Consider the following 114,179-nt stretch of genomic DNA (forward strand, 5'->3'; position numbering starts at 1 on the left):
CCCCGCCCCGCGGCGCCGCCCCCCCCGACGTGACCACGGGGGCGGGGCCCGGCCGCATTTCCGCCCCCCTCGCCGGGAGGCAAAAGGCAGGAGCCCTGCCGCTCTGCTCGCGCAGAGGTGACAGGGCTCCTTGGGTACTGCTTATCCAACCGCGATTCTGGTTGGCCCAGGCGACTAGGCCGGGGTGACGTTCTCCGCCTGCGGGCCCTTCGGACCCTGCGTGACGTCGAAGTTCACCGCCTGGTTCTCCTCAAGGGAGCGGAAGCCAGAGGCGTTGATCGCGGAGTAGTGGACGAAGACATCCGGGCCGCCGCCGTCCTGGGCGATGAAGCCGAAGCCCTTTTCAGCGTTGAACCACTTCACGGTTCCGGTAGCCATGAGCCCTCCTATGGGCCAAAGGGTTGCCCTGCTCCAGAACCTGCTAAGAAGTCTGAAAACTACAAAAGCCTGCGGGTTACATGCTCCGCAGGCCTCGTACTGCAAGGGAAACCAAACTGCAACTTGCGGACGAGCCTAGCATGCACCCTCGGGGCGAGACCAGAGGGAAAGATCACGTCACTCAGACGTTTGAGACCCGCCCGAAGGCTGACGACGATCCGGGGGCTAGTCTCGCGATGTGGACGTCAATCGCAGCCGGCCCCGCGTCGGCCACATCCAGTTCCTGAACTGCCTGCCCCTCTACTGGGGACTGGCCAGAACCGGCACGCTGCTGGACCTGGAGTTGACCAAGGACACCCCCGAGAAGCTCAGCGAACGCCTCGTCGCCGGGGAGCTGGACATCGCCCCGATCACCCTCGTCGAGTTCCTCCGCAACGCCGACCAGCTCGTCGCCTTCCCCGACCTCGCGGTCGGCTGCGACGGCCCCGTGATGTCCTGCGTGATCGTCTCGCAGGTGCCCCTGGACCGGCTCGACGGCGCCCGCGTCGCCCTCGGCTCGACGTCCCGTACGTCCGTACGCCTCGCCCAGCTCCTGCTTTCCGAGCAGTACGGCGTCCAGCCGGACTACTACACCTGCCCCCCTGACCTGGGGGTGATGATGCAGGAGGCCGACGCGGCCGTACTGATCGGCGACGCCGCGCTGCGCGCCTCCCTCCACGACGCCCCCCGCCTCGGCCTGACCGTGCACGACCTCGGGCTGATGTGGAAAGAATGGACCGGACTGCCGTTCGTCTTCGCCGTCTGGGCCGCCCGCAAGGACTACCTCGCCCGCGAGCCCGTCGTCGTACAGAAGGTCCACGAGGCCTTCCTCGCCTCCCGGGACGTGTCCCTGGACGAGGTCGCCAAGGTCGCCGAGCAGGCGGCCCGCTGGGAGGCCTTCGACGCGGAGCTGCTGGAGCGGTACTTCACGACGCTCGATTTCCGCTTCGGGCCCGATCAGTTGGCGGGCGTACGGGAATTCGCGCGCCGCACAGGACCGACGACGGGATACCCCGCCGACGTCTCCGTGGAGCTCCTGGGCGCGACCGTCCCGGAGCACTGACGGCATTCCCCGGCGGCGGGCCGCGAGCGGCACCGGAAGGTCCGGGAATGACGGATATGCCGATTCCGGGAAATCCCGCCCTTCCGCACGGCGATGACCCGCGCCCGGAATGCGGGTGAATAGCGCCGACGGAACTCAGGGGCGACTGTTCCCGCCTCCCGGCCCAGCCACTAGCCTCGGTTGATCAGCGAACTCCCAGGGTGGGCGGCGCGCTACGCGCTGACGGTAAGGGGACGGGTCATGCGGGTCCTGGTGACGGTCGTGCAAGAGGGGACGCCTCCGCAGGACGTCGTGGTCAACGCGGACGAGTCGGCAACGGCTCGCGATGTGGCGCAGACGGTGACGTCGGCCCACGAGGCCGTCGTACGGCTTTTCCGGGCCGCCCACGGCGTTGCCGATCACGGTCACGATCCCGACCCGCACCCGGACGTGCCGCCCTTCCTCGTCGACATCAACGAGCGTGACCGGCCGGCGGCGGGCTGACGCATGGATGTCACGGCGGCCTTGGTGGTGGCCGGCGCCGTCGTGTGGGGCGTCGTCTCCGGCCTGCTCGTGCCCCGCGCCCTGTACCGGCTCGCCGTCGACCCGGACGACCCGTGGCGTACGCGGTGCCCGTCCGGTCATCCGCTGACGGGACCGGCCGGCGGATGGCTGGGGCGTACGGGCTGCTCGCCCTGCGGCGAGAAGACCGGCGCGTACGGACCGGCCCGGACCCCGGTGGTCCTCACCGCGTCGACGTGCGCGGTCCTCGCCGCGGCCGTGGGGCCGCGGCCCGAACTGCTCGTGTGGGTGGCCCTCGCGCCGTTCGGCGTTCTGCTCGCCCTCGTCGACCTGGCGGTGTTCCGGCTGCCCGACGTGCTGACACTGCCCCTCGCGGCCGTAACGGCGGCGGGCCTCGGCCTCGTCTCGGTGTTCCCGGGAACCGGCTCGTGGCCGACGGCTCTCCTGGGAGGCCTCGCTCTCGGCGGCAGCTACTTCCTCCTCCTCCTGATCAACCCCCGCGGCATGGGTTGGGGAGACGTCAAGCTCGCCCTCACGCTGGGCCAGGTCCTCGGCTGGTACGGGTGGCCCGTCCTGTTCGCGGGGACCTTCGTGGCGTTCCTCGCGGGCGCGGTCCACGGCCTGCGCTTGATGCTGCTGCGCCGCGCCGACCGCAAGACCGCGATGTCCTTCGGCCCGTTCATGCTCGCCGGGGCGCTCGCCGGCGTCGTGTACGGCGCGCTGGGCGGTCCCCGCTGAAGCGGCGACCGGCAGGGGGTGTGCGGGGTACCGGATCACCCCCTGGCGTAGGCTGGATCGGTCCGGACCTCTTGACACACCGCCGAAAGGTGACGCACCGGTGACCGACCAGGCCGTTCTCCAGTCTGTCCTCGACCGCGCCGCCGCAGGGGGCCGGATCACCAAGGAAGAGGCGCTCGACCTCTACCGACACGCGCCGCTCCACGCGCTCGGCCAGGCCGCCGACGCGGTCCGCCGCCGCCGGTACGCCGGCAGCGAGCACATCGCGACGTACATCATCGAGCGGAACATCAACTACACCAACGTGTGCGTCACGGCGTGCAAGTTCTGTGCCTTCTACGCGGCCCCCAAGGACACGAAGAAGGGCTGGTCCCGCGACCTCGACGACATCCTGCGCCGCTGCGCGGAGACCGTGGAGCTCGGCGGGACGCAGATCATGTTCCAGGGCGGGCACCACCCGGACTACGGCGTCGAGTACTACGAGCACCACTTCGCCGCCATCAAGAAGGCCTTCCCGCAGCTGGTCATCCACTCCCTCGGCGCGTCCGAGGTCGAGCACATGGCCAAGATCTCGGGCGTCTCGGCCGAGGAGGCCATCCGCCGCATCCACGCGGCCGGTCTCGACTCCTTCGCGGGCGCCGGCGCCGAACTGCTGCCGGAGCGGCCGCGCAAGGCGATCGCCCCGCTCAAGGAGTCCGGCGAGCGCTGGCTGGAGATCATGGAGATCGCCCACGAGCTGGGCGTGGAGTCCACCTCCACCATGCTGATGGGTACCGGCGAGACCAACGCCGAGCGCATCGAGCACATCGCGATGATCCGGGACACCCAGGACCGTACGGGCGGCTTCCGCGCCTTCATCCCGTACACCTACCAGCCCGAGAACAACCACCTCAAGGGCCGCACCCAGGCGACGGTCTTCGAGTACCTGCGGATGATCGCCATCGCCCGCCTCTTCCTCGACAACATCGCCCACATCCAGGGCTCGTGGCTCACCGTCGGCAAGGAAGCGGGCCAGCTCTCGCTGCACTACGGCGCGGACGACCTCGGCTCGATCATGCTGGAGGAGAACGTCGTCTCCTCGGCCGGTGCCAAGCACCGCTCCAACCGCCAGGAGATCATCGACCTGATCCGCAAGGCGGGCCGCACCCCCGCGCAGCGCGCGACGACGTACGAGCACCTCCTCGTGCACGACGACCCGGCGAACGACCCGGTCGACGACCGGGTGGTGTCGCACATCTCCTCCACCGCCATCGAGGGCGGCACGGCGCACCCCGAGCTGAAGCTCATCTCCACGACCTGACACCGCGTACCCGACTGCCCGAACCGAACCGAACTGACGCCGCTGTGCTGACGCTTCACACCGCTGAACTCCTCGTCCCCGGCCCGCAGACCCCACCGCTGCCCGGCGGCGCGGTGCTCGTCGAGGGCGACCGGATCGCCCGCGTGGGGCCGTACGAGGACCTCGCCGCGGCCTATCCGCACGCCCGGGCCCGCCGCTGGCCCGGGGTGCTGACCCCGGGACTGCTGGTGCGCGGGGCGGACGCGCTGCTGGAGCGCACGTACTACCCGGACGACCCGTACGAGATCACCGAGCTCGGCGCCGACCCGATCAGCGGACAAGCCGCCCTGGACGGCCTCAAGATGACCGAGGCCCGCTGGGGCAACAGCGCCCGGCGCGGCACGCAGAAGCTGCTCGCCCGCGGGGTGGTGGCGGTCACCGGCCGCTTCACGATCCCGGCGGTCCGCACGGCGGTCACCCGCTCGGGGCTCACGATCCTGCCGCCGGCGCCCTGCGAGGGCCCGCCGTCCCTGGACCCTCCCCCGGACTTCGTCCCGGGGGACCCCCTTGCCGGGCGGGACACGGCCGGGCAGGCCTTCTACGGGACCCTGGAGCCGGGTGCCCCGGCCCGCTTCGCCGCCTTCGCGGTCGCGGACCTCCAGGCGCTGCTGGAGCGGGGCGCGACCACCTGCGTGGCCACGGTCATCGGGGGCCGGCTGCTGCACCGCCGCCGCTGAGCCGCGGGACGTCCGCCGAGGACTCCCGGGCGAGGGCGGCCAGCAGGCAGGCCTGGAGGCGGCTGATGCCGCCCAGCTTCGCCCGTATGTTGACCACGTGGAACTTGACCGTGCTGACGGACAGTTGCAGCTCGACGGCGAGTTCCGCGTTGGAGGCGCCGGTGGCCAGGCACAGGAACACGGCCGACTCCTGCTCGGTGAGCTGGGCTCCGGGCGGCGCCTGCGGCCCCGACGGCCCCGGGGGCTCCTCGTAGGAGGGGAACCACGCGGGGACGGTGAAGCTGACGACGCGCACGGTTTCCACTCCTCGCCCCCGGCCGGTCACATGTGATGACCGGCTCACCCTCCCTAAGGGACGCGTGGGCCGGACAGATAGGTTCCGTTCCGGTCGAACGGCCAGGCATTCGACTCGCAGCCGAGCAGGCCCTTGATCTGCTGCATCATCGCAGGCGCGGGCTTCCCCGGGCCCGGGCAGGTCTCGTGCTCGCGGCCGAGTTCGTGCCCCACCTCGTGGTTGACGATCAGCGCCCGGTACTCCTCCACCGTGCCGTTGAACTGCGGCGACCCCTCCTGCCAGCGCTTGAGGTTCACCACGACCGTGTGGCCGGCCCGGCAGTTGGTCTCGCCGACGAGCTCGGGCGTGACCACGTCGCACAGCCGGTCGGTGGTGGTGGGCGTCGCGATCTTCACCGTGAAGTCCACCGGCATGCCCGCTCCGGCCAGCTGGAATCCGTACGCCGGGTCCGTGGTCCAGCCGCGGGGATCCCCGAGGATCGCCTCCACGGCACGGGCGGCCGTGTCCGGGTCGACCCCGCTGCCCTCCTCGACCTCCAGTCGCCAGCGGAGCGCGGGCCCCTTGCCCTGCGGCGGCCCGGAGACGGCGGAGGGCTTGAAGACACCCGTCCCTGAAGCCGGTACCGCGGCGGGAGACGACGAGCCGCCGCCGGCCGGGGCGGGCGGGGCGGGGGCGGGCTGCGGCGGCGAAGGCGCGGCGGAGGAGCGCCCCGGGGCCGGGGACCGCTTGCCGCCCTGCGGGGCGGCGTCCGCGCCGGCGCCCGAGGGGTCCTGTCCGTCCTGCGGGTCCGGCCGGGCCGCCGTCCGGCCGTCCGCGACCGTCGCGGCGTCGTCCTGCGGCACCAGCGCGTACGCGGCCGCGGCCGCCGAGACGGCGACCAGCGCCGCCGAGCCGAGGAGTGTCCGCCGCAGCCGCCTGCGCCGCTCCGCCCGGCGCTGGGCGCGCGGACCGAGGCGGGAGCGACCGGTGGAATGGCCTGCCGGCATCGTGAAAGCCCTCTGTTCCGTGGCGGCCGCTGCCGGACCGGGCCGTTGCTCGGCCCCAAGATCCGGCGGGTGACCCTCACCGGGCCGCGCACCCGCCAGTCAACGCGCCCGCACGCCGCCCGCGTAACTGGCCTTCGGGCCAGTTGTGCGCCCCCGCGCGTGGAGCCCCCGCCGCCGGGGGCCGGGCGGCCTGAGAGGATGGTGCGGTACCCGCCGATCCGCATCGCACACCGAGGGGCGAACGCCAGTGACAAGGGCTTCCCTGGACAAGCAGCCGCACGAAGTCGCCTCCATGTTCGACGGGGTGGCGGCCAACTACGACCTCACCAACGACGTCCTCTCCCTCGGCCAGGCCCGGCTGTGGCGCAAGGAGGTCGCCAAGGCGGTCGGCGCGCGCCCCGGGCAGAAGGTCCTCGACCTGGCCGCGGGGACCGCGACCTCCTCGCTGCCCTTCGCCGCGACCGGTGCGTACGTCGTCCCCTGCGACTTCTCCCTCGGCATGCTCCGCGAGGGCAAGAAGCGCAACCCGTGGCTGCCGCTGACCGCCGGCGACGCGACGAAGCTGCCGTTCAAGGACGACGTCTTCGACACCGTGACGATCTCCTTCGGCCTGCGCAACGTCCAGGACACCGACGCCGCCCTGCGCGAGCTGTACCGGGTGACCAAGCCCGGCGGCCAGGTCGTCATCTGCGAGTTCTCGCAGCCCACCTGGGCCCCCTTCCGCACCGTCTACACCGAGTACCTGATGCGCGCGCTGCCGCCCGTGGCCCGCGCGGTGTCGTCCAACCCGGACGCGTACGTGTACCTCGCCGAGTCCATCCGCGAGTGGCCGGACCAGCCCGCGCTCGCCGCGCTGCTGCGGAAGGCCGGCTGGGCCAAGGTCGCCTGGCGCAACCTGAGCGGCGGCATCGTCGCGCTGCACCGGGGCACCAAGGTGTGACGAACGTGCCCGAGAACGTGCCGCCGGACGCCTTGCCACCGGGCGCCTTGCCATGGGACGACGTGGCGCCGGACGCCTTGCCACTGGACGACGTGGAGCCGGACTCCGGGGCGCTGGACACCGTCCCCCTGAACTACCCGGCGCTGCTGGAGCGGATCGCGTCCGACATCGCCCCGATGGTCGGCAGCGGCACGCCCGCCGAGTACATCCCGGCGCTCGCCTCCGTGGACCCGGGTCAGTTCGGGATGGCGATCGCCGACCTCGACGGCAACGTCTTCGGGGTGGGGGACTGGCAGGTGCCCTTCTCAGCCCAGTCCATCACCAAGGTCTTCGCGCTGGCCCTGGCGCTGGCCGAGGGCGGCGACAGCCTGTGGGACCGGGTCGGCCGGGAGCCCTCCGGCAACCCCTTCAACTCGCTCGTGCAGCTGGAGTACGAGAACGGCATTCCGCGCAATCCGTTCATCAACGCGGGCGCCCTCGTGGTCACCGACCGGCTCCAGACCCTGACCGGCGACGCGAGCAGCGAACTGCTGGAGTTCCTGCGGGAGGAGAGCGGCAATCCGGACATCGGCTTCGACGCCGAGGTCGCGGCCTCCGAGCAGGAGAACGGTGACCGCAACGCCGCCCTCGCCCACTTCATGGCCTCGTACGGGAACATCGACAACCCGGTGCCGGCCCTGCTGGACCACTACTTCTGGCAGTGCTCCATCGAGATGAGCTGCGCCGACCTGGCCCGCGCCGGCCGCTTCCTGGCCCGGCACGGACTGCGTGCGGACGGCTCGCGGCTGCTGACCCGCAGCGAGGCCAAGCAGATCAACGCGGTGATGCTGACCTGCGGGACCTACGACGCGGCAGGCGAGTTCGCCTACCGCGTCGGGCTGCCCGGCAAGAGCGGGGTGGGCGGTGGGATCGTCGCCGTCGTCCCGGGCGCGTGCACCCTGGCGGTGTGGAGCCCAGGCCTGGACACCCAGGGCAACTCCGTCGCGGGCGTGGCGGCCCTGGACCGGTTCACGACCCTGACGGGCCTGTCGGTCTTCTGACCAGAGCCGCTCACCCGGGGCGACGGACTCGGCCCCGTCAGGGAGCACCTCCGAGGGCGTCGCCCGGACGGCGTCCGGGGGAGGTGGCCGGGGGAGAGTTCGGGGCCGGAGCGCGGGGCCGGGGCGGAGCCCCAGCAGGCCGGGCGGAACGCGGCGCCCGGACGGTCACCCCCTACTCGCCCCGCAGGGAGAGGGCGTACCGGCGGCCGTGGCGGCGGCCGCCCGGGAGCGGGAACCGCTCGGCCAGGTCCATGCCGAGCCGCTCCGCGACCGCGATCGAGCGGCTGTTCTCGTCGTTGATCATCGCGACGACGTGCGGGACGCCCGCCTCCCGTACGCGTTCGAGGGTGGCCAGCGCGGCGGCGTACGCGTACCCCTTGCCCCAGTGCTCGCGCCCCAGCCGCCAGCCGATCTCGATCTCCCCGACCGGCCCCCACTCCTTCTCCCGCGGCCACGGCTGGGCACCGGTGAACCCGATCACCGCGCCCTCCTCGTCCAGCAGCGTCCACAGGCAGTGGCCGAGCTGTGCGTCGTGCATCCGCTGGCGCGCCGTGAGCTCCACGTACGAGGACAGCTCGGCGGGACCGCCGAGGAACTCCATCACGTCGGGATCGTCGAAGACGCTGTGCCAGGCGTGCGCGTCCTCGTGGGTCGGCACGCGGAGCTGTACGGCGGGGAGCGGCCGGGCCGGCGACGCCGGCGACGTCGACGAGGTGGGTGACGCGGGTGACGCGGGCGACGTGGGCGAGCTGGTCAACGGGATGGCCCTTCTGATCGCGATCTCTCTCGCTGCATAGACTGCACATGTCCGGTGCCGTTGGGCACCCTTTATCGAGCCTTCGGGAGACCCCGCAGTGACCGAGCCCCTCTCCGAACACTCCGCGGATGTGATCGTCGTCGGGGCCGGCCCCGCCGGCGCGACCACCGCCTACTACCTCGCCAAGGCCGGATTGGACGTCCTGCTGCTGGAGAAGACGGCGTTCCCCCGCGAGAAGGTCTGCGGCGACGGACTGACACCGCGCGCCACCAAGCAGCTGGTGGCGATGGGCATCGACATCTCGGAAGAGGCGGGCTGGCTCCGCAACAAGGGCCTGCGGATCATCGGCGGCGGGCACCGGCTCCAGCTCGACTGGCCGGAACTCGCCTCCTACCCGGACTACGGACTCGTCCGCAAGCGCGACGACTTCGACGAGACCCTGGCCCGGCAGGCGCAGAAGGCGGGCGCGCGGCTGTACGAGCGCTGCAACGTCGGCGAGCCCGTCCGCGACCCGCGCACCGGCCACATCACCGGCGTGCAGGCCAAGCTCGGCGAGGAGAAGACCCCGGTCACCTTCAGCGCCCCGCTGGTCGTCGCGGCCGACGGCAACTCCTCCCGGCTGTCCCTGGCGATGGGCCTGCACCGGCGCGAGGACCGCCCGATGGGCGTCGCGGTGCGTACGTACTTCACCTCGCCCCGGCACGACGACGACTACCTGGAGTCCTGGCTGGAGCTGTGGGACCGGCGCGGCGCGCAGGACCGGCTGCTGCCCGGCTACGGCTGGATCTTCGGCATGGGCGACGGCACGTCCAACGTCGGCCTCGGCATCCTCAACTCCTCCTCCGCCTTCAAGGAGCTGGACTGGCGCGAGGTCCTCAAGGCCTGGTGCGCGTCCATGCCCGCGGACTGGGGCTACACCCCCGAGAACATGACGCAGCCGATCCGCGGCGCGGCCCTGCCGATGGCCTTCAACCGGCAGCCGCACTACACCAAGGGCCTGCTGCTGGTCGGTGACGCGGGCGGGCTCGTCAACCCGTTCAACGGCGAGGGCATCGCGTACGCCATGGAATCGGGCCAGATCGCGGCCGACGTCATCGTGCAGGCGCACGCCCGGTCCACCCCGGCCCAGCGCGAGCTGGCCCTGCACAGCTACCCGAAGGTGCTCAAGGAGACCTACGGCGGCTACTACACGATGGGCCGCGCCTTCGTGAAGCTGATCGGCAACCCGAAGGTCATGAAGGTCGCCACGCAGCGCGGCCTGAGCCACCCGGTGCTGATGAGGTTCACGCTGAAGATGCTGGCCAACCTGACCGACCCGACGGGTGGCGACGCGATGGACCGCATCATCAACGGGCTCGCGAAGGTGGCCCCCAAGGCCTGAGACGGCTTCAGCGGTCTAGGCGGGCCGGACCGGATCGTTCTCCGCGTCCCGGCCCGCTTCCGCCCGTCCCGGGCCGTACGGGGCCCCTTCGGCCCGGTGGCCGGATCGCACGCAGCGGGCCAGCAGCACCAGCCCGCACAGCAGCAGCGCCCCCGAGGCGGCCCAGCCGAGGCCGAGCGTCAGCGGGTGCCCCGGCTTCTGCCAGGGGCGGGCGGTGGTCAACAGCCATCCTCCGGCGGCGAGGAGACCGAGCCCGAGCGCGGCCGGGAGAGCGGATGGATCGCCGCTGCCGTGGTCGTCCGTACCGCGGGGAGCCGGTTGCGTGCTCACGGGACCACCACCTCCAGGGATCGAATACGGCCACGGCGAGCCTCGGCCATCTTCGCAGGAAAGCGGAAAAGCCGGAGGGCCGGTACTCCACCCCCGAGCGGGGGAGTACCGGCCCTCAGACGTCTGACGTCTCAGACGACAGCCATCTCAAAACGGTTCAGAGGACGCGGACGGCGCCCGTCGGCTTGTCGTAGCTCATGGAGCGCTCGACGATGCCCGTGCTGGGGTTCTGCGCGCCGACGAACTTGCCGCCGCCGACGTAGACGGCGACGTGGTAGGCGTTGCCCTTGGCCCCCCAGTACAGGATGTCGCCCGGCTGCAGGGCGCTCAGCGAGACCGAGGTGCCCGCTGAGGACTGCGCCTGGGACATGCGCGGCAGGGAGATGCCGGCCTGGCGGTAGGCGGCCTGGACGAGGCCGGAGCAGTCGAAGGAGGACGGGCCGGTGCCGCCCATGACGTACGCCTTGCCGACCTGCGCGCGGGCGAAGTTCACGATGGCCGCGGCGGAGCCGGTGGCCGGGGCGCTGACACCGGTGGTCGCGCCGGCGGCGGCGGTGCTCTTGGAGGTGGAGGCGCCACCGGAGGCGGAGGCGGTGGCCAGCGAGGTGCGGGCGGCGGTGCGGCTGGCGCGCTCGGCCTCGGCCTTGCGGTCCGCTTCCTCCTTCGCCTTCTTCTCGGCGTCGGCCTTCTGCTGGGCGTCTTCCTTGGCCTTCTTCGCCTCGGCGGCGGCGCCGGTACGGGCGCTCTCCTCCAGGGCGTTCAGTTCGCCCTCGACGGCGGCCGAGCGGGTGTTCTCGGCGGCGGCGGTGACGGCGGAGGCGACCTCGGCGCTCAGGTCCAGGTTGAGGACCGGCATCTCGAGCGTCGTCTCGGCCACGGGTTCGGCGGAGGGGGACGCGCTCGCCGTTCCGGCCATGGCCAGGGTGCTGAGTACGCCACCGGCAACTCCGGCGCGGACCGCGAGCTTCGAGGCGCTGCGGCGGGGCTTCCGGTGGCTGGGTATGTGAGCGGTGTGGGACATGAGTACAACCGCTATCAGGGGGTAGAGGGTCCCTTCAAGAAACGTGGGGTGCGCCACAGTTGTGCGCGAAAGGGTCGAACCGGGCGCGCCGCGCCTGACTTTGACGCCGTAACGGGCCAAACGGACACGCCCTCACAAGCCTGTGATCATGGGGTTTCTGCAATAAGTCCGGATTGATCCACGGCCTACCATCCCGCCGCACAGATGGCCAAGCCCTGTTTCGGTAGCAGGCATTCCGTGTGGCGCAGGTCACAGCGGCGTCGCGCTGTGTGGACGCTGCGGGGTGGCTGTGTCCGCCCTGCGACCCGGCTGTCGCCCGACCGTGAACCGGCCGTGCGTCGACCGCCGGATCCGGGCCCGCCTCGCCGCCCGCCGTGCCACCGGATCCGAGCCCGCTGTGCCGCCGGATCCGAGCCCGCTGTGCCACCCCGGCCGCCGCCGTGGCGCGACCGGATCTCCGGCCGGACCCGTGACGGGGTGGGGAGTGGATTAGTGAACGGATGCACGTGTGCGCCGGACCCGTGGCCACCCGCTTGCCTCGTGTCCACCTCCGTACGCACGGGCTCCCTCGACCGGGCGACCCGGATCCCTTTACCACCAGCCCAGTCGTGGTGCGAATTTGCGTGCATTAAGCATGTTTGATAGTGGCGACAAGCCTTCTACCTGCGGTAACGAGCTTGGATGTCACGGTTGGTGATCATGTGGATGCTTCGCGTATGAAGATCACCACTCATCGGGCTTCATGATCGTTCGCCTGGTGGTGGAGATCACAAACTCCTTGTTGCCACCCGTGTCGCAGATCACAGACGGACGGGCATAAGATGCGCAGCAGTCCGGCTTGTGAACTGCCTCACATGCGATCACCTCGATCCGGTCGATCTTCGCGAGGCGGGGCATGCGGTGCCGGTGCAGCGGTCCAACGGTCAAGGACGACTGGAAGGAGCGAGGAGCGTGAATGCGTACGCGCCCATCCTCGTGCTCGGCGCCCTCGGCGCAGGGTTTGCGATCTTCTCCGTGGTCATGGCCACGCTGATCGGTCCAAAACGGTACAACCGGGCAAAGCTCGAAGCGTACGAGTGCGGCATCGAGCCCACTCCGATGCCGGCCGGTGGCGGCCGCTTCCCGATCAAGTACTACCTGACGGCGATGCTCTTCATCATCTTCGATATCGAGGTCGTCTTCCTCTACCCCTGGGCCGTCACCTTCGACTCCCTGGGGATCTTCGGGCTCGTCGAGATGTTGCTCTTCGTGCTCACCGTCTTCGTCGCCTACGCCTACGTCTGGCGCCGCGGCGGCCTGGAATGGGACTGAGGGGCTGAATTTCCATGGGACTGGAAGAGAAGCTGCCGAGCGGCTTTCTGCTGACCACCGTCGAACAGGCCGCGGGCTGGGTGCGCAAGTCATCCGTCTTCCCCGCGACTTTCGGCCTCGCCTGCTGCGCCATCGAGATGATGACCACCGGCGCGGGCCGCTACGACTTGGCCCGCTTCGGCATGGAGGTCTTCCGCGGCTCCCCGCGCCAGGCCGATCTGATGATCGTGGCAGGCCGGGTCAGCCAGAAGATGGCGCCGGTACTGCGGCAGGTGTACGACCAGATGCCCGCTCCCAAGTGGGTCATCTCCATGGGGGTTTGTGCATCTTCAGGCGGAATGTTCAATAACTACGCGATTGTCCAAGGCGTCGATCACATCGTCCCCGTGGACATCTACCTGCCCGGCTGCCCGCCGCGCCCCGAGATGCTGATGGACGCGATTCTCAAGCTCCACCAGAAGATCCAGGGATCGAAGCTCGGCGTGAACCGGGAAGAGGCGGCCCGTGAGGCGGAGGAGGCGGCCCTCAAGGCCCTCCCCACCATCGAGATGAAGGGGCTGCTCCGGTGAGTGAGACCCGCGAACCCAACCCCGACAGGGAACTCAGCCAGCAGAACCTGCCCGGTCAGCGCGGCGACCAGGGCGAGGAGATCCGCCTCCAGCGCGGCATGTTCGGCGCGCAGAGCGGCGGCGACACCTCCGGCTACGGCGGCCTCGTACGCTCCGTACGCCTGCCCGGTGCCACGAGCCGCCCGTACGGCTCGTACTTCGACGAGGTGGCCGACGAGCTCGAAGGTGCCCTGGAGGAACAGGACCTGGTACCCGGCAACGCCATCGAGAAGACGGTGGTCGACCGGGGCGAGCTGACCTTCCACATCGCCCGCGAGCACCTCGTCCGCGTGGCCTCCACCCTGCGCGACGATCCGGCCCTGCGCTTCGAGCTGTGCACCGGCGTCTCCGGCGTGCACTACCCGGAGGACAAGGGCCGCGAGCTGCACGCCGTCTACCACCTGCGCTCGCTCACCCACGGCCGGATCCTGCGGCTGGAGGTCTCCGTCGCGGACAGCGACCGGCACATCCCGTCGCTCGTCGCCGTCTACCCGACCAACGACTGGCACGAGCGCGAGACGTACGACTTCTTCGGACTGATCTTCGACGGGCACCCGGCCCTCACCCGGATCATGATGCCGGACGACTGGCAGGGCTTCCCGCAGCGCAAGGACTACCCGCTCGGCGGCATCCCCGTCGAGTACAAGGGCGCCCAGATCCCGGCTCCCGACCAGCGGAGGTCGTACAGCTGATGTCCACGTCACACCACGCCCCCGCCGATCAGGCCGCGGCACGCGAGACCACCGAAGGCACCGTCTACACCGTCACCGGCGGCGACTGGGACGAGATCGTCCAGTCCGCGGCCCGCGCCGACGACGAGCGGATCGTCGTCAACATGGGCCCCCAGCACCCGTCCACCCACGGAGTGCTCCGCCTGATCCTGGAGATCGACGGCGAGACGGTCACCGAGGCCCGCTGCGGCATCGGCTACCTGCACACCGGCATCGAGAAGAACCTCGAATACCGCAACTGGACGCAGGGCACCACCTTCGTCACGCGCATGGATTACCTGACGCCGTTCTTCAACGAGACGGCGTACTGCCTGGGCGTCGAGAGGCTGCTCGGCATCACCGACCAGATCCCGGACCGCGCCACCGTCATCCGCGTGCTGCTGATGGAACTCAACCGGCTCTCCTCCCACCTGGTGTGCATCGCCACCGGCGGGATGGAGCTGGGCGCGACGACGATCATGATCTACGGGTTCCGCGACCGCGAGCTGATCCTCGACATCTTCGAGCTGATCACCGGGCTGCGGATGAACCACGCGTTCGTCCGCCCCGGCGGCCTCGCCCAGGACCTCCCCCCGGGCGCCGTCGACCAACTGCGCGACTTGGTCAAGACCATGAAGAAGAACCTGCCGGAATACGACAAGCTCGCCACCGGCAACCCCATCTTCAAGGCCCGCATGCAGGACGTCGGCTTCCTCGACCTCACCGGCTGCATGGCGCTCGGCGCCACCGGCCCGATCCTGCGGTCCGCCGGCCTGCCGCACGACCTGCGCAAGTCGGACCCGTACTGCGGCTACGAGAACTACGAGTTCGACGTGCCGACCACCGACACCTGCGACTCCTACGGACGGTTCCTGATCCGCCTGGAGGAGATGCGCCAGTCGCTGCGGATCGTCGAACAGTGCCTGGAGCGGCTGGAGCCGGGCCCGGTCATGGTCGCCGACAAGAAGATCGCCTGGCCGGCGCAGCTCGCGATGGGCCCGGACGGGCTCGGCAACTCGCTCGACCACATCAGGAACATCATGGGCACCTCCATGGAGGCCCTCATCCACCACTTCAAGCTGGTGACCGAGGGCTTCCGGGTACCGCCCGGGCAGGCGTACGCGGCCGTCGAGTCGCCCAAGGGCGAGCTCGGCGTCCACGTCGTCTCCGACGGCGGCACCCGCCCCTTCCGGGTCCACTTCCGTGACCCGTCCTTCACCAACCTGCAGGCCATGGCAGCGATGTGCGAGGGCGGCCAGGTCGCCGACGTCATCGTCGCCGTCGCCTCCATCGACCCCGTGATGGGAGGCGTCGACCGATGACGACCGTGTCTTCCCGGGGGGAGACCCCCGGACCCCGTGTGGCCCTGGGCATGCCCCAGCTGCCCGCCCCGGACTTTCCGGCGGACGTCCGGGCGCGGCTGGAAGCCGACGCCGCGGAGGTCATCGCCCGCTACCCCGACAGCCGCAGCGCGCTGCTGCCGCTCCTGCACCTGTGCCAGTCGCAGGAGGGCTACGTCTCGCGCACCGGCATCCGCTTCTGCGCCGAGGTGCTGGGCCTGACCACCGCCGAGGTCACGGCCGTGTCGACCTTCTACACGATGTACCGGCGCAAGCCCTCCGGCGACTACCAGGTCGGCGTCTGTACGAACACCCTGTGCGCCGTGATGGGCGGCGACGCCATCTTCGAGGAGCTCAAGGAGCACCTCGGGGTCGCCAACAACGAGACCACCCCCGACGGCAAGGTCACGCTGGAGCACATCGAGTGCAACGCGGCCTGCGACTTCGCCCCCGTGGTGATGGTCAACTGGGAGTTCTTCGACAACCAGACCCCCGAGTCCGCCAAGGCCCTGGTGGACGACCTGCTGGCCGGCCGCCCGGTCGAGCCGACCCGGGGCGCGCCGCTGTGCACGTACAAGGAGACCGCCCGCATCCTGGCGGGCTTCCCGGACGAGCGCGAGGGCGCGGTCGAGGCCACCGGCGGCGCCGGCCCCGCCTCCCTGATCGGGCTGCGCATCACCCGCGGCGAATCCCCGCACACCAGCATCGTGCACCCGCGCGGCGAGGCCACCACCGAGGGAGGGGAGTGATGACCGTGTCCACTCCACAGGAACGTCACGGGGGCACCTCCCAGCCCGAGGCCGCAGGAGGGACGAGCCCGGAGAAGCTCCTCGCTCCCGTCCTCTCGGCGTTCTGGGACGAGCCCGAGTCGTGGACGCTGGAGACCTACCGGCGGCACGAGGGGTACGAGGGCCTGCGCAAGGCGCTCGCCATGACCCCCGACGACCTGATCGCCTACGTGAAGGACTCGGGTCTGCGCGGACGCGGCGGCGCGGGCTTCCCCACCGGAATGAAGTGGCAGTTCATCCCGCAGGGCGACGGGAAGCCGCACTACCTCGTCGTGAACGCGGACGAGTCGGAGCCCGGAACCTGCAAGGACATCCCCCTCCTCTTCGCCAATCCGCACTCCCTCATCGAGGGAATGATCATCGCCTGCTACGCGATCCGCTCGCAGCACGCCTTCATCTACCTGCGCGGCGAGGTCGTGCCGGTGCTGCGACGCCTGCACGAGGCGGTGCGCGAGGCGTACGAGGCCGGCTACCTCGGCCAAGACATCCTGGGCAGCGGGCTCGATCTCGACATCACGGTGCACGCGGGAGCGGGCGCGTACATCTGCGGCGAGGAGACGGCGCTGCTCGACTCCCTCGAAGGCCGGCGCGGTCAGCCCCGGCTGCGTCCCCCCTTCCCTGCCGTCGAGGGGCTCTACGCGTGCCCCACCGTCGTCAACAACGTGGAGTCCATCGCCTCGGTTCCCGCGATCCTGCACAGGGGCAAGGACTGGTTCAAGTCGATGGGGACCGAGAAGTCCCCCGGCTTCACGCTGTACTCGCTCTCCGGGCACGTCGCCGGCCCCGGCCAGTACGAGGCCCCGCTCGGCATCACCCTGCGCCAGCTGCTCGACATGAGCGGCGGCATGCGGCCCGGCCACCGGCTGAAGTTCTGGACCCCCGGCGGCTCCTCCACCCCCATGTTCACGGACGAGCACCTGGACGTCCCGCTCGACTACGAGGGCGTGGGCGCGGCCGGCTCGATGCTCGGCACGAAGGCACTGCAGTGCTTCGACGAGACGACCTGCGTGGTGCGGGCGGTCACCCGGTGGACCGAGTTCTACGCCCACGAGTCCTGCGGCAAGTGCACGCCCTGCCGCGAAGGAACGTACTGGCTCGTCCAGTTGCTCCGGGAGATCGAGGCGGGCAACGGCCTCATGTCCGACCTCGACAAGCTGAACGACATCGCCGACAACATCAACGGCAAGTCCTTCTGCGCGCTCGGCGACGGTGCGGCCAGCCCGATCTTCTCCTCGCTCAAGTACTTCCGCGAGGAGTACGAGCAGCACATCACGGGCAAGGGCTGCCCCTTCGACCCCAGGAAGTCGACCCTCTGGGCTGACACGGAGGTGAACGCATGACCGTCACCAGTAACGCCCCTGCGGGCGGCGGCGAGGCCGCGGGGTCGCGGCGGGACGCCGAGAACACAGTCACGCTGACGATCGACGGTGCCGAGCTCTCGGTGCCCAAGGGCACCCTCGTCATCCGGGCCGCCGAGCAGCTCGGCATCGAGATCCCCCGGTTCTGCGACCACCCCCTCCTCGACCCCGTCGGCGCCTGCCGCCAGTGCATCGTCGAGGTCGAGGGCCAGCGCAAGCCGATGGCCTCGTGCACCATCACCTGCACCGACGGCATGGTCGTCAAGACCCAGCTGACCTCCCAGGTCGCCGACAAGGCCCAGCGGGGTGTGATGGAGCTGCTGCTCATCAACCACCCGCTGGACTGCCCCGTCTGCGACAAGGGCGGCGAGTGCCCGCTGCAGAACCAGGCGATGTCGCACGGCAACGCCGAGTCCCGCTTCGAGGGACTCAAGCGGACGTACGAGAAGCCGGTGCCGATCTCCACGCAGGTGCTCCTGGACCGCGAACGGTGCGTGCTCTGCGCGCGCTGCACCCGCTTCTCCAACCAGGTGGCCGGCGACCCGATGATCGAGCTGCTGGAACGCGGCGCGCTCCAGCAGGTCGGCATCGGCCAGGGCGATCCCTTCGAGTCGTACTTCTCCGGCAACACCATCCAGATCTGCCCCGTCGGCGCCCTCACCTCGGCCGCCTACCGGTTCCGCTCCCGCCCGTTCGACCTCGTCTCCTCCCCGAGCGTGTGCGAGCACTGCGCGGGCGGCTGCGCGACCCGGACCGACCACCGCCGCGGCAAGGTGCTGCGCCGGCTGGCCGCGGATGACCCCGAGGTCAACGAGGAGTGGATCTGCGACAAGGGCCGCTTCGGATTCCGCTACGCGCAGCGCCCGGACCGGCTGACCACCCCGCTGGTGCGCAACGCGGCCGGGGTGCTGGAGCCCGCGAGCTGGCCCGAGGCCCTGGCGGCCGCGGCGGCCGGACTCGCCGCCGCGCGCGGCCGGGCCGGGGTGCTGACCGGGGGCCGGCTCACCGTCGAGGACGCCTACGCGTACGCCAAGTTCGCCCGGGTGGTGCTGGACACCAACGACATCGACTTCCGGGCCCGCGTGCACAGCGCGGAGGAGGCCGACTTCCTGGCCGCCTCCGTGGCCGGCACCGGCAAGGACCTCGACGGCGAGGGGGTCACGTACACCTCGCTGGAGGCGGCGCCCACCGTGCTGCTGGTCGGCATCGAGGCGGAGGAGGAGGCCCCCGGGGTCTTCCTGCGGCTGCGCAAGGCCCACCGCAAGCACAAGCAGCGGACCTTCGCCCTCGCCCCCTTCGCCACCCGCGGCCTGGATAAGGCGGGCGGCACCCTGCTGGCCGCCGCTCCCGGCACCGAGCCACAGTGGCTGGACGCCCTCGCCACCCGGACCGGGCTGGAGGAGGGCGGCCAGGCCGCCGCCGACGCGCTGCGCGCCACCGGCGCGGTCATCGTCGTCGGGGAGCGCCTCGCCGGGGTGCCCGGCGCGCTGACCGCGGCCGTACGGGCCGCCGCCGCGACCGGCGCGAAGCTGGTGTGGATCCCGCGCCGGGCCGGTGAGCGGGGAGCCGTCGAGGCGGGCGCCCTGCCGTCCCTGCTGCCCGGCGGCCGTCCCGCCACCGACCCGCGGGCCCGCGACGAGGTCGCCACCGCCTGGGGCCTGGACGAGCTGCCGCACCGCTACGGCCGCGACACCGGCCAGATCGTCGAGGCCGCCGCCGGGCGCGAGCTGTCGGCCCTGCTGGTCGCGGGCGTCGAGGTCGCCGACCTGCCGGATCCGGCCCGCGCGCGGATCGCCCTGGAGGAGGCCTTCGTGGTCTCCCTGGAACTGCGGCCCAGTGAGGTCACCGACCACGCGGACGTGGTCCTGCCGGTCGCCGCGGTGGCCGAGAAGCCGGGCGCGTTCATCAACTGGGAGGGCAGGGTCCGGCCGTTCGAGGCGGCGCTCAAGCCCGAGCAGATGACCCGCCGGCTCGCCCCCGCCGACGCCCGCGTGCTGCACATGCTGGCCGACGCGGCCGACCGGCCGATCGGCCTGCCCGACGTACACGCCGTACGCCGGGAATTCGACCGGCTCGGCCCGTGGGCCGGGGCGCGCACCTCCGAGCAGGCGGCGGACACCGCGCCGCTGCCCCGCCCCGGAGCGGGCGAGGCGGTCCTCGCGGGCCACCGGCTCCTGCTCGACCAGGGCCGCCTCCAGGACGGCGACGACGCCCTGGCCGGCACCCGGCACGAGGCGAGCGCCCGGCTGTCGGCCGCCACGGCCGCCGAGACGGGCGTCAAGAGCGGCGACGTCCTCGCGGTCACCGGACCGGCCGGCTCCGTCGAACTCCCGCTCCGGATCACCGAGATGCCCGACCGGGTGGTGTGGCTCCCGATGAACTCCACCGGCTCCGGCGTCCTCGCCGACACCGGCGCCCGCCCCGGCACCCTCGTCCGGATCGGCCCCTCCGCCCCGCGCGGGACCCAGAGCGACGCAGCGGAGGCCCAGTCGTGACCATCCGGACCCACGTCCTTCGGCCGGGCGCAGCCCCGGCCCCCGCACGGGAGGTGCGAGCGTGACCCACCTCGCCCAGTTCGCGGCGCAGCCGCACGTCCTCGCGGCCGAGGACCTCTCCCTCTTCGGCCGGGACGTCTGGTGGCTCGTGGTCATCAAGGCGGTGTTCTGCTTCGCCTTCCTGATGGTGACCGTGCTCTTCTCCATCGTGTGGGAGCGCAAGGTCGTCGCCTGGATGCAGCTGCGCATCGGCCCCAACCGGCACGGCCCCTGGGGCCTGCTCCAGTCGCTCGCCGACGGCGTCAAGCTGATGCTGAAGGAAGACGTCGTCGTCAAGCGGGCCGACAAGATCGTCTACGTCCTCGCCCCGATCATCGCGGCGATCCCCGCCTTCATGGCCATCGCGGTGATCCCCTTCGGCCCCGCCGGCAACGAGGTCTCCATCTTCGGCCAGCGCACCACGATGCAACTGACCGACCTGCCCATCGCGATGCTCTACATCCTCGCGGTGGCCTCGGTCGGCATCTACGGCATCGTCCTGGCGGGCTGGTCGTCCGGCTCGACGTACCCGCTCCTCGGCGGCCTGCGCTCCTGCGCGCAGATGATCTCGTACGAGATCGCGATGGGCGCCGCCTTCGCCTCGGTCTTCCTCTACTCCGGGTCGATGTCGACCTCGGCGATCGTCGAAGCGCAGGCGGACCGCTGGTACATCATCCTGCTGCCGGTCTCCTTCATCATCTACGTCATCACGATGGTCGGCGAGACGAACCGCGCCCCCTTCGACATGCCGGAGTCCGAGGGCGACCTGGTCGGCGGCTTCAACACCGAGTACTCCTCCATCAAGTTCGCGCTGTTCATGCTGGCCGAGTACGTCAACATGGTCACCGTCTCGGCCGTCTCGGTCACCCTCTTCCTGGGCGGCTGGCGGGCCCCGGCGCCGATCTCGACGTACTGGGAGGCGGCGAACCACGGCTGGTGGCCGATGCTCTGGTTCGTCCTCAAGGTGCAGCTGCTGCTGTTCTTCTTCATCTGGCTGCGCGGCACGCTGCCACGCGTGCGCTACGACCAGCTGATGAAGCTCGGCTGGAAGGTCCTGATCCCCGTCTCGGTGGTCTGGCTGATGCTGGTCGCCACCGTCCGGGCGCTGCGCAACGAGCAGTACGACTTCAGCGAGATCGTCCTCTACGTCGGCGGCGCGGTCATCGCGGTCCTGCTGCTCTCCCTGGTCGCGGACCTCATCCGGGACAAGCGGGAGAAGGCCGCCGCCGAGGAGGCCGGCCAGGCCGTGGCGGAGGAGCCCTTCGACCCGATGGCGGGCGGTTTCCCCGTACCGCCCAAGCCCGGCCAGCACCTGGCACCCGTACCGCGCCGACGTCCCCGCCAGGAGCGGGATCTCATTGTCAGTGGCGGGACGAATACTGAGAGTGACCGAGAGGAGGGTTGAGCGGTGTCTGACGAAAAATGGCAGAACCCCGTGGCCGGCTTCGGCGTGACCTTCAAGGCCATGTTCAAGAAGCGGCTCACCGAGCAGTACCCGGAGCAGCAGAAGACCACCGCTCCGCGCTTCCACGGACGGCACCAGCTCAACCGCCACCCGGACGGTCTGGAGAAGTGCATCGGGTGCGAACTGTGCGCCTGGGCCTGCCCCGCCGACGCCATCTACGTGGAGGGCGCGGACAACACCGACGAGGAGCGCTACTCCCCGGGTGAGCGGTACGGCGCGGTCTACCAGATCAACTACGCCCGCTGCATCCTGTGCGGGCTGTGCGTCGAGGCGTGCCCGACGCGGGCGCTGACCATGACGAACGAGTTCGAACTGGCCGACTCCAGCCGCGAGTCGCTCATCTACACCAAGGAGCAGCTGCTCGCCGGACTCACCGAGGGCATGGTCGAGGCACCGCACTCGATCTTCCCCGGCACGGACGAGCAGGACTACTACCGCGGACTGGTGACGGGGGCCGCCCCGGGCACGGTCCGGCAGGTGGCCGTCTCCAAGGGCGAAGTCGCCGAAGCCGCCGGAGCCGCCGAAGCCGCCGACGACTCACAGGAGGTGGGGGCATGAGCGTCATCGCCGCCACCCTGACCTCCACCGGTGAGGCCGTGCAGTTCTGGATCCTCGGCACGGTCGCCGTCGTCGGCGCGCTGGCCACGATCCTCATGAAGAAGGCCGTGCACAGCGCGCTGAGCCTGGCCGGGACGATGATCATCCTGGCAGTCTTCTACCTCGCCAACGGGGCCTACTTCCTGGGCGTCGTCCAGGTCATCGTCTACACCGGCGCGATCATGATGCTCTTCCTCTTCGTGGTCATGCTCGTCGGCGTCACCGCCGCCGACTCGCTGAAGGAGACCCTCAAGGGGCAGCGCTGGCTGGCCGCCCTGTGCGGGCTCGGCTTCGGCATCCTGCTGATCGCCGGCATCGGCCAGGCCGGACTCACCCACTTCAACGGGCTGGGCCGGATCAACTCCGCCGGGCACGTCGAGGGCCTGGCCCAGCTGATCTTCACCAAGTACGTCTTCGCCTTCGAGATGACGGGCGCCCTGCTGATCACCGCGGCCGTCGGCGCGATGGTGCTCACCCACCGCGAGCGCACCGAGCGGGCCGCCACCCAGCGGGAGATGGCCGAGCGGCGCGTCCGCGAGGGCGTGCAGCTCCCGCCGCTGCCCGCACCCGGCGTGTATGCCCGGCACAACGCCGTGGACATCCCCGGCCTGCTGCCGGACGGCAGCCCGTCCGAACTGACGGTCAACAAGACCCTGCGCGGCCGCGGCCAGATCCGGGACGTCTCCAGCCAGGCCCTGGAGGACCTGAAGGCGCTGGAGCAGAAGTCCTCGGAGCGCCTCGGCCGTGAGGAGGCCTCGAAGTGAATCCGGTCAACTACCTGTACCTGGCGGCCCTGCTGTTCACCATCGGCGCGGCCGGAGTGGTGATCCGGAAGAACGCGATCGTGCTGTTCATGTGCGTCGAGCTGATGCTCAACGCCTGCAACCTCGCCTTCGTCGCCTTCTCCCGGATGCACGGCAATCTCGACGGCCAGATCATCGCGTTCTTCACGATGGTCGTCGCCGCCGCGGAGGTCGTGGTCGGCCTGGCGATCATCGTGTCGCTGTTCCGTACCCGCCACTCGGCCTCGGTCGACGACGCCAGCCTGATGAAGCTGTAAGGGGTCGCTGTGGAGAACCTGATTGCGCTGCTGGTGGCAGCGCCCCTGCTCGGAGCGGCGGTGCTGCTGTGCGGCGGCCGACGCCTCGACAAGACCGGGCACTGGCTCGGCACCCTCTTCGCCGCCGCCTCCTTCGGCGTCGGCGTCGCCCTCTTCACCGACATGCTGGGACGCGGAGCCGACGACCGGGCCCTGCACCAGAGGCTGTTCAGCTGGATCCCCGTGGAGGGCTTCCAGGCGGACATCGCCTTCCAGCTGGACCAGCTGTCGATGACCTTCGTCCTGCTGATCACCGGCGTGGGCACGCTCATCCACGTGTACTCGATCGGGTACATGGAGCACGACGATCGACGCCGTCGCTTCTTCGGCTACCTGAACCTCTTCCTGGCCGCGATGCTGCTCCTCGTCGTCGCCGACAACTACCTGCTGCTGTACGTCGGGTGGGAAGGCGTCGGCCTGGCGTCGTATCTGCTCATCGGCTTCTGGCAGCACAAGCCCAGCGCGGCGACCGCCGCGAAGAAGGCCTTCCTGGTCAACCGGGTCGGCGACATGGGCCTGTCGATCGCCATCATGCTGATGTTCACCACCTTCGGGACCTTCGCCTTCGGGCCGGTCCTCGCGTCGGTGGGCGAGACCTCGGAAGGCACGCTCACCGCGATCGGGCTGATGCTGCTGCTGGCCGCCTGCGGCAAGTCGGCGCAGGTCCCGCTGCAGTCCTGGCTCGGCGACGCGATGGAGGGCCCGACCCCGGTCTCGGCCCTGATCCACGCGGCGACCATGGTGACCGCGGGCGTGTATCTGATCGTCCGCTCGGGCGCCGTCTTCAACGGGGCGCCGACCGCGCAGACCGCCGTCGTCGTGGTCGGAGCGGTCACGCTCCTCTTCGGTGCGATCGTCGGTTGCGCGAAGGACGACATCAAGAAAGCCCTGGCGGGCTCCACGATGTCGCAGATCGGCTACATGATCCTGGCCGCGGGCCTCGGCCCGATCGGCTACGTCTTCGCGATCATGCACCTGGTGACGCACGGCTTCTTCAAGGCCGGCCTCTTCCTCGGCGCGGGCTCCGTGATGCACGGGATGAACGACGAGGTCGACATGCGCAAGTACGGCGCCCTGCGCACCTACATGCCGGTCACTTTCGTGACCTTCGGCCTCGGCTACCTGGCCATCATCGGCTTCCCGGGCCTGTCGGGCTTCTTCTCCAAGGACCTGATCATCGAGGCCGCCTTCGCCAAGGGCGGCACCCAGGGCTGGATCCTCGGCGGAGTGGCCCTGCTGGGCGCCGGAATCACCGCCTTCTACATGACCCGCGTGATGATCCTGACCTTCTTCGGCGAGAAGCGCTGGCAGCCGGCCCCGGACCCGGACAAGACCCCCGGGATCGAGCCCGGCGTGGAGGCGCACCCCGGGGACCTGCCGCACCCGCACGAGTCGCCCAAGTCCATGACCATCCCGATGATCGTCCTCGCCTTCGGCTCCGTCTTCGCGGGCGGCTTCTTCGGCATCGGCGACCGGTTCCTGAACTGGCTGCAGCCCGTCACCGGGTACGAACACGGCCACCCGCCGGTCAGCGCCCTGACGGTGACGCTGGCGACGATGGTGGTCCTGGCCGTCGGCGTCGGCACCGCCTGGGCCATGTACGGGCGCAGGCCCGTCCCGGTGGTCGCGCCGCGCGGAAGCTGGGCCACCCGGGCCGCCCGGAGGGACCTGCTCCAGGACGACTTCAACCACGTCGTGCTGGTGCGCGGCGGGGAGCACCTGACCCGCTCGCTCGTGTACGTCGACCACAGCCTGGTGGACGGAGTGGTCAACGGGACGGCCGCCTCGGTCGGCGGGCTCTCGGGCCGGCTGCGCAAGCTGCAGAACGGCTACGCCCGCAGCTACGCGATCTCGATGTTCGGGGGCACGGCGATCCTCATCGCCGCGACCCTGCTGATGAGGGCGGTGTGAGATGAATTTCCCGCTTCTGACGGTGACGGCCGCGGTGCCCGCGGTCGGCGCCATCCTGACGGCGGCCGTCCCGGCCGCCCGCAGGACCGCGGCCAAGTGGCTCGCGCTGCTCTTCTCGCTGGCGACGCTGGCCCTGGCCGTGCTCGTCGCGGTCCGCTTCGAGCCCGGAGGCGACCGCTACCAGCTCACCGAATCCCACTCCTGGATCGCCGACTTCGGCGTCCGCTACGAGCTGGGCGTCGACGGCATCGGGGTGGCGCTGATCGCGCTCACCGCGCTGCTCATCCCGTTCGTGATCGCGGCCGGCTGGCACGACGCCGACCCCCTCGAGACGAAGTCGAGCCGTTGGCGGCCCACTCAGGGCTTCTTCGCCCTGATCCTGCTCGTCGAGGCGATGGTGATCATCTCCTTCGAGGCCACCGACGTCTTCCTCTTCTACATCTTCTTCGAAGCCATGCTCATCCCGATGTACTTCCTCATCGGCGGCTTCGGGGACCGGGCGCATGCCGGGTCCGAGGAGAACGCGGCCGCGCAGCGCTCGTACGCGGCGGTCAAGTTCCTCCTCTACAACCTGGCCGGCGGCCTGATCATGCTGGCCGCCGTCATCGGCCTGTACGTGGTCGCCGGGAACTTCTCCCTCCAGGAGATCGCCGCCGCGAGGGCCGCCGGCACGCTCGACATGGCGACCAACACCGAGCGGCTGCTGTTCCTCGGCTTCTTCTTCGCCTTCGCGGTGAAGGCCCCGCTGTGGCCGCTGCACACCTGGCTGCCGAACGCGATGGGCGAGTCCACCGCCCCGGTCGCCGTGCTGATCACCGCGGTCGTCGACAAGGTCGGCACCTTCGCGATGCTCCGCTTCTGCCTCGGGCTCTTCCCGGAGGCCAGCAAGTGGGCCACCCCGGTGATCATCGCCCTGGCCCTGGTCAGCATCGTCTACGGCGCGCTGCTCGCCGTAGGCCAGCGGGACATCAAGCGGCTGATCGCCTACGCCTCGATCTCGCACTTCGGCTTCATCATCCTGGGCATCTTCGCGATGACCTCCCAGGGCCAGTCCGGCGCCACCCTCTACATGGTCAACCACGGCCTGTCGACGGCGGCGCTCATGCTGGTGGCCGGCTTCCTGATCTCCCGGCGCGGCTCGCGGCTCATCGCCGATTACGGCGGCGTGCAGAAGGTGGCCCCGGTACTGGCGGGCACCTTCCTCATCGGCGGCCTCGCCACCCTCTCGCTGCCGGGCCTCGCGCCCTTCGTCAGCGAATTCCTGGTCCTGGTCGGCACCTTCGCCCGGTACCCGGTCGCCGGCATCATCGCCACCCTCGGCATCGTGCTGGCCGCGCTCTACACGCTGGTGCTCTACCAGCGCACCATGACCGGACCCGTGAAGGAGGAGGTCCGCGCGATGCCGGACCTGCGCCTGCGGGAGGTACTGGTCGTCGCCCCGCTGATCGCGCTGCTGATCGGACTGGGCGTGTACCCGAAGGTGCTCACCGACATCGTCAACCCGGCGGTGAAGCACACCATGTCGGACGTGAAGCAGACGGACCCCAAGCCAGAAGTGGCTGTTGAGGCCGTACCCGCGAAGAATGGGGAGGCGGCGAAGTGAGCGCATTGACTGCTGCCCAGAGCCTGCTGACACTGGCGGCCGAGGGACCGGTCGACCGGATCCCGGCCCCGCAGATCGAGTACGGGCAGCTCGCGCCCACGCTGATCGTGGTGGGCGCGGCGGTCCTCGGAGTCCTCGTCGAGGCCTTCGTACCGCGCAAGGCACGCTATTACGTCCAGGTGTTCCTCACCGTCGCCGCACTGGCCTCGGCCTTCGCGGCGGTCGTCGCCCTCGCGGCCGGCGGGTACGGGAGCACCAAGGCGCAGATCGCGGCCATGGGCGCCATCGCCGTGGACGGCCCGGCGCTCTTCCTGCAGGGCACCATCCTGCTGGCCTCGATCGTCGCGGTCTTCACCTTCGCCGAGCGGCGCCTCGACCCCGTCGCACACGGCAACCGGGTGGACTCCTTCGCCGCGCAGGCGGCGTCCGTACCGGGGAGCGACAGCGAGAAGGCCGCCGTCAAGGCGGGCTTCACCACCACCGAGGTCTTTCCGCTGGCGCTGTTCGCGATCGCCGGGATGCTGATCTTCCCGGCGGCCAACGACCTGCTGATGCTGTTCATCGCCCTTGAGGTGTTCTCCCTCCCGCTGTACCTCCTGTGCGCCGTCGCCCGCCGCCAGCGGTTGATGTCGCAGGAGGCCGCGGTCAAGTACTTCCTGCTGGGAGCCTTCTCCTCCGCCTTCCTCCTCTTCGGCATCGCGCTGCTCTACGGGTACGCGGGCTCGGTCTCGTACGCCGTGATCGCCGACGTGGCCGACGGTACCGTCGCGAGGATCGACCCGGCGCTGGCCGCCACCATGGGCAATGACGCGCTGCTGCTGATCGGCGGCGCGCTGATCCTCATGGGCCTGCTCTTCAAGGTCGGCGCGGTTCCCTTCCACATGTGGACCCCGGACGTCTACCAGGGCGCCCCGACACCGGTCACCGGCTTCATGGCGGCGGCGACGAAGGTCGCGGCCTTCGGCGCGCTGCTGCGGCTGCTGTATGTGGTCCTGCCCGGTCTGCGGTGGGACTGGCAGCCGGTGATGTGGGGCGTCGCGATCGTCACGATGCTGGCGGGCGCGGTGATCGCCGTGACCCAGACGGACGTCAAGCGACTGCTGGCCTACTCCTCGATCGCGCACGCCGGCTTCATCCTGGCCGGTGTGATCGCCACGTCGGCGGAGGGGGTCAAGTCCGTCCTCTTCTACCTCGGTGCCTACTCCTTCGTGACGATCGGCGCCTTCGCGGTGGTCACGCTGGTGCGGGACGCGGGCGGCGAGGCGACGCACCTCTCCAAGTGGGCGGGGCTGGGACGGCGTTCGCCGCTCACTGCCGCCGTCTTCGCGGTGTTCCTGCTGGCCTTCGCCGGCATCCCGCTGACCTCGGGCTTCGCCGGCAAGTTCGCCGTGTTCAAGGCGGCGGCGGAGAGCGGCGCGGGGGCGCTGGTCGTGGTCGGTGTCATCTCGTCCGCGATCGCCGCGTTCTTCTACATCCGGGTGATCGTCCTGATGTTCTTCAGCGAACCGAAGGCCGACGGCCCGACGGTTGCGGTCCCCTCGCCGCTGACGATGACGACCATCGCGGTGGGAGTCGCCGTCACCCTCGTCCTGGGCGTGGCCCCGCAGTACTTCCTGGACCTGGCGGGGCAGGCGAGCACGTTCGTCCGCTGACCTGGTCCGCCGCACGGCGCAGGGCCCGGCTCCCTTCGGGGGGCCGGGCCCTGCGCCGTGTCCCGGGGTTATTCGGCGCCGCGCCGCCTGGCCGTGATCTGGGTGAGGTCCAGGTCGATGGGGAAGGGGACGGAGACCTTGAGCCGGTCGTGGAAGATGCCGGTGCTGGTGTAGGCGCCGGTGGCCGGTTCCCGCTCGAAGACGTAGACGACCGCACGGCCGTCCTTGTTCTCGACGCGCCAGTAGTGCGGGATCCCGGCGCGGGCGTACTTCAGCGGCTTGGCCTCGCGATCGCGGTCGACGGACTCCGGGGACACGACTTCGATCGCGAGCAGGACGGACTCGGCGGGCAGACGGGTCTGGTTCGGATCCTCGTCGGGTTCGACGGGGACCACGATCACGTCCGGCTCCGGACGGTTACGGCGGTCGATGTCGATCGTGAACTCCCTGAGGACTTCCAGCCCTTCAGGGGCCCAAGCGCGCAGTTCCCAGGTGAAGAAGTCGACCGTCAGCGTGTGGAATCGGGTCTGCGGACTCACGAAAACGAGGCTCCCGTCGATCAGCTCCGTGTGCGGAGGCAGATTCGGAAGCGTGTCCAGGTCATCGGCAGTCCAGCCGCCCGCAGGCGGGACCGGCCAGCTGTGTTCCGGGTTCATCAGTGCTCCCATGAGCCGGAGTCTCGCGAGTCCCTCCAGCCTATCGGCGGGGTCGGCCGAAGACCGCGCTTACGGGTGATGGCGGTGGGCGGGTGTGGTGGTGGAGGGCTTCTTGGGGCAGGTCAGGGCCGTGTTCCAGTTGTGGAAGCGGCCGGCGGGGTTCTTCTTGTAGGCCCACATGTGCAGGTCGTAGTGTTTGGGCATGCCCGCCCAATGGCCCGGCATGGGCCCGTCGAAGGGCAGGCCGAACATCGTCGGCCGGTCGTCCGCGGTCTTCAGGTCCTGGTCGCGGTCGGAGACCATCCACTCCACCGCATGCAGCTGCCGACGGCCGTGCCGGTCCGTCTCGGCGCTGTAGACCAATGCTGTGGGCTTGCTCGGGTCCGTCGAGCCCCAGTAGGCCTCCTTGACGTAGTGGTAGCCCATGGCGCCCTTCCCGAAGGGGTTGTTCATGCACTCGCCGTGGCGGACGTACCCGTCCGCGATCGCCCGCCTCTCGTCCACGTACTTGGCCGTCACCGCGAGCGCCGTCGCCATGTCCCGCATGGCCTTTCTGTTGCGCACGTCAGGTGCCGGCCCCTCGACGGCCTGGGCCGGGGGCAGCACGGCAAGGGCAAGGGACGCGGCGGCGGCGCAGGTCAGGGCGGTCTTCAGGCAGCGTACGGGCATGGCGGCTCCTCGCGGTGGTGGTACGGCGTACGGGCCTCCCGGTCCCGTTGCCACCACCCTCCGGGCCCGCCCCGCCCGCCGCACGCCGGCTACGCCCGGGTGGCGTACGCACGCACCTCCACGTCACCCGGGCCCGACAAGATCCGAAAGAGACGACCTAGCGGGATCCCACGATGCGGCCGGTGACCTCGCCGAGGCCGACGCGGGTGTTCTCCGGGCCCGGGGCCCATGCGGTGAGGGTGACGGTGTCGCCGTCCTCCAGGAAGGTCCGCTTGCCGTCGGCGAGTTCGATGGCGTCGCGGCCGTTCCACGTCAGCTCCAGCAGCGAACCGCGCTGGTCGGCTTCCGGGCCGCTGACCGTGCCGGAGCCGTAGACGTCACCGGTGCGCAGCGAGGCGCCGTTGACGGTCATGTGCGCGAGCTGCTGAGCGGCGGTCCAGTACATCGAGGCGAACGGCGGCCGCGCCACCTCCTGCCCGTTGACCGCGACGGAGATGCGCAGGTCGAAGCCGCCCGGCCGGTCGCTGCCGGCGTCGTCGAGGTAGGGCAGGAGGGGGAAGTCCCGGGCGGGCGGGGCGATCCGGGCCGCGTCCAGAGCCTCCAGCGGGGTGACCCACGCGGAGACGGAGGTGGCGAAGGACTTGCCGAGGAAGGGGCCCAGGGGCACGTACTCCCAGGCCTGGATGTCCCGCGCCGACCAGTCGTTGAGCAGGAACAGACCGAAGACGTGGTCCTCGAAGTCGCCCAGCGCCACCGGGCGGCCCAGCTCGGAGGGGGTGCCGACGACGAAGCCGACCTCGGCCTCGATGTCGAGCTTGACGGACGGACCGAAGACGGGCGTCGGGTCGGTGGGGGCCTTGCGCTGCCCGGAGGGCCGTACGACATCCGTTCCGGAGACGACGATCGTGCCGGAGCGGCCGTGGTAACCGATCGGCAGGTGCTTCCAGTTGGGGGTCAGCGCGTCCCCGTCGGGGCGGAAGATCCGGCCCACGTTGGTGGCGTGGTGCTCGCTCGCGTAGAAGTCGACGTAGTCGGCGACCTCGTACGGGAGGTGCAGCGCGACCTCGTCCAGCGGCAGCACGTGCGGCTCCACCGCCGGGCGGTGGCCGGGGTCGGTGACCCAGGCGGTCAGCGCGCGCCGCACATCGCGCCAGGCGGTGCGCCCGGCGGCCAGCAGCGGGTTGAGGGAGGACTGCCCGAGCAGGCCCGCGTACGGGGAACCGAGAGCGGCCGCGGCCGCCCCCGCGTCGAGCACGTGCCCGCCGATCCGCACACCGATCCGGCGCCGCGTCGGGTCATGCGGGGTGGAGAAGACGCCGTACGGGAGGTTGTGCGGCCCGAACGGGTCGCCCTCGGGGACATCGAGGGGGCTCTGCTGGGGCATGGGGTACTGCCTCGCTTTCGACGCGGTCCGGGGGTGTCCCGGGGGCTGGTTGACACGTTACGTGGCGGGTGGTGCCTGCGGGAGGCCAGATTCGGGCGCTATTTGTAGGACTTGTCCAAAGGGGTCCGTATCCTTGGCGCCGTGACTTCCGCCCTCCCCCACGCCTTGATCGCCACTGACCTGGACGGGACTCTGCTGCGCGCCGGAGACACCGTCTCCGCCCGCTCGTACGAGGCACTCGCGAAGGCCCGCGCGGCCGGAGCCCAGCACATCATCGTCACCGGCCGCCCGGTCCCGCAGGTACGGCACGTCCTCGACGGCCTCGGCTACACGGGGCTCGCGGTGTGCGGGCAGGGCGCGCAGGTGTACGACGCGGCGCGCGGGCGCCTGCTGCACTCCGTGTCGATGGACCGGGGGCTGGCCGAGGTGGCCCTCGGCAAGATCGAGGCGGAGATCGGCGAGGTCTACGCCGCGGTCAACCAGGAGGGGGTGGACGCGGAGATGCTGATAGGGCCGGGCTACCGGATGTGGCACCCGCACCTGCCGACGGTACGGGTGCCGCGGCGCGGCGACCTGTGGTCCGCCCCCATCAACAAGGTGCTGCTCCAGCACCCCGAGCTGGACGACGACGAGCTGACACGAGTGGCACGGGCGGTGGTCGGCGACCTGGTGAACGTCACGATGGCGGGGGAGCACACGGTGGAGCTCCAGCCGCCGGGCATCGACAAGGCGAGCGGCCTGGCACGGGCGGCGGACGTCCTCGGCCTGCCGGCCGAGTCGACCATCGCCTTCGGCGACATGCCGAATGACATCCCGATGTTCGCGTGGGCGGGGTGGGGGGTGGCGATGGCCAACGCGCACCGCGAGCTGGTCGCGGTGGCGGACGAACTGACGCTGTCGAACGAGGCGGACGGCATCGCGGTGGTACTGGAACGGCTGTACGCCTGACCCCGGCCCACCGTCTGCGCGCCCGCGCAGCGAGCGGGCCCGTACGGGGTCAGCTCGCGGCACGCGGGAGACGGCGTTCCCACGTGCGGTGGAAGAGGATCTCGTCGCCCTCCCGGCAGATCACCTCGTTCGACGTCAGGAAGCCGCCCTCGTCGCACGAGATCTCCGACCGGGTTTCGATACGGGCGTCCCAGGCCGCCTCCGGCCGGTGCAGCCGGATCCGCCATTGCGAGCGGGTCCGGGCCGACAGCGGGTCCGCCTCTTGGATCTCGTAGACGTCCAGGGCGTCCTCGCTGTACTCCAGGCCGTCCGGGTACACCCGCGTGCCCCCGTACCGGGGGTCCACCTCCAGCCGCCACGTCCCGCGCGCGACATCCCGTACCACCAGCCGTTCCGGCCGCGGTTCGTCCAGCGTGGCGGGGCTGTATCCGAGATCGGCTACGCCGAGGGCGACACCCAGCGGCGGCGCCTGCTCCGGCGCCTCGAAGGTGACGCCCTCCCCGGCGGGGGACGCGGCACGCACCGGGAGGGTCAGCGCGCTGCCCGCGGGGTCCAGGGTCCAGCCCGCCTGCGAGCCGGCCCGGGGCCAGATCCACGGCCAGTAGGCGGAGGACACGGCCAGGCGGATGCGGTGGCCCGGCGCGAAGGCGTGGCCGATGCCGTTCAGCTCGAAGGTGACGTCCTCGTACGCGCCCACGGGCCAGGGGAGCGCCCGGTCCCGGCCCCGCCGGGCGGAGAGGTTCAGCGCGCCCCGCGTGATCAGCGTCGAGGCGCCGTCGGGGGCCACGTCGCACAGGCGGGCCACGACCTGCCCGTACGGCACGTCGAGGCGCAGCCGCAGGGTCACCGACGGCCGGCCGAGGATCTCCAGCGGCTCCTCGCGGCCGACGGGGAACTCGAAGCAGGCCGACTTCGCGTCCTCCTCCCGCTGGTCCGGCGGCAGGTCGGCGTCATTGCCCAAGGGGGAGAACCGGCCCGCGTCCATCCCGGTGTGCTGGGGGGAGGCGACGGCCACCGGCGGGCCCTGAAGGCCATACGGGACGGGGATGACGGAGGCCGACGGCCAGTTCTTCTCCCCGGCCCAGCGGCCCGGCAGTTCGTCGTACACGGTGGCGGGACGGTGCGACTCGCTGATCCAGGCGCGCAGCAGCGGCTCGCGCGTCACGCCGTTGTCCACGCCCTTGAGCCAGTGGTCCCACCAGCGCAGGGTCTCCTGGAGGAAGCCGATCGCCGGGCCCGGCGGAAGTCCGCGGTCCGGGTACTGGTGCGACCACGGGCCGATCAGGCCCCGTACCCGCGAGGACGGCAGGTGCTCGACCAGCCGCAGCACCGTGTCGCGGTACGGGTCGTGCCAGCCGCCCACGGCCAGCACGGCGGCGCCGATCGCCGCGTAGTCCTCGCAGACGCTGCCGTGGCGCCAGTAGTCGTCGCGCGTCTGGTGCGACAGCCAGGTGTGGATCAGGGGTTCGACCGACTCCAGCCGGTCCAGCCACTGCTCCCGCCAGCCGTCCCCGACGAAGCGCGGGTCCGGCGGGCGCGCGGTGAGGGCGAGCATGGCCGCCGCCCACGCGTGCATGTCGACGGCCAGCACCGAGCCGCCCATGTAGTGCACGTCGTTGCCGTACCGGTCGTCCGTGGAGCAGACCGTCACGACGGCCTTCAGCGCCCCGGGCGCCAGCGCCGCGATCTGCAGGCTGTTGGATCCGCCCCAGGAGATCCCGAACATGCCCACCGATCCCGTGCACCACGGCCGCGCGGCCAGCCACTCGACCACCGCCACCCCGTCGGCCAGCTCGCGGGCGTCGTACTCGTCGCCGGGACGGCCTCCGCTGCACCCGTGGCCGCGCACGTCCACCCGTACCGAGGCGTAGCCGTGCCCGGCGTACCAGGGGTGGCGCTGCCAGTCGCGCGGCGCGGTCCAGTCCGTCAGGCGGTACGGGAGGTACTCCAGCAGCGCCGGAACCGGCTCGTCCGTCACCGGGCGCCAGATCCGCGCGTACAGCTCCACGCCATCGGACAGCGGGATCCGGACATCCTCGCGGGTGGTCTCGTACGGGAAATCGGTACGGATGGTCATCAGGGTTCAGCCGCCAATCGCCTCGGTGGACGGGGTATCCGACTGTTTCGGCCTTTCAAGAACATACCGGTGTGTTTCGGGCAGTGCGCGGGTGGCGACCGGACGGGCGCTCTCGGTGATCGAAAAGGGACCCGATACGCTGGCTTGAGTGATGGCAGCGACACATCGACAATCCAGGTGATCGTCAGCGTGATCGTCAGCAGACAGGAGTACCCCTCGTGACCGTCGTCGGGCCGTTCGGACTGAGCGTGCGGGACCAGGCTCTTGAGACCGATGTCCAGGCCGGACTGGCCGCTGTCGAGGCGGGTCTGCTGGAAGCCACCAAGAGCGAAGTCCCCTTCATCACCGAGGCCGCGCAGCACCTGGTACGAGCCGGAGGCAAGCGGTTCCGGCCGCTGCTGGTGATGCTCGCGTCCCGTTTCGGCGATCCGTACGCGCCCGGAATCGTGCCGTCCGCCGTGGTGGTGGAACTGACCCACCTGGCGACGCTCTACCACGACGACGTCATGGACGAGGCGGACGTGCGCCGCGGCGTCGCCAGCGCCAACACCCGCTGGGGCAATTCCGTGGCCGTCCTGACGGGTGACTTCCTGTTCGCCCGTGCCTCGCACATCCTGGCCGACCTCGGGCCCGAGGCCGTACGCATCCAGGCCGAGGCCTTCGAGCGGCTGGTGACGGGCCAGATCCTGGAGACGGCCGGTCCGCGCGACGGACGGGACCCGGTCGCCCACTACCTCGACGTCATCGCCGGCAAGACCGGCTCGCTGATCGCCGTCTCCGGTCGCTTCGGCGCGCTGATGTCCGGCGCGGACGAGTCGGTCGTCGACATCCTGACCCAGTACGGCGAGCGGCTCGGCACCGCCTTCCAGCTCGCCGACGACGTCCTCGACATCGCCTCCGACGCGCACGAGTCCGGCAAGACCCCCGGCACCGACCTGCGCGAGGGCATCCCCACCCTGCCCGTGCTGCGGCTGCGCGAGATCGCGGCCCGCGACGGCCGGGAGGAGGACCTGGAGCTCGTACGCCTCCTGGACGGCGATCTGACGGACGACGCCCGGCACGCCGAGGTACTGGCCCGCCTGCGGGTGCACCCCGCCCTGGAGCAGGCCCGCCGCGACACCATCCGGTACGCGCAGGACGCGCGCGCCACACTGGCGCCGCTGCCGGAGTGCTTCGCGAAGTCGGCGCTGGAGGAGCTCTGCGACGCGGTGGTCCACCGCGCCGGCTGACGGCTCGACGGCTTCCGTACCGCAGCCGCGTCTGCGCCCCCAGACTGCGGAATGGGCCCTTCCGCCCTTCGACCCCTACGGGTCGGGGGAGAAGGGCCCTTGCCGTGTCATCCCACGGTCGTACGCGCGGTTGCTTCCGGGGGCTGACGCCTTCGGCCCTCCGATTTGGTCAGATGGAGTCATCAACCCCACCACATCGGGTGAGCGCGGCGACACGGCGGTCGCCGCCGTCGACACAGAGGGCAGGGCACTGACATGGCAGCGAAAACGAAGACTTCTCGCAAGGTCGCCCGGTACGCGGTACCGGTCGCGGTGGCGGGTGTGGCCGCGGCGACCGTCGCGATGGTCCCCGCCTTCGCCAACGCCGGCGGACCCGACCTGCCGAAGGTGACGGCGCAGCAGCTCATCGAGAAGATCGCGGCCTCGGAGGTGCAGGAGCTGTCCGGCACGGCCAGGCTCAGCACCGACCTGGGCCTGCCGTCCTTCGCGACCGGCCTGCTCGGCGGCGGCGGGGTCGCGGGCGGCTCCGCCAACCCGGAGGACAAGGTCGCCCAGCTCGCGAGCGGCACGCACACCTTCCGCGTCGCGGCCGACGGCCCGGACCGGCAGAAGCTCACCTTCCTGGACGGGAAGGACGAGTACAGCCTCATCCACAACGGCGACGACCTGTGGGGATACGACTCCAAGTCGAACGAGGTCTTCCACGAGAAGAACCCGGAGGCCGGCAAGGACGGGGCGAAGGGCGGGGCGCAGGACGGCGGCAAGGGCGCGGGCCGGGAGCACAAGACGGGCGACCGCCTCGACACCTCGCCGCAGCAGCTGGCCGAGGAGGTCCTGAAGGCGGCCGGCCCGACCACCGACGTCAGTGTCGGCGACACCGCTCAGGTGGCCGGGCGCGACGCCTACCAGCTGGTGCTCAAGCCCAAGCAGAGCGGCTCGACGGTCGGCTCGGTCCAGATCTCCGTGGACGCGAAGAACGGCGTGCCGCTGCGCGTGCAGCTGCTCTCCTCCCAGGGCGGCAAGCCGATCGTGGACGCCGGCTTCACCAAGGTGGACTTCTCCAAGCCGTCCGCCGACACCTTCGCCTTCACCCCGCCCAAGGGCGCCAAGGTGACCGAGGGCGCGGCCGAGGCCGCCCGCGGCGAGAAGGGCGAGGACGGCAAGGAGTTCAAGGCGCTGGAGTCCTTCCCGGGGCTGGGCGGCCTGTTCGACGGCGCGAACGGCACCGGTGACGGCAAGGGCGAGACGAAGGTGCTCGGCGAAGGCTGGGCGACCATCGCCCGGATCGACTCCGGAGCCGGCCAGGGTCTGAAGGACCTGGAGGGCGACAAGGACGCGCCGAAGGCGGCCCAGCAGTTCCTCGACTCCCTCGGGGACAAGGTGTCCGGCTCGTTCGGTGAGGGCCGGGTCCTCTCGACCCGCCTCGTCAACGCCCTGATCACGGACGACGGCAAGGTCTACGTCGGCGCGGTCACCAAGGACGCGCTGGTGAAGGCGGCCGACGCCAACAAGTAGTCACCCGCAGCAAGACTGTCCGAAGGGTGGGCCGGGACTGTGTCCCCGCCCACCCTTCCGGCATTCCCCTCCTGCGTACAGCACGGTCGCTGTACCGTGGAGGGCATGTCGAGACACGTCACCATCCGCCTGGACGAAGAGTTCCACGAACGCCTGAAGGCGCGCGCGGCGGCCCTGGGGACGACGGTCACCGCACTGATCACCGAAGTCACGGAACGCGAACTCGACGAGGACCGGAAGAACTTCCTTTCCGGCATAGAGGAGTTCGCGGACCACTGGAGCTACTTCCAGGAGCGGTTCGGCAATTGAAGATCACCATGGAGTGGGCCTGGACCGCTCTGGCCCACCATCTCCCGTCCGATCCCGCCGTGTGGGATCCCTCCGGGGTGGCCGCCGCCGTCGCCCGGCACCAGAACGACCTCGTCCTCGTGCCCGAACAGCCCGCCCCGGACACCGCGTGGCGGGCCGCCGCGTTTCTGCACACCCTCGCGGTGTGCCCGGCGCTGGAGTCCCCGATGAACGAGTTCTACGCGGCCGCCGCGACCCGCTCGTACCTGCGCGTGGCCGGGGCCGAACAGCTGCCCTCGCCGGAGGTGCTCGGCGATCTGGTCGAGGCGGCGAAGCTGGGCCGCGCGGACGTCGCGGCGGTGGCCGAGGAGCTCCGCGCCCGGATACGGGATCCGCTGCCGTCCTCCGTACGGGCCCGCACGGAGGACGCGTAGCCGCCGCCGCTTCCCCACCGGAGGGTGAGGGGTCTGCGGCGGCGGCCCGGACGATCGGGTCGGACGATCGGGTCGGTCGGTCGGTCTGCTCGGTCGGTCAGTCCGGTCGGTCAGTCCGGTCGGTCAGTCCGGCCGATCGGTCAGTCAGACCGGTCCGGTCAGAAGGTGATCTTCCAGCTGTTGATGTAGCCGACGTCCTGCGCGGCCACGTCCTTGACCTGGAGCTTCCAGACCCCGTTGGCCGCCTCGCTCGACGCGTTGACCGTGTACGAGGCGATGACGTTGTCCGCCGAGTCCGACCCGCTGGAGTTCTTCAGCAGGTAGGCGGTGCCGTCCGGGGCGATCAGGTGGACGACCAGGTCGCCGCGGTAGGTGTGGACGATGTTGACGTCCACCTTGGTGGTCGCGGGCGCGTTGCCCGAGACGCCGGAGACCGTGATCGGCGAAGTCACCGCGGCCGCGGGGGAGTCCGGCACGCTGACGTCAGCGGTGTTCTCGAAGGACGGGCCCGGCGGGACCGGCGTGGCCGCGCCGAGGTTCCAGACCGCGTAGGCGATGGCGTCGGCGTTGCGGTCCAGGGCGGTGTCGTTGATGTTCGCCGTGCCGTCACAGGAGGAGTGGTAGCAGCGGTCGAAGGCCTGACCGGCGGTGCCGCCCCACTTCTGCGCCTGCGCCGACGACTTCGTGTTGCTGGCGCCGGTGAACAGGCCGCCGACGGGTATGCCCACGTTCTTGAAGGAGGCGTGGTCGGAGCGTCCGTCGCCCTCGGTCTCGATCTCGGTCGGGACGCCGAGGCCCGCGTAGTAGTTCTTGAAGGTCTGCTCGATGGTCGGGTCGTCGTCATAGACGAAGTAGCCCGGGTTCGGCGAGCCGATCATGTCGAAGTTCAGGTACCCGGAGAACTTCGCGCGCTCGGTGCTCGGCAGGTTGTTGACGTAGTACTTCGAGCCGACCAGGCCCAGCTCCTCCGCCCCCCACCAGCCGAAACGCAGGTGCTTCGTGGGCTGGAGGCCGGCCCGCGAGACGGCGAGGGCGGTCTCCAGAACGGCCGCCGACCCGGAGCCGTTGTCGTTGATCCCGGCGCCCGAGGACACCGAGTCCAGGTGCGCGCCCGCCATCAGGACCGCGTTGGGGTCGCCGCCCGGCCAGTCGGCGATCAGGTTGTACCCGGTGGCGCCGCTGGTGGTGAAGGTCTGCAGGGTGGTGGTGAAGCCCGCCGCGTCGAGCTTGGCCTTCACGTAGTCGATCGACGCCTTGTAGCCGGCCCGCCCGTGGGCGCGGTTGCCGCCGTTGTTGGCGGCGATGGTCGAGAACTGCGACAGGTGGGCCTTGACGTTGGCCAGCGGAATGTCGGGCGGCGTCGGCGCCGCGGTGGCCGCCGTGGGGGCGGCGAGCGCCGCGGGGGCGGTGGAGGCGAACAGGCCCGCGACCGCGAATGCGGTCACGGCAGCGAGGCGCCGGGAGACGGACAGGCTCATGTGGGGGCTCCGGGATTCCGCGGGGATATGACGGAACGTGCGGGGTAGCGCAGGTGAGCGTTCGTGCGTCAGTGCGAGCCTGATGGTCAGTGAGATTATGACGTTCAGTCAAGACCACAATTCGGTCAGGTCAGTTCGGAAAACGGACGATCCCCGGTACGGGTGGTCCGTACCGGGGATCGTGAGAGGGCGGGGTGTGCTGTTACGCAGGCTCGCGTGCCGGCGCCACCACTGCGGCGGGGACCTCTTCGAGCAGCGCCCGGGGCCTGCGCGCCGTACGCAGCGCGTCCCAGGTCAGGACGGCGAGCGCGGCCCAGACCAGGGAGAAGCCGACCCAGCGCTCGGGCGGCATGGCCTCGTGGAAGTACAGGACGCCCAGCGCGAACTGGAACACCGGCGCCATGTACTGGAGCAGCCCGAGGGTGGAGAGCGGGACGCGGATCGCGGCCGCCCCGAAGCACACCAGCGGGACCGCGGTGACGAGTCCGGCCGAGGCGAGCAGGACGGCGTGCCCGAGGCCGTGCGAGGCGAAGGTGGACTGCCCTTGCGCGCCGAGCCACAGCAGGTAGCCGAGGGCGGGCAGGAACAGCAGTGCGGTCTCGGCGGTCAGCGACTCCAGCCCACCCATGTTGATCTTCTTCTTCAGCAGCCCGTACACCGCGAAAGAGAAGGCCAGGACCAGTGAGATCCACGGCGGCCGCCCGTAACCGACGGCGAGCACCAGCACGGCGACGAAGCTGACCCCGACTGCCGCCCACTGCGCGCGGCGCAGCCGTTCGCCGAGCAGGAGCACTCCGATCGCGATGCTGACCAGCGGATTGATGAAGTAGCCGAGGCTCGCCTCGACGACCTGGCCGTTGTTGACGGCCCAGATGTACAGGCCCCAGTTCACGGTGATCACCAAGGCGGCCAGAGTGGTCAGGACCAGCTTGCGGGGCTGCCGGAGCAGCTCTCGTATCCAGCCCCAGCGGCGCAGCGCGAGCAGCGCCAACCCGACCACGGCCAGCGACCACACCATGCGGTGGGCGAGGATCTCGATGGCGCCGGAGGGCTTGAGGAGCGGCCAGAAGAGGGGGACCAGACCCCACATGCCGTATGCGCCGAATCCGTAGAGCAAACCCGTGCGCTGCTCGTTCCCTGCCTTCACGGGGCCTCCTGTGCGACTTCCAGCCAACTTGAAGACCGTAGCGCCGTCCGGGACGGATGTCATGCCCGTTAGCGGGAGATGCTCATGACACCGTCGACACGGCGAAGCCCGGACCTCCGGCGAGATCCGGGCTTCGCGGGGGCACGGCAGGGGTCAGCCGATGACGGTCCAGGTGTCGTTGCCGCTCAGCAGGGCGCCGAGGTCGCCCTTGCCGTTCTGCTCGGTGGCCGTGTCGAGCTGCTCGGCCATGAGCGTGTCGTAAACGGGCCGGTCGACATTGCGGAAGACCCCGATGGGGGTGTGGTGAAGGGTGTCGGGGTCGGCGAGGCGGGAGAGGGCGAAAGCCGTGGTGGGGCTGGCCGCCCCGGCGTCGTGGACGAGGATCCGCGCCTCGTTCTCCGGGGTGACCGTCACGACCTCCAGGTCTCCGGTGGCCGGGTTGCGGACGACGCCCTTGGTCAGGTCCGCGCCGAAGCGGATCGGCTGCCCGTCCTCCAGGCGGATGACCGCGTCCTGCGCCCGGTCGTTGTCCTTCAGGGCATCGAAGGCGCCGTCGTTGAAGATGTTGCAGTTCTGGTAGATCTCCACCAGCGCCGTGCCCTGGTGGTCGGAGGCCCGGCGCAGGACCTCGGTGAGGTGCTTGCGGTCGGAGTCCACGGTGCGGGCCACGAAGGAGGCTTCGGCGCCGATGGCCAGGGACACCGGGTTGAAGGGTGCGTCGAGCGACCCCATGGGGGTCGACTTGGTGATCTTGCCGAGCTCGGAGGTGGGGGAGTACTGGCCCTTGGTCAGACCGTAGATCCGGTTGTTGAACAGCAGGATCTTGAGGTTGACGTTGCGGCGCAGGGCGTGGATGAGGTGGTTTCCGCCGATGGACAGCGCGTCACCGTCACCGGTGACCACCCACACGCTCAGGTCGCGGCGGGAGGTGGCCAGGCCCGTGGCGATGGCGGGGGCACGGCCGTGGATGGAGTGCATCCCGTAGGTGTTCATGTAGTACGGGAACCGGGAGGAGCAGCCGATCCCGGAGACGAAGACGATGTTCTCCTTCGCCAGGCCGAGCTCGGGCATGAAGCCCTGCACGGCGGCGAGGACGGCGTAGTCACCGCAGCCGGGGCACCAGCGGACCTCCTGGTCCGACTTGAAGTCCTTCATCGACTGCTTGGCCTGCGCCTTGGGCACGAGCGACAGCAGCGTGGACGCGGTATCGGCCACCGCGCCCTTACGGCCGGCCGCCGCCGTCCCGGTAGGCCCGATCGTGTCGGTCGCCTCGGTGGTTGCCTCAGTCATGGGTGGCCTCCTTGAGGACCGTGGCGAGCTGCTCGGCCTTGAAGGGCATTCCGTTCACCTGGTTGTAGGACTGGGCGTCGACCAGGTACTTCGCCCGGATCAGGGTGGCCAGCTGCCCGAGGTTCATCTCCGGCACTACTACTTTCTCGTAACGCTTGAGGACCTCACCCAGATTCCTCGGGAAGGGGTTCAGGTGGCGCAAGTGGGCCTGGGCGATGGGAACGGCGTCAAGGCGCAGGCGGCGGACGGCGGCGGTGATGGGGCCGTAGGTGGAGCCCCAGCCCAGGACGAGCGTGCGGGCCCCGTCCGGGTCGTCGACGTCGACGTCGGGGACTTCGATGCCGTCGACCTTGGCCTGACGGGTGCGGACCATGAGGTCGTGGTTGGCCGGGTCGTAGGAGATGTTGCCGCTGCCGTCCTGCTTCTCGATCCCGCCGATGCGGTGTTCGAGGCCGGGCGTGCCCGGGACGGCCCAGGGCCGGGCCAGCGTCCCGGGGTCCCGCTTGTACGGCCAGAAGACCTCGGTACCGTCCGCGAGCTCGTGGTTGGGCTCGGACGCGAATGGGGTCCGCAGGTCGGGCAGGTCGTCCACGTCGGGGATCTTCCAGGGCTCGGAACCGTTGGCGAGGTAGCCGTCGGAGAGCAGGAAGACCGGCGTCCGGTACGTCAGCGCGATCCGCGCCGCGTCCAGTGCCGCGTCGAAGCAGTCGGCGGGGGTCCTGGGCGCCACGATCGGGACCGGCGCCTCGCCGTTGCGCCCGTACATGGCCTGCAGGAGGTCCGCCTGCTCCGTCTTGGTGGGCAGACCGGTGGAGGGGCCACCGCGCTGGATGTCCACGATCAGCAGCGGCAGCTCCAGCGACACCGCCAGCCCGATCGTCTCCGACTTCAGCGCCACACCCGGCCCGGAGGTGGTCGTCACGCCGAGGGACCCGCCGAAGGCCGCGCCGAGGGCCGCGCCGATGCCTGCGATCTCGTCCTCGGCCTGGAAGGTCCGCACGCCGAAGTTCTTGTGCTTCGACAACTCGTGCAGGATGTCGGAGGCCGGGGTGATCGGGTACGAGCCCAGGTAGAGGGGCAGGTCGGCCTGCCGGCCCGCGGCGATCAGCCCGTAGGACAGGGCCAGGTTCCCGGAGATGTTGCGATAGGTGCCGGTCGGGAAGGCCTTGGTCGCCGGGGCGACCTCGTAGGAGACGGCGAAGTCCTCGGTCGTCTCGCCGAAGTTCCAGCCGGCCCGGAAGGCGGCGACGTTCGCCTCGGCGATGGCGGGCTTCTTCGCGAACTTCCGGCGCAGGAACTGTTCGGTGCCTTCGGTGGGCCGGTGGTACATCCAGCTCAGCAGGCCCAGCGCGAACATGTTCTTGCTGCGCTCGGCCTCCTTGCGGGAGAGCCCGAAGTCCTTCAGTGCCTCGACCGTCAGGGTCGTCAGGGGCACCGGGTGCAGGTGGTAGGCGTCGAGGGAGCCGTCTTCCAGCGGGGAGGTCTCGTAGCCGACCTTGGCCATCGGCCGCTTGGTGAACTCGTCCGTGTTGACGATGATCTCCGCGCCGCGGGGCACGTCCGCGATGTTGGCCTTGAGGGCGGCCGGGTTCATCGCGACCAGCACGTTCGGCGCGTCGCCGGGGGTGAGGATGTCGTGGTCGGCGAAGTGCAGCTGGAAGGAAGAAACGCCCGGCAGGGTCCCGGCGGGCGCGCGGATCTCGGCGGGGAAGTTCGGCAGGGTCGAGAGGTCGTTGCCGAACGTCGCCGTTTCCGAGGTGAACCGGTCACCGGTGAGCTGCATGCCGTCACCGGAGTCACCCGCGAATCGGATGATCACACGATCGAGGCGGCGGACTTCCTTGCCGCCCGGGCCGGCCGGGGCGCGCTGTCCACCGACAACCGCACCCCCGGCCCCGTCGGCCTGCTCGGCTGCGCTACTGACCTGGCTGGTCACTGAACTGGACCTCCTTCGAGGCGTGGGCGCCCCCAAGTTCAACCCTACGTCCGTAGGGATGAAGTCCCCGGGAACCACCACATTCTGGACCGTCGGCCCGCACGTCGAGACGACCCGACCGGTTATGCCATATCTGACTGAGTGTCGGTCGATCAGGACTTCAGGTAGGTGAGAACGGCCAGAACACGCCGGTGATCCCCGTCACTCGGCGACAGGCCCAGCTTCATGAAGATGTTGCTGACGTGCTTCTCCACCGCTCCGTCGCTGACCACCAGCTGCTTCGCCACGGCAGAATTCGTACGTCCCTCGGCCATCAGCCCGAGCACCTCGCGCTCGCGGGGAGTCAGGCCCGCCAGTACGTCCTGCTTCCGGCTGCGGCCGAGCAGCTGGGCGACGACCTCCGGGTCCAGGGCGGTACCGCCCCGGGCCACGCGCACGACCGCGTCCAGGAATTCCCGCACCTCGGCGACCCGGTCCTTGAGCAGGTACCCCACTCCGGTACTGGAGCCGGCCAGCAGCTCGGTGGCGTACTGCTCCTCCACGTACTGCGACAGGACCAGCACCCCGATCCCCGGGTACTCGCGGCGCAGGCGTACGGCCGCCCGTACGCCCTCGTCGGTGTGCGTCGGCGGCATCCGCACATCCGCCACCACCACATCCGGCAGCGCGTCCTCCGCCGCCAGCTCCGCCACGGTCTTGATCAGGGCTTCCGCGTCCCCGACGCCGGCGACGACGTCGTGCCCCCGGTCGGTCAGCAGCCGGGTCAGACCCTCACGCAGCAGCACCGAATCCTCGGCGATGACCACTCGCACCCTGTCGTCCACGACTCAGCAGCTCCCGCATCCACTCGTACCCGCACGTTCGGGCTCGGCCCCAGCATCCCAGCTCGGGGCCGGATGGATGCAGAGCCGGGGCAACCGGTGCGCGTACAGGCCGAGTTTTCGCCGCGAAGCCCGTCGGGGGCCCGCCACGGAGACGGGCTCGGCGGGGCTCGGTTCAGGGGCCGGGCCGGGGCTCGGTTCAGGGGCCGGGCCCGGGCCGGTTCAGGGGCCGGACCCGGGCCGCCGCGTCATCCGGGCCGCCCGCCTCAGGGCCGGGCGCGCCAGGGGAGCTCCGCCGTGACCGTCGTACCGCCCTCCGGCGGCGAGTCGACGACCAGCGCCCCGTCCACCGCGTCCACTCGCTCGGTCAGGCCCGCCAGCCCCGAACCGGGCCGGGGCCCCGCCCCGCCACGGCCGTCGTCGGCGACCTGGATCAGCAGCCGCTCCCCGGACTTCCACACGTCCACCGAGGCCGACCGCGCCCCGGAGTGCTTGCTGATGTTCTGCAGCAGCTCGGAGGCCGTGAAGTACGCGATCCCCTCGATCGCGGCCGCAGGCCGGTACGGGAGATCCACGGCCACCCGTACCGGAACCGCGCACCGCGCGGCCACCGACGACAGCGCCGCGTCCAGACCGCGGTCGGTCAGTACGGCCGGATGGATCCCGCGGGCCAGGTCGCGCAGCTCCTGGAGGGCGATCTTCACCTCCCCGTGGGCCTCGTCCACCATCCGCGCGGCGGCCTGCGGATCCTCGGTGAGCTTCTCCTTCGCCAGCCCCAGATCCATCGCGAGGGCCACGAGCCGGGCCTGTGCCCCGTCGTGCAGGTCGCGCTCGATGCGCCGCAGGTCGGCGGCGGCGGTGTCCACGACCACCCCCCGGTCGGACTCCAGCTCGCTGACGCGGGAGTCGAGGCGGGAGGCGCCGAGCAGCCCGCTGATCAGGACCCGGTCGACGGTGGTCAGGGCCCGGAGCACCCACGGCGTGGCGAGCGTGAAGGCCAGACCGACCAGGCTGGTGAGGGCGATCTCCGCGGGGGAGTCGAGGTGGAAGGCGTAGTCGCCGTTCTGGAAGAGCTGCAGGCCGGGCTGATCGGTGTAGGCGGGGAAGACCCAGAACCAGACGGGGTACAGCAGGAAGCCCCACCCGTACGCCCAGAACACCACCGCCAGGGTGAAACTGAACACCGCCCACGGGAAGTGGATCACGCAGTACAGCGCGTGCCGCCAGGCGCTCCCGCTCTTGAGCAGCGCCCCCATCGCGGCGAGGGCTCCGCGCTTCTCGGCCCGGATGGGGGAGGGATCGGGGATGTCGGTCCGGAGCAGGGCGCGTACCCGGGCCCGTTCCAGGTGCCCGAACCCGCGGCACATCGCGAGTACGCCGGCGAGTACCGGAATCCCGAGGAAGGTGACGAGCAGCCCGGCGCCGAGGCTCAGGCCGGCGATGGCGAGCGAGAAGTACAGCGTGCTGAGCGGCAGCCCGAGGAGCAGATACCCCAGTTCCCGCCAGGTCCGCCCCGCGAGGGGTGCGCGCAGCACGGCGCCGAAGCCGTCGCCGTCGTGTCGGTGGACGCCACCGCCGAAGCCGCTGCCGCCGTGTCCGCGGACGCTACCGCCGAACCCACCGCCGCCGTGACCGCCGAAGGCACCGCCGCCGCCCGTGCTGGTGCCGGCGCCACCGCCCCTGCGTTTGCCGTTGCCCTTGCCGTTGCCGTCGTCCATGGTCGCGCCCCGTCCTTCCGTCCGCCCGCTACGCCTCCACCCTGTCGCCCACCGCGCGGCCGAACCATGCGGCGAGTCGGCCTGTCCACCGGGGGGTTAACCCCACCCCGGGCGGATTCGGCGACGGACCCCGCCACCCGGTCGGGCCCCCACGCGGACGGGACCCCCGCCCCACCCCGGACGGGAGTCCCCCACCCCAGCGGCGTCAGCGGATCCGGCTCAGCGACCCGCACCCCCGTGGTCCCGCCACGGCAGCTCGGCCGTGACCACCGTGCCCGCCCCCTCGGGCGAGTCCAGCACCAGCACCCCGTCCACCGCGCCCAACCGCTCCGCGAGCCCGGCCAGCCCTGTACCGCCGGACATCCGCGCACCACCGCGCCCGTCGTCCGACACCCGGATGAGCAGCCGCGCACCCGCCCGCCACACCTCCACGCCCGCGACCCGCGCGCCCGCGTGCTTGCTCACGTTCTGCAGCAGCTCCGACACGACGAAGTACGCGATCCCCTCGATCGCCTCCGCCGGCCGCGCCGGCAGGTCCACCGCCACCTTCACCGGCACCACGCACCGCGAGGCCACCGACGACAGCGCCGCGTCCAGTCCCCGGTCCGTCAACACGGCGGGGTGGATTCCCCGAGCGAGGTCCCGCAGCTCCTGGAGGGCGATCTTCACCTCCCCGTGCGCCTCGTCGACCATCGCCGCCGCGCCCTGCGGGTCCTCCAGCAGCTTCTCCTTGGCCAGGCCCAGCCCCATCGCCAGGGCCACCAGCCGCGCCTGCGCGCCGTCGTGCAGATCGCGTTCGATGCGCCGCAGGTCGGCCGCCGCGGTGTCGACGACGACCCCGCGGTCGGATTCCAGCTCCGCGATGCGCCGCTCCAGCTCGTCCGAGGGGGACAGGAGCCCCCGTACCATCGCGCGGTCCGCGTTGGCCAGCCCGCGCACCACGTACGGCAGGACCGGCCACAGCACGAACAGTCCGGTCAGTACGACGGTGAAGGTCAGTACGCCCCACGGGAGCCGGATCAGCTCGTAGAGCACGGTCCGCCAGGCGACCGGGTCCTTGACGCTCGTCCACAGCCAGGGGAAGAAGCCCCCGGTCCGCCGGGGGCCCGGGATCGGGGTCGGCTCGTCCACCCGCACGCCCAGCAGCGCCCGCGCCCGTGCCCGTTCCAGCCGTCCCAACTGGCGGGACAGGTAGAGGCCGCAGGCGAGCAGCGGAATTCCGATGGCCGTCACGGACAGGCTGCCCGCGGTCGCGACCATGAAGACGGTGTAAACGAAACCGACGACCGCCACCGGCAGGTTGCCGAGCAGGTAGCCGATCTCCTTCCACGTCACGGCGCTGAAGACGGCGCGTACGGGGGGAGGCCGGTCGTCGCCGGTTTCCTCACGGGGCCGGTTCGGCCGGCCGGAGCCAGTGGCGCGGTCGGACCCGCTGGGCCGACTGGCGTGCTTGATCGCGGTCATGCCGCCCAGCCTGTCAAGTGCGACCCGCTGGTGCCATGGGGTGGCCGGGTGCTGTGAACGGGGGATAACCCCACCGTGTGTGAGGCAGGGCCTAGACTCGCGTACATACCAGATCGTCGACAGTGGCCGAGAAGCGAGGAACGGACGTGCCTGACCCAACGGTATCGACCGCAACCGTGCTCGCGGCAGACTACTTCCGGAGTTATTCGGTCGTCGGCCTGCTGGCCGTACTGGGTGTGCTCTTCGTGGCCGTGGCCTTCGGAGCCGGCCGCCTGCTGCGGCCGGTGGTCCCGAGCCCCGAGAAGCTGCTGACCTACGAATGCGGCGTGGACCCGGTGGGCGAGGGCTGGGCCCACACCCAGGTCCGCTACTACGTCTACGCCTTCCTCTACGTCATCTTCGCCGTCGACTCGATCTTCCTGTTCCCGTGGGCGACGGTGTTCGCCGCCGCCGGTTACGGCGCCACGACCCTGGTGGAGATGTTCATCTTCCTGGGCTTCCTGGCCGTCGGCCTGCTCTATGCGTACAAGAAGGGCGTCCTCGAATGGACGTGACACCCGCTGTGACACCCGCCGAGGGCGAGCTGCTCCCCGAGCCCAGGCGCCTCGGAGTGCTCTCCCGTCTGGCCCCGGAACCGATGAAGGTGGTCCTCAACTGGGGCCGCCGGTACAGCCTGTGGGTCTTCAACTTCGGCCTCGCCTGCTGTGCGATCGAGTTCATCGCCGCGTCCATGGCCCGGCACGACTTCATCCGGCTCGGGGTCATCCCCTTCGCGCCGGGCCCCCGCCAGGCCGACCTGATGATCGTCTCGGGCACGGTCACGGACAAGATGGCCCCGGCCGTGAAGCGGCTGTACGAGCAGATGCCGGAGCCGAAGTACGTCATCTCCTTCGGCGCCTGCTCCAACTGCGGCGGGCCGTACTGGGACTCGTACGCGGTGACGAAGGGCGTGGACCAGATCATCCCGGTCGACGTCTACGTCCCCGGCTGCCCGCCGCGCCCGGAGGCGCTGCTCCAGGGCATCCTCAAGCTCCAGGAGAAGATCGCCCGGGAATCGCTGGCCGACCGCTACGCGACGGGCCCGTCCGTCTCCCAGCTCACCAGCGGCCTCGTCACGGCCCCGGTCCCGGTCCCGGTCACGCCGCTGTCCGCACCCGCTCCGGGGGCCGGCGCGTGAACCTCTACGACTCCCTCCCCGACGCGGCGCCCACGGTCTTCGGCGCCGAGGCCGTCGCCGAGTCCTCGTACGGCGTCCTCACGGTGGACGTGCCCGTCGGCAGCTGGATCTCCTCGCTCGAAATCGCCCGGGACAAGCTGGGCTGCACGTACTTCGACTGGCTGAGCGCGGTCGACGAGCCGGGCACCGGCTTCCGGATCTGCGCGCACGTCGTCTCGCTGGAGAACCGCCGCGTACGCCGCCTGCTGCTCCGTACGACGGTCCCGCATTCCGCTCCCTCCCTGCCGTCGGCGGTCGCGGTCTACGCGGGGGCGGAATGGCATGAGCGAGAGACGTTCGAGATGTTCGGCGTGGTCTTCACGGACCACCCGCACCTCGTCCCGCTCCTCCTCCCGGAGAACTTCGAGGGGCACCCGCTGCGCAAGGACTTCGTCCTGGCCGCGCGCGTCGTCAAGGCGTGGCCGGGCGCGAAGGAGCCGGGCGAGGCCGCGGATCCCGACGCCCCGAAGCGCCGGCAGATGCTCCCGCCGGGCGTCCCGGACCCCAACGACTGGGGCCCGATGAAGGGCCAGCTCCCGCCGGCCCCCGCCCGCCCGGCACGCACCCCCCGCGCGGCGGGTGCCGCGGCGCGCGAGGGCGCCCCGGCCCGCCGCCCCCGCCCCACCACGGACACCCCGGCGACGGCGTCCGGCCCGGAGGCCGAGGCTCCGTCCCGTCCGCCGCGCCGTACCCGCTCGGTGGCGGACGGCTCCGCGAGCCAGGCCGCCCCGGCGACCCCGGACACCGCGACACCGGACACCGCCCGGCCCGAGGCCGACACCCCGGCGACGCCGGACGCTCCGGCAGCGCCCCCGGCGGCCACGGATGCCGGGGCCGAGGCTCCGCCCCGTCCGCCGCGCCGCACCCGCTCCGCGGGCGACGGCTCCGCGAGCCAGGCCCCCGTACCCGGGCCGGAGGCCACCCGGCGCGGCGCGGACGCGCCCTGGCACGACCCGAAGCCCGCCTTCGACGACCCGCAGGCCGCGCCTCCGGACGCCGAGGCCGAGCCGGACACCAAGCCCGCGGCCGATCCCCGGCCGCAGACCGATCCCACCCCCGACAACGGAGGCGACGCGTGAACGACGTCCTCGACGTCGCCCTGCGGCTGATCGTCGTCTTCGCCGTCTTCCTCGTGCTCCCGCTCGTCGTCGGGCAGACCGAGCACAAGGTGATGGCCCACATGCAGGGCCGCCTCGGCCCCATGTACGCCGGCGGCTTCCACGGCTGGGCCCAGCTCGTCGCCGACGGCGTGAAGTTCGCGCAGAAGGAAGACATCGTCCCGGCCAACGCCGACCGACGGATCTTCCAGCTCGCCCCCGCCGTCGCCCTGCTCCCGTACCTCCTCGTCCTCCTCGCGATCCCGATCGGACCGGGCGAGGGCGCGGTCGGCCAGGTCATCGACGCGGGAGTGTTCTTCGTACTCGCCGTCATGGGCGTCGGAGTCCTCGGCTCCCTGATGGCCGGCTGGGCCTCCGCCAACAAGTTCTCGATGCTCGGCGGCCTGCGTACCGCCGCCCAGCTGCTCGCGTACGAGCTGCCCATGCTGCTCGCCGCCGCCTCCGTCGCGATGGCCGCCGGGACGGTCTCCCTCCCCGGCATCGTCGCCGCCTTCGAGTGGTGGTGGCTGCCCTGGCAGATCGTCGGCGCGCTCGTCTTCTTCACCGCCGGCCTCGCCGAACTCCAGCGGCCACCCTTCGACATGCCCGTCGCCGACTCCGAGATCATCTTCGGCGCGTACACCGAATACACCGGCCTGCGCTTCGCGCTGTTCCTGCTCGCCGAGTACGCCGGCATCGTCGTCCTGTGCGGCCTCACCACGGTCCTCTTCCTCGGCGGCTGGCACGGACCGCTCGGCGCCGACGGCCTCGGCTGGGTGTGGACCCTGCTCAAGGCCGCGCTCCTCGCCTTCCTCGTGATCTGGCTCCGCGTGAGCTACCCGCGGCTGCGCGAGGACCAGCTCCAGAAGCTCGCCTGGACCGTACTCATCCCCCTCGCGCTCGCCCAGATCGCGCTCACCGGCATCGTGAAGGTGGCGATCAACTGATGCCCATCCCCGGATCCGGCCTCGCCAAGGGCTTGGCGGTCACGCTGCGCACGATGACGAAGCGCGCGCACACCGCCCAGTACCCCGAGGCCCAGCCCGAACTCCCGCCCCGCAGCCGTGGGGTCATCGGCCTGTTCGAGGAGAACTGCACGGTCTGCATGCTGTGCGCCCGTGAGTGCCCCGACTGGTGCATCTACATCGACTCCCACAAGGAGACGGTCCCGGCCGCCGCACCGGGTGGCCGCGAGCGCAGCCGTAACGTCCTGGACCGCTTCGCCATCGACTTCTCCCTCTGCATGTACTGCGGCATCTGCATCGAGGTGTGCCCCTTCGACGCCCTCTTCTGGTCGCCGGAGTTCGAGTACGCGGAGACCGACATCCACGAGCTGACCCACGAGCGCGACAAGCTCCGGGAGTGGATGTGGACCGTGCCGGCCCCGCCCGCGCTGGATCCGGCCGCCGAGGAGCCCAAGGAAGTCGCCGCCGCCCGCAAGGCGGTGGAGAAGGCCGAAGCCGCTGCCGCTGCGGCTGCCGCCGAGACGCAGCCGCCGACCACCACGACCCCGGAGGGAGACGCGTGACCGCCGCCGCCACCCTGGCCGCCGCCGCCACGAACGGGCCCGGCTTCCTCTCCCCGACCGGCGTCGAGATCGCTTTCGTCCTCGTCGGCCTCGCCACCCTCGGCGCTGCCCTCGTCACGGTCACCACCAGGCAGCTCGTGCACGCGGCCCTGTGGCTGGTCGTCGCGCTCGGCGGCATCGCCGTCGAGTACCTGCTGCTGACCGCCGAGTTCATCGCCTGGGTCCAGGTCCTGATCTACCTCGGTTCCGTGGTCGTCCTCCTCCTCTTCGGACTGATGCTGACCAAGGCCCCCATCGGCCGCTCCCCGGACGCCGATTCCGGTAACCGCTGGGTCGCCCTCGGCGTCGCCGTCACCGCCGCCGTCGCGCTCGTCTGGGTCGTCGTCGACGCCTTCCGCACCACCTGGATCGATCTCGACGGTCCCGTCCAGGGCTCCACGAAGGTCTCCGGCGAGATCCTCTTCCAGCACTGGGTGCTGCCCTTCGAGGCGCTCTCCGTCCTCCTCCTCGCTGCCCTGATCGGCGCCATCGTGCTGTCCCGCAGGAACGACGCGGCCGCCGCGGCCGCCCCGGCCTCCCCGACTGCTCCGGCCGACGCCCCTGCCGACGCCGACGCCGACGGCAAGAAGGGTCAGCGCTGATGCACCTCGCCTACCCCGCCGTGCTCGCGGCGCTCCTCTTCTGCACGGGCCTGTACGGAGTGCTCGCCCGCCGCAACGCCATCCTGGTCCTGATGTCCGTCGAGCTGATGCTCAACGCCGTCAACCTCAACCTGGTGGCCTTCGACGTCTGGCTGCGCGACATCCTGCACGCGGGCCAGGCCCTCACCCTCTTCACCATCGCCATCGCCGCCGCCGAGATCGGCATCGGCCTCGCGATCGTGCTGATGGTGTACCGCAACCGAGGCACATCGGACGTCGACAGGCTGCGGGACACCGCCGAGGGCCACGAGCCCGCGCCCAGCACGTCCAGCACGCCGCATACGCAGAGCGAGGTCGCCGCGTGACCACCCCGACCCTCGCCGTCCTCGTCCCCCTCCTCCCCTTCCTGGGAGCGGTGGCAGGACTGCTGACCGGCCGCACCGCCCCCGGCTTCGTCCGGCCGCTCGCCGTCCTGCCGACGCTGGCCGCCGCCGTACTGGCCGTGCTCGTCGCCTACCGCCACGGCGGTGGCAAGGCGATCGACACCGCGACCGAGCTGACCCCGACCGGCTCGGTGCCGATCGAGCTCTCGCTCCACCTGGACGGCTTCGCCGTGCTGGTCGCCGTCCTGGTCGGTGTCGTCGCCACCTGTGTACAGCTCTACTCGACGGCCTACCTCCGCGAGGACCCCCGCTACCCGTCGTACGCCGCGCTGATCTCGCTGTTCACCTCCGCCATGCTGCTCGTCGTCTACTCCGGCGACCTGATGGTGCTGCTGGTCGGCTGGGAGATCATGGGCATCTGCTCGTACTTCCTGGTCGGCCACTACTGGGAGACGGAGGCGGCCCGCTCCGCCTCCCTGAAGGCCTTCCTCGTCACCAAGCTCGGTGACGTCCCCTTCCTGATCGGCCTGTTCGCCCTCGCCGCCGACGCGGGATCCTTCCGGATCACGAAGATCCTGGGTACCGTCGCCGCCGGCGGGCTCGACCACCCGACGCTGATCGCGCTGCTCCTGCTGGCCGGCGTCGCGGGCAAGTCCGCGCAGTTCCCGCTGCACACCTGGCTCCCGGACGCCATGGCGGGCCCCACCCCGGTCTCCGCGCTGATCCACGCCGCGACGATGGTCGCCGCCGGCGTCTACTTCATCGCCCGCCTCCTCCCCGTCTTCGCGGCCTCCCGAGCCGCCCTGCTGGTCCTGGCCGTCATGGCCGCCGTCACGATGATCGGCTCCGCCCTCGCCGCCCTGGCCCAGGACGACATCAAGCGCGTGCTCGCCTACTCCACGGTCGGCCAGCTCGGCTACATGACCGGCGCCCTGGCCGTCGGCGATCGCGGCGCCGCCGTCTTCCACCTCCTGTCCCACGGCGCCTTCAAGGCGCTGCTGTTCCTCGGCGCGGGCGTGATCATCCACGCCGCCGGCACGAACTCCCTGGCCGCCATGTCCCGCATGGACGGCCTGTCCAAGCGCATCCCCGACGCCTTCTGGACGATGACCATCGCGCTGCTCGCGCTCGCCGCGATCCCGCCCTTCGCAGGCTTCTTCTCCAAGGAAGCCGTCCTCGTCGCCGCCGAGCACACCGCCACCGGTCACTCGGAGTTCGCGCCCACCGCCGCCGGCTGGGTGGTGCTGGTCGCCGGCGTGCTGACCGCCCTGCTCACCGCCGCCTACGCCACCCGGCTGTGGCTGATGGCCTTCCGGGGCCGGGGCGCCGCCGCCCCCGACCACGGCAAGGAGCCCGCCGCCATGACCGGCGTCCTGTGGCTGCTGGCGATCCCGTCGCTGGGCTTCGGCCTCGCGGCGGGCCCCCTCGCCGACTGGTTCGACGGCAGGGAACTCACTCCGTCCGTGACCACCTCGGTCCTCGGCACGGGCGCCGCGGTCATCGGCGCGATGCTCACCTACGCCCTGTGGCAGCGCCCGGCCGCCCAGGCCGCCACCGCCCCCGCCTCGGTCACCGCGTCCGCGGCCTCCGCCGCCGCGGTCGAGTCCGCCGCACAAGCCCCCGAGGTCGACGAGGTCGCCCCGCAGGGAGCGGCCGCCGCCGTCCCCGTGACCGGCTACACGGCCGCCACCGCCCCCGTCACCGACCCCGGCAGGGCCCTCCTCGGCCCGCTGCACCGCCACGCAGCCGACGGCTTCCACCTCGACGCCGTCTACGACCGGCTCTTCGTCCGCCCCGTCCGGGCGGCCGCGAGCCTCGTCCGCTTCCTCGACCGCGAGGTCGTGGACACGTACGTCCGCGGCGCGGGCACCGGCCCCCGGCTGCTCGGCAGCCTCGTACGCCGCGCCCAGACCGGCAACGTGCAGAGCTACCTGAGCGCCCTGCTCGCCGGCGCCGTGGTCCTGGCGATCGCCACCGCCGTCCTCGCCAACGTCAACGCCGGATCGTGAGCCGTGAGTCAGCCGTGATTGATATCAGCCCGTCCGTGATGCAGTTCCTTCTGGCGTTCATCGTGGCCGCACCGCTCCTCGGCGCCGTCGTGGCCCTGCTGCCGGCCCCGCCCGGCCTCAAGGGCCGCAGCCCCGAACAGGCCGTGCTGCGCCACGGCGTGACCGTCACGGGGGTGATCCTGGCTGCGGCGATCGCCCTCACCCTGGGCTTCGACCACGACGCCCCCGCCCGCTTCCAGGCGACGACGGACATCAGCTGGATCCAGGCGCTGAACGTCCGGATCCACCTCGGTGTCGACGGCATCTCGCTCCCCCTCCTCCTGATGACCGCGCTGCTGTTCTTCCTCTGCGCGCTCTACAGCTACTTCAAGCTGCCCGACGGCCCCTCCCCGAAGGCCTTCGTCGCGCTGCTGCTCGTCCTCGAGTCCGGCACCCTCGCGACCTTCGCCGTCCTCGACCTGCTGCTGTTCTTCCTCGCCTTCGAGATGGTCCTCATCCCGATGTACTTCCTCATCGCCCGCTGGGGCGGTGCTCAGCGGCAGGCCGCCGCCTGGAAGTTCATCCTCTTCACGCTCCTCGGCTCCGTCGTCATGCTGCTCGGTCTGCTGCTCATCGGACTGAACAGCGGCACCTTCGACATGGTGGCACTCGCCACTGACAACGGCCGCGAACTGACCCGTACCACCCAGCTCCTGGCCGTTCTGGCCATCGGTATCGGCCTCGCCGTGAAGACCCCGATGTGGCCGCTGCACAGCTGGCTGCCGGACGCCCACACCGCCGCCCCCACCGTCGGCTCCGTCCTGCTGGCCGGCGTCCTGCTCAAGATGGGCACGTACGGGTTCGTCCGCATTCTCATCCCCATCACCCCCGACGGCATGCACACCTTCGCCCCCTACCTGGGCGCCTTCGCCGCCGTCGGCATCGTCTACGGATCCCTCGCCTGCCTCGCGCTGGCCCGCAAGGGGAACAAGGGCGACCTCAAGCGCCTCATCGCGTACTCCTCCGTCGGCCACATGGGCTTCGTACTCCTCGGCATCGCGACCATGACCCCCACCGGCGTCAACGGCGCGCTCTTCGCCAACATCGCCCACGGCCTGATCACCGGCCTCCTCTTCTTCCTGGTCGGCGCCCTCAAGGACCGCTACGGCACCGCCGACCTCGACACCCTCGCCGGGGCCACCGGCGCCGCCCTCTACGGCCGCGCCCCCCGCCTCGGCGCGCTCCTCGCCTTCGCCGCCGTCGCCTCCCTCGGCCTGCCCGGACTGGCCGGCTTCTGGGGCGAGATGCTGGCCCTGTTCGGCGCCTTCGACCCGGCGGAGGGCCTGTCCCGCCCCGCCTTCCTCACGTACATGGCGGTCGGCGCGTTCGGCACCCTGCTCACCGCCGCCTACCTCCTGATCGTCGTCCGGCGCGTCTGCATGGGCGACCCGAAGGCCGAGAGCGCCGCCCCGGCCGCCCTCGCGGACATCCAGCGCCACGAGTTCGCGGCCTGGACCCCGCTCGCCGCCCTCACCGTTCTCGCCGGCCTGTGGCCCGCAGCCCTCCTCGGCCTCACCGATCCGGCCGTCCAGAAGCTCCTCGCAGGAGGCACCTCATGACGGTCCTGTCCGCCATCGGCACCGCCGTCGGCACGGTCATCGGCACTGGCAGCGGCACCGGCAGTGGGAGCAGCACTGCCGCCGCCGAACCGGCCGCCGCGAGCCTGGTCCAGTCCGTCGACTGGCTCGCCATCGCGCCCGTGGCCATCACCGCCGCCGTCGCCCTGGGCGTCCTGGTCGCCGACCTCTTCGTACCCGAGCGCCGCAAGCCGCTCCTCGGCTGGATCTCCGTCGCCGGCCTGGCCGTCGCGACGGCCACCCTGCTGCCACTGCGCGCCGGCGACCGCAGCACCTTCTGCCTCACCGGCGACGCGACCGCCTGCAGCTACACCGCCGACCACTTCACGCTCGTCGTCCAGTTCCTGGTGCTGGCCGGCGCGCTGGTCACCGCCCTGCTGTCGGTCACCGCCGTCCGCGAGACGCGCATGCCGGCCGGCGAGTACTGGTTCCTGCTGCTCTCCTCCGCCGCCGGCGCGGCCCTGCTGCCCGCCTCCCGCGACCTCGCCACCCTGATCGTCGCCCTCGAAGTCGCCTCGCTGCCCGCCTTCGCCCTCGTCGGCATGCGCCGCGGCGACCGGCTCTCCTCCGAGGCCGCCCTCAAGTTCTTCCTCTCCTCCGTCACCGCCACCGCCGTCTCCCTCCTCGGCGTCAGCTTCGTCTACGCCGCCACCGGCTCCCTGCACCTCACCCGGGTCGCCGAGCGTCTCGACGACGTCCCCGGGCAGCTCGACACCCTCGCCATGGCCGGCGTCGCCCTCACCCTCGTCGGCTTCGCCTTCAAGACCGCGGCCGTCCCCTTCCACTTCTGGGTCCCCGACACGTACGTCGGCGCGCCCCTGCCCATCGCCGGCTACCTCTCGGTGATCGGCAAGGCCGTCGGCTTCACGGGCCTGATCCTCGTCACCGTGATCGCCTTCCCCGCGTACTCCGCGGTCTGGGGCCCGGCCCTCGCCGTCCTCGCAGCGCTCACCATGACGCTGGGCAACGCGGCCGCCCTGCGCCAGTCCGCGGACCGCCCCAACAGCGCCGTTCGGCTGCTCGCCTGGTCCTCCGTCGGCCAGGCCGGCTACCTGCTGGTCCCGATCGCGGCGGCCGCGTACTCCGAGCGCGACCAGATCGGCTCCACCCTCGCCTACGCCCTCATGTACGCCGCCGTGAACCTGGGCGCCTTCGCCGTCGCCGCGCTGGTCGCCCGTACGAAGCCGCTCCACCGGATCAGCGACTACCGCGGCCTCTACGCCGAGCGCCCGCTCGCCGCGCTCTCGCTGGCCTTCTTCCTGCTCTGCCTGGCCGGCCTGCCGCCGGGCCTCATCGGGCTCTTCGCCAAGGTCATCGTCTTCCGGTCCGCGGTCGACGCGGGCCTGGGCTGGCTGGCCGTGATCATGGCGGTGAACGTCGTCGTCGCTCTCTACTACTACCTGCGATGGACGGCGCTGCTCTTCCGTACGCCGGAGGGCGCCGAGGGCGTGGTGGCCCGTACGAAGGTCCCGTGGCCGGTCACGGCCGCCATCGGGCTCACCGCAGTGGTCTCGCTGGTCCTCTCGGGCGCCCCGCAGCTGATCCTGCGCGTCGCGGCGGGCAGCCTCTTCCCGCAGTAAGCCGTAGGCGCTGTCCTGTACGCGCTGTCCTGTACGCGGCGACCTGTACGCGGCGACCTGTACGCGGCGACCCGTACGCGGCGACCCGTGCGCCGCAGGAGGGTCCGGACGGGCCGGCCCGCACGCCGTAACCCGTACGGCCCAACACCCGCCGCCGCCCCACCGCCCCGGACCCGGGGGCGGCGGCCCTGCCGGGCCCTGGGAACCCGACGCCCTCACCTCGCGTTGACCAGGAAGGAAGGGTCCACTGGACCGTAGACCCTCAGATCCCTCGACGGGGCTCCCCTGCCGCACCACTAGGAGGGCGTACCGTGCACCGCCGGCACAACGGGCTCAAGACCGCCGTACTCCTCGGCGGGCTGTCCGCACTGATCATCGTCATCGGAAGCCTCTTCGGGCGGGGCGGCCTGATCGTCGCCGTCGTCATCGCCCTCGGGACGAATGCGTACGCGTACTGGAACAGCGACAAGCTGGCTCTACGCGCGATGCGCGCCCGCCCCGTGAGTGAGTTCGAGGCCCCCGCCCTCTACCGAATGGTGCGCGAACTCTCCACGTCCGCACGCCAGCCCATGCCCCGGCTCTACATCTCGCCGACCGAGGCGCCCAACGCCTTCGCCACCGGCCGCAACCCGCGCAACGCGGCGGTCTGCTGCACCGAGGGCATCCTGCGCATCCTCAGCGAGCGCGAACTGCGCGGAGTCATCGGCCACGAGCTGAGCCACGTCTACAACCGCGACATCCTGATCTCGTCGGTCGCCGGCGCCCTCGCCTCGGTGATCATGTTCCTGGTGAACTTCGCCTGGCTGATACCGGTCGGCCGCTCGGACGACGACGAGGGACCGGGACTCTTCGGCATGCTGCTGATCATGATCCTGGGCCCGCTGGCCGCGTCCGTGATCCAGCTCGCCATCAGCCGCTCGCGCGAGTACGAGGCCGACGCGTCCGGGGCCCAGCTCACCGGGGACCCGCTCGCCCTGGCGAGTGCGCTGCGCAAGCTCGACGCGGGTACCAAGCAGCTCCCGCTGCCCGCGGAACCGCGACTGGAGACAGCGAGCCATATGATGATCGCCAACCCATTCCGACCGGGCGAAGGCCTTTCTAAAATGTTCTCGACTCACCCTCCGATGGCCGAGCGCATCGCCCGGCTCGAACAGATGGCAGGACGCCGACAGTGAAGACAATCCTGAATGTCATCTGGCTCATACTCAGCGGCATCTGGCTGTTCCTCGGCTACTGCCTCGCCGGTGTGCTCCTCTGCGTCACCATCATCGGCATCCCCTTCGGCATCGCCGCGTTCCGCATCGCGATCTACGCGCTCTGGCCCTTCGGCTACACCGCGGTCGAACGGCGCGACGCGGGCGCGGCATCCTGCATCGGCAACGTCCTGTGGCTGGTCCTGGCGGGCTGGTGGCTGGCCCTGAGCCACATCGTCACCGGCATCGCGCTCTGCGTCACGATCATCGGCATCCCCTTCGGCATCGCCAACTTCAAGATGGTCCCGCTCTCCCTGCTCCCGCTGGGCCGCGAAATCGTCCCGACGGACGCGCCGTTCGCCGCTCGGTGACGGCGCGCGTCCTGTGCGAGCGGAACGTCGACGTCGTCCTGGCTTGACCGATTCGCGCAGGTCAGGGCGATTGTCAGTGGGGTCCTCCACCATGAACACATGAACGAGACCGAGCAGTTGCTGGAGCAAGTCGCAGACCGCCTGCGCAACTCCGCCCAGGGGCACGGAAAGCCCCTGCCGGCGGCCCTGGGCACCGGGGATCTCATCCGCGCCGAGCACATACTCGGCTTCGCCCTGCCGCCACTGCTCGCCGGTCTCTACGCCCGCGTCGGAGACGGCGGCTTCGGGCCGGAGCACGGGTTGCTGTCGCTGGCTCAGGCCGTGCGGGACTACCAAGGGCAGCGGGAATCCGGGTGGCGCTGGCCCGAGGGCGTGCTGCCGATAGCCGACTTCGGATGCGCCGTGTACGCGTGCGTGGACTGCCGCTCCGAAACGGCGCGAGTCCTGCTGTTCGACCCGAATCCGGGGGAGCCCGACCTCGCCTGGTACGTCGACACCCCCAGCCTGGCCGACTGGCTGCGCGGCTGGCTCGACGGCACCGCCTGGTTCTGCGAGGAATCCGGTTCCGGAGAGGAGGAAGACCTGGAACTGGCCCCCTGGACCGAGTTCAGATCCCGGATCTGATCCGCCGCCGGACCCCGTACGACAGCGCGCCCAGCGCCAGGACCGCCGCCCCCGCGACCGCCGACGCGAAGGGCAGCGCGCAGACCAGCACCACACAGCCGGACAGCCCGACCGCTGCCACGGCCCGGCCCTTGACATGTGAATCGAGCGTCCACGCGGAAGCGTTCGCGATCGCGTAGTAGACGAGCACTCCGAAGGACGAGAAACCGATCGCCCCCCGCAGATCGGCGGTGGCCGCGAGCACCGCCACGACCGCACCCACTGCCAGCTCCGCATGGTGCGGCACCTGATGCCGGGGATGTACGGCGGCCAGCGCGCGGGGGAAGTGGCCGTCCCGGGCCATCGCCAGGGTGGTCCGCGAGACCCCGAGGACGAGGGCGAGCAGCGATCCCAGCGCGGCCAGCGCCGCGCCCACCCGGACGACCGGGGACAGTTCGGGCCGGCCGGCGGCCCGAACCGCGTCGGCCAGTGGGGCCGACGACTGCGCCAGCCCGTTGGCGCCGAGCACCGACAGCGCCGCCACCGCCACGGCGGCGTACACCAGAAGCGCGATCCCGAGCGCGAGCGGCACCGCCCGCGGGATCGTCCGTTCCGGGTCGCGCACCTCCTCGCCCAGGGTGGTGATCCGGGCATAGCCCGCGAAGGCGAAGAACAGCAGCCCGGCTCCCTGCAACAGCCCGAGGACGCCCCAGTCCGCGCCTCCCAGCCGCCCGGGTTCGGCCGCGCCGGAGGACAGGCAGACGACAACGACCCCGGCCAGCACCGCCAGTACCGCCGCCACGATCAGCCGGGCGAGCCGCGCGGACTTCTGCATGCCGCCGTAGCTCGCGGCGGTCAGCGCCACCACCGCCGCGACGGCCACGGCGTGCTGCTGCCCGGGCCAGACGTATGCGCCGACGGTGAGTGCCATCGCCGCACAGGAGGCCGTCTTGCCGATCACGAATCCCCAGCCGGCCAGGAACCCCCAGAAGGGCCCGAGCCGCTCGCGCCCGTAGACGTAGGTGCCGCCGGAGGCCGGGTACCGGGCGGCGAGCCGCGCCGAGGAGTGCGCATTGCAGTAGGCCACGAGGGCCGCCAGTGCGAGGGCCGCGAGGAGGGCGCCGCCCGCCGCGCGCGCGGCCGGGGCGAGAGCGGCGAAGATGCCGGCGCCGACCATCGCGCCGAGTCCGACGACGACCGCGTCGGAGACCCCCAGGGTGCGTTTCAGCTCGTGTTCCACGGGCGGAGGGTAGCCGAGCCGGATGAAGGCCTAGATGACCCCTTCCCGGCCGGGGAGCGGCGTCCGCTTCCGCTCCCAGCTTTCGAGAGCCGTCAGACAGGCGTGGTCGAGATGGCGCAGTCCGCCCAGATCGAGCCGTACCGGCTTCCCGTGGGGCAGCGCGTCCAGCGCGTCGAGCAGCTTGGGCAGCCGCAGGAAGCTGGCGTTCCCCACCACGCGGACACACAGTTCCTCGCCCTCCCACACCTCCTCGATGTGCACGTGGGAGGTTTCCCAGGCCGCCTTGGCGATGGCGAGGCCCAGTCCGATCAGCACGCCCTCGAAGAGGTTGGTGAGCACGATCGCGCAGGCCGTCGCCACCAGCACCACCGCCTCGCCCCGGTGCGTCCGCCACAGGGAGGCCACCGCCCGGGACGGAAGCAGCTTCCAGCCCGCGTGCAGCAGCACCCCGGCCAGCGCGGCGAGCGGCACGATCTCCAGCAGCCGGGGGAACGCCACGGCGAAGAGGAGCAGCCAGCCGCCGTGCAGCACCCGGGCCGCCCGGGTACGGGCCCCGGCCTCCACGTTGGCGGCGCTGCGCACGATCACGGCGGTCATCGGCAGCGCTCCGAGCAGCCCGCACACGGTGTTCCCGAAGCCCTGGGCCACGAGCTCCCGGTCGTAGTGGGTCCGGGCCCCGTCGTGCATGCGGTCCACGGCGGCGGCGCTGAACAGCGTCTCGGCGGAGGCGATCAGGGCGAGTGCGACGACCGTCCCGGCGGCCCCCAGGGAGGCCAGCACCCCGAAGTCGCCCCAGTCGGGTGGGGACACGGCCTCCAGTACCCCCGTCACCCGCACCTTCTGGACGGGGAGCCGCAGCAGGGCGGCCACGGCGGAGGCGGCCGCCACCGCGACCAGGGCCCCGGGCACGAGCCGCAGCCTCGCCGGTATGCGCCGCCAGGCCACCAGGAGCGCTACGGTCCCGGCCCCGAGCGCCACGGCGGCCCAGTCGGCCCGCGCCGCGAGCGCGGGTATCCCGCCCAGCTTCTCCAGGGTCGCGCCCGGAGTCTCCACGCCGCCGAGGGCGTACAGCTGCCCGGCGATCAGGACGAGGCCGATCCCGGCCAGCATCCCGAGCACGACGGCGACGGAGATCGCCCGGAACCACCGCCCGAGCCGGAGCACCCCCATGCCCAGCTGCATCACGCCGGCGGCCAGCACGAGCACGCCGAGCGCGGTCAGACCGTACGCGCGCACCGCCTCGTAGACGAGCACGGTGAGCCCCGCCGCGGGCCCGCTCACCTGGAGCGAACTCCCGCGGAACCACCCGGTGACCAGCCCGCCGACCACCCCGGTGACGATTCCCAGCTCGGCCGGCACCCCGGAGGCGACGGCCACCCCCACACAGAGGGGCAGCGCCACCAGCGCCACCACGACCGACGCCCCGAAGTCTGCGCGAAACGTGCCGGCCCCAGGCATCCGGGAATCCCCCTGTCACACGATGATGGATGCCCCCAGCGTGCTGGGCGCACCAACCCCGGCCAAGTGCCCACTGGAGCCCGCGAAGGCGCACGCGCCGCGCACGCCCCGCACACACCCCCGCGACCCCGGGAACCACCGCGGCCCGGCGGTCGGTGAAGACCGCCGGGCCGGCGTGGAGGCAGGTCGCGAGGACCTGGGTCAGCGAGGGCTCAGCGGTAGTTCACGAACTGGATCGCGAAGTCCAGGTCCTTGCCCTTGAGGAGCGTCTGCACGGTCTGCAGGTCGTCACGGCTCTTGGAGCTGACCCGCAGCTCCTCGCCCTGGACCTGCGCCTTGACGCCCTTGGGGCCCTCATCCCGGATGATCTTCGCGACCTTCTTGGCGTTCTCCTGGGAGATGCCTTCCTCGATCGTGGCGAAGATCTTGTACTCCTTGCCGGACAGCTGCGGCTCGCCGGCGTCCAGTGCCTTGAGCGAGATCCCGCGCTTGACCAGCTTGGTCTCGAAGACGTCCAGAACAGCCTTGACGCGCTCCTCGGAGTTCGCCTCCATCAGGATCTTCTCGCCGGACCAGGCGATCGTGGCGCCGGTGCCCTTGAAGTCGTAGCGCTGCGAGAGCTCCTTGGCGGCCTGGTTGAGGGCGTTGTCGACCTCCGGCCGCTCGACCTTCGAGACGATGTCGAAACTGGAGTCGGCCATGTGCTGTGGCTCCTTGAAGTCGGTTGCGATCACCCCGGAGGGCGCGGCCGGACATCCCCGGCCCGTTCGGCAAAGCCTAGCCACCGCACCCACCCGCGGCGCTGATCAATCCGGTGGTGAAGCACCCCCGGTCATCAGGTATCGTTTACGTCGTTGCCACGGAGCGCCGCCGCAAGGCGGAAAAACGGCAACGTCTCTTGGCGGTGTGCCCGAGTGGCCAAAGGGAGCAGACTGTAAATCTGCCGGCTCAGCCTACCCAGGTTCGAACCCTGGCGCCGCCACGCGATGTGAGACCCCCGTTCAACTGCGGAAGCGCAGTTGAACGGGGGTCTTCTCGCATGCGCCCGCGGGCGGCACCGGGCCGTAAGGAGAGCCTCCGGGGCACTCACCGATCCGTACGCGCCGCCGGGCGATCCGTGGTGGCGTCGGCGGCCGGAGACTCCGTGAGTGCCGCCCGCCAGGTCCACGAGGTGCGGCGGGGGCGGCCGGGGAGGGCGAGGCGGCCCGCAGACCAGAGCAGGGCCTCGCCGGGCGGGCCCGGCGGGGTGTCCGGGAAGAGACGGGCCAGCACGGCGGCCGAGAGCTCCTGCGGTGGTTCCCAGGACAGCGCGAGACCCTGGGCGATGTCGTACGTGTGGAGCAGGAGCTCCGCCACGCCCATCGCCGCGAAGCCCGCCGGATCGCAGGGTCCCCAGTGCCAGGCCCGGTCCCCGGGAGCGGCGGCCGAGACCGCCGCACTCAGCAGGCGGGCGCTCGCCGACACCACCGCCAGCACCTCGGCCGGGGGAGTGCCCGGGCGGACCCGCAGGTCCACCGGCAGGTAGCCCGCGGGCGCACGGGAGGCCACCTGCGCGGCGTACGCCGTGAGGTCGTGCGCGATGTGCGCCGCCGTCGTCCAGCAGGACCAGTCGAGTGAGCCCGCCGGGACCTGCCAGTCCCGGCCGGTGTGGGGGGCGAGGGCCGACAGCGTTCCGGCTGCCGCCCGTTCGACGTCCGAGCCGTTCATCGGCCGCATCGTCGCAGGCTCCTGTTCGTTCACCGGGGGTGAAATGGACATTTGACACGCGGGGGAAGGTCGGGGGCGGAGTACTGCTCGCCCTGCTCGGCGCGGGGATTCCGGCTCTGGTGGGGGCAGCGCTCCACACGGACGTGGGCGAGCCGTACCAGGAGACCCGGCTGTACTTCGGCACCGACCGCCCGGACGGCCGGGACCCGATCAGGGAACGGGAGTTCATGCGGTTCCTGGACCGGGAGATCACGCCCGCCTTCCCGGAGGGGCTGACCGTCCAGGACGGGTACGGCCAGTGGCGGGGGCAGAACGGCGCGATCGTCCGCGAGACCTCGTACGAGGTCGTGCTGCTGTACCCCGAGAAGGAGGCCGGCGAGCGCAGTTCGCGCATCGAGCGGATCCGGCAGGCCTACGAGGACCGGTACCAGCAGGACTCGGTCGGGCGGTCCGACGACAAGGTGACCGCCGAGTTCTGAGCGGGGACCCGGGCCGTCCCGGCTTCCGGCGCCTCGACGTCGATCTGACCGGGACATGGACATGGCGGTGTGTCAGTTGCCCGCCATGTCCTTGACGGCCACCGACACCGGGGTCGATCCGGAGACCACTTCCAGGGTCAGTCCCGCCGTCGCCGGGGTGTCGATCAGCTCGGCCAGGACCGCCGCCACGTCGTCGCGCGGGATCGCCCCGCCGCCCGCGTGCGCCTCCAGGTGGACCAGGCCCGTACCGGCGTCGTCGACCAGCGAGCCCGGCCGCAGGATCGTCCACTCCAGGCCCAGCCGGGTGCGGACGTGCTCGTCGGCCTCGCCCTTCGCCCGCAGGTAGGCGTCGAAGACCTCGTCGCCCTCGCGGCGCGCGTCCGCGCCCATCGAAGAGACCATCAGGAAGCGCCGTACACGGGCCCGTTCGGCCGCGTCGGCGAACAGCACCGCCGCGCCGCGGTCCACGGTGTCCTTCCGGTCGACGCCGCTGCCGGGGCCCGCGCCGGCCGCGAACACCGCCGCGTCCGCGCCCTGCAGGATCCCCGCCACGTGCTCCACCGAGGCCGACTCCAGATCGCACAGCACCGGTTCGGCGCCCGCCTCCCTGAGGTCGTCGCCCTGAGCCGGGTCGCGGATGATGCCCGCGACCTCGTACCCGCGTGCGGCGAGCAGTCGCTCCAGCCGCAGCGCGATCTGACCGTGTCCACCCGCGATGACGATGCGCATGACCCGACCGTACGTCGAGCCGGGCGCCCACGCCCGCGAACGCCCGGCGAACCTTCAGGGCCCGGGCTCCGTACGGCCCTGCCGGGGAAGGTCCAGGGCCACCGCGACGGCGGAGTCGCAGTACTCGCGGACGGCACTCGTACGGGCTACCACCCGCCCGCGGTGGATCACGATCCTGCTGTACGCGAGGGAGAGCACGCCCGCGATCCGGTCCCCGCGCACGGCGAGGAGCTCCGCCGGGAAACCGGCCTCCACCCGCACCTCCGGCAGGCCCATGGCCTCACGGGCGGCGGCGCTGACCGCCTCGTAGGCCTCCCCTGCCCGCAGCCCGCCCTGCGAGGCCAGCAGGTACGCGGCCTCCAGCGGGTCGCCGCGCCCGACCGGGTTCCCGGCGTCCCGCAGCGCCCCGCTCCCGGCCGCCACCCGCACCCCGGAGGCCCGCAGCAGCCGTACGGGCGCGGTGCGCAGGCCGCGCCGTTCCAGGGCCGCGCAGTCGCCTTGGGGCAGGCAGGTCACCCGTACGCCGGCGGCGGCCAGCTGGTCGGCGGCGCGGCTCGCCACGTCCAGCGGAAGCCGGGACAGGCCGCCGCAGGGGCCGATCGTCACCCCGGGGCGCAGCCCGCCGGCCATCGCCGCGAGCCGGGAGAGGCGGGCCGGGTCGTCACCGTCCGTGTGCAGATCCACGGGGCAGCCGTGCTCGCCGGCGAGTTCCAGGACGGCTTCGAGGAAGCCCGTCGGGTCGGGATCGAGGTCGGGGCAGCCACCGATCACGGAGGCGCCCATCTTGACCGCGTCCCGCAGCATCGCGAACCCGTCCGCCCCCGCCGCCCCGGTCAGCAGCCGGGGTACGGCCACGGCGGTGAGGTCGGTGAGCCCGCGCAGCGAGCGGCGGGCCTGGAGCACGGCCTCCAGGGGGCCGAGGCCGTGCACGTCGCCGATGCGGACATGTGAGCGTACGGCGGTGGCGCCGTGGCCGAGCTGGAGCAGGGCCGCCTCGGTGGCCCGGCGCTGGACCTCGTCGGGGGTGTACGAGACGGGGCCCTCGCCGTCCGCGGTCAGGGCGGTGTCGCCGTGGGCGTGGGGCTCCGCGGGGGCGGGGAGCAGCAGGTAGCCGCTGAGGTCGACCCGGGAGAGGGCGGGCGCGGGGAGGCTGCCCGCGGTGCCGACGGCCTGGATCCGGCCGCCGCTGAGGCGGACGTCGACGGTGCGGCCGTCGGTGAGGCGGGCCCCGGCGAGCAGCAGGGTGGTGGCTTCGGAAGCGGCCGCTTCGGCGGGGCCGCGAGGGTGGCCGTGGTGGCCGCCGTGGCCGTGGCCGTGGCCCTGGGACGGGCTGGGTCCGCGGCCCCCGGACGGGCCGTGGGACGGGCCGTGGGCGGGTCCGTGGCCGCCGCCCGCGCCGCGGCCGCTGCGCGGGGAGGGGGACGGCTGCTGCGGCTGGCTGTCGGACATCGCGCTCCTGCGGGGGCTCGGGCGGTTCCTGGGCCCCTGGCCGCGGCCCGCGGCCCAAGATCACGCAGCGTGCTCAGAGCCTAGGGCGCGGCGCACCCCGCTTCACGGAAGAGGGCAATAGTCGTACCGGTGTGGTGCAGTCGTACCGGCGGTGTGGTGCTCACGCGCGCGAACGCGCCCGAACGCGCCCGAGCGCTGCTGTGCGTGCCCCACGGGCGCCTCTGCCTCTGCCCCTTGCCCGGTCCTTGTCCCCGGTCCCCGATGCGCTGCGCGGGGTTCCGTCGAAGAAGCGGTGGCGCTGAAGGGGCGCGCTGCCGCCTCGCGGCGGATGGAGGAGGCCACTTGACCGGCCGTCCGGTGTGAGCCCGCACACAATCCGCCCGAGAACCTGGCCCGGAGCCGTCGGAGGGTGGATCAAGAATCGCTTCCGAACCCCCTCGGAGCCCGGTCCCCGCAAAGGATTTGGGCGATCGGCGGGCAACCGTGTAATGTCTTCATCGCTCGCCCCAATAGCTCAGTCGGTAGAGCGTCTCCATGGTAAGGAGAAGGTCTGCGGTTCGATTCCGCATTGGGGCTCTGGTGAGAGAGGTTCCCTACCCTCGGGTGGGGAGCGGATCACATCAAAGCGGCGTAGCTCAGTCGGTAGAGCAAGCGGCTCATAATCGCTGTGTCACCGGTTCAAGTCCGGTCGCCGCTACACACAGTAGCCGATTGCGGGGTCGGTCTCCCGGTCGGCTACTCTTGTATGCGTTCATCCGTCCCAATTTCCGTCAAGGAGCACTCACGTGGCTGCCACCGACGTCCGCCCGAAGATCACGCTGGCCTGCGTGGAGTGCAAGGAGCGGAACTACATCACCAAGAAGAACCGGCGTAACGACCCGGACCGTCTTGAGATGAAGAAGCACTGCCCGCGTTGCAACTCGCACACCGCGCACCGCGAGACCCGCTGACCCTAGCGAGTCCCGTTAACAGGCTCCGTCATATCGTCATGAGGTCGTCCCCTTCATTTGGGGGCGGCCTTGTGTCGTTTCCGTGACCGGGCCGGCTCGGCGCATGAAGGTCTTGCGCTCGTCACTGCCTCTGCCTTTGTATCTGCCTTTGTATCGCCGTTGTACCTGCGTTTGTGTGTTTCATGTCCCTTCAACAGGAGGTAGTGAGTCATGGCGCTTGACCAGTCCTTCGTGGGGCGGAGCTACCCGCCCACCGATCCGTACGAGGTCGGCCGGGAGAAGATCCGCGAATTCGCGGTTGCGGTGGGTGACGCCAATCCCGTCTACACCGACCCCGAAGCCGCCAAGGCCCTCGGTCACCTCGACGTGATCGCACCGCCGACTTTTGTGTTTGCCATCACTTTCGCGGCGGCGGGCCAGGTGGTGAACGACCCGCAGCTGGGCCTGGACTACAGCCGCGTGGTGCACGGCGACCAGAAGTTCGCGTACTCGCGCCCCGTGCGCGCCGGTGACCGGCTCTCCGTGACCTCCACCATCGAGGCCGTGAAGTCGATGGCGGGCAACGACATCATCGACATCCGCGGTGAGGTCCACGACGAGACCGGCGAGCACGTGGTGACGGCGTGGACGAAGCTCGTCTCCCGCGCCCCCGAGGAGGCCTGACATGGCAGCGCAGATCAAGTACGCGGACGTCGAGGTCGGCACCGAGCTGCCGGCCGGGTCTTTTCCCGTGACGCGCGCCACGCTCGTCCGCTACGCCGGCGCCTCGGGCGACTTCAATCCGATCCACTGGAACGAGAAGTTCGCCAAGGAAGTCGGACTGCCGGACGTGATCGCGCACGGCATGTTCACCATGGCCGAGGCGATCCGCGTGGTCACCGACTGGGTCGGTGACCCGGGTGCGGTGGTCGAGTACGGCGTGCGCTTCACGAAGCCCGTCGTGGTCCCGAACGACGACCGGGGCGGGCTGATCGAGGTCACGGCGAAGGTCGCCGCCAAGCTGGACGACAACCGCGTACGGGTCGACCTGACGGCCATGAGCGCGGGTCAGAAGGTCCTGGGCATGTCCCGCGCGGTGGTCGCGCTCTCCTGACCGTCGCCGGTGACCTGGGGGCGGCCTGCTCGGCCACGGGCGCGCGGGCGTGCCGGCCGCGACCAGAGGCCGTCCGGGCCCCGGTTGACGGGCGCCTGCTCTGGAAGCCTGCTCCTGGTGGGGTGGTACGGGGCTCCCCGCCGCCGGGGGAGGCCCCGGGCCCGCTTCTTTCCCCCCTGCCCTGCCCTGCCGCAGAGTGGGGGCGCGGGCAGATGCGTCTGCCCGCGTCCACGTGCGGGGTCCCGGTCCCGTCTGCGGCTCGCCTGGTGGGGCTGACCGCGCACCGCCGCCGTGAGGCCGTTCAGGGGCCAGACCGCTTGACCAGGTTAGTGATTGAGTACTAACTTACGCCCCATGGTGAGGATGAGCGCAGACGAACGGCGCGAGAGCGTCATTCGCGCGGCGATGCACGAGTTCGCCCGCGGCGGCTACTACGGGACCTCCACCGAGGTGATCGCCCAGCGGGTGGGTGTCTCGCAGCCGTACCTCTTCCGCCTCTTCCCCAACAAGCAGGCGATGTTCCTCGCCGCCGCAGCCCGCTGCATGGAGGACATCCGGCTCACCTTCGAGCGGGCCGTCGAGGGCCGGCAGCCCGATGAAGCGCTCCAGGCGATGGGGGACGCGTACATCCGGCTCATCACCGACCGGCCCGAACTGCTCCAGATGCAGCTGCAGGCGAATGTCGCCGTCGCCGCCGCCGAAGCCGCCGCTGAGCCGGAGTTCGGCGTGATGCTGCGGGCCGGCTGGATGGAACTCTGGGACACCGTTCACCTGGCGCTCGGTGCCGATGCCGGCGCGACCGCCGACTTCATGGCGCACGGGATGCTCATCAACACGCTGGCCGCCATCGGCTTCCCGCCCGGCCACCGGATCTGGGAGGGCTGCCTCCCATCGGCACCCCTCAAAGGTCCGGCGCAGGAGTAGGGCAAGGCGCGACATCACCGCGTCGTCCGTACCGCGTTTTCTCCGCGGTGACGTCCGCGGTGACGTCCGTCGTGATGTCCATGGCGACGTCCACGGCCACGTCCGCAGTCGCGCCCGCAGTGGCGCCTGTGGCGACGGTCGAGGCGGGCACCTATCAGCAGGAAAGTTAGTCATCAATAACTAACAGCACCAGGGGGGAATCGTGACCACGCACAACCCGGAAACCAAGCTCCGCGGGCCCGCCGTCTGGGCCCTCGTCCTCACCGGCGTCGCCAGCTTCATGGCAGCCCTCGACAACCTCGTCGTCACCACCGCCCTCCCCGCCATCCGCGACGACCTCGGCGGCAAGCTGGAGGACCTGGAGTGGACGGTGAACGCCTACACGCTCACCTTCGCCGTCCTCCTCATGTTCGGTGCCGCCCTCGGTGACCGTTTCGGCCGCCGCAAGCTGTTCGTCATCGGCCTCGCGATCTTCACCGCCGCCTCCGCCGCGGCCGCGCTCTCGCCCGGCATCGACGCCCTCATCGCCGCCCGCGCCGTCCAGGGCGTCGGCGCCGCGATCATGATGCCGCTCACCCTCACCCTGCTCACCGCCGCCGTCCCCGCAGCCCGGCGCGGCATGGCCCTCGGCATCTACGGCGCCGTCACCGGCCTCGCCGTCGCCAGCGGCCCCCTCATCGGCGGCAGCCTCACCGAGCACATCTCCTGGCAGTGGATCTTCTGGCTCAACGTCCCCATAGGCCTCGCACTCATCCCCCTCGCCCGCCTGCGTCTGGCCGAGTCCACCGCCCCCGCGTCCCGCCTCGACATCCCCGGCACCCTGCTCATCAGCGGCGGCCTCTTCGGGATCGTCTACGCCCTGGTGAACGCCAACGCCGAGGGCTGGACCAGCGCCCCCGTCCTCCTCGGCCTGACCGTCGGTACGGCGCTCGTCGGCGCTTTCATCCACCACGGCTTCCGCAGCGCGCACGCCATGCTCCCCATGCGGCTCTTCCGCGACCGCGGCTTCCTCGGCATCAACCTGGCCGGTCTGCTGATGTTCCTGGGCATGTTCGGCTCGATCTTCCTGCTCAGCCAGTTCCTCCAGGGCGTCGTCGGCTACTCGCCCACCGAGGCCGGTCTGCGCATGCTCCCGTGGACCGGGATGCCGATGATCGTCGCCCCGCTCGCCGGGATCCTCTCCGACCGGATCGGCGGCCGCCCGGTCGTCGCCACCGGGCTGGCGCTCCAGGCGCTCGGCCTCGGCTGGTTCGCCGTGATCCTCAGTCCGGACGTCTCGTACGCCGCCCAGCTGCCGCCGATGATCCTCGGCGGGATCGGGATGGCCCTCTACTTCGCCCCCGCCGCCAACGTCCTGATGTCCACCGTGGCCCCCGCCGACCAGGGCAAGGCCTCCGGCACCAACAACGCCCTGCGCGAGGTCGGCGGAGCCCTCGGTGTCGCGGTCCTGGCCTCGGTCTTCTCCGCCCGGGGCGGCTACGAGTCCCCGCAGGCCTTCACCGACGGCACCGTCCCGGCCCTGGGGATCGGCGCTGCCGCCGTCGCCCTGGCCGCCGGACTGGCCCTGCTGCTGCCCCGCAAGCGGAAGACCGCCCCGGTCGTCGCCGCTCAGGCCGCCGTGACCGAGGCGGCCGCCGAAGCCGCCGAACCCCCGGGCAAGGTCCCCGCGGCCGGCTGACCGCGCCGACCCGGCTCGCGCCCGGAGGCCCGCGCCGACCCGGCTCGCGCCCGGAGGCCCGTGCCGACCGCGCTCTCGCCCGGCTGACCGCGCCGACCCCGCTCGCGCCCGGAGGCGCATGCCGGCCCGCTCCCGCCCGGCTGACCACGCCGACCCCGCTCGCGCCCCGCGGCCCGCGCCCGGATCCGGGCGGGAGAACCGCAGCACCGCCCCCGCACGCAGCCTCGTACACCTCATCGCCAAGGAGGACCCGCCATGCCCGACATCCCCTGGTCCACTCCCACCGCGGCCGACCCCGACGCCGAGGTCTGCGTCATGGCCTCCCGCTTCGAGACGACCACCCTCGCCGGCGCCCTCACGTTCCTCCTCAAGGCCCCCGGCATCGTCCGCCAGATCCGCAAGGCCCCCGGCGCCCATGGCGTCGCCCTGCGCGCCCGCGTCCTCGGCCGCACCTTCCTGACCCTCTCCGCCTGGCAGGACCGGGACGCGCTCTACCGGTTCGCCCGCGGCGAGCCCCACCTCTCCCGCTCCCGCGCCGCCGCCGCCTCCATGAAGGAGTCCGCCTTCACCTTCTGGACGGTGAAGGCCTCGGAGCTGCCGATCACCTGGGCCGAGGCCGAGCGCCGCCTCGCCGAGCAGAAGTCGGAGTACTGACTCCACGCGTCCCGGTCCCCCGGTCCGTGGCCCCGCAGGGATGCGAGGGGGACGGACCGTACTCTTGTCCACGTGCTGGAACTCCACGACGCCCCCCTCGCCCCGCTGACCACCTTCCGCCTCGGTGGCCCCGCCACCCGCCTGATCACGGCGACCACCGACGCCGAGGTGGTCGCCGCCGTCCGCGCCGCGGACGAGAGCGGCACCCCGCTCCTGGTCATCGGCGGCGGCAGCAACCTGGTCATCGGCGACAAGGGCTTCGACGGCACCGCCCTGCGCATCGCGACCACTGGCTTCGATCTCGACGGCACCACCCTGGAGCTCGCCGCCGGCGAGAACTGGAGCGAGGCCGTCACCCGCACCGTGGAGGCGGGCCTCGCCGGTGTCGAATGCCTCGCCGGAATCCCCGGCTCCGCCGGTGCGACCCCGATCCAGAACGTCGGGGCGTACGGCCAGGAGGTCTGCGAGACCATCACCGAGGTCGTCGCCTACGACCGCACCCACCGCGAGACGGTCACGCTGACCGCCGCCGAGTGCGCGTTCTCGTACCGCGACAGCCTCTTCAAGCACCAGCCCGAGCGGTACGTCGTCCTGCGCGTGCGCTTCGCCCTGGAAGACGCCGGCGGCCTCTCCGCGCCGATCAAGTACCCCGAGACCGCCCGCGCCCTCGGCGTCGAGGCCGGCGACCGGGTCCCGGCCGCCACCGCCCGCGAGACCGTGCTGCGCCTGCGCGCCGGCAAGGGCATGGTCCTCGACCCCGCCGACCACGACACGTGGTCGGCCGGCTCCTTCTTCCACAACCCGATCCTCACCGACGAGGAGTACGCCGCCTTCCTCGCCCGCGTCCAGGACCGCCTCGGCCCCGACACCGCCCCGCCCGCCTACCCCGCCGGCGACGGCCGTACGAAGACCAGCGCGGCCTGGCTGATCGACAAGGCCGGCTTCACCAAGGGCTACGGCACCGGCCCCGCGCGCATCTCCACCAAGCACACCCTCGCCCTCACCAACCGCGGCGAGGCCACCACCGAGGACCTCCTCGCCCTGGCCCGCGAGGTCGTCGCGGGTGTCCGCGCGGCCTTCGGCGTCACCCTGGTCAACGAGCCGGTGACGGTCGGCGTCAGCATCTGAGGAGTCCCGGCCGCCCATGCTCTGTCCCCTGCACGGGGCCGGTACGGACCCCACCCGCCTCGTGGGTCGCACACTCAGCAGAGTCGTCGCGTCCTGGCACATCAGCGACGGCGAGCGCTCCGAGGCTCCCCTCGACGTCTGGCTGATCGACAGCGCCGGCGACTCCATCCGGATCACCACCGGGTCCGACCAGTGCCTCATCGTCGAGTCCGCGGCGCCGCACGAGCCGTACGACCTGGGCGAGTGGGGCCGCATCGAGGTCGGCGAGGACCTCGGCGACCACCCCTTCCTGCGCCACCTCGGCGAGACCGTCGTCTCGGTCGCCGAGTACGCGCTGCCCGAGCAGGGCCGCACCCACCTGGAGATCGGCTTCCCGAACGGGGGCCGGGTACGAGCCGACTGCTACGAGGGGGACCTCAGGCTCACGCGCTGACCCTCACCCGCTCGCACGCCGGCGCTCACACGCCGCCGCTCACCCGGTGAGCCAGTGGTCGATCCCGGCCAGCAGCTTGGCCTGTACGTCGTCGGGCGCGGCGGAACCGCGCACCGACTGGCGGGCCAGCTCGGCGAGCTCCGCGTCCGTGAAGGCGTGGTGGCGGCGGGCGATCTCGTACTGGGCGGCCAGCCGGGACCCGAACAGCAGCGGGTCGTCCGCACCCAGGGCCATCGGCACCCCCGCCTCGAAGAGGGTGCGCAGCGGGACGTCCTCGGGCCGCTCGTACACCCCGAGGGCGACATTGGAGGCCGGGCAGACCTCGCAGGTGACCTGCCGGTCGGCGAGCCGCTTGAGCAGCCGCGGGTCCTCGGCCGCCCGTACGCCGTGCCCGATGCGGACGGCGCTCAGATCGTCGAGGCAGTCGCGGACCGAGGACGGGCCCGTGAGCTCGCCGCCGTGCGGGGCCGCGAGCAGGCCGCCCTCGCGGGCGATGGCGAAGGCCCGGTCGAAATCACGGGCCATGCCGCGGCGCTCGTCGTTGGAGAGCCCGAAACCGACGACGCCGCGGTCGGCGTAGCGGACGGCGAGGCGGGCCAGGGTGCGGGCGTCGAGGGGGTGCTTCATGCGGTTGGCGGCGATGAGGACGCGCATGCCGAGCCCGGTCTCCCGGGAGGCGGCGTCCACGGCGTCGAGGATGATCTCGACCGCCGGGATCATCCCGCCGAGGAGGGGCGCGTAGGAGGTGGGATCCACCTGGATCTCCAGCCAGCCGCTGCCGTCCCGTACGTCCTCCTCCGCGGCCTCGCGGACCAGGCGCCGGATGTCGTCGGGCTCGCGCAGGCAGGAGCGGGCGGCGTCGTAGAGCCGCTGGAAGCGGAACCAGCCGCGCTCGTCGGTGGCCCGCAGCTTGGGGGGCTCTCCGGCGGTGAGTGCGTCGGGCAGGCGCACGCCGTACTTGTCGGCGAGCTCCAGCAGGGTCGACGGGCGCATCGACCCGGTGAAGTGCAGGTGGAGATGGGCCTTGGGCAGGAGCGTGAGGTCTCGTGCGTGCGGGGGGTTCGGGGGGTGTCCCCCTGAGAGGGGCAGCATTCAGTGATCCTGCCGTACGCACGCGCTGAGCGGGAGGGCGTTTTCCCGATCGGGGGCTTGCTCGAACGCGGAAGCGGCCGGGGCCGGCTGCGGGCCGACTGCCGGGGCCCGGCCCCGGACCCGTGCCTCCACGCCGACGGGGCCGGGTGGGTCCGCCGCGTGCGCTGACGGGGGCCGAGATGCGCCCGAGCGGCGTCTCCCACTCGGGGAGACGCCGCTCGGGACCGGCTGCCGGCCGCGTCAGGCCTTGGCTTCGGCCAGGAGCTTCTGGATGCGGGACACACCCTCGACCAGGTCCTCGTCGCCCAGGGCGTACGAGAGGCGCAGGTAGCCCGGGGTGCCGAAGGCCTCGCCCGGGACGACCGCGACCTCGACCTCGTCGAGGATCAGGGCGGCCAGCTCGACCGAGCTCTGCGGGCGCTTGCCGCGGATCTCCTTGCCGAGGAGCTCCTTGACGGAGGGGTACGCGTAGAACGCGCCCTCGGGGGTCGGGCAGAAGACGCCGTCGATCTCGTTCAGCATCTTGACCATGGTCTGGCGGCGGCGGTCGAAGGCCTTGCGCATCTCCGCGACCGCGTCCAGGTTGCCCGAGACGGCGGCCAGGGCGGCCACCTGGGCCACGTTGGAGACGTTCGACGTGGCGTGGGACTGCAGGTTCGTCGCGGCCTTCACGACGTCCTTCGGGCCGATGACCCACCCGACGCGCCAGCCGGTCATCGCGTACGTCTTGGCGACGCCGTTGACCACGATGCACTTGTCGGCCAGCGCGGGCACCAGCACCGGAAGCGAGGTGAACTTCGCGTCGCCGTAGACGAGGTGCTCGTAGATCTCGTCCGTCAGCACCCACAGGCCGTGCGAGGCGGCCCACTCGCCGATCGCGCGGGCGTCGTCCTCGCTGTAGACGGCCCCGGTCGGGTTGGACGGGGAGACGAAGAGGACGACCTTGGTGCGCTCGGTGCGCGCTGCCTCCAGCTGCTCGACGGAGACGCGGTAGCCGGTGGTCTCGTCGGCGACGACGTCGACCGGCACACCGCCGGCGAGACGGATGGACTCCGGGTAGGTGGTCCAGTACGGGGCCGGGACGATGACCTCGTCACCCGGGTCGAGGATGGAGGCGAAGGCCTCGTAGATCGCCTGCTTGCCGCCGTTGGTCACGAGGATCTGCGACGGGTCGACCTCGTAGCCGGAGTCGCGCAGCGTCTTCGCGGCGATCGCGGCCTTCAGCTCGGGCAGGCCGCCGGCCGGCGTGTAGCGGTGGTACTTGGGGTTGCGGCAGGCCTCGATCGCGGCCTCGACGATGTAGTCCGGGGTCGGGAAGTCGGGCTCGCCCGCGCCGAAGCCGATCACCGGGCGTCCGGCGGCCTTGAGGGCCTTGGCCTTGGCGTCGACGGCGAGGGTGGCGGACTCGGAAATGGCGCCGATACGGGCGGACACCCGGCGCTCGGAGGAAGGCGTTGCAGAGGTCATGCGGGCAATCGTCCCAGACGGCAAAGACGCGCGGCACACCGTTTCAGGTACCGGACCGGAGCACGTCAGCTCGGGTTCTGTTCGACGTCGGCGCCCGGACCACGTACACTCACCTGTCGTTGGACCTCGCCGACTGCCCCGGAGCGTGCGCACTCCGTGCACTCATCCGGATGCGGTAGGTTGGGGGACACAAAGGGTCGTAGCTCAATTGGTAGAGCACTGGTCTCCAAAACCAGCGGTTGGGGGTTCGAGTCCCTCCGGCCCTGCTCCACACTCCTTCTCGGATGTGTGTGCGCAGGTACGTACTTTGATGCAACGCCGTGCGGCGCAACCGGGCGCGGTACGGCCACGACCCGGATTCAGGTGAGAGACGTGACGGACGCCCTGGGCTCCATCGACATGCCTGACGCCGAGGACGAGACTCGCGAGAAGAAGGCCCGCAAGGGCGGCAAGCGCGGCAAGAAGGGCCCCCTGGGCCGGCTCGCGCTGTTCTACCGCCAGATCGTCGCGGAACTCCGCAAGGTTGTATGGCCCACTCGCAACCAGCTCACGACGTACACCACCGTGGTGATTGTCTTCGTCGTCATCATGATCGGTCTGGTGACCGTGATTGACTATGGGTTCCAGGAAGCCATCAAGTTCGTCTTCGGCTGATCCCCGCGGAGGGCGGCGCCTTGATGGGTGCCGCCCGTTTTCGCATGTTCCACCACCTTTTGTATCCAGGAAGAAGCAGCCACCGTGTCTGACCCGAACCTGAACGTGAGCCACGACTCCGTCGAGTCCGTCGAGGACGAGCTCGACATCGTCGAGGCGGCAGACGCTGTGGACCCCGACGAGGCCGAGCACGCCGACGCCAAGGCGGGTGTCGCAGCCGAGGAGGCCGCGCTGCACGTCGAGGGCGAGATCGACGCCCGGGTCGAGGACGACGCCGAGGTCGAAGAGGCTGACGACGACGCCGAGGCCGCGACCGGCGCGGACGCCGAGACCGAGACCGACGCGGCGGCCGAAGCCGAGACCGACGAGGCCGCCGAAGAGGCTGCCCCGGTCGAGCCCGCCGAGCCGGTCGACCCCGTCCAGGCCCTGCGCGAGGAGCTGCGTCTCCTGCCCGGCGAGTGGTACGTGATCCACACCTACGCCGGCTACGAGAAGCGCGTGAAGGCCAACCTGGAGCAGCGTGCCGTCTCGCTGAACGTCGAGGAGTTCATCTACCAGGCCGAGGTGCCCGAGGAAGAGATCGTCCAGATCAAGAACGGCGAGCGCAAGAACGTCCGGCAGAACAAGCTGCCCGGTTACGTTCTCGTCCGCATGGATCTGACGAACGAGTCCTGGGGCGTCGTCCGCAACACGCCTGGCGTCACCGGCTTCGTCGGCAACGCGTACGACCCGTACCCGCTGACCCTGGACGAGATCGTCAAGATGCTCGCCCCGGAGGCACAGGAGAAGGCCGCCAAGGCCGCGGCGGAAGAGGCCGGCCTGCCCGCGCCCTCCGTCAAGCGCGAGATCCAGGTGCTCGACTTCGAGGTCGGCGACTCGGTCACCGTCACCGACGGCCCGTTCGCGACGCTCCAGGCGACCATCAACGAGATCAACCCGGACTCGAAGAAGGTCAAGGGTCTCGTCGAGATCTTCGGCCGCGAGACCCCGGTCGAGCTCAGCTTCGACCAGATCCAGAAGAACTGATCCACTCCGTGTGATCCAGGGCTTCTGAGCCACAGCTTCCGGACAGGTCAGACCACCCCTCAAGGGCGGTCTGACCTGCTCGGTTTTTAGCCCCGCACCTATACCCGTTATCGTGGTGCGGTATGCCTCCATCCGGATGACCGGTTGGCGGCTGAAAACTCTCACTAGGACCCGGAGAGAGCAATGCCTCCCAAGAAGAAGAAGATCACGGGGCTTATCAAGCTCCAGATCAAGGCCGGTGCGGCCAACCCGGCTCCGCCGGTCGGCCCCGCGCTCGGTCAGCACGGCGTCAACATCATGGAGTTCTGCAAGGCCTACAACGCCGCGACCGAGTCGCAGCGCGGCATGGTCGTGCCGGTGGAGATCACGGTCTACGACGACCGCTCCTTCACCTTCATCACCAAGACTCCGCCCGCCGCGCGCCTCATCCTGAAGAGCGCGGGCATTGAGAAGGGCTCCGGCGAGCCGCACAAGACCAAGGTCGCGAAGCTGACGCGCGCCCAGGTCCGCGAGATCGCCGAGCTCAAGATGCCCGACCTGAACGCCAACGACATCGACGCCGCCGAGAAGATCATCTCCGGCACCGCGCGTTCGATGGGCATCACGGTCGAAGGCTGATCCAGCCACCCCAGCACCACAGTGGTAGGGCCAAGCGCTGGTCCGCACCACGACTCCACGCCTGAAGTCACAACACAGGAGCAGAAGTGAAGCGCAGCAAGACTCTCCGCGCTGCGGACGCCAAGATCGACCGGGAGAAGCAGTACGCCCCGCTCGAGGCCGTCCGTCTCGCCAAGGAGACCTCCACGACCAAGTTCGACAGCACCGTCGAGGTCGCCTTCCGCCTGGGTGTCGACCCGCGCAAGGCCGACCAGATGGTCCGTGGCACCGTGAACCTCCCGCACGGCACCGGCAAGACCGCCCGGGTCCTGGTCTTCGCGACCGGTGACCGTGCTGCGGCCGCGGTAGCCGCCGGCGCCGACATCGTCGGCGACGACGAGCTCATCGGCGAGATCGCCAAGGGCAACCGCCTCAACGAGTTCGACGCCGTTGTCGCCACCCCGGACCTCATGGGCAAGGTCGGCCGCCTCGGCCGCGTGCTCGGTCCCCGTGGCCTCATGCCGAACCCGAAGACCGGCACCGTCACGATGGACGTCGCCAAGGCTGTCACCGAGATCAAGGGTGGCAAGATCGAGTTCCGCGTCGACAAGCACTCGAACCTGCACTTCATCATCGGCAAGGTCTCCTTCTCCGATGAGCAGCTGGTCGAGAACTACGGCGCGGCCCTGGACGAGATCCTTCGTCTGAAGCCGTCCGCCGCGAAGGGCCGCTACATCAAGAAGGCCGCCCTGAGCACCACGATGGGTCCCGGCATCATGCTGGACTCCAACCGCACCCGGAACCTCCTCGTCGAGGAAGACCCGGCTGCTGTCTGAGCCTGACGGCTCACCGAGTGGCTGAAAGGACCCCTCGCCCGCCTTCACGGGCGGCGAGGGGTCCTTTCGCGTACGGGCCGCCGAAGGCCCCGGCAAGCGCCCGTGAGGCCTCGTCGAGGACTGCTCGCCGAGCGTCGGTCTCGGTGCCCGATGAGGCGATTTGCCTTGGCTCGAACCTTTCACGTACGCTTCACCAGAAGCCAAAGACCGCTGGTCGTTGCCGTGTCCGAAAGGGTGCGGCGGCCGAAGGATCCGCTGACTGCGGACGTCCTGCGCAGGTGTTCGTGGAGGAGTTCCCGGAGCAATCCGGTGGAGCTTAAGCCCCGTGCGCTTGCGCCGGGGCGTTTCGTTTTGTTCAGCCCCTTCTGAGCGGTCCTCATCACCCGGAAGGAGGCCGACGCTCTATGGCAAGGCCCGACAAGGCTGCCGCGGTAGCCGAGCTCACGGACGCGTTCCAGAGCTCGAACGCCGCCGTGCTGACCGAGTACCGGGGTCTCACCGTCGCGCAGCTCAAGACGCTGCGTCGTTCGCTCGGTGAGAACGCCCAGTACGCCGTGGTGAAGAACACGCTGACCAAGATTGCGGCCAACCAGGCCGGGATCACCGCGCTGGACGAGCACTTCGCTGGTCCGACCGCGGTCGCCTTCATCACCGGTGACCCGGTGGAGTCGGCGAAGAGCCTGCGTGACTTCGCCAAGGACAACCCGAATCTCATCATCAAGGCGGGTGTCCTTGATGGCAAGGCGCTCTCCGCCGATGAGATCAAGAAGCTTGCGGACCTCGAGTCCCGCGAGGTTCTGCTCAGCAAGCTGGCCGGCGCGTTCAAGGGCAAGCAGTCTCAGGCTGCCTCGCTCTTCCAGGCGCTGCCGTCGAAGTTCGTCCGCACCGCGGAAGCGCTTCGCGTCAAGCTCGCCGAGCAGGGCGGTGCCGAGTAATTCGGCTCGCGCACTGATCTACGCCGCCTAGTGCGTGGGTCGTAGCGGGCCGTTACGCCCGCCTCTCAATACATCCGGCACCTGCCGAATTAGTGGAAGGATCGCCCGTCATGGCGAAGCTCTCTCAGGACGACCTCCTCGCCCAGTTCGAGGAGATGACCCTCATCGAGCTCTCCGAGTTCGTGAAGGCCTTCGAGGAGAAGTTCGACGTCACCGCCGCCGCGGCCGTCGCCGTTGCCGCCCCGGGTGCCCCCGGCGCTCCGGCCGAGGCCGCCGAGGAGCAGGACGAGTTCGACGTCGTCCTCACCTCTGCCGGTGACAAGAAGATCCAGGTCATCAAGGTCGTGCGTGAGCTGACCTCCCTGGGCCTCAAGGAGGCCAAGGACCTCGTGGACGGCGCCCCGAAGCCCGTCCTCGAGAAGGTCGCCAAGGAGGCCGCTGACAAGGCCGCCGAGGCCCTCAAGGCTGCCGGCGCCGGCGTCGAGGTCAAGTAACACCTCCGGAGCCTCCTGCAAGGCTCCCGCGAAGGGCGATCACCCGTAAGGGTGGTCGCCCTTCGGCGTACCCGCAGTGCCTGATTTGCCCTGGTCTCGTTGGGGAGTAGGGTGATCATCGTTGCCCCGCGGCAGGGTCCGGAGATGATCCGCACGGAGCAGGGGGCCTTGACGAACGGGACGCGGCGCGCAATTCTCAGACCGGTCGCGGCTCGGACAGCTCGATCCGAGATCCGAGGCATGGATCGACTACGAAGAGGGCAGTACTGATACGCGCTCTGTGTATGAGTGCCGCAGCGTTGAAGCGATGTTGGACAAACGACATGGGGAAGGCCTGTTGCCGGTTTCCGGAAACCTGGTCTGGACATCAGTGAGCCGACTGGCTACACTGACCCTTTGCGCTGCCTGTTAGCTGCCCCCTGCCCGTCGCCAGGGGCATGCCCACGCTTGAGCACACTGATTGATCGCCCCGACCTGGACTTTTGACCAGATCGGAAGCGCTTGTCTTCTGTGTCGGCTGGGACCGGTACGCGCGTAGTGAGTCCGAGCCCTCGGAAGGACCCCCTCTTGGCCGCCTCGCGCAACGCCTCGACCAATACGAACAACGGTGCCAGCACCGCCCCGCTGCGCATCTCCTTTGCAAAGATCAAGGAGCCCCTCGAGGTTCCGAACCTCCTGGCGCTGCAGACCGAGAGCTTTGACTGGCTGCTCGGCAACGCGGCCTGGAAGGCTCGCGTCGAGTCGGCGCTTGAGAGTGGACAGGACGTCCCCACCAAGTCCGGTCTGGAAGAGATCTTCGAGGAGATCTCGCCGATCGAGGACTTCTCCGGGTCGATGTCGCTGACCTTCCGCGACCACCGTTTCGAGCCGGCGAAGAACTCTGTCGACGAGTGCAAGGACCGCGACTTCACGTACGCGGCGCCGCTGTTCGTCACAGCCGAGTTCACGAACAACGAGACCGGAGAGATCAAGTCTCAGACGGTCTTCATGGGCGATTTCCCGCTCATGACCAACAAGGGCACCTTCGTCATCAACGGCACCGAGCGTGTCGTCGTGTCGCAGCTTGTCCGTTCCCCCGGTGTCTACTTCGACTCCTCGATCGACAAGACGTCCGACAAGGACATCTTCTCCGCCAAGATCATCCCGTCCCGGGGTGCCTGGCTGGAGATGGAGATCGACAAGCGCGACATGGTCGGTGTCCGCATCGACCGCAAGCGCAAGCAGTCCGTCACCGTTCTCCTCAAGGCTCTCGGTTGGACCACCGAGCAGATCATGGAGGAGTTCGGCCAGTACGAGTCCATGCGCGCCACCCTGGAGAAGGACCACACCCAGGGTCAGGACGACGCGCTGCTCGACATCTACCGCAAGCTGCGCCCGGGCGAACCGCCGACCCGCGAGGCCGCTCAGACGCTGCTCGAGAACCTCTACTTCAACCCGAAGCGCTACGACCTCGCGAAGGTCGGCCGCTACAAGGTGAACAAGAAGCTCGGCGCCGATGAGCCGCTGGACGCCGGCGTGCTCACCACCGACGACGTCATCGCCACGATCAAGTACCTGGTCAAGCTGCACGCCGGCGAGACCGAGACGACCGGCGAGTCCGGCCGTTCGATCGTGGTCGAGACCGACGACATCGACCACTTCGGCAACCGTCGTCTGCGCAACGTCGGCGAGCTCATCCAGAACCAGGTCCGCACGGGTCTGGCTCGTATGGAGCGCGTCGTCCGCGAGCGCATGACGACTCAGGACGTCGAGGCCATCACGCCGCAGACCCTGATCAACATCCGGCCGGTCGTCGCCTCCATCAAGGAGTTCTTCGGCACCAGCCAGCTGTCGCAGTTCATGGACCAGAACAACCCGCTGTCGGGTCTGACCCACAAGCGCCGCCTGTCGGCGCTGGGCCCCGGTGGTCTGTCCCGTGAGCGGGCCGGCTTCGAGGTCCGTGACGTTCACCCGTCGCACTACGGCCGCATGTGCCCGATCGAGACCCCTGAAGGCCCGAACATCGGTCTGATCGGCTCGCTCGCGTCCTACGGCCGGGTCAACGCGTTCGGCTTCGTCGAGACCCCGTACCGCAAGGTCATCGACGGTGTCGTCACCGACGAGGTCGACTACCTGACCGCCGACGAGGAAGACCGCTTCGTCATCGCCCAGGCCAACGCCGGCCTGTCCGACGACATGCGCTTCACCGAGACCCGCGTGCTGGTGCGCCGTCGTGGCGGCGAGATCGACTACATCGCCGGCGACGACGTCGACTACATGGACGTCTCCCCGCGCCAGATGGTGTCCGTCGCTACCGCGATGATCCCCTTCCTGGAGCACGACGACGCCAACCGTGCCCTCATGGGCGCGAACATGATGCGCCAGGCCGTTCCGCTCATCAAGGCGGAGGCCCCGCTCGTCGGCACCGGCATGGAGTACCGCTGTGCGGTCGACGCCGGTGACTCGATCAAGGCGGAGAAGGACGGTGTCGTCCAGGAGGTCTCGGCCGACTACATCACCGTCGCCAACGACGACGGCACGTACACCACGTACCGCGTCGCCAAGTTCTCCCGCTCGAACCAGGGCACCTCGGTCAACCAGAAGGTCATCGTCAACGAGGGTGACCGGATCGTCGAGGACCAGGTCCTCGCCGACGGCCCGGCCACCGAAGAGGGCGAAATGGCCCTCGGCAAGAACCTGCTCGTCGCGTTCATGCCGTGGGAAGGTCACAACTACGAGGACGCGATCATCCTGTCGCAGCGCCTCGTGCAGGACGACGTCCTCTCCTCGATCCACATCGAGGAGCACGAGGTCGACGCCCGTGACACCAAGCTCGGCCCCGAGGAGATCACCCGGGACATCCCGAACGTCTCCGAGGAGGTCCTCGCGGACCTCGACGAGCGCGGCATCATCCGCATCGGTGCGGACGTCGTCGCCGGCGACATCCTGGTCGGCAAGGTCACGCCCAAGGGCGAGACCGAGCTGACCCCGGAGGAGCGCCTGCTCCGCGCGATCTTCGGTGAGAAGGCCCGCGAGGTGCGTGACACCTCGCTCAAGGTCCCTCACGGTGAGATCGGCAAGGTCATCGGTGTCCGCGTCTTCGACCGCGAGGAGGGCGACGAGCTTCCTCCGGGCGTGAACCAGCTGGTCCGCGTCTACGTCGCCCAGAAGCGCAAGATCACCGACGGTGACAAGCTCGCCGGCCGCCACGGCAACAAGGGTGTCATCTCCAAGATCCTTCCGATCGAGGACATGCCCTTCCTTGAGGACGGCACGCCGGTCGACATCATCCTGAACCCGCTGGGTGTCCCGTCCCGAATGAACCCGGGACAGGTCCTGGAGATCCACCTCGGCTGGCTCGCCAGCCGCGGCTGGGACGTCTCCGGCCTCGGCGAGGAGTGGGCCGAGCGTCTGAAGGTCATCGGTGCCGACAAGGTCGCGCCCGGTACCAACGTCGCCACCCCGGTGTTCGACGGTGCCCGTGAGGACGAGCTCGCCGGCCTCTTCGAGCACACCATCCCGAACCGCGACGGTGACCGTCTGGTCATGCCGTCCGGCAAGGCGCGTCTGTTCGACGGCCGCTCCGGTGAGCCGTTCCCGGACCCGATCTCCATCGGGTACATGTACATCCTCAAGCTCCACCACCTGGTCGACGACAAGCTCCACGCCCGGTCGACCGGTCCGTACTCGATGATCACGCAGCAGCCGCTGGGTGGTAAGGCACAGTTCGGTGGCCAGCGATTCGGTGAGATGGAGGTGTGGGCGCTCGAGGCTTACGGCGCCGCTTACGCCCTCCAGGAACTGCTGACCATCAAGTCCGACGACGTCACCGGCCGCGTGAAGGTCTACGAGGCCATCGTCAAGGGCGAGAACATTCCCGAGCCGGGCATTCCCGAGTCCTTCAAGGTGCTCATCAAGGAAATGCAGTCGCTCTGCCTCAACGTGGAGGTGCTGTCCTCGGACGGCATGTCCATCGAGATGCGCGACACCGACGAGGACGTCTTCCGCGCGGCGGAGGAGCTCGGTATCGACCTGTCCCGGCGTGAGCCGAGCAGCGTCGAAGAGGTCTGACGGGCCTGACGGGGGGCTCCGACAAGAGCCCCCCGTCATCCCCGGGACCGTTCAGACCATGATTGAGACTCGACCCCGAAAGAGGGATTGACGCACAGTGCTCGACGTCAACTTCTTCGACGAGCTGCGGATCGGCCTTGCCACCGCGGACGACATCCGAACCTGGTCCCACGGCGAGGTCAAGAAGCCGGAGACCATCAACTACCGCACCCTCAAGCCCGAGAAGGACGGACTCTTCTGCGAGAAGATCTTCGGTCCGACCCGGGACTGGGAGTGCTACTGCGGCAAGTACAAGCGTGTCCGCTTCAAGGGCATCATCTGTGAGCGTTGTGGCGTCGAAGTCACGCGCGCCAAGGTGCGCCGCGAGCGGATGGGCCACATCGAGCTTGCCGCTCCCGTCACCCACATCTGGTACTTCAAGGGCGTCCCGTCGCGCCTGGGCTACCTGCTGGACCTCGCGCCGAAGGACCTCGAAAAGGTCATCTACTTCGCCGCGTACATGATCACGTTCGTCGACGACGAGCGCCGCACCCGCGACCTCCCGTCGCTGGAGGCGCACGTCTCCGTCGAGCGCCAGCAGATCGAGAACCGCCGTGACGCGGACCTCGAAGGCCGTGCCAAGAAGCTCGAGACCGACCTGGCCGAGCTTGAGGCCGAGGGCGCGAAGGCCGACGTACGCCGCAAGGTGCGCGAAGGTGCCGAGCGTGAGATGAAGCAGCTCCGTGACCGCGCCCAGCGCGAGATCGACCGCCTCGACGAGGTGTGGGCCCGCTTCAAGAACCTCAAGGTCCAGGACCTCGAGGGCGACGAGCTGCTCTACCGCGAGCTGCGTGACCGCTTCGGCACGTACTTCGACGGTTGCATGGGCGCCGCGGCGCTGCAGAAGCGCCTGGAGTCCTTCGACCTCGAGGAGGAGGCCGAGCGCCTCCGCGAGATCATCCGTACCGGCAAGGGCCAGAAGAAGACCCGCGCGCTCAAGCGCCTCAAGGTCGTCTCCGCGTTCCTGCAGACCAGCAACAAGCCCAAGGGCATGGTTCTGGACTGCGTGCCGGTGATCCCGCCGGACCTGCGTCCGATGGTGCAGCTGGACGGTGGCCGCTTCGCGACCTCCGACCTGAACGACCTGTACCGCCGCGTGATCAACCGCAACAACCGTCTGAAGCGTCTGCTCGACCTCGGTGCCCCCGAGATCATCGTGAACAACGAGAAGCGGATGCTCCAGGAGGCGGTCGACGCCCTCTTCGACAACGGCCGTCGTGGTCGCCCGGTCACGGGCCCCGGCAACCGTCCGCTGAAGTCCCTCAGCGACATGCTGAAGGGCAAGCAGGGCCGATTCCGTCAGAACCTTCTCGGTAAGCGTGTGGACTACTCCGCGCGTTCCGTGATCGTCGTCGGTCCGCAGCTGAAGCTGCACCAGTGTGGTCTGCCCAAGGCCATGGCGCTGGAGCTCTTCAAGCCGTTTGTGATGAAGCGCCTGGTCGACCTGAACCACGCGCAGAACATCAAGTCGGCGAAGCGCATGGTCGAGCGCGGCCGTACGGTCGTCTACGACGTGCTCGAAGAGGTCATCGCCGAGCACCCGGTGCTGCTGAACCGTGCGCCCACGCTGCACCGCCTCGGCATCCAGGCCTTCGAGCCCCAGCTGGTCGAAGGCAAGGCCATCCAGATCCACCCGCTCGTCTGCACCGCGTTCAACGCGGACTTCGACGGTGACCAGATGGCCGTGCACCTGCCGCTCTCCGCGGAGGCGCAGGCCGAGGCCCGCATCCTGATGCTGTCCTCGAACAACATCCTCAAGCCGGCCGACGGCCGTCCGGTCACGATGCCGACCCAGGACATGGTCCTCGGTCTGTTCTTCCTGACCACCGACGGTGAACTCCGTGACACCAAGGGCGAGGGCCGCGCGTTCGGCTCGACGGCCGAGGCGACCATGGCGTTCGACAACGGCGAGCTCGCGCTCCAGTCGTCCGTCGACATCCGCTTCCCGGTGGGCACCATCCCGCCGCGTGGCTGGGTGCCGCCGGTCGCCGAGGAGGGTGAGCAGGAGTTCCAGCCGGGCGACAGCTTCCGTCTGCGTACCACCCTGGGCCGCGCGCTCTTCAACGAGCTGCTGCCCGAGGACTACCCGTTCGTCGACTACTCGGTGGGCAAGAAGCAGCTCTCCGAGATCGTCAACGACCTGGCGGAGCGCTACCCCAAGGTCATCGTGGCGGCGACGCTCGACAACCTGAAGGCGGCCGGCTTCCACTGGGCGACCCGTTCGGGCGTCACCGTGGCCATCTCCGACGTCGTCGTGCCCGAGGCCAAGAAGGCCATCGTCAAGGGCTACGAGGAGCTGGACGAGAAGGTCCAGAAGCAGTACGAGCGCGGTCTGATCACCAAGGACGAGCGCACGCAGGAGCTCATCGCGATCTGGACCAAGGCGACCAACGAGGTTGCCGAGGCGATGAACGCGAACTTCCCCAAGACGAACCCCATCTTCATGATGGTTGACTCGGGTGCCCGAGGAAACATGATGCAGATGCGACAGATCGCCGGTATGCGTGGTCTGGTGTCGAACGCGAAGAACGAGACCATCCCGCGTCCGATCAAGGCGTCCTTCCGTGAGGGCCTCACCGTTCTGGAGTACTTCATCTCCACGCACGGTGCCCGTAAGGGTCTCGCCGACACCGCCCTGCGTACCGCCGACTCGGGTTACCTGACCCGTCGTCTGGTGGACGTCTCGCAGGACGTGATCATCCGCGAGGAGGACTGCGGCACCGAGCGCGGTCTGAAGCTGAAGATCGCCGTTCGCGGCGAGGACGGCGCGCTGCGCAAGGCCGACGACGTCGAGACCTCGATCTACGCCCGCATGCTGGCCGAGGACGTCGTCATCGACGGCAAGGTCATCGCGCCGGCCAACGTCGACCTCGGTGACGTGCTCATCGACGCCCTGGTCGCCAACGGCGTCGAGGAGGTCAAGACCCGCTCGGTCCTGACCTGTGAGTCCGCGGTCGGCACCTGTGCCTTCTGCTACGGACGCTCGCTCGCCACCGGCAAGCTGGTCGACATCGGTGAGGCGGTCGGCATCATCGCCGCCCAGTCCATCGGTGAGCCCGGTACCCAGCTGACGATGCGTACCTTCCACACCGGTGGTGTGGCCGGTGACGACATCACGCAGGGTCTGCCGCGTGTCGTCGAGCTCTTCGAGGCCCGTACCCCGAAGGGTGTCGCCCCGATCTCCGAGGCCGCCGGCCGCGTGCGGATCGAGGAGACCGAGAAGACGAAGAAGATCGTCATCACGCCCGACGACGGCAGCGACGAGACGGCGTTCCCGATCTCGAAGCGCGCCAAGGTCATCGTGCACGAGGGCGACCACGTCGAGGTGGGCCAGAAGCTCACCATGGGTGCCACCAACCCGCACGACGTGCTGCGCATCCTCGGCCAGCGCGCCGTCCAGGTCCACCTGGTCGGCGAAGTCCAGAAGGTCTACAACTCGCAGGGCGTGTCGATCCACGACAAGCACATCGAGATCATCATCCGGCAGATGCTGCGCCGCGTGACGATCATCGAGTCCGGCGACGCGGAGCTCCTGCCGGGCGAGCTCGTCGAGCGGTCGAAGTTCGAGACCGAGAACCGTCGTGTGGTCACCGAGGGCGGTCACCCCGCCTCCGGCCGTCCGCAGCTGATGGGTATCACCAAGGCCTCGCTCGCCACCGAGTCGTGGCTGTCGGCGGCGTCCTTCCAGGAGACGACCAGGGTTCTGACGGACGCGGCGATCAACGCCAAGTCCGACTCCCTGATCGGCCTCAAGGAGAACGTCATCATCGGTAAGCTCATCCCGGCCGGTACGGGCCTCGCCCGCTACCGCAACATCCGGGTGGAGCCCACCGAGGAGGCCAAGGCCGCGATGTACTCGGCCGTCGGCTACGACGACATCGACTACTCGCCCTTCGGCACCGGCTCCGGCCAGGCTGTCCCGCTGGAGGACTACGACTACGGCCCGTACAACGGCTGAGTCGGACGAGAGCAGTAACCGCAGGGCGGTCACCCGGGAGGGTGGCCGCCCTGCGGCGTTGGTACGGGGTGACGCGGCGGGCCGATGGTGGGCGTCAGCGGTGTTTCACGGGGACGGGCCGCCGCGTTTCACCGGGACGGGCCGCCGCCCTGTCCGGTCCGGTGCGGGCCGGTCGCGTGCTGCTGTACGCCGGTCTGCCGGGCCGGGAGCCGGGGAGGCGCGGCGGGGTTCGCCGCGGGCCCCGCGGGAGCCCCGGCCGCCGGGCCGGCGGCGCCGCGGAGCCGGGCGGCCTGGGCCACCGTCGGCGCCGTCGCGGGCGCGGCCAGGGGAGTGCTCGGGGCGGTCCCGGCGCCGAGGGCGGCGGCCTCGAACCGGCCGCGGTCGAGGAACGGCCCCGGGGTCACCTTCCACGGGGTGACGTTCGGATCCACCTCCTGGCGGACCACGCGTTCCATCAGGGTGGCCATCTCCACCGGCCCGATGCCGCCGGGTACGGGGGTGATGTTCTGCGGGATCCCGGCCGCGTCGGGGCGTATGTCGCCCAGGACGCTGCCGTCGGCCTGCGGCACGAAGCCGGAGTCGATCACCACCCTGTGGTGGGGCTGGATGTGGTCGGGGCCCAGGATGCCCGGGTTCCCGGTGACGGAGATGACGATGTCGGCCTGCCGCACCCGGCGCAGGTCGTCGCCCTGGTCCAGGGTGATCGGGTCGTGCCCGTTCTCCCGGAGCAGGCCGACCACGCCCTGGCCGACGAAGCCCTTGCTGCCGACCACGGCGATGGTGGGACCGTCCTGCGCGAAGGGCTGCGCGACCCGGTAGATCCCCTCCGCGGTGGCGCAGGCCGCGTACGGCGAGCGGCCCTTGAGCAGGGCGTCGATGTCCTTCGAGGGATCCATCCGCTCCACCAGCGGGCGCAGGTGGGCCGGCGGCGGGAACTGCACGATGATCGCGCGGGTGGCAGCGTCCCGGCTGTACTGGTCCAGCACGGCGGCGAAGCCCGCACGGTCGACGCCGGGCGGCAGGACGACGTGGTCCGCCTGGAAGCCGAGGTGCTCGAAGGCCTTGACCTTCTGCTCCGCGGAGACCCGCGAGGCCTCCAGACGGATCTGCCAGTCGGGCGGGTCGGTCGCGGCCGGAGTGAACCGGATGATCGCGACCTTCTGTTCCCGGGGCTCGACGATCTGCCGGTAGTGCGCGTAGAGATCGCGGGCCTGGCGCAGGACGTCCCGGCCGGAGACAGGCTCGCTCACGTGCTGCGCCCCAGCGCCGCGAGTACCTCGGGCACCGGCGCCAGCGGCACCCCGCCGAGGAGCGAGGTCACCTGGTCGGCGGTGAGCGGCCGGTCGCCCTGGAGGTCGTCCTGGTATCCCTGCGCGGTCACGGAGAGTGCGAGCGCGGTGAACGTCTCGGGGCCGGAGGGGTCGTGGTAGGAGAAGTCACCGAAGTGCGCGATCCAGGTGACGGCGGCGATGTCCGCGGCCAGGCCCTCCCGGAGGAGGGGGAGCGCGGCGGCGGCCACGCCCGCGAAGTCGTCGGTGATGCCGCGGTCGTCCGGGTTGTCCGCGAGCTCGGAGACGACGGCCACGGCGTGCCGGGTGGCGGGGTCGTAGGCGGCCCGCAGGAGTGCGTGGGCGTGGCCGGCGCGGTGGTGGCGCCAGCGGACGATGGTCTGCAACTGGTGGGTCTCCATGGTCACTCCGTGGGTCAGCGGTGCTTGAGCACCGAGATGAGCAGTCCGCCTCCGGGACCGCGGGTCAGGAACACCCCGGTGTCGGCCAGGGCCCAGTGGGGGATGGTCGTGCCGGCGGGGAGGACCTTGGTGGTGCCGGTCGCGAGATCGACTTCGGCCGAGGGGTTGCCTTCCCCGCGGACCGTGCCGTACATCGTGCCCCGCTTGTCGACGGCTCGGACGAGGATCGGGTTGCGGTTCTCGTCGCCCGCGAAGCACTGCGCCTTGTTCTGCTGGAGGTCGTAGAGGACCGCGCCGTAGCCGAGGTAGCGGCCGTCGTGCGAGGCGGCGAGGCCGTAGTCGAAGACGGCCGGGTTGAAGGTGGGGATTCCGGTGTCCTCGCACAGGGTGTGCTGCAGGAGCTTGCCGGTGGTCGCGTCGTGGAGCGAGCGGACCAGCCGGCCGCCTTCGAGCGGTGACCAGTTGGCCAGAACCCGGTCGTTCCCCACGGCTTCGAGCCTTCCGTTGGCCGCCCACGACTTGTCGGGTGCGGTGTTCGCGGGGCGGTTCTCCTGGTTCTTCCACGGGCCGACCGGAGCGGTGCTCGCTTGGCCGGTCGTGGTGGTGGTCGTGGTGGTGATCCGGCCGGTGGGCAGGTCGACGGTCGCGACCATGGTGTCGCCGTAGTACTGCGAGGTCACCCGGACTCCGGTCCCGTCACCCGCGACGAGGGCCCCGCTGGGCGACTTGACCGGGACGCGCACGTCGTGCAGCGGCGCGACGTTGGCGCCTGACGCGTCGGCCGCGTAGACGGCGAGTCTGACGACCGCCTGGCCCTTGTTGACGGCGTCCTTGCCCTCGATTCCCTCCGCCCACGCGACGATGTAGTCGCGGCCGTCCTGCCGCACGGCCGTCACCGTGGGGATCTGCGGGGACGTGCGGGGGGTCTCGTGGTCGGCCAGGCTGCCCTCGTACGCCGTCATGGGCGGGTCCCACAGGGCGCTGCCCCACAGCACCTTGCCGGTCGCCGCCTCGCGCGCTTGCACCGCGAAGCCCTCTTCGCTGCCGACGAGGTAGGCCACCGTCCCCGTGGCGGGGACGACCGTGACGGCGGCGTCGGGGCTTGCGCCCGCGACCTTCTCGGGGACCCAGCCGAGCTCCTCCTGCCAGCCTGCTGCCGGCTCGTACGCGGAGGGGACGGTCAGGAGGACCTTCGGGGCCGCCGGGGTCTCGGGAGCCCCCGGGGAGGAGGGGGCAGAGCCGGCGGCCGAGGGCGGGCCGTCCTTCGGCGGGCCGCCCTTCCCGGGGCCGTCGGCGCCAGGGCCGCACCCCGAGAGGAGCGCCCCGGCCAGTACCAGCCCGGCCACCGCATGACTGTTGCGCATGTGCTCCATACCTTCCGTCACGTGCCTCGGCGGACCGGGCACGTCAGTACGTCTCGACCACCGGCGGATTCTTCGGCCGGTGGGAACCTTCCTTGCAGCCCGCGAACGGCCCGCCCGGATCACGCAGCTCGCGCATGGTGGGGCCGAGGTGATCCCGGTGCCAGACCGCGGGTCCGCTCGCCCCGGCCGCGGGGTCGGTCAGCTCCTGCCACACCAGCCACAGGCCGTGCAGCCGGGCCACCGCCTCCAGGTGCTCCCACCAGCGGGGACACCACGGTTCCGCGGAGCGGGTCTCCCGCCCGTAGACCGGCAGCAGCAGGAAGTTGACCCAGGTGGCCAGGGACCGGAGCTCCCTGTCGTACTCCTCGCCCTCCAGATAGAGGATGAACAGCGGGCCCCGGCCCTCGTCCGGAGGCGTCGTCACCGCAGTGCCTCCCGCGCCGCCCGGGCGGTGATCGCCTGGACCTCGGCCTGTGCGGCCGCCTGGATGCGCTCGGCGCCGGGCTCCTTGTACCAGGGACGCAGGCGGATCAGGGCCGGGCGGACACCGGTGGCCAGCAGCAGGGCGGTGCCCTTGGGGAGGGCGCGGATCCGGTCCGCCGGGAGGATCCGCTCCAGACGGTACGAGGTCGAACGGGAGTGGCCGTCGCGGCTCCTGGAGTGGCTGACGGTGCGCACGTCCTGCTCACCGACCAGCCGCGAGATCTTCTCCACGAAGTCGGCGTCGTCCAGGCCGGCACCGAGCAGCTTGATCGTGGACGCGCCCCAGAGGGCGTCCATGCCGGCCTCGCCCCAGACCCGTGTCCCCTGCCGGTAGCTCTGCAGGAGGGTGACGATGTTGATGCCGCGCGAGCCGAGGTGCGAGTACAGATCGGGCAGGTCGGAGATCCGGCAGACGTTCGCGGCCTCGTCGAGGACGGCGGTCATCGGAGGTTCGAGCCGGCCTCCCATCCGTTCGGCCGCCCGGACACCGGCCCGCAGGACGGAGTCCGCGACGGCGGCGATGACGCCGGCCGCCGAGCCGCCGCCGTCCTTGGACAGCAGGTAGAGGGTGTCGGTGCCCATGACGTGCTGGTCCGGCCGGAACTGCGGCAGTACCGGGTCGGGCCTGACCCAGGCGGCGATCCGCGGGTCGAGCAGGCAGGACACGCACTGGCGGGCCGTCTCGAAGATCCCGTCGCGGGTCTCCACCGCGCCCTGGATCGTGCCGCGCAGCTGCTCCGCGAGAGCGGCCATGCCCGCGTCGTGCAGCAGGTCGATCGGGGTGCGGTCGGCCGGGTCGGCGAGCCAGCCCAGTACCTCGTCGACGTGGCGGCCGCCCTTGCGGGCCGCGTGGAAGAGCGCGGTCAGGGTGTTCTGGGCCGCGGAGATCCAGAAGTCCCGCTTGGAGGCGTCGTCGTTGACCGCTGCCACGAAGTGGCCGGCCAGCCGCCGGGCGCCCTCGATGTCATCGGCGTCGGCGAGCATGTCCCACCACATGGCGCGCGGGGTGTGCGCGATGCCCTGCGGGTCGAACGTCCAGACCTGTCCCACGCGTTCGCGTTCCGCCCGGGTGACGCTGTAGACGTCGGCCTTGTTGGAGGTCAGCAGGACGCAGCCCCGGGCGCGCAGGACGCGGGGGATCGCGATGCCGGTGGACTTGCCGGCCCGGGGGGCCATCAGGTCCAACTCCACGTCCTCGTAACTGGAGCGCAGTTCGGGCCCGTTCGGCTCCAGATTGCCGAGGAGATTGCCGGTGTCGTCGGGGGAGAGCTTGCCGCCGGTGGCCTTGCGCAGGCCGGGGCGCAGCTCCAGGGCACGGGCCGCGGCGCCCTTGGGGAGCATCGGGGCGAGCTCGCGGCGCCCGGCCAGGCCGGTCGTGCGCCCGCCGCGCTTCCTGATCAGCGTGATCAGGATGACGACCAGGGCGATGACCAGCCCGAAGGCCACCGCCATCCCGGCCTGTACGGGAACTGCCGAGGCGCCGGGCCACAGGGCGGCCGGGCCGTCCTGAACGAGGGCGGAGAGCGTACCCAGTGAGAACGGGGGCGGGTTCCAGCCCGCCCCGGACGCGGCGGCGCCGAGCGTCCCGCCCAGCCACGCGGCGAGGAAGCCCAGGAGCACCACGGCCGCCACGCCCACGACGAGCCAGGGCAGGTAGTCGTCGGCGGAGCCGCCACCGCCCTTGCGGGGGGCGCGGGCCGTCACGGGCGCCCCTTCGCCTGCCGCGGCACCTCGTTGCCGGTCCAGCGGGTGTTGGTGTTGTGCAGCTGCCGCTCCGTGTCGGTGATGGCCACCTTGATCGGGATGCCGGGCCGGCCGCCGACCTTGATCAGGAAGCGGCCCCGGCCGGGCGGCTCCGAGCTGGCCTCCGGGTTGGCCCAGCCGGGCGGCGAGGACCAGGAGGAGACCAGTTCGATCTCCCGCTGCGACATGCCGATGACGCGGCCGAGGTCCTCCATCTCGGTCCGGGGCAGGCCGGCGCAGACCACCATGCCGGCGCGCTCCACGAAGCCCCGGGCCTTGGCGCGGTCGGACTCGCTGCCCAGTGCCTCGGCGTCCTTCAGGGTGTGGGTGATCTTGGCGTCGCCGAGGCCCAGCGACCGGTTGAGCCGGGTGAGCGCGTCGATCCGCTCCACGATGCCGGAAGCGGCCCGCAGCGGCCGCCACAGCTCGTCGAGGACGGTGAAGAACCAGCGCTGCGGGGCCAATCCGGCGTCCGCCAGCGCGTGGGCGGCGGCGACCGTACCGAGCCCGTCGGACCAGGCGGCCAGCATCGCGGCGGCGGTGAGCTGGGTGTCCGCCTCACCGATCCGTGAGATGTCCACGCAGACGGCGGGGGCGTTGGGGTTGATGCGGGTGGAGGTCTCCGAGGCGAAGGTGTCGCCCAGCGGACCGTCCAGGACTCCGATGAGCGAGCGGTGCAGGGGGTCGACCGCCTCCTGGTAGCGCTGCTGGTCGCCGCGGTCGAGCGTGACCGCGCGTACCCGGTCGGGCCCCTCGTCCAGCACCCTGAGGAGGTCGGGCAGGAGCGGGGGGCGGCCGGGTGTGCTGCGTTCCCGCAAGTGGTGCAAGCAGGCTGAGAGGACCGACTGCTCGTGGTCGTCCATCGGCCGGCCGCGCATGATGGTGATCAGCGCGGCCACCATGTTCAGTACGCGGCCGTGGGCCTCGGCGTTCAGTACGCGGCCGGCCTCTCCGCCGATCCGCTCCGCCGCTTCGCCCATGGCTCCGGGGTCGAGGACGTTGATGCCGCCGACACCGCGGCCGATGGAGATCACCTGGCCGCCCAGGGCCCGTACGGTGTCCGCGTAGTCGGGCTTGAGGTCACCCAGCACCAGCGGCACCACACCCGTGGCCGTCATGCCGATCAACATCCGGTTGACCAGGGTGGACTTGCCGAGGCCCGGCATGCCGAGCATGAACAGCGACGGGTTCGAGATGTACCGGGCCCGGGTGAACCAGGAGATCGGGTCCCCGCAGACCGTCGCGCCCGTGTGCAGGTGCTGGCCGAGCGGGACACCGATCATCGGCGCTCCGGAACCCGCTGCGAACGGCCACAGCCCGCACGCCTGCACGGTGGTGGCACGCCACATCGACGGCGGGTCCATGTTGGCCACCTGCCCGCCACCCGGGCCGGGCCAGCCGCGCGGAGGCGCGACCGGTATCCGGGGCGGCCGGGACGCGGCGGGCTGTTTGGGCTGCCTCTTGCTCACAGCGTCTCCCTGAGCTGGTACGGGATGAGGGTGTGCTCCCACGGCAGCAGGCCGACGGGCAGCGTGCAGGTGAAGGCGGCGGCCTGCATGCGGTCCGCCGGGCGCATCATGATGCGGGACGACGCCTGCAGGTTCCGTACGGTGATCGAGGCGTCCTGCAGTTCCTCCTCGTTGTCGACCGTGACGGTGATCATGAGGGAGAACTCCACCAGGCCGGCTCCCGAGGCCTCCTCGGCGGCCGTCTGCTCGGCGGCCCTCATCTCGGAGGCGGCACGGGCCTGGACCAGGCCCTGCCGCGATCCCGCCATGAAGTGCGCGGACCGGCGGTCGGCCTCCACGATCCGGGCGGAGGTCGCCGGGTCGATCGGGCGGTAGACCAGGGAGACGCGCTTGCGGCGGGTCCCCTGGGCGGGCTCCAGCAGACCGCGCAGCACGCTGGACCGCACCGTTCCGCGCGGTGCCAGGGTGAGCATCCAGGTGCGCGAGACCCCGGAGTCGTGCTTGTAGCCGTCCACGGTCTCCACGGCCGCGGCCGGACCGGCGTCCGCCCAGACCACGCCCGCGGTGGCCTCGTTCGCGCGGACGGTCAGCACGTCGGGCGCGATGGCGGGGTCGTACGCCACCCGGACGATCTCCGAGATCCGCTCCGCGGACAGCGGCGACGCCGAACCGCCGCCGGCCGCGACCAGCCCGGCGAGCAGGCCGGGCAGGCGCATCGAGAGGTCGGTGATGACGTCGTCGGGCTTGCGGCGCGGGCCGGGCAGGGCGCCGTAGGTGAGCGCGATGTACGTGTGCATCTCGGAGGAGGCGGACGGGTAGCGCGCCACCACCTCCTCCATCACCGCGCGGGCCGCGGCGGGCGCGGTCGGGACGATCCGCGGGAGCACCTCGGCGGTGAGCCGGGTGCCGGTGTCGGGGGCCGTCTCGACGACCACCTGCGCGCCGCGAAGTCCCGGCTCGTGGGAGAGCCGGGCCAGCCAGTCGCCCCAGGAGGCGACCCAGATGTCGACCTGCTCCGGGTCGACGAGGGAACCACCGTCGGGCTCGCAGGCGAGCACGATCGTGTAGAGGTTCCGGCCGGGGTGGTGCAGGACGCCGAACGGGCGGTCGTACGCGTCCCGGCCCTCCAGCATCTTCACGCGGGCCAGCAGCCCGGGCGGGGAGAAGTGACCGCCGGGGCGCCGCGACAGCGGTCCGGACACGTAGGTGTGCGAGCCGTTGGCCTTGCGCTTCATCCAGCCGATGCGGATCGCCACCATCTGGTAGACGTTGCGGCCGTCGGCGGTGCGCAGCGCGAGCGGGCCCAGGAACAGAGCGAGCGGTATGAGGACCGTGATCGCCGCGGAGATCGATATGAGGGAGGCGAGCAGGACGACCACGAGCCCGCCGAACGCGACGACCGTCCCGAGCAGGCCGAGCGGCCCGAGCCCTGGCCGGCGGGGGCGCCGCCAGTTTCCGTAGGTAGGCCGCGCCATGGATTCGGTGGCCATGCGTTTCCTTTCAGGGGTGTACGGGTGTTCGGTTGTTCGGGGTGCCCGGTCGGCGTGTCAGCGGGTGCGGCCGGGGGCCGGGGGCGTCTGGCGGGGGACCTGGGGGACCTGGGGGGCCGTGGTCTGGGTCGGCGTGGTGGTGCGGGCGACGGTGCCCTGGGCGGAGCGGAGGCGTCCGGCGGCGGCGATGCTCAGCCGGGTGTCGCCCTGCTGGAAGGTGGCGGCCTGATGGGGGGTAGTGGTGGGCGCCGCTTGCGGGAAGGAGCCGCGGTCGGTGGTGATGAGCGCGGTGGCGAGGCCGTTGTCCGCGAGGCGCTCGGCGTTCTCGCGGCCGATGGAGTAGCCGCGGCCGGTGGTGCTCTGCTTGTAGAGGTCCTTGATCATGGCTTCGGGGACCATGCGGCCGCCGTAGTTGTTGCTGCCTTGCTCGAACTCCTTGCGGCCCAGCTCCCAGCGGGTCCGGTTCTGCTGGAGGCAGTGTTCGAGGGGGACTTCGACGGAGAGGATGACGCGCTGGTCGTAGCCCCCCAATTCGAGGTCCTTGAGGAGGCGGGTGTTCTTGACCTCGTTCTTCAGGGTGGCGTCGTAGAGCAGGTTGTAGCCCTCGCCGCGTGCCCATCGCTCGAACTGGTCCTGCAGATCTGCGGATTCCCGGTGGATCAGCGACGCCATCTCGGAGGGGCTGAGTTCCCGCCCGAACGGCAGCCTCATCGCCTCCGCGTTCAGCTGGGGCAGTCCGCCGTGCTCAAAGATGGTCACCTTGAACTGGTCGGGGTCCAGAGCGACGTACTGGTTCAGGTCCACACCGTGCGCCTCTGCCAATGCGCGGCCGAGCTCGGTGTCCTGCCCCTGCAGCCGGGACAGGGTTCCCTGTGCCGTGCCCTTGCCTGCGCCAGGTGCCCCAGCGGTCATGAGCACAGCACGGCCATCACGGGGGAGACCCGCACAGCGCGCCTGGAATTGCTCAAGCACGGAGGCATGGAGGGAGCGTCGCTCCCGGTCCCAGCGCAGGCCGTCGTAGTACCGGGCGTACGTGTCCTGATTGCCCGGGGCCAGATCGCCGGCAGGCCCCATGCGTCGCTGCAGCTCGCGGTAGAGCTGCTCGTACCCGGATGTCATCGGCTGTCGCTGCTCCGACGGTCACAGATCGCGTCGTAGTCCTCTTCGGTGATCTCGCCGAGCAGGAAGGAGCCGTACAGGATGCTCGCTGTGTTGTCCTGATGCGAGGGCTCGATGTGGCCCTCTTCCCAGTCCGACTCCTCGAAGTCCCAGGCAGCGACCGTGGCGATCATTTCCTCGCGGGGGATCTCGCCCGCGGCGTAGCGCTTGAGGTAGGCGAGCAGAGAGGGCTTCTCTGTCATCGGTGTTCCTTTCCTGCGGGCCTAGCGGGTGGGGCCGGGGCCGGGCTGCTGGTGAGGGATGTGGGGTGGCTGCGGGGCGGGCTGTTGGCGGGTGGGGCGGTTGGCGGGTGGGGTGGCGGTGCCCGTGGTGGAGCGGAGGCGGCCGGCGGAGGCTATGCGCATCTGGGTGTCGCCCTGCTGGAAGGCGGGCGCCTGGGCCAGTACGCCGGTGGCCGCGAGCGCCGGGGCGGGGAACGCGCCGCGGTCGGAGGTGATCAGGCCGGTGGCGAGGCCTCGGTCGGCGAGCTTCTCGGCGTTCTCACGGCCGATGGAGTGGCCGCTTCCGGTGGTGGTCTTCGCGTAGAGGGCGTGGATCATCTGGTCGGGGGACATGCGCCCGCCGTAGTTGTCTTTGCCCTGTTCGTAGGCGAGGCGGCCCTTGTACCAGCGGTCGGCGTTCTGGGCGAGGGACTGTTCGAGGGGGACCTCGACGGAGAGGATGACGCGCTGGCTGTACTTCTCGTCGCGGAGATCCGTCAGAAGCTTGGCGCTGCCTGTCTCGTTCGCGAGGGTGGCGTCGTAGAGGAGGTTGTAGCCCTCCCGACGCGCCCAGGTCTCGAACCGGTCGCGTAGCTGGGAGGCTTCCCTGTGGAGCAGTCCGGACAGTTCGGCCGGGGCGAGTTCGCGTCCGTAGGGCAGAGCCATGGACCGGGGGTCCAGCTGAGGGAGCCCGCCGCTTTCGAAGAGGGCACGCTTGAATTCGTCGGGATCCAGGACGACGTAGTCCTTGAGGTCCAGGCCGTGGGCGGCCGCCAGGTGACGGCCAAGTTCGGAGTCCTGGTTCTGCCATGCGTCGAGGTTGCGCTGGGAGGTGCTCTTGCCGGAGCCGGGTGCGCCGGCTGTCATGAGGACGGCGTGCCCACCGCGAGGGCGGTGGGCGTTGTCGGCCTTGAAGCGCTCCAGGACGGCGCTTTGCATATGCCGTCGGGTCCGATCCCACTCACCGTCGTGCGTGAACACGGCGAGGCTGTCCCGTGAGCCGGGCGAGAGGTCGCCTCCACGGGCCATGCGCCGCTGTAACTCCTGGTAGACCTGCCGGTATTCGTCGTTCATGTGTTACGGGCCCTGCGCCGACGGTGGATCTCCTCGTATTCCTCGTCCGTGATGTCTCCGAGGAAGATCGCGCCCGAGAGCACGCTGAAGGTGTTGTCCTGGTGGATGGGCTCGATGACGAGCTCGTCCCAGATCTCTTCCTCGAAGTCCCATGCGGCCACGGTGTTGAGCATCTCTTCGCGGGGGATCTCGCCGGCGGCGTAGCGCTTGAGGTAGGCGCGCAGGGAGGGCTTCTCGGTCATCGGTGTTCCTTTCGTACGGGCGACAGTGCGCGGGAAACGGGGACGCGCGGCCGCGCGTCCCCGCCGCCGTTACTGGTTGTGGCCCTTCATACCGTCGTTGTCGTCCAGCGAGCCGCCGATTTCCTTGGCCGCGTTGAGGCCGGCCTGGGCGACCACTGCCGCGGCCTGGACCGCGATGGCCGCCGGGCCGGCTGCCGCTGCGGCTGCGGAGGCTCCGCCGGCCGCCGCGCCGCCGCCGGCGCCACCCGCCGAGGAACCCGCACCGACCGAGGGGGAACCGGCGGGGCCCTGTGCGCCGCCACTGGCTCCGCCTCCGCCTCCTCCGCCGCCACCTCCTCCACCAGCGCTGCCACCGGCGATGCTGATCGCGCCGCTGGCGATGCTGTTGGCGAAGTTCATGGCCACGGTCCCGCCCGAGGTGCTGCCCAGTGCCGCGGTCGCCGGGACGATCAGCTTGAGCAGGGCGGGCAGGGCGAAGACGGAGAGAACGAGCATCCCCATGCCGGCGAGGGTGAGGTCGAGCTTTTCGCGGCCCTGGGTCATGGCCGTGGCGGAGTAGATGATCAGCGCGGCGGCCGGCTTGTAGAGCAGCCAGGCCGTGAGCCAGCCGATGTGCTTCTTCCACCAGCCGTCACCCCAGCCCGTCATCGAGGACGCGGCGGCGATGGGGAGGGTGCCGATGAGCATGATCAGCACGCCCAGCCTGATGTACATCAGGATGATCTGCACGAAGCTGGCCAGCATGACGAGCAGGCCGAAGATCAGGATCAGGCCCGGGCTGGACAGGGCGGTCACGCCGAGCAGTGTCTCGGCGTTCTCGCCCAGATTGGCCTTCCGGTACACCTCTTGCGCATAGGCATCGGATGCCCTGTAGAGCGCGACGGCGACGGCGGGGGCCGCGGTGGAGACGAGGATGACCTTCCACATGCCCATGAAGGCCTGCTGCATGGGCTGGCCCTTGCGCTCGTAGGCCATCCGGATCGCCGCGACGAGAATGGACGCGACGGCTATGTAGCCGACGATCCAGCTCGTCTCGCCGAGGATGGTGTTGAGACCGGAGCCCTTTTCGGGGTTGAGGCTGTCTCCGTCGCCGACCTTGAGCCAGACGCCGTTCAGAGACTTGAGCACCTCCGACGCGGCTTTGCCTATGGCGTTCGCGAAGGCGGTGACCGCTCCGTCGGCCACGGCGCTGCCGACCTTCTCGGCGCCCTTGCCCAGGCAGTCACCGGGGTGGATTATGCAGTCCTTCACGTCTCCCGGGCTGGGCAGGCTAGGCGCCATTCGAGGCTCCCCAGAGTGTGAAGCCCTCGGTACCGCCCACGGGTGCGATGCCCTCCAGGAGGGACCCGGTGAGCGTCGGGCGCAGCTTCCAGTCGCCGCCTTCCCAGACCACCGACATGGTGCCGGTCGCATAGCCCTTCTCCGGGATCTGCATGAGCACCATCACGGTGGCGTGATCCTTGGAGTAGGTCACGAGCGAGAAGCCGACGTAGGTGCCTTTGCTGCCCGGGGGCTCCTTGCCCACTTGGTCCGCGGGCAGTTTCGACCGCTTCTCGATGTAGGTGTCCCGGCCCGCGCCGACGGCCATCTGCTGATCGACGACCTCTCTCCAACGGGGGATGTCGACATGGTTCGAGATCGCGTGGGCCGCGAGTACCGCACCCAGCGGGGTGTGGGCGAAGCAGGACCAGCCGGGCCCGTCGTACTTCACAGGCCCCGCGGACGGTGATACCGGAATCAGATAGGCGCCTGCCTGTTTCCACTGCAGGTCCGCCGGCGCCTTGCTCGGGATGCTCTGGTCGGTGTCGTCCGTACGGCAGCCGGCGGGCCGGGCGTCGCCCGTGCCCCCTGAGGGAGCGGAGGACGCACCGCCGGCCGGCTTTGTCGCTTCGCCGGTCGGTGAACCCCCCTGAGGGGTCTTGCCGTCGTCGTTGCCGCCGGAGACCAGCGCCACGATCCCGATCATGACGATCGCCACGAGGAAGGCCGCCGAGACCTGCCAGCCCCGCTGGTGCCAGAACGGCTTCTCCCACTCGCCGCTGCTTCCGCGTAACCTGCCTGAAGCCATCATCAGTCAGGCTCCTTCCAGGGTCAGTTGAAGACGAAGGAGACGAGCGGGCCCGCGGTCGCGACCAGGACGCAGCCGCCGAGGACCATGCCGAGCCGGCCCATGTGTTCCGAGCCTTCGCCGCGGCGCATCGATATCGCCATCATGGCGCCGGTGATCAGTACACCCGCGACGCCCGCGGCGGTACCGGCCCACGCGACGATGCCGAGGACGTCGTTGACCTTGCCGGTGAGTTCCGGCGGCGCGTTCATCCCCGGCTTGGGCACGTCAGCGGCGAGGACGACGTCGCGGATCTTGTTTAACATGGAATCTCCCCGTGGAAATCAACTGTGAGGTTGCAGGCGGCCGGCAGCAGCGTGGCGAGGCTGCGTACGTGCTGCGGAGGCACCATGACAGTAGTGGTTCGCTCCCTGATTGGTCCCGTGCTCGACGACGACCGGATCCGAACGAGCTAGGGACGCAACGAGGTTAAGGCAGGACGAACTCGACGAGCGGGCCGGCCGTGCAGCCGATGATGCAGGCGCCCATGACCGTCGCGAACTGCGTCAGATGTTCGTTGCCGTCTCCCGAGCGCAGCGAAATGGCCATGCGTGCGCCGATGATGAGTACGCCCAGCACCCCGGCGGCCGAGACCAGCCAGGCGATCATGCCGAGGACGTCGTTGAGCGGCCCGGTCACGTTCGTGCCCGGGGCGGCGAGTATCAGTTCCATCTCCAGCTCCAGGTACGCGGGTTCACTTCTTGCCGGTGAGCAGGCCGAGTGCGCTGACCTCGCGCGGCGGCGGGCCCGTGAGGTCGCCGGTGCGCCAGGCGGGCACCCAGGGGACCCGGTGGATGTCGATCACCGAGCTGATCACCTTGATGCGCTGGGCCAGCTCCCTCGGCAGACGGCCGGGAGCGTCCGCGACGAAAACCACCGCTGACACATTGATACCTGACGGCAGGTCATCGCGGCGGATCATATCCAGGACTCGAGACACCGCCGCCAGCCCGGCGGCGTTGGTGCGCGCCACGAGGAGGACGTTCGGCGGATCTCCCGCTGCCGGGTCGGGCCACGACGAGCCGGCGTCGTGGCCTGCGAACACCGTCGCGAGGGTGGACGTGCCCGCGCCACCGTGGGCGTTCATCCAGCTGAAGGCGCGTGGTGCGGGCCCGTGTTGGCCGAATTGCGGGGTCGTGGTGGAGTGGCCCGGCGGCGCAGGCGCCGCCATGGTGGGGAGCCCGCCCCGTGCTGGTGCGGCGGCCGGGTTCACTGGTCCGCGGAGCCAGATCTCCGGGCCGCCCGTCGAGTTCTGCTGCATGCGTCATGTCCCCCTGCATCAACGTCCGTCGGCCTTGCGCGTAGCGTCCGGCGTCGACAACTTATTGCGTTTCTCCGGGGATTGCTTGCGACAATCGCGTGACTTCGCCGCCGGGGCACCCCAGGAGACCCGGTCGGCAGGAGCCATTGGAACACGTCGACGGGGGAGCGATGTCGGACAAGGGAGGAAGCGCTGCGGTATGGCTGATGGGCAGCGCTTTTGCAGCAGTGATCATGCCGGTCGTGCTGTTCGTGGGGGTAGGGGCCGGTGACACCGGTCCGGATCTGTCGGGCGTGGCCGGCGGCACACTGAACCCCAAGCACGTACCGGCTCAATACTTACCATGGGTGCTCAAAGCGGGATCAATGTGCCCTCAGATCACGGCTCCGGTCATCGCCGCGCAGATCGAGGCCGAATCTGGCTGGATAAATGGCCGAACTTCGCCAGTTGGCGCTCAGGGTCTGTCCCAGTTCATGCCCGGAACATGGGTGACCTGGGGGCGGGACGACGACGGGAACGGCCGAATAGACCCCTTCGACCCGGGGGACGCGATCATGGCTCAGGGGCGCTACGACTGCGCCCTGGCCAAGCAGGTCGAGGGTTACAAGGCCAGGGGCAAGGCCAGCGGCCCCACGCTCGACCTCACCCTGGCCTCGTACAACGCGGGTCCGGGCGCGGTGCTCAAGTACGGCGGCATACCGCCGTACAAGGAGACGCAGGGCTACGTCGTCGCCATCAAGGGCGCCATGGCGAAGTACACGGCGATCGACCCGGGCCCCGGCCTCGGCACCATCCCCGCAGGCCAGCGGATGGCCATGCCGCTGCGCGGCAACCCGCCGATGACCTCGCCGTACGGCATGCGGCTGCATCCGGTCACCGGCGTGTACAAGCTGCACACCGGGATGGACTTCGGGGCCGGATCGGGGACTCCCATCTACGCGGCCATGGACGGCGTGGTCACCTCCGCGGGGATGACCAACGGGTACGGAAACCGCGTCGTCGTCTCGCACGGCACGATGGGCGGCAAGCGGATCTCGACGACCTACAACCATATGTCGGCCATCAACGTCGGTACCGGACAACAGGTCGGTGTGGGCGCGGTGGTCGGGCTCGTCGGGAGTACCGGTTACTCGACGGGCGCACACCTGCACTTCGAGGTGATGCAGGACGGCGACTACGTGAACCCGGCACCGTGGATCGGCAAATGAGCCGGCGGACGACCGGCAGGAACAGCAGGGGGACGACCGTGCGCAAGATCTTCGGCATGCTGCTCGCGACCGTGGCCGGCCTCGTCGTGCTGACGGGCTGCGGGCTGCGCGACTTCCGTGAGGGCGCGGACGGCGCGGGCGGGGCACCGGACCCGGCGCTGTCCGAGACCGTCGCGCCCAAGGCGCCCGTACCGCAGGGCAAGCCCCTCGACGCCGGTGCCAAGGTTCCCGCGCCGCCGCAAGCCGACGACCAGGACGCGACCGCGGTCGCCCGGGCGTGGGCCACCACGGCCTACGGCCACGACACGGCCTACGACGCCGGCCCGCAGGACGCCGTGCTCCGCGCCGCCCGCTACCTCACCGACGAGCGGGCGGCCGCCGAGCGCGAACACCGGTCCGCCGGCGGCACCGGGAACGACTGGAACGTATGGGCCGAGCACAAGGCCTGGACCACGGTGCAGGTCTCGGTCGACGACGACGCCCACGACGGCGAGGTGCCACCCGACAGCCCGACCGTCGTCTACCGCGTCCTCTACGTCGAGGGCAAGGCGCAGGGACGGGACGGCTGGAGCGGAGCCGGTCCCCTGCTCACGGCCGCGCTCAAGCTCTCGCGCTCGGCTGACGGGGGCCCTTGGCGTGTCGCGGACGTCCAGGTGACCCCGGCGGCCGTGCCGCCCAGCCCCGCGCCGCCCGCAACCTCCCCCGCACCACAGAACTGAGTGAGGCACCGATGTCCGTATTCAGCCGACGAGGGCGGAAGCCCGCGACCCCGCCGATCCCCGGGCCGGTGGCCGCTGACGTGCGGGTGCGTGCCGACGGCTTCGCGGAGGTCGACGGCAGGCCCGTCGTCGCGGGCGAGGGCGAGCAGCCGCAGGACGCGGTGCTCGACTACCTGTACCGCCTGGTCCTGACCTCGGGGCAGGCGGTCCCGGCCACGGTGTACGACGAGCGGATCGGTTCGATCGTGTCGTTGCAGGTCCTGGGTGACGGGTCCAGCCACTTCCTGGCGCCGCCGGTGCCGATGCAGGGCATGGGCGTCGTCCTACCGCGGGCCCAGTCGGCCGTGCGGGAACCGGAAGCCGCCACGGCGCCCGTGGCCGCGCCCGAGCCCGTCCCTGTGCCGGCGCCCCAACCGACGCCCGCGCCGGCTCCCGTACCGGCGTCGGCTCCCGTACCGGCGTCGGCTCCCGTACCGGCTCCCGTACCCGCGCCCGCCCCGGTACCGGCGCCCATGCCGACGCCCGCCCCCACCTCCGTACCGGATCCCGCGCCGGCTCCGGCCGCTCACCCCGTGGACGACCTCGTCGCCGTACCCGGGGCCCGGATCCAGGAGGCGCTGCGGCTCGGGCGCATCGAATGGGCCGCCACCCTCGCCCAGCAGAGCGTGACAGCGGCCGCGGACCGCCTCGGCTGGGACGCGCCAGCCGTCCTCCAGCTGCGCGAGCTGAACGCCTACGTGGCCTTCGTCGCCGGGGACAGCCGACGGGCGTTCCAGACCTCCCTGGAGATCGCCCGGAGCCGCAGTGCCCGCAGCGATCCGCAGGCACTGCAGAGCGTGCTGAACGCCGCGGCCGCCTGGCTCAAGGTCGCGGAGCCGGCCGAGGCCATCCGGATGGGGCACGACCTGATCACGCTGTGGTCCGCGCTGCTCGCGGACCGGCCCGAGGCGGACCGGACCCAGCTGGAGGCCGCCCGGGAGCGGATGGGCCGCCTCCGGCAGCGGGCCGGAGCCGCCTAGCGCCGGTCCCCGCAGGCGCGGCGGCGGCGCAGCCCGCCCACGGCAGCCGCGATGAGCAGGATCCCGCCGAGGGCCCCGCCGGCCAGACCTGCCGTGAAGCCCTTCGGGGTGAAGGTGCAGGAGACCTTCTCGGTACCCGGGCGCAGACTCAGCGAGAGCAGGCCGTGGAAGCTCCGCACGGGAGCCGAGCACTGCCAGCCCGGGAGCGCGGTCGTGGAGATGACGGCCGTGCCGGTGGCGCCCCGCGGCAGGGTCGCCTCGATGGTGTGGCCCCCCGTCGTGACCTCGGTGGCGCCGGTGGCGGTGAGGTGCGCGACGGCCTTGCCGAGTGCCGCGCGGTCCAGGCAGCCGACCGGGTGGTCCCCGGCGTTGGCGCCCTCGGTGCGGGTCTTCACCGTGACCTCGACCTTGCCGGAAGCGGGGACGGTGCCGAGCGGGATCACTCCGGTCATCCGGTCCTCCAGCGGCTTCCCGGCGCCGGCGGTGAGGAGGGTGCCGTAGAGGGCGGGGGAGTACCAGTACGCCTCGGAGCCGGGAAGGCACTGGGCGGCGTACGTCTGCTCCGTGGCGCTGCCGCCGCGGACGGTCCGCGGGACCTGGTAGACGGTGGCGCCCAGGACGTCCTCCTGGTGGGCGAAGACGCTGCCCGGCGGATTCGGTGACGTGTAGGGCGCGGAACGGACCGTGACCAGCGGGGGCGCCGGGAACTTCGAGGCCGTCCAGCTGTTCGGGGTGGTCCCCGGGCGGACCCGCGCGCCGATCGAGAAGATCGCGTCGAGGACCGGGTTGTCGGCGCCGAAGAAGGTCCGGCCGTCGTTCTTGTAGCCGTAGCCGAGCGGTTCCAGGGCCTGGTACGTCGCTTCCGGCAGGTAGCTGCTGTAGTACTGCGGGCCCTCCGCCCGCAGCGCCAGGGCGTCGTTGTACGAGGTCCGCGGCGCGCCCGAATCCGTGCGGTACGCGGGCCAGCCGTCGGCCTCCCGCACGGCGTCGAAGTGACGGCTGATCGACTGGTTCGAGGTGGCGACCGGCTTCGCCCAGCGCTCGCGGGCCCGGCGGGCGTCCGCATTGACCGCGGCCGCCGTGGACTCGGCGAAGACGACGCCGACCATGAGGACGGCCGCGAGGGGGAGGAGGTGGCGGCGCTTCTCGCCGAGGCCCAGCAGGATCAGGGCCAGCAGGGAGACCGCGCCGCCGCCGAGTACGGCAGGCCAGGTCCAGCCGCCGAAGTCGTCGGTGTGCCGGAGCGCGAAGGCGGCCGCGACCAGCAGCCCGGCGGTGAGCGCGAGGTGGAGCGGGCGCGGCCGGTGGGCCAGCGCCAGCCAGGCCACGATGACCACCATCCCGCTGAAGACGAACGCCTCGCGGTACGGGTTGCCGTTCGGCACGGCCAGGCCGTGCCACACGTACTGCGTGGGCGGGAACTGGAAGGAGACGACCACGAGCAGCGTCGCGGCCGCCCACACCAGGCGGGTCTTCGTGGCGATGGCGCTGTTGAAGAGGAACGCCCCGGCCAGGATCAGGCCGAGCGAGGCCACGTACAGCCGCGGCCGGCCGCCCCACAGGTGGGTGGCCGGGAGCATGCCGGCGAGGAAGATATCGATCCGCACCGGGTCGAAGGCGGCGGCCTTGGTGGGCTGCGCGGCGCCGCTGGACAGGAAGGACGGCAGGAGGAGCGGGAGGGTGAGCAGTATCCCGGTCCCGGCGGCCGTCGCGGCCCGCCACAGTGCGCGCAGCCGCTGCCTGCCGGTCATGTCGCGGACGATCAGCCCGATGGCGAGCAGCACGCAGGCGGCCATCGTGGCCATCATCGCGGTGTAGAAGTTGCCGAACCAGGCGAGCGCCACCAGCAGGGCGGCGCCGGGCCACCGGCGCTCCTCCAGGCACCACTCGACCGCGATGCCGAGCAGGGGGAGGGCGACCAGGCCCCACAGCCACATGGGGATGTACGAGGCGTCGCTGAGCGCCCAGCCGCACAGGCCGTAGCAGGCGCCGAGGACGCCGCGCTGCCACCACGGGCCGGGGTGCAGCTTGCCGAGGTACACGGTCATCAGGGCGGCGGCGGTGCCCATCGTGATCGGGGTGATCGCGAAGACGGCGAGGTCGACGTGGGCGCGCGGGACGAGGACGGCCAGCCAGGAGAAGGGGTTGCCGAGGTACGTGTGGTAATCGGACAGGAACTGCTGGCCGAAGCCGCCGCGCCAGGTGAAGAGCACATCGCCCGTGGCCTGCCCGTGGGCCAGGTCCCAGAGCGCGCGGTGGAAGGGTACGTACTGGTTGGCCTGGTCGTTGATGGCCCGGCCGGTGTTGCCGAAGGGGAAGGTGCCGCGCAGCGCCCAGGCCGAGCAGAAGGCGGCCGAGGTGATCAGGAAGGCGAGGAGGGGACCGTACAGCCGCCGGAGGCGACGGGGGCGCGGCCGGTCCTCGTCGGGGGGCGGAGCGTCGACTCTGGTCGGCTCCGGTGCCACGGTCCCCAATGTCCTGCTCCCTGCTGATCGACTCGCGCGCCCGCGCCGGGGCAGTCCGCAAGTTTAGGGCGCCCGGGGGCGGCGCCGGGGCGGCCCGCGGCCGGGCCGCCCCGGCGGGCGGGGCACGTACTACTGGGTGGTGATCTGCCAGGCGGTGACGGCGACCGCGGAGACGGCCGCCAGCGTGGACGCGTCCCCGGATGCCTCCCCGGACGAGCCGGACACCCCTCAGGTCCGCCGCGGGGCGAGGGACTGAGTCCGCCGGCCGGGCCGGCCCGTGATCGCGGCCGCTGATCCACTCTGTTCGGCGGGGCCGAGGCGTGCGTCCGGCTTGCGTCCGGCGTGTTTTCGTGCTGGGCATTTGTTTTGACCTACCTCTGTGAGGTAGGTACGCTCTGACCTTGTGCCTGGGGTGTGCCTGGGCTCATGTGCGTGTCCATCAACCGCATACGAGCCGCATCAGACCACCGCGATCCATGCGTTTCCGTGCTTGCGCGGAGGTCCGCCGGATCCGACACACCCGACCGCGTGGGTCGGCAAATGTTCCAGGTTAGCTTCACTACACGGCACACAGAAACCGGAGAAGTAGTGCCTACGATCCAGCAGCTGGTCCGGAAGGGCCGGCAGGACAAGGTCGAGAAGACTAAGACCCCCGCGCTTGAGGCTTCGCCCCAGCGTCGCGGCGTCTGCACGCGTGTGTTCACGACCACCCCGAAGAAGCCGAACTCGGCGCTGCGTAAGGTCGCGCGTGTGCGTCTGACCTCCGGCATCGAGGTCACCGCTTACATTCCGGGTGAGGGACACAACCTGCAGGAGCACTCGATCGTGCTCGTGCGTGGTGGCCGTGTGAAGGACCTGCCGGGTGTTCGTTACAAGATCATCCGCGGTGCGCTTGACACCCAGGCTGTCAAGAACCGCAAGCAGGCCCGCAGCCGCTACGGCGCCAAGAAGGAGAAGTAAGAATGCCTCGTAAGGGCCCCGCCCCGAAGCGCCCGGTCATCATCGACCCGGTCTACGCATCTCCTCTGGTGACGTCGCTCATCAACAAGATCCTCCTGAACGGCAAGCGCTCCACCGCCGAGCGCATCGTCTACGGCGCCATGGAAGGCCTCCGCGAGAAGACCGGCAACGACCCGGTCATCACGCTGAAGCGCGCGCTGGAGAACGTCAAGCCGTCCCTCGAGGTCAAGTCCCGCCGTGTCGGTGGCGCGACCTACCAGGTCCCGGTCGAGGTCAAGCCCGGCCGTCAGTCCACCCTCGCGCTGCGCTGGCTCGTGGGTTACTCCCGCGCCCGCCGCGAGAAGACCATGACCGAGCGCCTCATGAACGAGCTGCTCGACGCCTCCAACGGTCTTGGCGCTGCCGTCAAGAAGCGCGAGGACACGCACAAGATGGCCGAGTCCAACAAGGCCTTCGCGCACTACCGCTGGTAGTCCCAACCCACATCGAGACCGAGAGAAGACTGAGCCGATATGGCTACCACTTCGCTTGACCTGGCCAAGGTGCGCAACATCGGCATCATGGCTCACATCGACGCGGGCAAGACGACCACCACCGAGCGCATCCTGTTCTACACCGGTGTGTCTTACAAGATCGGTGAAGTCCACGACGGCGCTGCCACGATGGACTGGATGGAGCAGGAGCAGGAGCGCGGCATCACGATCACGTCCGCCGCGACGACCTGCCACTGGCCGCTCGAGGACGTCGACCACACCATCAACATCATCGACACCCCGGGTCACGTGGACTTCACCGTCGAGGTGGAGCGTTCGCTCCGCGTCCTCGACGGCGCCGTCACCGTGTTCGACGGTGTCGCCGGTGTGGAGCCGCAGTCCGAGACCGTTTGGCGTCAGGCGGACCGCTACGGCGTGCCGCGCATCTGCTTCGTCAACAAGCTCGACCGTACCGGCGCCGAGTTCCACCGCTGTGTCGACATGATCAAGGACCGCCTTGGCGCGGTTCCGATCGTCATGCAGCTCCCCATCGGTGCCGAGATGGACTTCCAGGGCGTTGTCGACCTGGTCACCATGAAGGCGTTCGTCTGGTCCGCCGAGGCGACCAAGGGCGAGATGTACGACATCGTCGACATCCCCGACACGCACACCGAGGCCGCTGAAGAGTGGCGCGGGAAGCTCATCGAGGCCGTCGCCGAGAACGACGACGAGATCATGGAGCTGTACCTCGGCGGCGAAGAGCCGTCCGTGGAGCAGCTGCACGCCGCCGTCCGTCGCATCATCATCGGCTCCGGCAAGGGCCAGGGCGCCACGATCACCGCGGTGTTCTGTGGCACGGCGTTCAAGAACAAGGGCGTTCAGCCCCTGCTCGACGCCGTCGTGCGCTACCTCCCCTCGCCCCTGGACATCGAGGCCATCGAAGGCCACGACGTCAAGGACGCCGAGGTCGTCGTGAAGCGCAAGCCTTCCGACGAGGAGCCCCTCGCGGCGCTGGCGTTCAAGATCATGAGCGACCCGCACCTCGGCAAGCTCACCTTCGTCCGGGTTTACTCGGGCCGCCTGGAGGCCGGCACTGCGGTGCTGAACTCCGTCAAGGGCAAGAAGGAGCGCATCGGCAAGATCTACCGCATGCACGCGAACAAGCGTGAGGAGATCGCCGCGGTGGGCGCCGGTGACATCGTCGCCGTCATGGGCCTGAAGCAGACCACCACCGGTGAGACGCTGTGTGACGACAAGGCACCCGTGATCCTGGAGTCCATGGACTTCCCGGCTCCGGTCATCCAGGTCGCCATCGAGCCCAAGTCCAAGGGTGACCAGGAGAAGCTGGGTGTCGCCATCCAGCGTCTCGCGGAGGAGGACCCCTCCTTCCACGTTCACTCGGACGAAGAGACCGGCCAGACCATCCTCGGCGGTATGGGCGAGCTGCACCTCGAGGTGCTGGTCGACCGTATGAAGCGCGAGTTCAAGGTCGAGGCCAACGTCGGCAAGCCGCAGGTCGCGTACCGTGAGACGATCCGCAAGTCCGTCGAGCGTCACGACTACACCCACAAGAAGCAGACCGGTGGTACCGGTCAGTTCGCCAAGGTGCAGATCGCGATCGAGCCGATCACCGAGTCGGACGGCCCGGCGTACGAGTTCGTGAACAAGGTCACCGGTGGCCGCATCCCGAAGGAGTACATCCCTTCGGTCGACGCGGGTGCGCAGGAAGCCATGCAGTTCGGCATCCTCGCCGGCTACGAGATGACCGGCGTCCGCGTCATCCTTCTCGACGGTGGCTACCACGAGGTCGACTCCTCCGAGCTCGCGTTCAAGATCGCCGGTTCGCAGGCCTTCAAGGAGGCCGCGCGCAAGGCCAACCCCGTACTGCTCGAGCCGATGATGGCCGTTGAGGTCACCACGCCCGAGGACTACATGGGTGACGTCATCGGCGACATCAACTCCCGCCGTGGCCAGATCCAGGCCATGGAGGAGCGTCACGGCGCTCGCGTCGTGAAGGGCCTCGTGCCTCTTTCGGAGATGTTCGGCTACGTCGGAGACCTCCGCAGCAAGACCTCGGGTCGCGCCAGCTACTCGATGCAGTTCGACTCCTACGCCGAGGTTCCCCGGAACGTCGCTGAGGAGATCATCGCGAAGGCCAAGGGCGAGTAACTCTTCCGAGTACACGCTTTAGGCTTGTCACCGGAGCCTCTGGGGCAACAGGAGCCACACTCCCGTTGCCCCCGGGGAACCGGCTATCCAGCAAAGATCACCTGGCGCCGATGAGCAAGGCGTACAGAACCACTCTCCAGGAGGACCCCCGTGGCGAAGGCGAAGTTCGAGCGGACTAAGCCGCACGTCAACATCGGCACCATTGGTCACATTGACCACGGTAAGACGACCCTCACGGCCGCCATTACCAAGGTGCTGCATGACGCGTACCCGGACCTGAACGAGGCCTCGGCCTTCGACCAGATCGACAAGGCTCCTGAGGAGCGCCAGCGCGGTATCACCATCTCCATCGCGCACGTCGAGTACCAGACCGAGGCGCGTCACTACGCCCACGTCGACTGCCCCGGTCACGCGGACTACATCAAGAACATGATCACCGGTGCCGCGCAGATGGACGGTGCCATCCTCGTGGTCGCCGCCACCGACGGCCCGATGCCGCAGACCAAGGAGCACGTGCTCCTGGCCCGCCAGGTCGGCGTCCCCTACATCGTCGTCGCCCTGAACAAGGCCGACATGGTGGACGACGAGGAGATCCTGGAGCTCGTCGAGCTCGAGGTCCGTGAGCTGCTCTCCGAGTACGACTTCCCGGGCGACGACCTTCCGGTCGTCCGCGTCTCCGCGCTGAAGGCCCTCGAGGGCGACAAGGAGTGGGGCGAGAAGCTTCTCGGCCTCATGGCTGCCGTCGACGAGGCCATCCCGACCCCGCCGCGTGACACCGAGAAGCCGTTCCTCATGCCCGTCGAGGACGTCTTCACGATCACCGGTCGCGGTACCGTCGTCACCGGCCGTATCGAGCGTGGTGTCCTGAAGGTCAACGAGACCGTCGACATCATCGGTATCAAGGAAGAGAAGACCACCACCACGGTCACCGGTATCGAGATGTTCCGCAAGCTGCTCGACGAGGGCCAGGCGGGCGAGAACGTCGGTCTGCTCCTCCGTGGCATCAAGCGCGAGGACGTCGAGCGCGGCCAGGTCATCATCAAGCCCGGCTCTGTCACTCCCCACAAGGAGTTCGAGGCCCAGGCGTACATCCTGTCGAAGGACGAGGGTGGCCGTCACACCCCGTTCTTCAACAACTACCGCCCGCAGTTCTACTTCCGTACCACGGACGTCACGGGTGTCGTCACCCTGCCGGCCGGCACGGAGATGGTCATGCCGGGCGACAACACCGAGATGACGGTCGCGCTGATCCAGCCGGTCGCCATGGAGGAGGGCCTGAAGTTCGCCATCCGTGAGGGTGGCCGGACCGTGGGCGCCGGCCAGGTCACCAAGATCACGGCGTAGTTCGTGCTCTGACCTGGTAGCCCGTCCACCGGGCACCACATTGCACTGAGGGCCCCGTCCCATCGCTTCGGCGGTGGGGCGGGGCCCTTCGGCGTGGCCGCGCCCCGGCTCTTCATCGCGTCGGCCCGTCTCCGCCGGGGGTACGGGAAAGGGCCGCACCCCCGAGGGGGTGCGGCCCTTTCTCCTCCAGCGGCGGTCAGCTCACCGGTCAGCCCACACGCAGCGACTCGGTGAATTCCTTGCAGACGGCGTAGTCGGGCAGCAGGCCCGACGCGACGGCGTCCTCCAGCGACGGGGCGGCCTCGTCACGGGCTGACAGCAGCGGGACGTCGGCCGGCCAGTCGATGGCCAGACCCGGGTCGAGCGGGTGGACCGAGTGCTCGCCGGTCGGGTTGTACGTCTCCGAGCAGAGGTACGAGAGCGTGGCGTCGTCGGTCAGGGCGCAGAAACCGTGACCGAGGCCCTCGGAGAGGTAGACCGCGCGGCGGTCCACGTCGTCCAGCCGGACGCCCTCCCAGCGGCCGAAGGTGGGGGAGCCCACCCGCAGGTCCACGATGACGTCGAGGACGGCGCCGCGCACGCAGGCCACGTACTTGGCCTGGCCGCGCGGCACGTCCGCGAAGTGGATGCCGCGGACCACGCCGCGCGAGGAGACGGACAGGTTCGCCTGCGCCAGGTTCAGCGGGTGCCCGACGACC

Annotated in this window: 107 protein-coding genes and 4 tRNA genes (1 of these 111 running past the window's edge); 68 read left to right on the forward strand and 43 right to left on the reverse strand. The window is 70.5% G+C overall.

The genetic code is table 11. From position 1 onward, the window contains the following. Positions 1-174: 174 nt before the first annotated feature. Positions 175-378: a cold-shock protein gene (locus tag ABZX75_RS12450; protein WP_023587141.1), complete on the reverse strand. Its 204-nt coding sequence runs from the start codon at positions 376-378 to the stop codon at positions 175-177. A 238-nt stretch (positions 379-616) separates the two neighbouring features. Here ABZX75_RS12450 and ABZX75_RS12455 point away from each other — a divergent pair, with 238 nt between their 5' ends. The 5 genes from ABZX75_RS12455 to ABZX75_RS12475 all read left to right on the forward strand — a co-directional run bounded on the left by ABZX75_RS12455 (position 617) and on the right by ABZX75_RS12475 (position 4,735). Then, a complete protein-coding gene (locus ABZX75_RS12455; protein WP_355410130.1) occupies positions 617-1,480 on the forward strand; it encodes a menaquinone biosynthesis protein in 864 nt (287 codons plus the stop codon). 240 nt (positions 1,481-1,720) lie between these two features. Further along, the gene (locus ABZX75_RS12460) at positions 1,721-1,963 is read left to right on the forward strand and encodes a hypothetical protein (protein WP_355410131.1); all 243 of its coding nucleotides are present in this window, start codon (positions 1,721-1,723) and stop codon (positions 1,961-1,963) included. A gap of 3 nt (positions 1,964-1,966) precedes the next feature. Continuing rightward, positions 1,967-2,719 (forward strand): A24 family peptidase, encoded by a 753-nt coding sequence (locus ABZX75_RS12465; RefSeq protein ID WP_355410132.1) that lies wholly within the window; start codon positions 1,967-1,969, stop codon positions 2,717-2,719. A 100-nt stretch (positions 2,720-2,819) separates the two neighbouring features. Continuing rightward, entirely contained in the window at positions 2,820-4,019 is a 1,200-nt protein-coding gene (mqnC, locus tag ABZX75_RS12470) for a cyclic dehypoxanthinyl futalosine synthase (protein ID WP_355410133.1), read from the forward strand. Between the two features lie 44 nt (positions 4,020-4,063). After that, entirely contained in the window at positions 4,064-4,735 is a 672-nt protein-coding gene (locus tag ABZX75_RS12475) for a hypothetical protein (protein WP_355410134.1), read from the forward strand. Here the strand turns inward: ABZX75_RS12475 and ABZX75_RS12480 are convergent. Beyond that, positions 4,701-5,030 (reverse strand): helix-turn-helix transcriptional regulator, encoded by a 330-nt coding sequence (locus ABZX75_RS12480; protein ID WP_355410135.1) that lies wholly within the window; start codon positions 5,028-5,030, stop codon positions 4,701-4,703. The genes ABZX75_RS12475 and ABZX75_RS12480 overlap by 35 nt on opposite strands. Positions 5,031-5,083: 53 nt before the next feature. After that, on the reverse strand, positions 5,084-6,016 hold the full coding sequence (locus ABZX75_RS12485) for a DUF3152 domain-containing protein (RefSeq protein ID WP_355410136.1): 933 nt from the start codon (positions 6,014-6,016) through the stop codon (positions 5,084-5,086). Between the two features lie 247 nt (positions 6,017-6,263). On the opposite strand from ABZX75_RS12485, the gene ABZX75_RS12490 reads away from it, so the two are divergent. Continuing rightward, on the forward strand, positions 6,264-6,956 hold the full coding sequence (locus ABZX75_RS12490; protein WP_355410137.1) for a demethylmenaquinone methyltransferase: 693 nt from the start codon (positions 6,264-6,266) through the stop codon (positions 6,954-6,956). Between the two features lie 128 nt (positions 6,957-7,084). After that, on the forward strand, positions 7,085-7,996 hold the full coding sequence (locus ABZX75_RS12495) for a glutaminase (protein WP_355410361.1): 912 nt from the start codon (positions 7,085-7,087) through the stop codon (positions 7,994-7,996). Between the two features lie 172 nt (positions 7,997-8,168). Here the strand turns inward: ABZX75_RS12495 and ABZX75_RS12500 are convergent, their stop codons facing one another. Beyond that, entirely contained in the window at positions 8,169-8,654 is a 486-nt protein-coding gene (locus ABZX75_RS12500) for a GNAT family N-acetyltransferase (protein WP_355410138.1), read from the reverse strand. A 196-nt stretch (positions 8,655-8,850) separates the two neighbouring features. On the opposite strand from ABZX75_RS12500, the gene ABZX75_RS12505 reads away from it, so the two are divergent. Continuing rightward, entirely contained in the window at positions 8,851-10,134 is a 1,284-nt protein-coding gene (locus ABZX75_RS12505; RefSeq protein WP_355410139.1) for a geranylgeranyl reductase family protein, read from the forward strand. A gap of 15 nt (positions 10,135-10,149) precedes the next feature. Here the strand turns inward: ABZX75_RS12505 and ABZX75_RS12510 are convergent, their stop codons facing one another. Together ABZX75_RS12510 and ABZX75_RS12515 are read right to left on the reverse strand one after the other, a co-directional pair. After that, positions 10,150-10,464, reverse strand: a complete 315-nt coding sequence (locus ABZX75_RS12510) for a hypothetical protein (protein ID WP_355410140.1) — start codon at positions 10,462-10,464, stop codon at positions 10,150-10,152. Between the two features lie 157 nt (positions 10,465-10,621). Next, positions 10,622-11,485 (reverse strand): NlpC/P60 family protein, encoded by an 864-nt coding sequence (locus ABZX75_RS12515; RefSeq protein ID WP_355410141.1) that lies wholly within the window; start codon positions 11,483-11,485, stop codon positions 10,622-10,624. 951 nt (positions 11,486-12,436) lie between these two features. Here ABZX75_RS12515 and ABZX75_RS12520 point away from each other — a divergent pair. From ABZX75_RS12520 to nuoN, 14 genes are all read left to right on the forward strand, one after another. Beyond that, on the forward strand, positions 12,437-12,796 hold the full coding sequence (locus ABZX75_RS12520) for an NADH-quinone oxidoreductase subunit A (protein ID WP_031145920.1): 360 nt from the start codon (positions 12,437-12,439) through the stop codon (positions 12,794-12,796). Positions 12,797-12,810: 14 nt separating this feature from the next. After that, positions 12,811-13,365 (forward strand): NADH-quinone oxidoreductase subunit B, encoded by a 555-nt coding sequence (locus ABZX75_RS12525; protein ID WP_007265818.1) that lies wholly within the window; start codon positions 12,811-12,813, stop codon positions 13,363-13,365. Continuing rightward, positions 13,362-14,096: an NADH-quinone oxidoreductase subunit C gene (locus ABZX75_RS12530; protein ID WP_355410142.1), complete on the forward strand. Its 735-nt coding sequence runs from the start codon at positions 13,362-13,364 to the stop codon at positions 14,094-14,096. The genes ABZX75_RS12525 and ABZX75_RS12530 overlap by 4 nt, the downstream gene beginning before the upstream one ends. Continuing rightward, the gene (locus ABZX75_RS12535) at positions 14,096-15,436 is read left to right on the forward strand and encodes an NADH-quinone oxidoreductase subunit D (protein WP_355410143.1); all 1,341 of its coding nucleotides are present in this window, start codon (positions 14,096-14,098) and stop codon (positions 15,434-15,436) included. Before ABZX75_RS12530 ends, ABZX75_RS12535 begins: the two co-directional genes overlap by 1 nt. Further along, complete coding sequence (gene nuoE / locus ABZX75_RS12540) at positions 15,433-16,203, forward strand: NADH-quinone oxidoreductase subunit NuoE (RefSeq protein WP_355410144.1); 771 nt, start codon at positions 15,433-15,435, stop codon at positions 16,201-16,203. Before ABZX75_RS12535 ends, nuoE begins: the two co-directional genes overlap by 4 nt. Continuing rightward, positions 16,203-17,582, forward strand: coding sequence for an NADH-quinone oxidoreductase subunit NuoF (gene nuoF, locus ABZX75_RS12545; protein WP_355410145.1), 1,380 nt, complete (start codon positions 16,203-16,205; stop codon positions 17,580-17,582). The genes nuoE and nuoF overlap by 1 nt, the downstream gene beginning before the upstream one ends. Further along, positions 17,579-20,095, forward strand: coding sequence for an NADH-quinone oxidoreductase subunit G (locus tag ABZX75_RS12550; RefSeq protein ID WP_355410146.1), 2,517 nt, complete (start codon positions 17,579-17,581; stop codon positions 20,093-20,095). Before nuoF ends, ABZX75_RS12550 begins: the two co-directional genes overlap by 4 nt. Positions 20,096-20,156: 61 nt before the next feature. Then, positions 20,157-21,539, forward strand: a complete 1,383-nt coding sequence (gene nuoH / locus ABZX75_RS12555) for an NADH-quinone oxidoreductase subunit NuoH (RefSeq protein WP_355410147.1) — start codon at positions 20,157-20,159, stop codon at positions 21,537-21,539. 3 nt (positions 21,540-21,542) lie between these two features. Continuing rightward, complete coding sequence (gene nuoI / locus ABZX75_RS12560) at positions 21,543-22,157, forward strand: NADH-quinone oxidoreductase subunit NuoI (protein ID WP_355410148.1); 615 nt, start codon at positions 21,543-21,545, stop codon at positions 22,155-22,157. Then, on the forward strand, positions 22,154-22,960 hold the full coding sequence (locus tag ABZX75_RS12565) for an NADH-quinone oxidoreductase subunit J (protein ID WP_355410149.1): 807 nt from the start codon (positions 22,154-22,156) through the stop codon (positions 22,958-22,960). Before nuoI ends, ABZX75_RS12565 begins: the two co-directional genes overlap by 4 nt. Beyond that, positions 22,957-23,256, forward strand: a complete 300-nt coding sequence (gene nuoK, locus ABZX75_RS12570) for an NADH-quinone oxidoreductase subunit NuoK (protein ID WP_355410150.1) — start codon at positions 22,957-22,959, stop codon at positions 23,254-23,256. Before ABZX75_RS12565 ends, nuoK (ABZX75_RS12570) begins: the two co-directional genes overlap by 4 nt. 9 nt (positions 23,257-23,265) lie before the next feature. Next, positions 23,266-25,206 (forward strand): NADH-quinone oxidoreductase subunit L, encoded by a 1,941-nt coding sequence (gene nuoL, locus ABZX75_RS12575; protein ID WP_355410151.1) that lies wholly within the window; start codon positions 23,266-23,268, stop codon positions 25,204-25,206. A 1-nt stretch (position 25,207) separates the two neighbouring features. Further along, positions 25,208-26,809 (forward strand): NADH-quinone oxidoreductase subunit M, encoded by a 1,602-nt coding sequence (locus ABZX75_RS12580; RefSeq protein WP_355410152.1) that lies wholly within the window; start codon positions 25,208-25,210, stop codon positions 26,807-26,809. Continuing rightward, complete coding sequence (gene nuoN / locus ABZX75_RS12585; protein ID WP_355410153.1) at positions 26,806-28,461, forward strand: NADH-quinone oxidoreductase subunit NuoN; 1,656 nt, start codon at positions 26,806-26,808, stop codon at positions 28,459-28,461. The genes ABZX75_RS12580 and nuoN overlap by 4 nt, the downstream gene beginning before the upstream one ends. Before the next feature lie 68 nt (positions 28,462-28,529). On the opposite strand, the gene ABZX75_RS12590 is transcribed toward nuoN, so the two are convergent. The 3 genes from ABZX75_RS12590 to fahA all read right to left on the reverse strand — a co-directional run bounded on the left by ABZX75_RS12590 (position 28,530) and on the right by fahA (position 31,170). Further along, positions 28,530-29,129 carry a Uma2 family endonuclease gene (locus ABZX75_RS12590; RefSeq protein ID WP_355410154.1) on the reverse strand — a complete coding sequence of 200 codons (600 nt, stop codon included), beginning with the start codon at positions 29,127-29,129 and terminating at the stop codon, positions 28,530-28,532. A 57-nt stretch (positions 29,130-29,186) separates the two neighbouring features. Beyond that, entirely contained in the window at positions 29,187-29,786 is a 600-nt protein-coding gene (locus ABZX75_RS12595) for a hypothetical protein (protein ID WP_355410155.1), read from the reverse strand. Positions 29,787-29,943: 157 nt separating this feature from the next. Beyond that, on the reverse strand, positions 29,944-31,170 hold the full coding sequence (fahA, locus tag ABZX75_RS12600) for a fumarylacetoacetase (protein ID WP_355410156.1): 1,227 nt from the start codon (positions 31,168-31,170) through the stop codon (positions 29,944-29,946). A gap of 141 nt (positions 31,171-31,311) precedes the next feature. Between fahA and ABZX75_RS12605 the strand changes: the two genes are divergently transcribed. After that, a complete protein-coding gene (locus tag ABZX75_RS12605) occupies positions 31,312-32,118 on the forward strand; it encodes an HAD family hydrolase (protein WP_355410157.1) in 807 nt (268 codons plus the stop codon). Between the two features lie 49 nt (positions 32,119-32,167). Here ABZX75_RS12605 and ABZX75_RS12610 read toward each other — a convergent pair whose 3' ends face one another. Then, positions 32,168-34,195 (reverse strand): CocE/NonD family hydrolase, encoded by a 2,028-nt coding sequence (locus tag ABZX75_RS12610; RefSeq protein WP_355410158.1) that lies wholly within the window; start codon positions 34,193-34,195, stop codon positions 32,168-32,170. 218 nt (positions 34,196-34,413) lie between these two features. Here ABZX75_RS12610 and ABZX75_RS12615 point away from each other — a divergent pair, with 218 nt between their 5' ends. The 4 genes from ABZX75_RS12615 to ABZX75_RS12630 all read left to right on the forward strand — a co-directional run bounded on the left by ABZX75_RS12615 (position 34,414) and on the right by ABZX75_RS12630 (position 37,661). After that, entirely contained in the window at positions 34,414-35,424 is a 1,011-nt protein-coding gene (locus ABZX75_RS12615; RefSeq protein WP_355410159.1) for a polyprenyl synthetase family protein, read from the forward strand. Positions 35,425-35,679: 255 nt separating this feature from the next. Beyond that, complete coding sequence (locus ABZX75_RS12620) at positions 35,680-36,939, forward strand: DUF2092 domain-containing protein (protein ID WP_355410160.1); 1,260 nt, start codon at positions 35,680-35,682, stop codon at positions 36,937-36,939. Positions 36,940-37,044: 105 nt separating this feature from the next. Further along, on the forward strand, positions 37,045-37,248 hold the full coding sequence (locus ABZX75_RS12625; protein WP_229337077.1) for a ribbon-helix-helix domain-containing protein: 204 nt from the start codon (positions 37,045-37,047) through the stop codon (positions 37,246-37,248). After that, complete coding sequence (locus ABZX75_RS12630; RefSeq protein ID WP_355410161.1) at positions 37,245-37,661, forward strand: hypothetical protein; 417 nt, start codon at positions 37,245-37,247, stop codon at positions 37,659-37,661. The genes ABZX75_RS12625 and ABZX75_RS12630 overlap by 4 nt, the downstream gene beginning before the upstream one ends. A gap of 158 nt (positions 37,662-37,819) precedes the next feature. Here the strand turns inward: ABZX75_RS12630 and ABZX75_RS12635 are convergent, their stop codons facing one another. The 7 genes from ABZX75_RS12635 to ABZX75_RS12665 all read right to left on the reverse strand — a co-directional run bounded on the left by ABZX75_RS12635 (position 37,820) and on the right by ABZX75_RS12665 (position 47,515). Next, positions 37,820-39,139 (reverse strand): M28 family metallopeptidase, encoded by a 1,320-nt coding sequence (locus tag ABZX75_RS12635; RefSeq protein WP_355410162.1) that lies wholly within the window; start codon positions 39,137-39,139, stop codon positions 37,820-37,822. 202 nt (positions 39,140-39,341) lie between these two features. Further along, positions 39,342-40,286, reverse strand: a complete 945-nt coding sequence (gene rarD, locus ABZX75_RS12640) for an EamA family transporter RarD (RefSeq protein WP_355410163.1) — start codon at positions 40,284-40,286, stop codon at positions 39,342-39,344. A 153-nt stretch (positions 40,287-40,439) separates the two neighbouring features. Beyond that, the gene (locus tag ABZX75_RS12645; protein ID WP_355410362.1) at positions 40,440-41,441 is read right to left on the reverse strand and encodes a 2-oxoacid:ferredoxin oxidoreductase subunit beta; all 1,002 of its coding nucleotides are present in this window, start codon (positions 41,439-41,441) and stop codon (positions 40,440-40,442) included. Between the two features lie 127 nt (positions 41,442-41,568). Continuing rightward, complete coding sequence (locus tag ABZX75_RS12650; RefSeq protein WP_355410164.1) at positions 41,569-43,512, reverse strand: 2-oxoacid:acceptor oxidoreductase subunit alpha; 1,944 nt, start codon at positions 43,510-43,512, stop codon at positions 41,569-41,571. Between the two features lie 152 nt (positions 43,513-43,664). Next, positions 43,665-44,324, reverse strand: coding sequence for a response regulator transcription factor (locus tag ABZX75_RS12655; protein WP_355410363.1), 660 nt, complete (start codon positions 44,322-44,324; stop codon positions 43,665-43,667). 275 nt (positions 44,325-44,599) lie between these two features. Next, positions 44,600-46,051: a sensor domain-containing protein gene (locus ABZX75_RS12660; protein WP_355410165.1), complete on the reverse strand. Its 1,452-nt coding sequence runs from the start codon at positions 46,049-46,051 to the stop codon at positions 44,600-44,602. A 219-nt stretch (positions 46,052-46,270) separates the two neighbouring features. Next, a complete protein-coding gene (locus ABZX75_RS12665; RefSeq protein WP_355410166.1) occupies positions 46,271-47,515 on the reverse strand; it encodes a sensor domain-containing protein in 1,245 nt (414 codons plus the stop codon). Between the two features lie 146 nt (positions 47,516-47,661). Between ABZX75_RS12665 and ABZX75_RS12670 the strand changes: the two genes are divergently transcribed. The 13 genes from ABZX75_RS12670 to ABZX75_RS12730 all read left to right on the forward strand — a co-directional run bounded on the left by ABZX75_RS12670 (position 47,662) and on the right by ABZX75_RS12730 (position 59,773). After that, positions 47,662-48,069: an NADH-quinone oxidoreductase subunit A gene (locus ABZX75_RS12670; RefSeq protein WP_355410167.1), complete on the forward strand. Its 408-nt coding sequence runs from the start codon at positions 47,662-47,664 to the stop codon at positions 48,067-48,069. After that, positions 48,060-48,692 (forward strand): NADH-quinone oxidoreductase subunit B family protein, encoded by a 633-nt coding sequence (locus tag ABZX75_RS12675; protein ID WP_355410168.1) that lies wholly within the window; start codon positions 48,060-48,062, stop codon positions 48,690-48,692. Before ABZX75_RS12670 ends, ABZX75_RS12675 begins: the two co-directional genes overlap by 10 nt. Then, positions 48,689-49,810: an NADH-quinone oxidoreductase subunit C gene (locus ABZX75_RS12680; protein WP_355410169.1), complete on the forward strand. Its 1,122-nt coding sequence runs from the start codon at positions 48,689-48,691 to the stop codon at positions 49,808-49,810. The genes ABZX75_RS12675 and ABZX75_RS12680 overlap by 4 nt, the downstream gene beginning before the upstream one ends. After that, positions 49,807-50,775 (forward strand): complex I subunit 1 family protein, encoded by a 969-nt coding sequence (locus ABZX75_RS12685; RefSeq protein ID WP_355410170.1) that lies wholly within the window; start codon positions 49,807-49,809, stop codon positions 50,773-50,775. The genes ABZX75_RS12680 and ABZX75_RS12685 overlap by 4 nt, the downstream gene beginning before the upstream one ends. Then, complete coding sequence (locus ABZX75_RS12690; protein WP_355410364.1) at positions 50,772-51,356, forward strand: NADH-quinone oxidoreductase subunit I; 585 nt, start codon at positions 50,772-50,774, stop codon at positions 51,354-51,356. Before ABZX75_RS12685 ends, ABZX75_RS12690 begins: the two co-directional genes overlap by 4 nt. Further along, on the forward strand, positions 51,353-51,997 hold the full coding sequence (locus ABZX75_RS12695) for an NADH-quinone oxidoreductase subunit J (RefSeq protein ID WP_355410171.1): 645 nt from the start codon (positions 51,353-51,355) through the stop codon (positions 51,995-51,997). Before ABZX75_RS12690 ends, ABZX75_RS12695 begins: the two co-directional genes overlap by 4 nt. Next, on the forward strand, positions 51,997-52,362 hold the full coding sequence (gene nuoK, locus ABZX75_RS12700) for an NADH-quinone oxidoreductase subunit NuoK (RefSeq protein WP_355410172.1): 366 nt from the start codon (positions 51,997-51,999) through the stop codon (positions 52,360-52,362). Before ABZX75_RS12695 ends, nuoK (ABZX75_RS12700) begins: the two co-directional genes overlap by 1 nt. Further along, entirely contained in the window at positions 52,359-54,389 is a 2,031-nt protein-coding gene (locus ABZX75_RS12705) for an NADH-quinone oxidoreductase subunit L (RefSeq protein WP_355410173.1), read from the forward strand. The genes nuoK (ABZX75_RS12700) and ABZX75_RS12705 overlap by 4 nt, the downstream gene beginning before the upstream one ends. A 38-nt stretch (positions 54,390-54,427) precedes the next feature. Continuing rightward, on the forward strand, positions 54,428-55,987 hold the full coding sequence (locus ABZX75_RS12710) for an NADH-quinone oxidoreductase subunit M (protein WP_355410365.1): 1,560 nt from the start codon (positions 54,428-54,430) through the stop codon (positions 55,985-55,987). Continuing rightward, complete coding sequence (locus ABZX75_RS12715; RefSeq protein WP_355410174.1) at positions 55,984-57,585, forward strand: NADH-quinone oxidoreductase subunit N; 1,602 nt, start codon at positions 55,984-55,986, stop codon at positions 57,583-57,585. Before ABZX75_RS12710 ends, ABZX75_RS12715 begins: the two co-directional genes overlap by 4 nt. A 311-nt stretch (positions 57,586-57,896) precedes the next feature. Further along, on the forward strand, positions 57,897-58,760 hold the full coding sequence (htpX, locus tag ABZX75_RS12720; protein WP_355410175.1) for a zinc metalloprotease HtpX: 864 nt from the start codon (positions 57,897-57,899) through the stop codon (positions 58,758-58,760). Further along, a complete protein-coding gene (locus ABZX75_RS12725; RefSeq protein WP_355410176.1) occupies positions 58,757-59,149 on the forward strand; it encodes a YccF domain-containing protein in 393 nt (130 codons plus the stop codon). The genes htpX and ABZX75_RS12725 overlap by 4 nt, the downstream gene beginning before the upstream one ends. A gap of 99 nt (positions 59,150-59,248) precedes the next feature. Then, complete coding sequence (locus ABZX75_RS12730; RefSeq protein ID WP_355410177.1) at positions 59,249-59,773, forward strand: SMI1/KNR4 family protein; 525 nt, start codon at positions 59,249-59,251, stop codon at positions 59,771-59,773. On the opposite strand, the gene ABZX75_RS12735 is transcribed toward ABZX75_RS12730, so the two are convergent. From ABZX75_RS12735 to ABZX75_RS12745, 3 genes are all read right to left on the reverse strand, one after another. After that, on the reverse strand, positions 59,757-60,992 hold the full coding sequence (locus tag ABZX75_RS12735) for an APC family permease (protein WP_355410178.1): 1,236 nt from the start codon (positions 60,990-60,992) through the stop codon (positions 59,757-59,759). The two genes, ABZX75_RS12730 and ABZX75_RS12735, sit on opposite strands and share 17 nt — an antisense overlap. A gap of 30 nt (positions 60,993-61,022) precedes the next feature. After that, complete coding sequence (locus ABZX75_RS12740; protein ID WP_355410179.1) at positions 61,023-62,450, reverse strand: SulP family inorganic anion transporter; 1,428 nt, start codon at positions 62,448-62,450, stop codon at positions 61,023-61,025. Between the two features lie 212 nt (positions 62,451-62,662). After that, a complete protein-coding gene (locus ABZX75_RS12745; protein WP_355410180.1) occupies positions 62,663-63,151 on the reverse strand; it encodes a YajQ family cyclic di-GMP-binding protein in 489 nt (162 codons plus the stop codon). 199 nt (positions 63,152-63,350) lie between these two features. Here ABZX75_RS12745 and ABZX75_RS12750 point away from each other — a divergent pair. Next, positions 63,351-63,432: transfer RNA gene (locus ABZX75_RS12750), tRNA-Tyr, on the forward strand. Positions 63,433-63,536: 104 nt separating this feature from the next. On the opposite strand, the gene ABZX75_RS12755 is transcribed toward ABZX75_RS12750, so the two are convergent. Beyond that, on the reverse strand, positions 63,537-64,157 hold the full coding sequence (locus ABZX75_RS12755) for a maleylpyruvate isomerase N-terminal domain-containing protein (protein ID WP_355410181.1): 621 nt from the start codon (positions 64,155-64,157) through the stop codon (positions 63,537-63,539). A gap of 38 nt (positions 64,158-64,195) precedes the next feature. Here ABZX75_RS12755 and ABZX75_RS12760 point away from each other — a divergent pair, with 38 nt between their 5' ends. Further along, entirely contained in the window at positions 64,196-64,636 is a 441-nt protein-coding gene (locus ABZX75_RS12760) for a DUF3574 domain-containing protein (protein ID WP_355410182.1), read from the forward strand. Between the two features lie 72 nt (positions 64,637-64,708). Here the strand turns inward: ABZX75_RS12760 and ABZX75_RS12765 are convergent, their stop codons facing one another. Beyond that, the gene (locus tag ABZX75_RS12765) at positions 64,709-65,365 is read right to left on the reverse strand and encodes an SDR family oxidoreductase (protein ID WP_355410183.1); all 657 of its coding nucleotides are present in this window, start codon (positions 65,363-65,365) and stop codon (positions 64,709-64,711) included. A gap of 54 nt (positions 65,366-65,419) precedes the next feature. Next, on the reverse strand, positions 65,420-66,814 hold the full coding sequence (locus ABZX75_RS12770) for an amidohydrolase family protein (RefSeq protein ID WP_355410184.1): 1,395 nt from the start codon (positions 66,812-66,814) through the stop codon (positions 65,420-65,422). Between the two features lie 503 nt (positions 66,815-67,317). Between ABZX75_RS12770 and ABZX75_RS12775 the strand changes: the two genes are divergently transcribed. The 10 genes from ABZX75_RS12775 (at position 67,318) to ABZX75_RS12820 (ending at position 73,674) form a co-directional block, all read left to right on the forward strand. Next, a tRNA-Thr gene (locus ABZX75_RS12775) sits at positions 67,318-67,390 on the forward strand. Positions 67,391-67,438: 48 nt separating this feature from the next. Next, positions 67,439-67,511, forward strand: a tRNA-Met gene (locus ABZX75_RS12780). 88 nt (positions 67,512-67,599) lie between these two features. Beyond that, on the forward strand, positions 67,600-67,764 hold the full coding sequence (rpmG, locus tag ABZX75_RS12785) for a 50S ribosomal protein L33 (RefSeq protein WP_006604855.1): 165 nt from the start codon (positions 67,600-67,602) through the stop codon (positions 67,762-67,764). A gap of 210 nt (positions 67,765-67,974) precedes the next feature. Continuing rightward, positions 67,975-68,427, forward strand: a complete 453-nt coding sequence (locus tag ABZX75_RS12790) for a MaoC family dehydratase N-terminal domain-containing protein (protein ID WP_355410185.1) — start codon at positions 67,975-67,977, stop codon at positions 68,425-68,427. Between the two features lies 1 nt (position 68,428). After that, a complete protein-coding gene (locus tag ABZX75_RS12795; RefSeq protein ID WP_355410186.1) occupies positions 68,429-68,857 on the forward strand; it encodes a MaoC family dehydratase in 429 nt (142 codons plus the stop codon). Between the two features lie 354 nt (positions 68,858-69,211). Beyond that, positions 69,212-69,781, forward strand: coding sequence for a TetR/AcrR family transcriptional regulator (locus ABZX75_RS12800; RefSeq protein WP_355410187.1), 570 nt, complete (start codon positions 69,212-69,214; stop codon positions 69,779-69,781). Between the two features lie 202 nt (positions 69,782-69,983). Beyond that, positions 69,984-71,459 carry a DHA2 family efflux MFS transporter permease subunit gene (locus ABZX75_RS12805; protein WP_355410188.1) on the forward strand — a complete coding sequence of 492 codons (1,476 nt, stop codon included), beginning with the start codon at positions 69,984-69,986 and terminating at the stop codon, positions 71,457-71,459. Positions 71,460-71,714: 255 nt separating this feature from the next. Then, positions 71,715-72,113 (forward strand): DUF3291 domain-containing protein, encoded by a 399-nt coding sequence (locus tag ABZX75_RS12810; protein ID WP_355410189.1) that lies wholly within the window; start codon positions 71,715-71,717, stop codon positions 72,111-72,113. 72 nt (positions 72,114-72,185) lie between these two features. Further along, positions 72,186-73,241 (forward strand): UDP-N-acetylmuramate dehydrogenase, encoded by a 1,056-nt coding sequence (locus tag ABZX75_RS12815; protein ID WP_355410190.1) that lies wholly within the window; start codon positions 72,186-72,188, stop codon positions 73,239-73,241. A gap of 16 nt (positions 73,242-73,257) precedes the next feature. Next, complete coding sequence (locus ABZX75_RS12820; protein WP_355410191.1) at positions 73,258-73,674, forward strand: hypothetical protein; 417 nt, start codon at positions 73,258-73,260, stop codon at positions 73,672-73,674. Positions 73,675-73,713: 39 nt separating this feature from the next. Here the strand turns inward: ABZX75_RS12820 and ABZX75_RS12825 are convergent, their stop codons facing one another. Continuing rightward, positions 73,714-74,766, reverse strand: a complete 1,053-nt coding sequence (locus tag ABZX75_RS12825; RefSeq protein WP_355410192.1) for an adenosine deaminase — start codon at positions 74,764-74,766, stop codon at positions 73,714-73,716. 240 nt (positions 74,767-75,006) lie between these two features. After that, positions 75,007-76,233: a pyridoxal phosphate-dependent aminotransferase gene (locus ABZX75_RS12830; protein ID WP_355410193.1), complete on the reverse strand. Its 1,227-nt coding sequence runs from the start codon at positions 76,231-76,233 to the stop codon at positions 75,007-75,009. Between the two features lie 193 nt (positions 76,234-76,426). On the opposite strand from ABZX75_RS12830, the gene ABZX75_RS12835 reads away from it, so the two are divergent. The 9 genes from ABZX75_RS12835 to ABZX75_RS12875 all read left to right on the forward strand — a co-directional run bounded on the left by ABZX75_RS12835 (position 76,427) and on the right by ABZX75_RS12875 (position 88,822). Beyond that, a tRNA-Trp gene (locus tag ABZX75_RS12835) sits at positions 76,427-76,499 on the forward strand. 106 nt (positions 76,500-76,605) lie between these two features. Beyond that, positions 76,606-76,887, forward strand: coding sequence for a preprotein translocase subunit SecE (secE, locus tag ABZX75_RS12840; protein WP_030825982.1), 282 nt, complete (start codon positions 76,606-76,608; stop codon positions 76,885-76,887). An 84-nt stretch (positions 76,888-76,971) separates the two neighbouring features. Continuing rightward, on the forward strand, positions 76,972-77,913 hold the full coding sequence (gene nusG / locus ABZX75_RS12845) for a transcription termination/antitermination protein NusG (RefSeq protein WP_355410194.1): 942 nt from the start codon (positions 76,972-76,974) through the stop codon (positions 77,911-77,913). 183 nt (positions 77,914-78,096) lie between these two features. Continuing rightward, complete coding sequence (gene rplK, locus ABZX75_RS12850) at positions 78,097-78,531, forward strand: 50S ribosomal protein L11 (RefSeq protein ID WP_355410195.1); 435 nt, start codon at positions 78,097-78,099, stop codon at positions 78,529-78,531. Positions 78,532-78,617: 86 nt separating this feature from the next. Continuing rightward, positions 78,618-79,346: a 50S ribosomal protein L1 gene (rplA, locus tag ABZX75_RS12855; RefSeq protein WP_355410196.1), complete on the forward strand. Its 729-nt coding sequence runs from the start codon at positions 78,618-78,620 to the stop codon at positions 79,344-79,346. Between the two features lie 404 nt (positions 79,347-79,750). Beyond that, a complete protein-coding gene (gene rplJ, locus ABZX75_RS12860) occupies positions 79,751-80,281 on the forward strand; it encodes a 50S ribosomal protein L10 (protein ID WP_355410197.1) in 531 nt (176 codons plus the stop codon). Between the two features lie 110 nt (positions 80,282-80,391). Further along, on the forward strand, positions 80,392-80,775 hold the full coding sequence (rplL, locus tag ABZX75_RS12865; RefSeq protein WP_355410198.1) for a 50S ribosomal protein L7/L12: 384 nt from the start codon (positions 80,392-80,394) through the stop codon (positions 80,773-80,775). A gap of 567 nt (positions 80,776-81,342) precedes the next feature. Continuing rightward, a complete protein-coding gene (gene rpoB / locus ABZX75_RS12870; RefSeq protein ID WP_355410199.1) occupies positions 81,343-84,825 on the forward strand; it encodes a DNA-directed RNA polymerase subunit beta in 3,483 nt (1,160 codons plus the stop codon). A gap of 97 nt (positions 84,826-84,922) precedes the next feature. Then, complete coding sequence (locus tag ABZX75_RS12875; RefSeq protein ID WP_355410200.1) at positions 84,923-88,822, forward strand: DNA-directed RNA polymerase subunit beta'; 3,900 nt, start codon at positions 84,923-84,925, stop codon at positions 88,820-88,822. Positions 88,823-88,950: 128 nt separating this feature from the next. On the opposite strand, the gene ABZX75_RS12880 is transcribed toward ABZX75_RS12875, so the two are convergent. The 16 genes from ABZX75_RS12880 to ABZX75_RS12955 all read right to left on the reverse strand — a co-directional run bounded on the left by ABZX75_RS12880 (position 88,951) and on the right by ABZX75_RS12955 (position 103,124). Continuing rightward, complete coding sequence (locus ABZX75_RS12880) at positions 88,951-90,072, reverse strand: tetrahydrofolate dehydrogenase/cyclohydrolase catalytic domain-containing protein (protein WP_355410201.1); 1,122 nt, start codon at positions 90,070-90,072, stop codon at positions 88,951-88,953. Beyond that, the gene (locus ABZX75_RS12885; protein ID WP_355410202.1) at positions 90,069-90,512 is read right to left on the reverse strand and encodes a hypothetical protein; all 444 of its coding nucleotides are present in this window, start codon (positions 90,510-90,512) and stop codon (positions 90,069-90,071) included. Before ABZX75_RS12885 ends, ABZX75_RS12880 begins: the two co-directional genes overlap by 4 nt. 14 nt (positions 90,513-90,526) lie before the next feature. After that, positions 90,527-91,876 carry a hypothetical protein gene (locus ABZX75_RS12890; protein ID WP_355410203.1) on the reverse strand — a complete coding sequence of 450 codons (1,350 nt, stop codon included), beginning with the start codon at positions 91,874-91,876 and terminating at the stop codon, positions 90,527-90,529. Positions 91,877-91,919: 43 nt separating this feature from the next. After that, positions 91,920-92,300 carry a DUF4913 domain-containing protein gene (locus tag ABZX75_RS12895; RefSeq protein ID WP_355410204.1) on the reverse strand — a complete coding sequence of 127 codons (381 nt, stop codon included), beginning with the start codon at positions 92,298-92,300 and terminating at the stop codon, positions 91,920-91,922. Further along, positions 92,297-94,063, reverse strand: a complete 1,767-nt coding sequence (locus ABZX75_RS12900) for a TraM recognition domain-containing protein (RefSeq protein WP_355410205.1) — start codon at positions 94,061-94,063, stop codon at positions 92,297-92,299. The genes ABZX75_RS12895 and ABZX75_RS12900 overlap by 4 nt, the downstream gene beginning before the upstream one ends. Next, positions 94,060-95,466, reverse strand: a complete 1,407-nt coding sequence (locus ABZX75_RS12905) for an ATP/GTP-binding protein (RefSeq protein ID WP_355410366.1) — start codon at positions 95,464-95,466, stop codon at positions 94,060-94,062. The genes ABZX75_RS12900 and ABZX75_RS12905 overlap by 4 nt, the downstream gene beginning before the upstream one ends. Positions 95,467-95,567: 101 nt before the next feature. Continuing rightward, on the reverse strand, positions 95,568-97,061 hold the full coding sequence (locus tag ABZX75_RS12910) for an SCO6880 family protein (protein ID WP_355410206.1): 1,494 nt from the start codon (positions 97,059-97,061) through the stop codon (positions 95,568-95,570). Positions 97,062-97,118: 57 nt separating this feature from the next. Continuing rightward, positions 97,119-98,180, reverse strand: coding sequence for a zeta toxin family protein (locus ABZX75_RS12915; RefSeq protein WP_355410207.1), 1,062 nt, complete (start codon positions 98,178-98,180; stop codon positions 97,119-97,121). After that, positions 98,177-98,422 (reverse strand): hypothetical protein, encoded by a 246-nt coding sequence (locus ABZX75_RS12920; RefSeq protein ID WP_355410208.1) that lies wholly within the window; start codon positions 98,420-98,422, stop codon positions 98,177-98,179. Before ABZX75_RS12920 ends, ABZX75_RS12915 begins: the two co-directional genes overlap by 4 nt. 21 nt (positions 98,423-98,443) lie before the next feature. Then, a complete protein-coding gene (locus ABZX75_RS12925; protein ID WP_355410209.1) occupies positions 98,444-99,514 on the reverse strand; it encodes a zeta toxin family protein in 1,071 nt (356 codons plus the stop codon). After that, positions 99,511-99,756, reverse strand: coding sequence for a hypothetical protein (locus ABZX75_RS12930; protein ID WP_355410210.1), 246 nt, complete (start codon positions 99,754-99,756; stop codon positions 99,511-99,513). Before ABZX75_RS12930 ends, ABZX75_RS12925 begins: the two co-directional genes overlap by 4 nt. A 69-nt stretch (positions 99,757-99,825) precedes the next feature. Next, a complete protein-coding gene (locus ABZX75_RS12935; protein ID WP_355410211.1) occupies positions 99,826-101,007 on the reverse strand; it encodes a hypothetical protein in 1,182 nt (393 codons plus the stop codon). 19 nt (positions 101,008-101,026) lie between these two features. After that, on the reverse strand, positions 101,027-101,827 hold the full coding sequence (locus tag ABZX75_RS12940; RefSeq protein WP_355410212.1) for a hypothetical protein: 801 nt from the start codon (positions 101,825-101,827) through the stop codon (positions 101,027-101,029). A gap of 20 nt (positions 101,828-101,847) precedes the next feature. Continuing rightward, positions 101,848-102,129: a hypothetical protein gene (locus ABZX75_RS12945; protein ID WP_355410213.1), complete on the reverse strand. Its 282-nt coding sequence runs from the start codon at positions 102,127-102,129 to the stop codon at positions 101,848-101,850. Positions 102,130-102,292: 163 nt separating this feature from the next. Beyond that, entirely contained in the window at positions 102,293-102,535 is a 243-nt protein-coding gene (locus tag ABZX75_RS12950; protein WP_355410214.1) for a hypothetical protein, read from the reverse strand. Between the two features lie 22 nt (positions 102,536-102,557). After that, positions 102,558-103,124: a DUF6668 family protein gene (locus tag ABZX75_RS12955; RefSeq protein ID WP_355410215.1), complete on the reverse strand. Its 567-nt coding sequence runs from the start codon at positions 103,122-103,124 to the stop codon at positions 102,558-102,560. Positions 103,125-103,489: 365 nt separating this feature from the next. On the opposite strand from ABZX75_RS12955, the gene ABZX75_RS12960 reads away from it, so the two are divergent. Genes ABZX75_RS12960 through ABZX75_RS12970 form a run of 3 tightly spaced genes read left to right on the forward strand, consistent with a single transcriptional unit; the run spans position 103,490 to position 106,070 of the window. Next, positions 103,490-104,332 carry a peptidoglycan DD-metalloendopeptidase family protein gene (locus tag ABZX75_RS12960; protein WP_355410367.1) on the forward strand — a complete coding sequence of 281 codons (843 nt, stop codon included), beginning with the start codon at positions 103,490-103,492 and terminating at the stop codon, positions 104,330-104,332. Beyond that, positions 104,329-105,051 (forward strand): hypothetical protein, encoded by a 723-nt coding sequence (locus tag ABZX75_RS12965; RefSeq protein ID WP_355410216.1) that lies wholly within the window; start codon positions 104,329-104,331, stop codon positions 105,049-105,051. The genes ABZX75_RS12960 and ABZX75_RS12965 overlap by 4 nt, the downstream gene beginning before the upstream one ends. Positions 105,052-105,062: 11 nt before the next feature. After that, positions 105,063-106,070 (forward strand): hypothetical protein, encoded by a 1,008-nt coding sequence (locus ABZX75_RS12970; RefSeq protein WP_355410217.1) that lies wholly within the window; start codon positions 105,063-105,065, stop codon positions 106,068-106,070. On the opposite strand, the gene ABZX75_RS12975 is transcribed toward ABZX75_RS12970, so the two are convergent. Continuing rightward, positions 106,067-108,535, reverse strand: a complete 2,469-nt coding sequence (locus tag ABZX75_RS12975) for a YfhO family protein (RefSeq protein ID WP_355410218.1) — start codon at positions 108,533-108,535, stop codon at positions 106,067-106,069. The genes ABZX75_RS12970 and ABZX75_RS12975 overlap by 4 nt on opposite strands. Positions 108,536-109,123: 588 nt before the next feature. Here ABZX75_RS12975 and rpsL point away from each other — a divergent pair. The 4 genes from rpsL to tuf all read left to right on the forward strand — a co-directional run bounded on the left by rpsL (position 109,124) and on the right by tuf (position 113,481). Next, complete coding sequence (rpsL, locus tag ABZX75_RS12980; RefSeq protein ID WP_007265893.1) at positions 109,124-109,495, forward strand: 30S ribosomal protein S12; 372 nt, start codon at positions 109,124-109,126, stop codon at positions 109,493-109,495. 2 nt (positions 109,496-109,497) lie between these two features. Further along, complete coding sequence (rpsG, locus tag ABZX75_RS12985; RefSeq protein WP_007265894.1) at positions 109,498-109,968, forward strand: 30S ribosomal protein S7; 471 nt, start codon at positions 109,498-109,500, stop codon at positions 109,966-109,968. Positions 109,969-110,007: 39 nt separating this feature from the next. Next, a complete protein-coding gene (gene fusA, locus ABZX75_RS12990; RefSeq protein WP_355410219.1) occupies positions 110,008-112,137 on the forward strand; it encodes an elongation factor G in 2,130 nt (709 codons plus the stop codon). Between the two features lie 150 nt (positions 112,138-112,287). Next, positions 112,288-113,481, forward strand: a complete 1,194-nt coding sequence (gene tuf, locus ABZX75_RS12995) for an elongation factor Tu (RefSeq protein WP_257554813.1) — start codon at positions 112,288-112,290, stop codon at positions 113,479-113,481. A gap of 208 nt (positions 113,482-113,689) precedes the next feature. On the opposite strand, the gene rfbC is transcribed toward tuf, so the two are convergent. Continuing rightward, a protein-coding gene (gene rfbC, locus ABZX75_RS13000; protein ID WP_355410220.1) for a dTDP-4-dehydrorhamnose 3,5-epimerase crosses the window boundary here: on the reverse strand, positions 113,690-114,179 show its 3' portion. It continues 110 nt past the right edge of the window; 490 of the gene's 600 nt are visible here — the last part of the coding sequence; its start codon lies off the right edge, out of view — the gene reads right to left on this strand; the stop codon is at positions 113,690-113,692.

Source organism: Streptomyces sp. NPDC003038 (assembly GCF_040611115.1).
GTDB lineage: Bacteria > Actinomycetota > Actinomycetes > Streptomycetales > Streptomycetaceae > Streptomyces.

What these genes read in the sequence shown, in the direction of transcription:
- ABZX75_RS12465 (WP_355410132.1), top strand. Translation starts at nt 1,967, where the DNA reads ATGGATGTCACGGCGGCCTTGGTGGTGGCCGGCGCCGTCGTGTGGGGC.
- nuoK (WP_355410172.1), top strand. Translation starts at nt 51,997, where the DNA reads ATGCACCTCGCCTACCCCGCCGTGCTCGCGGCGCTCCTCTTCTGCACG.
- ABZX75_RS12915 (WP_355410207.1), bottom strand. Translation starts at nt 98,180, where the DNA reads ATGACATCCGGGTACGAGCAGCTCTACCGCGAGCTGCAGCGACGCATG.
- nuoE (WP_355410144.1), top strand. Translation starts at nt 15,433, where the DNA reads ATGACGACCGTGTCTTCCCGGGGGGAGACCCCCGGACCCCGTGTGGCC.
- ABZX75_RS12565 (WP_355410149.1), top strand. Translation starts at nt 22,154, where the DNA reads ATGAGCGTCATCGCCGCCACCCTGACCTCCACCGGTGAGGCCGTGCAG.
- ABZX75_RS12595 (WP_355410155.1), bottom strand. Translation starts at nt 29,786, where the DNA reads ATGCCCGTACGCTGCCTGAAGACCGCCCTGACCTGCGCCGCCGCCGCG.
- ABZX75_RS12950 (WP_355410214.1), bottom strand. Translation starts at nt 102,535, where the DNA reads ATGGAACTGATACTCGCCGCCCCGGGCACGAACGTGACCGGGCCGCTC.
- ABZX75_RS12550 (WP_355410146.1), top strand. Translation starts at nt 17,579, where the DNA reads ATGACCGTCACCAGTAACGCCCCTGCGGGCGGCGGCGAGGCCGCGGGG.
- ABZX75_RS12535 (WP_355410143.1), top strand. Translation starts at nt 14,096, where the DNA reads ATGTCCACGTCACACCACGCCCCCGCCGATCAGGCCGCGGCACGCGAG.
- ABZX75_RS12925 (WP_355410209.1), bottom strand. Translation starts at nt 99,514, where the DNA reads ATGAACGACGAATACCGGCAGGTCTACCAGGAGTTACAGCGGCGCATG.
- ABZX75_RS12790 (WP_355410185.1), top strand. Translation starts at nt 67,975, where the DNA reads ATGGCGCTTGACCAGTCCTTCGTGGGGCGGAGCTACCCGCCCACCGAT.
- rplJ (WP_355410197.1), top strand. Translation starts at nt 79,751, where the DNA reads ATGGCAAGGCCCGACAAGGCTGCCGCGGTAGCCGAGCTCACGGACGCG.
- ABZX75_RS12740 (WP_355410179.1), bottom strand. Translation starts at nt 62,450, where the DNA reads ATGCCTGGGGCCGGCACGTTTCGCGCAGACTTCGGGGCGTCGGTCGTG.
- ABZX75_RS12960 (WP_355410367.1), top strand. Translation starts at nt 103,490, where the DNA reads ATGTGCCCTCAGATCACGGCTCCGGTCATCGCCGCGCAGATCGAGGCC.
- ABZX75_RS12940 (WP_355410212.1), bottom strand. Translation starts at nt 101,827, where the DNA reads ATGATGGCTTCAGGCAGGTTACGCGGAAGCAGCGGCGAGTGGGAGAAG.
- fusA (WP_355410219.1), top strand. Translation starts at nt 110,008, where the DNA reads ATGGCTACCACTTCGCTTGACCTGGCCAAGGTGCGCAACATCGGCATC.
- ABZX75_RS12625 (WP_229337077.1), top strand. Translation starts at nt 37,045, where the DNA reads ATGTCGAGACACGTCACCATCCGCCTGGACGAAGAGTTCCACGAACGC.
- ABZX75_RS12795 (WP_355410186.1), top strand. Translation starts at nt 68,429, where the DNA reads ATGGCAGCGCAGATCAAGTACGCGGACGTCGAGGTCGGCACCGAGCTG.
- rplL (WP_355410198.1), top strand. Translation starts at nt 80,392, where the DNA reads ATGGCGAAGCTCTCTCAGGACGACCTCCTCGCCCAGTTCGAGGAGATG.
- ABZX75_RS12765 (WP_355410183.1), bottom strand. Translation starts at nt 65,365, where the DNA reads ATGCGCATCGTCATCGCGGGTGGACACGGTCAGATCGCGCTGCGGCTG.
- ABZX75_RS12745 (WP_355410180.1), bottom strand. Translation starts at nt 63,151, where the DNA reads ATGGCCGACTCCAGTTTCGACATCGTCTCGAAGGTCGAGCGGCCGGAG.
- ABZX75_RS12580 (WP_355410152.1), top strand. Translation starts at nt 25,208, where the DNA reads ATGAATTTCCCGCTTCTGACGGTGACGGCCGCGGTGCCCGCGGTCGGC.
- nuoF (WP_355410145.1), top strand. Translation starts at nt 16,203, where the DNA reads ATGACCGTGTCCACTCCACAGGAACGTCACGGGGGCACCTCCCAGCCC.
- ABZX75_RS12955 (WP_355410215.1), bottom strand. Translation starts at nt 103,124, where the DNA reads ATGCAGCAGAACTCGACGGGCGGCCCGGAGATCTGGCTCCGCGGACCA.
- ABZX75_RS12710 (WP_355410365.1), top strand. Translation starts at nt 54,428, where the DNA reads ATGCAGTTCCTTCTGGCGTTCATCGTGGCCGCACCGCTCCTCGGCGCC.
- ABZX75_RS12820 (WP_355410191.1), top strand. Translation starts at nt 73,258, where the DNA reads ATGCTCTGTCCCCTGCACGGGGCCGGTACGGACCCCACCCGCCTCGTG.
- ABZX75_RS12715 (WP_355410174.1), top strand. Translation starts at nt 55,984, where the DNA reads ATGACGGTCCTGTCCGCCATCGGCACCGCCGTCGGCACGGTCATCGGC.
- ABZX75_RS12610 (WP_355410158.1), bottom strand. Translation starts at nt 34,195, where the DNA reads ATGACCATCCGTACCGATTTCCCGTACGAGACCACCCGCGAGGATGTC.
- ABZX75_RS12800 (WP_355410187.1), top strand. Translation starts at nt 69,212, where the DNA reads ATGGTGAGGATGAGCGCAGACGAACGGCGCGAGAGCGTCATTCGCGCG.
- fahA (WP_355410156.1), bottom strand. Translation starts at nt 31,170, where the DNA reads ATGCCCCAGCAGAGCCCCCTCGATGTCCCCGAGGGCGACCCGTTCGGG.
- ABZX75_RS12830 (WP_355410193.1), bottom strand. Translation starts at nt 76,233, where the DNA reads ATGACCTCTGCAACGCCTTCCTCCGAGCGCCGGGTGTCCGCCCGTATC.
- ABZX75_RS12885 (WP_355410202.1), bottom strand. Translation starts at nt 90,512, where the DNA reads ATGGAGACCCACCAGTTGCAGACCATCGTCCGCTGGCGCCACCACCGC.
- ABZX75_RS12730 (WP_355410177.1), top strand. Translation starts at nt 59,249, where the DNA reads ATGAACGAGACCGAGCAGTTGCTGGAGCAAGTCGCAGACCGCCTGCGC.
- ABZX75_RS12920 (WP_355410208.1), bottom strand. Translation starts at nt 98,422, where the DNA reads ATGACAGAGAAGCCCTCTCTGCTCGCCTACCTCAAGCGCTACGCCGCG.
- ABZX75_RS12945 (WP_355410213.1), bottom strand. Translation starts at nt 102,129, where the DNA reads ATGTTAAACAAGATCCGCGACGTCGTCCTCGCCGCTGACGTGCCCAAG.
- rplK (WP_355410195.1), top strand. Translation starts at nt 78,097, where the DNA reads ATGCCTCCCAAGAAGAAGAAGATCACGGGGCTTATCAAGCTCCAGATC.
- ABZX75_RS12770 (WP_355410184.1), bottom strand. Translation starts at nt 66,814, where the DNA reads ATGTCCGACAGCCAGCCGCAGCAGCCGTCCCCCTCCCCGCGCAGCGGC.
- ABZX75_RS12515 (WP_355410141.1), bottom strand. Translation starts at nt 11,485, where the DNA reads ATGTCCCACACCGCTCACATACCCAGCCACCGGAAGCCCCGCCGCAGC.
- ABZX75_RS12645 (WP_355410362.1), bottom strand. Translation starts at nt 41,441, where the DNA reads ATGAAGGACTTCAAGTCGGACCAGGAGGTCCGCTGGTGCCCCGGCTGC.
- ABZX75_RS12590 (WP_355410154.1), bottom strand. Translation starts at nt 29,129, where the DNA reads ATGGGAGCACTGATGAACCCGGAACACAGCTGGCCGGTCCCGCCTGCG.
- ABZX75_RS12620 (WP_355410160.1), top strand. Translation starts at nt 35,680, where the DNA reads ATGGCAGCGAAAACGAAGACTTCTCGCAAGGTCGCCCGGTACGCGGTA.
- ABZX75_RS12675 (WP_355410168.1), top strand. Translation starts at nt 48,060, where the DNA reads ATGGACGTGACACCCGCTGTGACACCCGCCGAGGGCGAGCTGCTCCCC.
- ABZX75_RS12665 (WP_355410166.1), bottom strand. Translation starts at nt 47,515, where the DNA reads ATGACCGCGATCAAGCACGCCAGTCGGCCCAGCGGGTCCGACCGCGCC.
- ABZX75_RS12460 (WP_355410131.1), top strand. Translation starts at nt 1,721, where the DNA reads ATGCGGGTCCTGGTGACGGTCGTGCAAGAGGGGACGCCTCCGCAGGAC.
- ABZX75_RS12890 (WP_355410203.1), bottom strand. Translation starts at nt 91,876, where the DNA reads ATGCGCAACAGTCATGCGGTGGCCGGGCTGGTACTGGCCGGGGCGCTC.
- ABZX75_RS12930 (WP_355410210.1), bottom strand. Translation starts at nt 99,756, where the DNA reads ATGACCGAGAAGCCCTCCCTGCGCGCCTACCTCAAGCGCTACGCCGCC.
- ABZX75_RS12905 (WP_355410366.1), bottom strand. Translation starts at nt 95,466, where the DNA reads ATGGACCCGCCGTCGATGTGGCGTGCCACCACCGTGCAGGCGTGCGGG.
- ABZX75_RS12450 (WP_023587141.1), bottom strand. Translation starts at nt 378, where the DNA reads ATGGCTACCGGAACCGTGAAGTGGTTCAACGCTGAAAAGGGCTTCGGC.
- ABZX75_RS12755 (WP_355410181.1), bottom strand. Translation starts at nt 64,157, where the DNA reads ATGAACGGCTCGGACGTCGAACGGGCGGCAGCCGGAACGCTGTCGGCC.
- ABZX75_RS12910 (WP_355410206.1), bottom strand. Translation starts at nt 97,061, where the DNA reads ATGGCCACCGAATCCATGGCGCGGCCTACCTACGGAAACTGGCGGCGC.
- ABZX75_RS12970 (WP_355410217.1), top strand. Translation starts at nt 105,063, where the DNA reads ATGTCCGTATTCAGCCGACGAGGGCGGAAGCCCGCGACCCCGCCGATC.
- ABZX75_RS12965 (WP_355410216.1), top strand. Translation starts at nt 104,329, where the DNA reads ATGAGCCGGCGGACGACCGGCAGGAACAGCAGGGGGACGACCGTGCGC.
- ABZX75_RS12660 (WP_355410165.1), bottom strand. Translation starts at nt 46,051, where the DNA reads ATGGACGACGGCAACGGCAAGGGCAACGGCAAACGCAGGGGCGGTGGC.
- ABZX75_RS12485 (WP_355410136.1), bottom strand. Translation starts at nt 6,016, where the DNA reads ATGCCGGCAGGCCATTCCACCGGTCGCTCCCGCCTCGGTCCGCGCGCC.
- ABZX75_RS12810 (WP_355410189.1), top strand. Translation starts at nt 71,715, where the DNA reads ATGCCCGACATCCCCTGGTCCACTCCCACCGCGGCCGACCCCGACGCC.
- ABZX75_RS12635 (WP_355410162.1), bottom strand. Translation starts at nt 39,139, where the DNA reads ATGAGCCTGTCCGTCTCCCGGCGCCTCGCTGCCGTGACCGCATTCGCG.
- ABZX75_RS12525 (WP_007265818.1), top strand. Translation starts at nt 12,811, where the DNA reads ATGGGACTGGAAGAGAAGCTGCCGAGCGGCTTTCTGCTGACCACCGTC.
- rpsG (WP_007265894.1), top strand. Translation starts at nt 109,498, where the DNA reads ATGCCTCGTAAGGGCCCCGCCCCGAAGCGCCCGGTCATCATCGACCCG.
- ABZX75_RS12825 (WP_355410192.1), bottom strand. Translation starts at nt 74,766, where the DNA reads ATGCTGCCCCTCTCAGGGGGACACCCCCCGAACCCCCCGCACGCACGA.